This is a genomic window from Microbulbifer variabilis, assembly GCF_056232115.1.
The window spans coordinates 3,529,955-3,645,297 of the sequence record NZ_CP174325.1; the positions used below are offsets into that span (position 1 = coordinate 3,529,955).

General features: G+C 47.9%; 101 protein-coding genes, 3 pseudogenes and 1 riboswitch (1 of these 105 cut by a window edge). Of the genes and pseudogenes, 37 read left to right on the forward strand and 67 right to left on the reverse strand.

All coding sequences use genetic code 11. The features are described from left to right. From ACJJI7_RS15735 to ACJJI7_RS15765, 7 genes are all read right to left on the reverse strand, one after another. Positions 1 to 1,549: the beginning of a type I restriction endonuclease subunit R gene (locus ACJJI7_RS15735; protein ID WP_444901763.1), read on the reverse strand. 1,775 nt of this gene lie to the left of the window's left edge; only the first 1,549 of its 3,324 coding nucleotides appear in the window; the start codon lies at positions 1,547 to 1,549; its stop codon lies off the left edge, out of view. A 14-nt stretch (positions 1,550 to 1,563) separates the two neighbouring features. Beyond that, complete coding sequence (locus ACJJI7_RS15740; protein ID WP_444901762.1) at positions 1,564 to 2,907, reverse strand: McrC family protein; 1,344 nt, start codon at positions 2,905 to 2,907, stop codon at positions 1,564 to 1,566. Continuing rightward, positions 2,904 to 5,303, reverse strand: a complete 2,400-nt coding sequence (locus ACJJI7_RS15745; RefSeq protein ID WP_444901761.1) for a DUF8426 domain-containing protein — start codon at positions 5,301 to 5,303, stop codon at positions 2,904 to 2,906. The genes ACJJI7_RS15740 and ACJJI7_RS15745 overlap by 4 nt, the downstream gene beginning before the upstream one ends. A gap of 158 nt (positions 5,304 to 5,461) precedes the next feature. Then, positions 5,462 to 6,151, reverse strand: coding sequence for a UPF0149 family protein (locus tag ACJJI7_RS15750; RefSeq protein ID WP_444901760.1), 690 nt, complete (start codon positions 6,149 to 6,151; stop codon positions 5,462 to 5,464). Beyond that, a complete protein-coding gene (locus ACJJI7_RS15755) occupies positions 6,148 to 7,284 on the reverse strand; it encodes a restriction endonuclease subunit S (RefSeq protein ID WP_444901759.1) in 1,137 nt (378 codons plus the stop codon). The genes ACJJI7_RS15750 and ACJJI7_RS15755 overlap by 4 nt, the downstream gene beginning before the upstream one ends. Further along, complete coding sequence (locus ACJJI7_RS15760; protein WP_444901758.1) at positions 7,274 to 8,812, reverse strand: type I restriction-modification system subunit M; 1,539 nt, start codon at positions 8,810 to 8,812, stop codon at positions 7,274 to 7,276. The genes ACJJI7_RS15755 and ACJJI7_RS15760 overlap by 11 nt, the downstream gene beginning before the upstream one ends. Further along, positions 8,799 to 9,038, reverse strand: coding sequence for a hypothetical protein (locus tag ACJJI7_RS15765; RefSeq protein WP_444901757.1), 240 nt, complete (start codon positions 9,036 to 9,038; stop codon positions 8,799 to 8,801). Before ACJJI7_RS15765 ends, ACJJI7_RS15760 begins: the two co-directional genes overlap by 14 nt. 361 nt (positions 9,039 to 9,399) lie before the next feature. On the opposite strand from ACJJI7_RS15765, the gene ACJJI7_RS15770 reads away from it, so the two are divergent. Then, positions 9,400 to 9,942 (forward strand): hypothetical protein, encoded by a 543-nt coding sequence (locus tag ACJJI7_RS15770; protein ID WP_444901756.1) that lies wholly within the window; start codon positions 9,400 to 9,402, stop codon positions 9,940 to 9,942. Positions 9,943 to 10,320: 378 nt separating this feature from the next. On the opposite strand, the gene ACJJI7_RS15775 is transcribed toward ACJJI7_RS15770, so the two are convergent. The 3 genes from ACJJI7_RS15775 to ACJJI7_RS15785 form a co-directional block, all read right to left on the reverse strand. Continuing rightward, positions 10,321 to 11,049, reverse strand: coding sequence for a siderophore-interacting protein (locus tag ACJJI7_RS15775; protein ID WP_020415048.1), 729 nt, complete (start codon positions 11,047 to 11,049; stop codon positions 10,321 to 10,323). Between the two features lie 14 nt (positions 11,050 to 11,063). Further along, a complete protein-coding gene (locus tag ACJJI7_RS15780) occupies positions 11,064 to 11,501 on the reverse strand; it encodes a MarR family winged helix-turn-helix transcriptional regulator (RefSeq protein ID WP_020415049.1) in 438 nt (145 codons plus the stop codon). 228 nt (positions 11,502 to 11,729) lie between these two features. Beyond that, positions 11,730 to 13,448 (reverse strand): hypothetical protein, encoded by a 1,719-nt coding sequence (locus ACJJI7_RS15785; protein ID WP_444901755.1) that lies wholly within the window; start codon positions 13,446 to 13,448, stop codon positions 11,730 to 11,732. A gap of 544 nt (positions 13,449 to 13,992) precedes the next feature. On the opposite strand from ACJJI7_RS15785, the gene ACJJI7_RS15790 reads away from it, so the two are divergent. Continuing rightward, positions 13,993 to 14,388 (forward strand): hypothetical protein, encoded by a 396-nt coding sequence (locus ACJJI7_RS15790; RefSeq protein WP_020415051.1) that lies wholly within the window; start codon positions 13,993 to 13,995, stop codon positions 14,386 to 14,388. Positions 14,389 to 14,412: 24 nt separating this feature from the next. Here ACJJI7_RS15790 and ACJJI7_RS15795 read toward each other — a convergent pair whose 3' ends face one another. The 7 genes from ACJJI7_RS15795 to ACJJI7_RS15825 form a co-directional block, all read right to left on the reverse strand. Next, the gene (locus ACJJI7_RS15795; RefSeq protein WP_444901754.1) at positions 14,413 to 15,792 is read right to left on the reverse strand and encodes a hypothetical protein; all 1,380 of its coding nucleotides are present in this window, start codon (positions 15,790 to 15,792) and stop codon (positions 14,413 to 14,415) included. Positions 15,793 to 15,800: 8 nt separating this feature from the next. Continuing rightward, positions 15,801 to 16,181, reverse strand: a complete 381-nt coding sequence (locus ACJJI7_RS15800) for a hypothetical protein (protein WP_020415053.1) — start codon at positions 16,179 to 16,181, stop codon at positions 15,801 to 15,803. 13 nt (positions 16,182 to 16,194) lie between these two features. Further along, on the reverse strand, positions 16,195 to 17,772 hold the full coding sequence (locus ACJJI7_RS15805; RefSeq protein ID WP_282950873.1) for a hypothetical protein: 1,578 nt from the start codon (positions 17,770 to 17,772) through the stop codon (positions 16,195 to 16,197). A gap of 543 nt (positions 17,773 to 18,315) precedes the next feature. Beyond that, a complete protein-coding gene (locus ACJJI7_RS15810) occupies positions 18,316 to 18,582 on the reverse strand; it encodes a hypothetical protein (protein WP_020415056.1) in 267 nt (88 codons plus the stop codon). Between the two features lie 899 nt (positions 18,583 to 19,481). Then, positions 19,482 to 19,670, reverse strand: a complete 189-nt coding sequence (gene csrA, locus ACJJI7_RS15815; RefSeq protein WP_020415057.1) for a carbon storage regulator CsrA — start codon at positions 19,668 to 19,670, stop codon at positions 19,482 to 19,484. Positions 19,671 to 20,622: 952 nt separating this feature from the next. Continuing rightward, positions 20,623 to 21,123 (reverse strand): transcription elongation factor GreB, encoded by a 501-nt coding sequence (gene greB / locus ACJJI7_RS15820; RefSeq protein ID WP_020415058.1) that lies wholly within the window; start codon positions 21,121 to 21,123, stop codon positions 20,623 to 20,625. Positions 21,124 to 21,161: 38 nt separating this feature from the next. Beyond that, on the reverse strand, positions 21,162 to 23,108 hold the full coding sequence (locus ACJJI7_RS15825; RefSeq protein ID WP_444901753.1) for a S9 family peptidase: 1,947 nt from the start codon (positions 23,106 to 23,108) through the stop codon (positions 21,162 to 21,164). Positions 23,109 to 23,394: 286 nt separating this feature from the next. Here ACJJI7_RS15825 and ACJJI7_RS15830 point away from each other — a divergent pair, with 286 nt between their 5' ends. Together ACJJI7_RS15830 and ACJJI7_RS15835 are read left to right on the forward strand one after the other, a co-directional pair. Continuing rightward, the gene (locus ACJJI7_RS15830; RefSeq protein ID WP_444901752.1) at positions 23,395 to 24,249 is read left to right on the forward strand and encodes a beta-keto acid cleavage family enzyme; all 855 of its coding nucleotides are present in this window, start codon (positions 23,395 to 23,397) and stop codon (positions 24,247 to 24,249) included. Between the two features lie 181 nt (positions 24,250 to 24,430). Beyond that, complete coding sequence (locus tag ACJJI7_RS15835) at positions 24,431 to 25,903, forward strand: alanine/glycine:cation symporter family protein (protein ID WP_020415061.1); 1,473 nt, start codon at positions 24,431 to 24,433, stop codon at positions 25,901 to 25,903. Between the two features lie 202 nt (positions 25,904 to 26,105). Here ACJJI7_RS15835 and ACJJI7_RS15840 read toward each other — a convergent pair whose 3' ends face one another. The 3 genes from ACJJI7_RS15840 to ACJJI7_RS15850 all read right to left on the reverse strand — a co-directional run bounded on the left by ACJJI7_RS15840 (position 26,106) and on the right by ACJJI7_RS15850 (position 29,079). Next, positions 26,106 to 28,142: an acyl-CoA synthetase gene (locus tag ACJJI7_RS15840; RefSeq protein WP_282950849.1), complete on the reverse strand. Its 2,037-nt coding sequence runs from the start codon at positions 28,140 to 28,142 to the stop codon at positions 26,106 to 26,108. 82 nt (positions 28,143 to 28,224) lie between these two features. After that, a complete protein-coding gene (locus ACJJI7_RS15845) occupies positions 28,225 to 28,605 on the reverse strand; it encodes a tautomerase family protein (protein WP_282950848.1) in 381 nt (126 codons plus the stop codon). A gap of 9 nt (positions 28,606 to 28,614) precedes the next feature. Further along, positions 28,615 to 29,079, reverse strand: a complete 465-nt coding sequence (locus tag ACJJI7_RS15850; RefSeq protein ID WP_157533698.1) for a hypothetical protein — start codon at positions 29,077 to 29,079, stop codon at positions 28,615 to 28,617. A gap of 192 nt (positions 29,080 to 29,271) precedes the next feature. Between ACJJI7_RS15850 and ACJJI7_RS15855 the strand changes: the two genes are divergently transcribed. Continuing rightward, a complete protein-coding gene (locus ACJJI7_RS15855) occupies positions 29,272 to 29,703 on the forward strand; it encodes a winged helix-turn-helix transcriptional regulator (protein WP_282950847.1) in 432 nt (143 codons plus the stop codon). Positions 29,704 to 29,835: 132 nt separating this feature from the next. Here ACJJI7_RS15855 and ACJJI7_RS15860 read toward each other — a convergent pair whose 3' ends face one another. After that, positions 29,836 to 30,210, reverse strand: coding sequence for a SirB2 family protein (locus ACJJI7_RS15860; protein WP_282950846.1), 375 nt, complete (start codon positions 30,208 to 30,210; stop codon positions 29,836 to 29,838). A gap of 340 nt (positions 30,211 to 30,550) precedes the next feature. Continuing rightward, the gene (locus ACJJI7_RS15865; protein WP_444901751.1) at positions 30,551 to 31,906 is read right to left on the reverse strand and encodes a CAP domain-containing protein; all 1,356 of its coding nucleotides are present in this window, start codon (positions 31,904 to 31,906) and stop codon (positions 30,551 to 30,553) included. A 361-nt stretch (positions 31,907 to 32,267) separates the two neighbouring features. Between ACJJI7_RS15865 and ACJJI7_RS15870 the strand changes: the two genes are divergently transcribed. Next, complete coding sequence (locus tag ACJJI7_RS15870; RefSeq protein ID WP_169337142.1) at positions 32,268 to 32,405, forward strand: winged helix-turn-helix transcriptional regulator; 138 nt, start codon at positions 32,268 to 32,270, stop codon at positions 32,403 to 32,405. A gap of 438 nt (positions 32,406 to 32,843) precedes the next feature. On the opposite strand, the gene ACJJI7_RS15875 is transcribed toward ACJJI7_RS15870, so the two are convergent. Further along, complete coding sequence (locus ACJJI7_RS15875; protein ID WP_282950844.1) at positions 32,844 to 33,869, reverse strand: alpha/beta fold hydrolase; 1,026 nt, start codon at positions 33,867 to 33,869, stop codon at positions 32,844 to 32,846. A gap of 291 nt (positions 33,870 to 34,160) precedes the next feature. Further along, positions 34,161 to 34,307 (reverse strand): annotated as a pseudogene (locus tag ACJJI7_RS15880) (hypothetical protein); the annotation flags it as partial. Positions 34,308 to 34,680: 373 nt separating this feature from the next. Here ACJJI7_RS15880 and ACJJI7_RS15885 point away from each other — a divergent pair. From ACJJI7_RS15885 to ACJJI7_RS15895, 3 genes are all read left to right on the forward strand, one after another. Next, positions 34,681 to 35,688, forward strand: coding sequence for a zinc-dependent alcohol dehydrogenase family protein (locus tag ACJJI7_RS15885; protein WP_282950843.1), 1,008 nt, complete (start codon positions 34,681 to 34,683; stop codon positions 35,686 to 35,688). A 356-nt stretch (positions 35,689 to 36,044) separates the two neighbouring features. Further along, a complete protein-coding gene (locus ACJJI7_RS15890) occupies positions 36,045 to 36,986 on the forward strand; it encodes an antibiotic biosynthesis monooxygenase (RefSeq protein WP_444901750.1) in 942 nt (313 codons plus the stop codon). A gap of 126 nt (positions 36,987 to 37,112) precedes the next feature. Further along, positions 37,113 to 38,063, forward strand: a complete 951-nt coding sequence (locus tag ACJJI7_RS15895; RefSeq protein WP_282950841.1) for a DUF5996 family protein — start codon at positions 37,113 to 37,115, stop codon at positions 38,061 to 38,063. A 165-nt stretch (positions 38,064 to 38,228) separates the two neighbouring features. On the opposite strand, the pseudogene ACJJI7_RS15900 reads toward ACJJI7_RS15895, so the two are convergent. The 21 genes and pseudogenes from ACJJI7_RS15900 to ACJJI7_RS16000 all read right to left on the reverse strand — a co-directional run. Beyond that, positions 38,229 to 38,961: pseudogene (locus ACJJI7_RS15900) on the reverse strand (IS3 family transposase); the annotation flags it as partial. A gap of 302 nt (positions 38,962 to 39,263) precedes the next feature. Then, positions 39,264 to 39,965: a hypothetical protein gene (locus ACJJI7_RS15905; protein ID WP_282950840.1), complete on the reverse strand. Its 702-nt coding sequence runs from the start codon at positions 39,963 to 39,965 to the stop codon at positions 39,264 to 39,266. Positions 39,966 to 39,989: 24 nt separating this feature from the next. After that, on the reverse strand, positions 39,990 to 40,667 hold the full coding sequence (locus ACJJI7_RS15910) for a hypothetical protein (RefSeq protein ID WP_282950839.1): 678 nt from the start codon (positions 40,665 to 40,667) through the stop codon (positions 39,990 to 39,992). A gap of 632 nt (positions 40,668 to 41,299) precedes the next feature. Next, on the reverse strand, positions 41,300 to 41,389 hold the full coding sequence (locus ACJJI7_RS15915) for a transposase (RefSeq protein ID WP_169337143.1): 90 nt from the start codon (positions 41,387 to 41,389) through the stop codon (positions 41,300 to 41,302). Between the two features lie 55 nt (positions 41,390 to 41,444). After that, positions 41,445 to 41,600: a hypothetical protein gene (locus tag ACJJI7_RS15920; RefSeq protein WP_157533701.1), complete on the reverse strand. Its 156-nt coding sequence runs from the start codon at positions 41,598 to 41,600 to the stop codon at positions 41,445 to 41,447. Positions 41,601 to 41,622: 22 nt separating this feature from the next. Beyond that, complete coding sequence (locus ACJJI7_RS15925; protein ID WP_282950838.1) at positions 41,623 to 42,228, reverse strand: hypothetical protein; 606 nt, start codon at positions 42,226 to 42,228, stop codon at positions 41,623 to 41,625. A gap of 476 nt (positions 42,229 to 42,704) precedes the next feature. Continuing rightward, on the reverse strand, positions 42,705 to 43,202 hold the full coding sequence (locus ACJJI7_RS15930) for an IS66 family transposase (protein WP_444901749.1): 498 nt from the start codon (positions 43,200 to 43,202) through the stop codon (positions 42,705 to 42,707). After that, positions 43,189 to 44,010 (reverse strand): annotated as a pseudogene (locus ACJJI7_RS15935) (transposase). The gene ACJJI7_RS15930 and the pseudogene ACJJI7_RS15935 overlap by 14 nt, the downstream one beginning before the upstream one ends. 112 nt (positions 44,011 to 44,122) lie before the next feature. Next, a complete protein-coding gene (gene tnpB / locus ACJJI7_RS15940; protein ID WP_475717084.1) occupies positions 44,123 to 44,335 on the reverse strand; it encodes an IS66 family insertion sequence element accessory protein TnpB in 213 nt (70 codons plus the stop codon). Positions 44,336 to 44,558: 223 nt separating this feature from the next. After that, positions 44,559 to 44,702 carry an IS66 family insertion sequence element accessory protein TnpA gene (gene tnpA / locus ACJJI7_RS15945; RefSeq protein ID WP_282950837.1) on the reverse strand — a complete coding sequence of 48 codons (144 nt, stop codon included), beginning with the start codon at positions 44,700 to 44,702 and terminating at the stop codon, positions 44,559 to 44,561. 156 nt (positions 44,703 to 44,858) lie between these two features. Then, the gene (locus ACJJI7_RS15950; protein WP_282950836.1) at positions 44,859 to 45,782 is read right to left on the reverse strand and encodes a haloalkane dehalogenase; all 924 of its coding nucleotides are present in this window, start codon (positions 45,780 to 45,782) and stop codon (positions 44,859 to 44,861) included. 275 nt (positions 45,783 to 46,057) lie between these two features. Further along, a complete protein-coding gene (locus ACJJI7_RS15955) occupies positions 46,058 to 46,774 on the reverse strand; it encodes a hypothetical protein (RefSeq protein ID WP_444901748.1) in 717 nt (238 codons plus the stop codon). A gap of 33 nt (positions 46,775 to 46,807) precedes the next feature. Next, a complete protein-coding gene (locus tag ACJJI7_RS15960) occupies positions 46,808 to 47,470 on the reverse strand; it encodes a class I SAM-dependent methyltransferase (protein WP_282950834.1) in 663 nt (220 codons plus the stop codon). Between the two features lie 397 nt (positions 47,471 to 47,867). After that, positions 47,868 to 48,311, reverse strand: coding sequence for a YtoQ family protein (locus ACJJI7_RS15965; RefSeq protein WP_020415087.1), 444 nt, complete (start codon positions 48,309 to 48,311; stop codon positions 47,868 to 47,870). Positions 48,312 to 48,497: 186 nt separating this feature from the next. Beyond that, positions 48,498 to 48,953 carry a nuclear transport factor 2 family protein gene (locus ACJJI7_RS15970; RefSeq protein ID WP_282950833.1) on the reverse strand — a complete coding sequence of 152 codons (456 nt, stop codon included), beginning with the start codon at positions 48,951 to 48,953 and terminating at the stop codon, positions 48,498 to 48,500. A 102-nt stretch (positions 48,954 to 49,055) separates the two neighbouring features. Further along, the gene (locus ACJJI7_RS15975; RefSeq protein WP_282950832.1) at positions 49,056 to 49,934 is read right to left on the reverse strand and encodes a choline kinase family protein; all 879 of its coding nucleotides are present in this window, start codon (positions 49,932 to 49,934) and stop codon (positions 49,056 to 49,058) included. Positions 49,935 to 49,962: 28 nt separating this feature from the next. Then, positions 49,963 to 50,628, reverse strand: coding sequence for a nicotinamide riboside transporter PnuC (gene pnuC / locus ACJJI7_RS15980; RefSeq protein WP_282950831.1), 666 nt, complete (start codon positions 50,626 to 50,628; stop codon positions 49,963 to 49,965). Beyond that, positions 50,621 to 50,884, reverse strand: a complete 264-nt coding sequence (locus ACJJI7_RS15985) for a hypothetical protein (protein WP_282950830.1) — start codon at positions 50,882 to 50,884, stop codon at positions 50,621 to 50,623. The genes pnuC and ACJJI7_RS15985 overlap by 8 nt, the downstream gene beginning before the upstream one ends. A 61-nt stretch (positions 50,885 to 50,945) precedes the next feature. Next, complete coding sequence (locus ACJJI7_RS15990; protein ID WP_282950829.1) at positions 50,946 to 53,117, reverse strand: TonB-dependent receptor; 2,172 nt, start codon at positions 53,115 to 53,117, stop codon at positions 50,946 to 50,948. 57 nt (positions 53,118 to 53,174) lie between these two features. Beyond that, a riboswitch (TPP riboswitch) is annotated at positions 53,175 to 53,290 on the reverse strand. A 190-nt stretch (positions 53,291 to 53,480) separates the two neighbouring features. Further along, a complete protein-coding gene (locus ACJJI7_RS15995; protein WP_282950828.1) occupies positions 53,481 to 54,485 on the reverse strand; it encodes an MBL fold metallo-hydrolase in 1,005 nt (334 codons plus the stop codon). Positions 54,486 to 54,544: 59 nt separating this feature from the next. Then, positions 54,545 to 55,258, reverse strand: coding sequence for an HD domain-containing protein (locus ACJJI7_RS16000; RefSeq protein ID WP_282950827.1), 714 nt, complete (start codon positions 55,256 to 55,258; stop codon positions 54,545 to 54,547). An 86-nt stretch (positions 55,259 to 55,344) separates the two neighbouring features. Here ACJJI7_RS16000 and ACJJI7_RS16005 point away from each other — a divergent pair, with 86 nt between their 5' ends. Continuing rightward, on the forward strand, positions 55,345 to 55,938 hold the full coding sequence (locus tag ACJJI7_RS16005; RefSeq protein WP_282950826.1) for a TetR/AcrR family transcriptional regulator: 594 nt from the start codon (positions 55,345 to 55,347) through the stop codon (positions 55,936 to 55,938). A 1,062-nt stretch (positions 55,939 to 57,000) separates the two neighbouring features. Further along, the gene (locus tag ACJJI7_RS16010) at positions 57,001 to 58,395 is read left to right on the forward strand and encodes an alpha/beta hydrolase (RefSeq protein ID WP_444901747.1); all 1,395 of its coding nucleotides are present in this window, start codon (positions 57,001 to 57,003) and stop codon (positions 58,393 to 58,395) included. Between the two features lie 184 nt (positions 58,396 to 58,579). Here ACJJI7_RS16010 and ACJJI7_RS16015 read toward each other — a convergent pair whose 3' ends face one another. Then, positions 58,580 to 58,912, reverse strand: coding sequence for a hypothetical protein (locus tag ACJJI7_RS16015; RefSeq protein WP_020415097.1), 333 nt, complete (start codon positions 58,910 to 58,912; stop codon positions 58,580 to 58,582). A gap of 853 nt (positions 58,913 to 59,765) precedes the next feature. On the opposite strand from ACJJI7_RS16015, the gene ACJJI7_RS16020 reads away from it, so the two are divergent. Next, positions 59,766 to 60,668 (forward strand): helix-turn-helix transcriptional regulator, encoded by a 903-nt coding sequence (locus ACJJI7_RS16020; protein WP_444901746.1) that lies wholly within the window; start codon positions 59,766 to 59,768, stop codon positions 60,666 to 60,668. A gap of 587 nt (positions 60,669 to 61,255) precedes the next feature. Beyond that, positions 61,256 to 63,025: a DUF885 domain-containing protein gene (locus tag ACJJI7_RS16025; protein WP_444901745.1), complete on the forward strand. Its 1,770-nt coding sequence runs from the start codon at positions 61,256 to 61,258 to the stop codon at positions 63,023 to 63,025. A gap of 84 nt (positions 63,026 to 63,109) precedes the next feature. Here the strand turns inward: ACJJI7_RS16025 and ACJJI7_RS16030 are convergent, their stop codons facing one another. The 6 genes from ACJJI7_RS16030 to ACJJI7_RS16055 all read right to left on the reverse strand — a co-directional run bounded on the left by ACJJI7_RS16030 (position 63,110) and on the right by ACJJI7_RS16055 (position 70,870). Beyond that, positions 63,110 to 64,273 carry an acyl-CoA dehydrogenase family protein gene (locus tag ACJJI7_RS16030; RefSeq protein WP_252085684.1) on the reverse strand — a complete coding sequence of 388 codons (1,164 nt, stop codon included), beginning with the start codon at positions 64,271 to 64,273 and terminating at the stop codon, positions 63,110 to 63,112. An 11-nt stretch (positions 64,274 to 64,284) separates the two neighbouring features. After that, complete coding sequence (locus tag ACJJI7_RS16035; protein ID WP_444901744.1) at positions 64,285 to 66,309, reverse strand: acetyl/propionyl/methylcrotonyl-CoA carboxylase subunit alpha; 2,025 nt, start codon at positions 66,307 to 66,309, stop codon at positions 64,285 to 64,287. After that, a complete protein-coding gene (locus ACJJI7_RS16040) occupies positions 66,309 to 67,112 on the reverse strand; it encodes an enoyl-CoA hydratase/isomerase family protein (RefSeq protein ID WP_020415103.1) in 804 nt (267 codons plus the stop codon). Before ACJJI7_RS16040 ends, ACJJI7_RS16035 begins: the two co-directional genes overlap by 1 nt. Positions 67,113 to 67,121: 9 nt before the next feature. Continuing rightward, positions 67,122 to 68,288 carry an acyl-CoA dehydrogenase family protein gene (locus ACJJI7_RS16045; RefSeq protein ID WP_020415104.1) on the reverse strand — a complete coding sequence of 389 codons (1,167 nt, stop codon included), beginning with the start codon at positions 68,286 to 68,288 and terminating at the stop codon, positions 67,122 to 67,124. Between the two features lie 81 nt (positions 68,289 to 68,369). Then, entirely contained in the window at positions 68,370 to 69,977 is a 1,608-nt protein-coding gene (locus ACJJI7_RS16050) for an acyl-CoA carboxylase subunit beta (protein ID WP_282950822.1), read from the reverse strand. Beyond that, positions 69,977 to 70,870, reverse strand: a complete 894-nt coding sequence (locus ACJJI7_RS16055) for an SDR family oxidoreductase (RefSeq protein WP_444901743.1) — start codon at positions 70,868 to 70,870, stop codon at positions 69,977 to 69,979. Before ACJJI7_RS16055 ends, ACJJI7_RS16050 begins: the two co-directional genes overlap by 1 nt. Positions 70,871 to 71,074: 204 nt before the next feature. Here ACJJI7_RS16055 and ACJJI7_RS16060 point away from each other — a divergent pair, with 204 nt between their 5' ends. After that, positions 71,075 to 71,719, forward strand: a complete 645-nt coding sequence (locus ACJJI7_RS16060) for a TetR/AcrR family transcriptional regulator (protein WP_282950821.1) — start codon at positions 71,075 to 71,077, stop codon at positions 71,717 to 71,719. A 180-nt stretch (positions 71,720 to 71,899) separates the two neighbouring features. Further along, entirely contained in the window at positions 71,900 to 74,401 is a 2,502-nt protein-coding gene (locus tag ACJJI7_RS16065; RefSeq protein ID WP_444901742.1) for a hypothetical protein, read from the forward strand. Here ACJJI7_RS16065 and yciH read toward each other — a convergent pair. Continuing rightward, a complete protein-coding gene (yciH, locus tag ACJJI7_RS16070; protein WP_282950819.1) occupies positions 74,398 to 74,721 on the reverse strand; it encodes a stress response translation initiation inhibitor YciH in 324 nt (107 codons plus the stop codon). The two genes, ACJJI7_RS16065 and yciH, sit on opposite strands and share 4 nt — an antisense overlap. A gap of 187 nt (positions 74,722 to 74,908) precedes the next feature. On the opposite strand from yciH, the gene ACJJI7_RS16075 reads away from it, so the two are divergent. Then, a complete protein-coding gene (locus tag ACJJI7_RS16075; protein ID WP_282950818.1) occupies positions 74,909 to 75,742 on the forward strand; it encodes an ion transporter in 834 nt (277 codons plus the stop codon). A gap of 133 nt (positions 75,743 to 75,875) precedes the next feature. Here the strand turns inward: ACJJI7_RS16075 and ACJJI7_RS16080 are convergent, their stop codons facing one another. After that, positions 75,876 to 76,340, reverse strand: coding sequence for a PaaI family thioesterase (locus ACJJI7_RS16080; RefSeq protein ID WP_282950817.1), 465 nt, complete (start codon positions 76,338 to 76,340; stop codon positions 75,876 to 75,878). 110 nt (positions 76,341 to 76,450) lie between these two features. Between ACJJI7_RS16080 and ACJJI7_RS16085 the strand changes: the two genes are divergently transcribed. The 10 genes from ACJJI7_RS16085 to ACJJI7_RS16130 all read left to right on the forward strand — a co-directional run bounded on the left by ACJJI7_RS16085 (position 76,451) and on the right by ACJJI7_RS16130 (position 86,643). Beyond that, entirely contained in the window at positions 76,451 to 77,593 is a 1,143-nt protein-coding gene (locus ACJJI7_RS16085; RefSeq protein WP_282950816.1) for a serine hydrolase domain-containing protein, read from the forward strand. Continuing rightward, positions 77,593 to 77,820 carry a SlyX family protein gene (locus ACJJI7_RS16090; RefSeq protein WP_282950815.1) on the forward strand — a complete coding sequence of 76 codons (228 nt, stop codon included), beginning with the start codon at positions 77,593 to 77,595 and terminating at the stop codon, positions 77,818 to 77,820. The genes ACJJI7_RS16085 and ACJJI7_RS16090 overlap by 1 nt, the downstream gene beginning before the upstream one ends. Positions 77,821 to 78,389: 569 nt before the next feature. Then, complete coding sequence (locus ACJJI7_RS16095) at positions 78,390 to 79,037, forward strand: YiaD family glycine zipper/OmpA-like lipoprotein (RefSeq protein WP_020415114.1); 648 nt, start codon at positions 78,390 to 78,392, stop codon at positions 79,035 to 79,037. 389 nt (positions 79,038 to 79,426) lie between these two features. Next, positions 79,427 to 80,512 (forward strand): PQQ-dependent sugar dehydrogenase, encoded by a 1,086-nt coding sequence (locus ACJJI7_RS16100; RefSeq protein ID WP_444901741.1) that lies wholly within the window; start codon positions 79,427 to 79,429, stop codon positions 80,510 to 80,512. Between the two features lie 345 nt (positions 80,513 to 80,857). Next, entirely contained in the window at positions 80,858 to 81,322 is a 465-nt protein-coding gene (locus ACJJI7_RS16105; RefSeq protein WP_282950813.1) for a hypothetical protein, read from the forward strand. Between the two features lie 355 nt (positions 81,323 to 81,677). After that, positions 81,678 to 82,226 (forward strand): hypothetical protein, encoded by a 549-nt coding sequence (locus ACJJI7_RS16110; protein WP_282950812.1) that lies wholly within the window; start codon positions 81,678 to 81,680, stop codon positions 82,224 to 82,226. A 73-nt stretch (positions 82,227 to 82,299) separates the two neighbouring features. Continuing rightward, positions 82,300 to 82,668, forward strand: a complete 369-nt coding sequence (locus ACJJI7_RS16115) for a SpoIIAA family protein (RefSeq protein WP_020415118.1) — start codon at positions 82,300 to 82,302, stop codon at positions 82,666 to 82,668. Between the two features lie 35 nt (positions 82,669 to 82,703). Beyond that, entirely contained in the window at positions 82,704 to 83,507 is an 804-nt protein-coding gene (locus ACJJI7_RS16120; protein ID WP_020415119.1) for a class I SAM-dependent methyltransferase, read from the forward strand. A 297-nt stretch (positions 83,508 to 83,804) separates the two neighbouring features. Further along, positions 83,805 to 85,178, forward strand: a complete 1,374-nt coding sequence (gene gad / locus ACJJI7_RS16125; RefSeq protein ID WP_282950811.1) for a glutamate decarboxylase — start codon at positions 83,805 to 83,807, stop codon at positions 85,176 to 85,178. A gap of 721 nt (positions 85,179 to 85,899) precedes the next feature. Continuing rightward, entirely contained in the window at positions 85,900 to 86,643 is a 744-nt protein-coding gene (locus ACJJI7_RS16130) for a sporulation protein (protein ID WP_444901740.1), read from the forward strand. Between the two features lie 135 nt (positions 86,644 to 86,778). On the opposite strand, the gene ACJJI7_RS16135 is transcribed toward ACJJI7_RS16130, so the two are convergent. Beyond that, complete coding sequence (locus ACJJI7_RS16135) at positions 86,779 to 87,513, reverse strand: SDR family oxidoreductase (protein ID WP_282950809.1); 735 nt, start codon at positions 87,511 to 87,513, stop codon at positions 86,779 to 86,781. A gap of 114 nt (positions 87,514 to 87,627) precedes the next feature. Here ACJJI7_RS16135 and ACJJI7_RS16140 point away from each other — a divergent pair, with 114 nt between their 5' ends. After that, a complete protein-coding gene (locus ACJJI7_RS16140; protein WP_020415124.1) occupies positions 87,628 to 88,242 on the forward strand; it encodes a TetR/AcrR family transcriptional regulator in 615 nt (204 codons plus the stop codon). A 47-nt stretch (positions 88,243 to 88,289) separates the two neighbouring features. On the opposite strand, the gene ACJJI7_RS16145 is transcribed toward ACJJI7_RS16140, so the two are convergent. The 4 genes from ACJJI7_RS16145 to metH form a co-directional block, all read right to left on the reverse strand. Then, entirely contained in the window at positions 88,290 to 88,838 is a 549-nt protein-coding gene (locus tag ACJJI7_RS16145) for a DUF934 domain-containing protein (protein WP_282950807.1), read from the reverse strand. Beyond that, entirely contained in the window at positions 88,822 to 90,483 is a 1,662-nt protein-coding gene (locus ACJJI7_RS16150) for a nitrite/sulfite reductase (protein ID WP_282950806.1), read from the reverse strand. Before ACJJI7_RS16150 ends, ACJJI7_RS16145 begins: the two co-directional genes overlap by 17 nt. A gap of 510 nt (positions 90,484 to 90,993) precedes the next feature. After that, positions 90,994 to 91,215, reverse strand: a complete 222-nt coding sequence (locus ACJJI7_RS16155) for a DUF2970 domain-containing protein (RefSeq protein ID WP_020415128.1) — start codon at positions 91,213 to 91,215, stop codon at positions 90,994 to 90,996. A gap of 4 nt (positions 91,216 to 91,219) precedes the next feature. Next, positions 91,220 to 94,915, reverse strand: coding sequence for a methionine synthase (metH, locus tag ACJJI7_RS16160; RefSeq protein ID WP_444901739.1), 3,696 nt, complete (start codon positions 94,913 to 94,915; stop codon positions 91,220 to 91,222). Positions 94,916 to 95,308: 393 nt separating this feature from the next. On the opposite strand from metH, the gene ACJJI7_RS16165 reads away from it, so the two are divergent. The 9 genes from ACJJI7_RS16165 to ACJJI7_RS16205 all read left to right on the forward strand — a co-directional run bounded on the left by ACJJI7_RS16165 (position 95,309) and on the right by ACJJI7_RS16205 (position 102,958). Further along, on the forward strand, positions 95,309 to 95,989 hold the full coding sequence (locus ACJJI7_RS16165) for a type 1 glutamine amidotransferase domain-containing protein (protein WP_444901738.1): 681 nt from the start codon (positions 95,309 to 95,311) through the stop codon (positions 95,987 to 95,989). 118 nt (positions 95,990 to 96,107) lie between these two features. Continuing rightward, positions 96,108 to 96,698, forward strand: a complete 591-nt coding sequence (nfuA, locus tag ACJJI7_RS16170; protein WP_020415131.1) for a Fe-S biogenesis protein NfuA — start codon at positions 96,108 to 96,110, stop codon at positions 96,696 to 96,698. A gap of 230 nt (positions 96,699 to 96,928) precedes the next feature. After that, positions 96,929 to 97,786: a patatin-like phospholipase family protein gene (locus ACJJI7_RS16175; RefSeq protein WP_020415132.1), complete on the forward strand. Its 858-nt coding sequence runs from the start codon at positions 96,929 to 96,931 to the stop codon at positions 97,784 to 97,786. 30 nt (positions 97,787 to 97,816) lie between these two features. Further along, positions 97,817 to 98,701 (forward strand): patatin-like phospholipase family protein, encoded by an 885-nt coding sequence (locus ACJJI7_RS16180; RefSeq protein ID WP_353375239.1) that lies wholly within the window; start codon positions 97,817 to 97,819, stop codon positions 98,699 to 98,701. Beyond that, entirely contained in the window at positions 98,694 to 99,569 is an 876-nt protein-coding gene (locus tag ACJJI7_RS16185; protein WP_020415134.1) for a patatin-like phospholipase family protein, read from the forward strand. The genes ACJJI7_RS16180 and ACJJI7_RS16185 overlap by 8 nt, the downstream gene beginning before the upstream one ends. A 119-nt stretch (positions 99,570 to 99,688) precedes the next feature. After that, the gene (locus ACJJI7_RS16190; RefSeq protein ID WP_353375240.1) at positions 99,689 to 100,564 is read left to right on the forward strand and encodes a patatin-like phospholipase family protein; all 876 of its coding nucleotides are present in this window, start codon (positions 99,689 to 99,691) and stop codon (positions 100,562 to 100,564) included. Positions 100,565 to 100,566: 2 nt separating this feature from the next. Continuing rightward, positions 100,567 to 101,439, forward strand: coding sequence for a patatin-like phospholipase family protein (locus tag ACJJI7_RS16195; protein WP_444901737.1), 873 nt, complete (start codon positions 100,567 to 100,569; stop codon positions 101,437 to 101,439). Positions 101,440 to 101,664: 225 nt separating this feature from the next. Next, positions 101,665 to 102,540: a patatin-like phospholipase family protein gene (locus tag ACJJI7_RS16200; protein ID WP_020415137.1), complete on the forward strand. Its 876-nt coding sequence runs from the start codon at positions 101,665 to 101,667 to the stop codon at positions 102,538 to 102,540. Beyond that, on the forward strand, positions 102,524 to 102,958 hold the full coding sequence (locus ACJJI7_RS16205; protein WP_444901736.1) for a nuclear transport factor 2 family protein: 435 nt from the start codon (positions 102,524 to 102,526) through the stop codon (positions 102,956 to 102,958). The genes ACJJI7_RS16200 and ACJJI7_RS16205 overlap by 17 nt, the downstream gene beginning before the upstream one ends. A 78-nt stretch (positions 102,959 to 103,036) precedes the next feature. On the opposite strand, the gene ACJJI7_RS16210 is transcribed toward ACJJI7_RS16205, so the two are convergent. The 3 genes from ACJJI7_RS16210 to ACJJI7_RS16220 all read right to left on the reverse strand — a co-directional run bounded on the left by ACJJI7_RS16210 (position 103,037) and on the right by ACJJI7_RS16220 (position 108,498). After that, positions 103,037 to 104,047 (reverse strand): endo alpha-1,4 polygalactosaminidase, encoded by a 1,011-nt coding sequence (locus tag ACJJI7_RS16210; RefSeq protein WP_444901735.1) that lies wholly within the window; start codon positions 104,045 to 104,047, stop codon positions 103,037 to 103,039. A gap of 213 nt (positions 104,048 to 104,260) precedes the next feature. After that, positions 104,261 to 106,825 (reverse strand): ATP-dependent helicase HrpB, encoded by a 2,565-nt coding sequence (gene hrpB, locus ACJJI7_RS16215; RefSeq protein ID WP_444901734.1) that lies wholly within the window; start codon positions 106,823 to 106,825, stop codon positions 104,261 to 104,263. A gap of 101 nt (positions 106,826 to 106,926) precedes the next feature. Further along, a complete protein-coding gene (locus ACJJI7_RS16220) occupies positions 106,927 to 108,498 on the reverse strand; it encodes an MFS transporter (RefSeq protein WP_444901733.1) in 1,572 nt (523 codons plus the stop codon). A gap of 358 nt (positions 108,499 to 108,856) precedes the next feature. Between ACJJI7_RS16220 and ACJJI7_RS16225 the strand changes: the two genes are divergently transcribed. After that, positions 108,857 to 109,318 carry a cupin domain-containing protein gene (locus ACJJI7_RS16225; protein WP_282950794.1) on the forward strand — a complete coding sequence of 154 codons (462 nt, stop codon included), beginning with the start codon at positions 108,857 to 108,859 and terminating at the stop codon, positions 109,316 to 109,318. Between the two features lie 140 nt (positions 109,319 to 109,458). Here ACJJI7_RS16225 and pcp read toward each other — a convergent pair whose 3' ends face one another. From pcp to ACJJI7_RS16250, 5 genes are all read right to left on the reverse strand, one after another. Then, complete coding sequence (gene pcp / locus ACJJI7_RS16230) at positions 109,459 to 110,127, reverse strand: pyroglutamyl-peptidase I (RefSeq protein WP_282950793.1); 669 nt, start codon at positions 110,125 to 110,127, stop codon at positions 109,459 to 109,461. 106 nt (positions 110,128 to 110,233) lie between these two features. Then, positions 110,234 to 110,653: an ester cyclase gene (locus ACJJI7_RS16235; RefSeq protein ID WP_020415144.1), complete on the reverse strand. Its 420-nt coding sequence runs from the start codon at positions 110,651 to 110,653 to the stop codon at positions 110,234 to 110,236. Positions 110,654 to 112,049: 1,396 nt separating this feature from the next. Further along, on the reverse strand, positions 112,050 to 112,514 hold the full coding sequence (locus tag ACJJI7_RS16240; RefSeq protein ID WP_020415145.1) for a hypothetical protein: 465 nt from the start codon (positions 112,512 to 112,514) through the stop codon (positions 112,050 to 112,052). Between the two features lie 1,462 nt (positions 112,515 to 113,976). Further along, entirely contained in the window at positions 113,977 to 114,585 is a 609-nt protein-coding gene (locus ACJJI7_RS16245; protein ID WP_020415147.1) for an OsmC family protein, read from the reverse strand. 226 nt (positions 114,586 to 114,811) lie between these two features. Further along, the gene (locus ACJJI7_RS16250) at positions 114,812 to 115,267 is read right to left on the reverse strand and encodes a hypothetical protein (protein WP_282950792.1); all 456 of its coding nucleotides are present in this window, start codon (positions 115,265 to 115,267) and stop codon (positions 114,812 to 114,814) included. Between the last annotated feature and the right edge of the window lie 76 nt (positions 115,268 to 115,343).

The following is a 115,343-nucleotide window of genomic DNA, read 5'->3' on the forward strand; positions in this document are numbered from 1 at the left end:
CCTCCACCGCGCGCTGCATGGTATAGGCGTGGACTATGGGGCCGAATTTATTGGTGGTTTTGTCGCCTTTCAGCAGGGGCGTGCCGGTAAAGGCCACAAAGGCGGCATTGGGCAGGGCCTGGCGCATACGGATATGGTTTTCGCCGCCCTGGCTGCGGTGGCCCTCGTCGATCAGCACAATCAGGTCTGCACTGTCGTTGCGGCATTCCGGCAGGGCAGTGGCGCCGGTAAATTTTTGCACCAGCGAGAAGATAATCCGCTCATTGCCGCTGCCAATCTGCTGGGCCAAACGCTTGCCGGAAGTAGCCATGGCCGCTTCCTTATCTTTCTTGCCTGCCAGTTCTCCACCGCTGGCAAAGGTATTGCTGAGCTGGCGCTCCAGATCCACCCGGTCGGTGACAATAACCAGGCGGCTCTGTTTGAGACTCGGCTGGAAGATCAGCGCCTTGCTTAAAAACACCATGGTGAAGGATTTGCCGGAGCCGGTGGTATGCCAGATCACACCGCCCTCCCGCGCGCCGTCATTGCCGCGTTGGGCAATGCGCTCCAACAGTCGTTTGATACCGAATACCTGCTGATACCGGGCGACGATTTTGCCGGCCTTTTTATCGAACAGGGTGAAGTAACGGACCATCTCCAGCAGTCGCTGGGGCGATAGCAAGCTGATTAGCAACCGATCCTGGCCGCCCAGGGCCAGCTCGCCGCCGGCGATCAGGGTCTGGTACCAGTCCAGATCTGATGGGGAGCGCTGTTTAAACAGAGTTTGGATTTGTTCGCTGGAAAGGGGGCGGTTTTTGATCGCCAGCATTTCCTCATCGGCGATATCTTCCTCGCGCCAGGCCGCCCAGAATTTTGCCGGCGTGTTACAAGTGCCGTAGCGTCCCTCGGCACCGTTGACTGACAATAATAGTTGGCTGTAGGCGAACAATTGTGGGATTTCATCGGGGCGCTGGTTGCGCAGGCTCTGGGAGATACCCTCGTCAATAGAGGGCCCTTTCTTGCCATCCGGGCGCTTGGCCTCGATCACTACCAGGGGAATACCGTTGACGAAACACACCATATCCGGGCGGCGGGTCTCTACGCCGCTGGCGCGGGTTACGCTGAATTCCTCGGTAAAGGCAAAGTGATTGTTTTCGATGGTGTGCCAGTCGATCAGGGCAATCGTGGGGGTGGCTTTTTTGCCATCGACAAATTCGGTCACCGAAATGCCGTAGAGCAGGTGGTTGTACAGCTCTTCATTGGCTGCTAGCAGCCCTTTGTTAAGCGCTGGGTTGCACACTATGCCAATCAAGTGGTCGATGGATTTTTGTGAGAGCGGCTGCTCTTTACCGGCAAAATGGAAGGTCCGCTTGCCCAGCTCCCGGCGCAGTATCTCCGTGAGTACCACTTGGTCCTGGCGCCCACTACGGGCTGCATTGGCCTCGGTGGGAGGCAAAAACGACCAGCCCAGTTTGCATAACAGGGCCAGGGCGGGGATCTTTGCGGCGTATTCTTCTTGGAATTTCGGTACTGCTGTGTAATCCATTTCCACGGTAATGCATGTCTCCAAAGGGAAATCCATTTTTATTGGGATAAAAGTGTCTCTGTTTCCGGGCTGTGGAGCAAGCCGGGAAAATACGCTTGCCAATCTCCGGCTACTAACTGCTGGCTATGCAGATTAAAAGGCAGCGCCCAAAGATGTAGGTTGTCGGAAAAACTAAAGCGCGGCAGGGGTTGGTAAAAATCCCCATGGGCGGGAAAGATCAGGGCCATATGGCCGTGGCCGTCCATGTAATAGTTGCCATAGGCAAAGAGCTGGTAGAGATCGGCCTGGCTCAGTTTGTACTTAGTGCTGCTATTACTGGCGTGGCCATTTAATAATTTCCACTTGCTATCCATTACGGCCACTTGTGGGCGACCTCCTCCGGTTGTGTCACTTTCCAGCAACAAATCCGGGCGAAGTTGAAACCAGCGGCCATCCGTTTCTGTGCCCTTGGGTTTGTGGTTTAACAGGTATTGACTGCTTGCCTGGGTGCGCAGGCGAGTGCCGGGTGGCAATGCCTGTTGCAGGCTGTGCGCCACATAATTTTCAAATAACCGCTCCATGGGGAAGAGCAGGGCGATACCGCGATGCTCGCCCTGGGTAAAACTGGCGTTGAGGTTTTGTAAAATTAAACGGCACCAGGGTTTGACCGCCTCATAGCTTTGCATCAACCGGTCCGAGCGCCATTTTGGCAGTTCGGCCAGTGGTGCCGGGCTTGCCGGCACCGCCGCCATTTGGTGATTTAAGCTATTGGCCAAGCGCCAGTTATCGGCAGTGGCGCAGAGCTTCAGGGTAATTTCCAGGGCGCTTTTGAGCAGGCGGTTTTCACGGATTTGAGGACTGAAAATATCGTGCTCAATATGGAACCAGGTGGCCCTGTCCGGCGTTTGTTGTGCCTGCCGGGCTAGGTTGAGACGGCCACGAATAAACCGGCTCTCCTCCGCCCGGCGCTGGTAGTCACTGCGCAGCCCGCGTTTTAACAGCCGGCTCAGGGCTTGCAAGAACTGTGAAAAAATCCACTCGTGCAGGGGCAGCGGTTGCTGCTGCAAATCGGCCGGGCCGGCACTGCGGGGGGTAATTCTCAGGCTGATGGCGAGCATTTTCTGCAATAGTTGCCGGCTCCGCTGCGCTTCGGTGGCAGAGGGGGGTTGCCGGTGGGTTTTCGGCAGGATTTCGATGGCTTCCCCTGTGGGGCTTTGCAGAAACCCCACATAGCTGCCCAGTTGGATGCTGTGGGCGCCGCTATCCCGAATAAAACGACTACCTTGGCTCTGCCCCAGTTCCCGCAGCCATGCCAGGGTTTGTGCCGTAACCCGCGCACTATCCAGGCTGGCGAAGCTGGTTTGATCGCTTTGCAGAGTGGCGTACTCGCGAACCTGGATCATACCGCTACTTCGCTTTCGGCTTCTTCCAATGCTGGCGACTTCGGTGATGTAGTGGCGGTAGCTGGGGGCAGTATGCCGCGATAGGCATCGGCTTGGATAAAGGCCTCTGAATTGAGGGAAAAACGCCGCTCATTGATTTGGCTGGCGATATCCGCAGGGAATAATTCGTTTAAAGGTTGTTGGCCACCCTCAATAATAAAGCGGTTGTGCGGATGTTTCGCCGGGTCATTAAGTACCCAGCCGATGCGCTGCCAGTCATCGAAAAAATACTCTTGTAATAGCGGCAGTATCTGCTGCTGGAAAATAGTGGCCAGTTTACTTTCGCGCTCTTCTAAAGGAAGACTGCACAGAGGCAAAAAGTAGCTGTGGCCAATCAGGTGATCCCGATCTAACAGTGCCTCGATACGCTGGTTTAGGGTTGTGAGCAACTCACCGATATCAATACCGTAAACCTGTGTACCTGCCAATAATTCAGGATTGGGGGGCATTTCTACAAAGCTAAAGCGGCGGCGCAGGGCCAGGTCCAGTTGAGCCAGGGATTTATCGGCGGTGTTCATGGTGCCGATTACGTACACATTGGGCGGCACGGAGAAGGTTTTTTTGGAGTAGGGCAGTATCACTTCGCGGGCATCCTTGGCACCCTTGCGCTTGGCAGGTTCCAGCAGGGTGATCAGTTCACCAAAAATCCGCGAAATATTGCCGCGATTGATTTCGTCGATAATCAAAACCAATGGCTTTTGCTGTGGCTCGCTAATATCTTGCGGTGCCAATAGCTCTGCAAGTTTGTCTATATCAATGGTGGAAGGACGCAGCTCGTAGAGTGTCATTTGTGAGAGTGCTTTTTTAAACAGTTGCTCACGGGGTAGGCTGGGTTCGTACTGCCGGTGCCATTTTACCGGGCGCGCCTGCTGGTAACCGGTGCGCTCATCGGTTTCCAGGCGTTGGTAGTCGCCGGTGATTTCCGCAATTGCGCGAAACTTGCGGTTGCCATCGGAAATAACCACCAAATCCCCAACTCGAAGAGTATTGCGGAAGTTATGTACAGCAGTGATGGGGTAGTCAGACTGCTGAATCTCTAGGCTATTGGCCGTCTCAAACTGTTTGCGCACGGAATCGCGGCTAGTACAGCGAGAAAAATCGATACTCTCGCCATAGCCCAACAAGACATAATTATTTTCCAAGCACTCCTGATAAATATCGTCGTTGTCCTCCAGGGTATTGCCCAGGGACATTTTCCAAAAACGGCGGCCATTAAGGTCAATCTGTTCGCCGCTCTGGCGGGTAATTTTGGAATCGGCGGACTCACATAACTCCTTAAATACACCGTCCTGAACGGAATAATTTAGTTGCCCGTTGTCACTACTCTCCGCGCGGATACCCTCAATAAAGTCCTCGTAGGCAAAACTCTGGTGAAAGGTGGTAAAGACAATGCGTTTTTCTGTAACCAGTTTATCGTATTTTTGCTTCAGAGAGTCATAAGATGGGGAGCCATCTTGCTCGTCAGACTGTATTTGGTACCACTCCGGCTCAGTAATTTTTACAGCCAAATCGATAGTATTAAAGGTCTTGCCAGTGCCGGGAGGGCCGTAAAGGATTTGATTCAAGGGTATGTGTCTGACTGACTCTACTACCTCTACTTCATCTTCAGTATGCGCATTATCTTTAGTCGACGATACTTTTTCTTTACTGGGTTTGATCCCTAACTTGTCATCAAATAACGCTTTCATAAACCCGAATGGAGTGAGGTCCGGATTTAAATTTTCTTTAGCCAGCTGATAGTATTGGATAAGCTGGCGCATACGCGCAAAAGGCTGGTTTTCTGCTGGAATATCCTTTTTAGGATGGCCCAGAGCCTCTAAAAAATGACCCAAGTGTTTGCTAGAGGAAATGGGAATAATAGTGTCTGGATGATAAGCAGCAAAAACTCTTAGTTTCCGCCCTTCGCCCATCATATGTAATGGTTCTACCCCTGCTTTAGAAAAAATTTCTGTATTATTGTCGAGCCAACCATAGTCGCCCTTTGCATTCGCAATGACACCATGTAATTTTAGAGTGTACTTAAGAGCCTCTTCTGGCCCCATATGCATAAGGTTACGATGAACAAAAAAATCCCCACTCCTATCCTTGTACAGGACGTGACCGCGAGCCGTGCCAGGAGAATAGCGGCCTAACGCTTTTTCCAGGCCTCGTTCCAGCCACCAGCAAAAATTCCCCTGCTGCGCATCCCTACCCATGCAGTATTGGTCCAAAGTTAGATTTCCTATCTCCTCAGCGGGGAATTTGGTTATAAATTTTTTGTGGCTTTCACGGTCTCCGGTATCCTTTGTGTAGAGATCGTCACCGTTTATTATTTTTCCAAGACGAGTAAATACACCTGGTTTAAAGTTGTAGTCCATTATCAAACCTTTTTTCTATTTTATTCTGGTTATTTCCCTTTCCAGCATTGAAAACTGGTTTTCTCTCTTACTTCTAGTTGGGTAAATTAAGAGATTGGATAGCAGTTTTTAGAAACAGGATCAATGAGTTGAGGGTTTCCATTTCTGTCTGGTGATGGTTAATGCAAACAACAGCGCTTAAACTTTTTACCGCTGCCACAGGGGCAGGGGTTGTTGCGGCCGGTTTTGGGGTCGGCTCGATGGGGGGCTGTTGCAGGCTCCGGGCCGCGCTGTTGCAGCCAGTGGTGGTGCAGAGCGCGGGCGGCGGGTTCTATTTGGGTGACGGTCTGCTGATACTCGGCCTTCGTCAAGCCCCCTAGGTAATCGAAATGTTCCTCGCGGGCGTGCAGGGCGATGGCTTGCAGTTGGGCGTCAAGTTCTGCGGGCAGGCTGGGCCACTGGCCCAGATCCACACCCTGCATATAGCCGAAACACCATTCCCCAGGGAAGGTAAAAGAGGCTTCGCCATCTTTCTCAGCGATATTGAATAGGGCCTGGAACTCTTCGGGGGCATCCGTTAGCACCATGGCATTACTGTTCATCAACTGGAATAGCAGCGCCATAAAGCGCTGCATCTCCTCCTCGGACTCCCATTCGGGCTCGTTGCCGGGGCCGCCCCAGAGGGCGGAGAACCAGCGGCTGGGGGGAATCATTTCCGGGCCGGACACCAGGGCGGTGAGAAAGCCATCCAGTTCGCAGATATCCAGCACTGAATCGTCGTTGCCGTATTTGAGCAGCACGTCCTCAATAAATTCCAGATCGGCTTCACTGATGGGCGTGTCGAGATTGAGGGTTTCGCTAAATGTCATTGGACTTCCTCTATCTGGACCCGGCGCTTGCCGGTGAGCAGCTGCTGCATCAGGGCTTTTTTCTCCTGCTTTAGGTAGTCGAGTTTTTGTTGCAGGGTTTCGATTTCTAAATCGCAGTTATTTAAAATAGCGGCTATTTTCTTTTGTTCTTCTAAGCTAGGGCAATAAATACATAACCCCGCAACATCCGAAGAGTTAATTGCAGGGTAGTTCGTTCCTACAACAAGTGCGTTTATTTGCCCCGTTATGTGCGCACTGAATAGATAGTGATAAATATAGTCACTGTGAGCATTAATTTTCGGAGTGAGGACGGCAAATCCAGTTGATGCTATACAGTTGTTGTGTTGCTCTGTAATTCGGGCAAAACCTTGCAGGTTAGGGCGTACAGTAGAAAGCAGAATATCCCCCTGCTGTACTTTCCTTCGTGCTCGACTTGGTGATTCGCCAAACTTATACTTTTCTAAGTCCTTGCTGATTCTCCCGGGCTCAACATCTGATAAGGAAATATACTCAAATTCTAAATCAGTAGCCGTTTTTGAGTTTAGGCTTCTTGAGTCGATTTTAGTTAAGTCGGAGAGATGGTATCTCGTAAATTTACCTGAGAAGTGAGATGTACACTTTTTGCCGGTCAGCAGTTGCTGCATCAGGGCCTTTTTCTGCTGGCGGCTGTTGGCGAGCAGTTCTTCGGTGGTATCGATGGCCTTATCCCAGGTGGATAGGATTTGGGCGATCTTTTTTTGTTCGGGGAGTGGTGGAAAGACACATTTAATCCCGTGAACATTATTCCTGTTAAGAGTTGGAACAGAGGATGCTTCATCAAGTCTTTCAAGTCTTAAATACTTAAGAAAATACTCAATGTACTTAATGTTATTGCCTTTAAAGTCTTTCACCCATAACGTTGTGTCATGTGGCCAAAAGTCTTCATTAATTAGGTATACGGGCCCAACACTTCCTTTTCGGCCTGTCACTATTCCAGGGCCTTTAACTTTTGACTCATTGTGGAAGTAGGCAAAACCAGAAGAAGAAATTACAGGTATATTTCCATCAATGGCATCCTTTTTAGTAAGGTCAAAGCCTCTTTGGAGGAATAAAAAATCTTTAACTTGGCCATTGAGCCACCCCCTAGGCACCATAACCCAACTCCTGCAAATACTGCTCCATTTCCCCTTCCAGCTCGTTTAACTGAGCTTTCAGCTGCTGCCGCTCGGCACGCACGGCCAGCAGGTCGATCTCTTCCTCCTCTTCGAAGGTATCCACATAGCGGGGGATATTCAGGTTGTAGTCGTTATCCTGAATTTCCTTGTGGCTGGCCACATAGGCGTATTTGTCCAGGTCGGCGCCCTGGCGGTAGGTGGCGACTACCTTGTCGATATTGTCCTGGGTGAGCAGGTTCTGGTTTTTACCCGCTTTAAATTCCCGCGAGGCGTCGATAAACATCACGCTGTCGTCCTGCTTGTCGCGGGCGAAGATCAGGATGGCGGCGGGGATGCCGGTGCCGTAAAAGAGTTTTTCCGGCAGGCCGATCACTGCGTCCAGCAGGTTCTCCTCGATCAGCTGCTTGCGGATCTTGCCCTCGGCGGCGCCCCGGAACAGCACACCGTGGGGCACCACCACGCCCATGCGCCCGCTCTTGGGATTGAGGGTTTCGATCATATGCAGGATAAAGGCGTAGTCCCCTTTGGTTTTCGGCGGTACACCGCGATTAAAGCGGCCGAAGGGGTCGTTGCCGGCTTCGTCGTGGCCCCATTTGTCCAGGGAGAAGGGCGGGTTGGCGGTGACGATATCGAACAGGTCCAGGTGGCCGTTTTTGTCCAGCAACTTGGGATTGCGAATGGTATCGCCCCATTCGATTTTGTGGTTGTCCTCGCCGTGCAGGAACATATTCATCTTGGCCAGAGACCAGGTGGAGCCGATGGCTTCCTGGCCGTAGAGCTCGTACTGCTTGCTGTCGTGGTGTTCCCGCACCTTGCGCCCGCACTTCATCAGCAGGGAGGCGGAGCCGCAGGTAGGATCGCAGATACGGTCGCCGGGGCGGGGGTCGAGCAGTTCGGCGATCAGTTCGGACACTTCCGGTGGGGTGTAGAACTCGCCGGCCTTCTGACCGCCGCTGGCGGCGAAGTTCTTGATCAGGTATTCGTAGCCGTTGCCGATCACATCCAGGTTGCCCACGCGGCTGGGGCGCAGATTCAGTTCGGTTTTGGCGAAGTCTTCCAGCAGGTGGCGCAGGATGGTGTTCTTCTGCTTCTCCTCGCCCAGCTTATCGGTATTGAAGGAGATATCCTGGAACACGCTCTTGCCGGCGTCCTTGAGCTTGGTGCCGTTGGCTTCTTCGATGGCGTGCAGGGCCTGATCGATACGCTCGCCATTGTTGGGCTCAAAGCGGTGCTCGTACAGGGTGTAGAAGCTGGCACTCTGCGGCAGCACAAAGCGCTCGCTCTTCATCATCTCCTCGATCAGCTCCGGCTCGTTGCCGTAAGTTTCCACATACTCCTCGTAGTGGTCCTGCCAGACATCGGAGATGTACTTGAGGAACAGCATGGTGAGGATAAAGTCTTTGTAGGTATCGGCGCTGATGGTGCCGCGAAAGGTGTCGCAGGCATTCCACAGGGCCTTGTTGATGCTGTCCTGGCTGATTTGTTCGGCGGCGCTATTGCTGCTCATGGGGTGCTTCTTGTCCTTGGTGTACTGCTGGGGCGCTGTGGCCCAGTCGAATTCGGTTTGCGCTGGCATTGCTACAGGTGTTGTCGTAGGTGTTGCTGCTGGTATTGTTTCTCGGCCTCTGCGCGGTGGCGCCCATTATACGCATGGTAGGCGCTGCAACTGCTTGGCAATCAGGATAGTGAGAGCCAATCCAGCGCAGATCTCTGGCATCCGGGCATCCGGGCATCCGGGCATCCGGGCAGCCGGGTTATTTGGGGGCTGCTCGCCCTGGCTGTGGCGATGTTGATTGAGCGGTCGGGTGGCGTCAAGGGCATTTATACTCTGGGCGCTTTGAAGTAAAAGCAGCTTCAACAGAGGGCGTGATAGCTGGTTAATACGTAATGATCACAGTCTGATTTTCTGGTTGTTTTTTGATCTTCTGTAGTGAGCCTTCCGAATGGTTGGGCTGGGATGGCTAATCTATAAAAAGCCCTGTGCGTTAAAGGACTTTTGAGCTACTACTGGCGCCAGAGCAGTGGTTGCGTAGGAAATGGTAAAACTGTAATTGAGCTTGGCGGCGGCTTGCTAGCAGGGGGAAGGGGTTAAATATGATTCGGCATATTACAAGTATCTTGGCGAGCGTGGCTCTTTGGCTCTGTGGGAGTATGAGCCTGGCTGAGACGGAGCAAAATAAAGGAAAGTATCTTGGGGCCTTTAATGATCCGGTGGCTTATTGTCGAGTTGTGGTCAACGCAGATAACCCGGAAGAACCCTATATAGGCCCCGCAAAACCGCAGATGGTGTTAACGGGTATTTACCTGGCGGCTGGTATTTCTGCGGGCGCCCCGAGGGATTGGGTTGCGGGGGGCACCTTTTGGCGCTGTATGGATGGCGGAGTCTATGCGTGTTTTATCGGTGCCAATCTTCCCTGCAAGGAAAAGGCGAATACTTCGAAGGAGCCGAGTGAAGCGATTACTGCTTACTGTAAGAGCAACCCTGCATCTAAATCTATACCGGCAGTTGTAACTGGCCGGGTGACTATCTATGAATGGCACTGTGAGAATAGCGTTCCAGAAATTACCCGACAGGCGCTGCAAGTAGATAAGCGGGGCTTTATCGCGAATTACTGGTATCGGATGGATAGACCGTGATAAATAGATATCATCGATAGAGTGGCTTGTCTTATGCAAATTGAGAGCCACTGCCACCGAGGTGGAAAAAATGCAAAGCCATTGTGAAATGCGGCCAAACTATTTTGGCGCTCAAATAATTGGTGCCAGTGCCCAATAAGGCTTCAACAGTGGGGTGTTACTCCCCGCTGCTCTTGAGGCCTTAAAAACCCACTAACCCCATTTCTTACCTGAAAATGGATTTGTTACTAGTGGATCGGAGAAAGAAAACGTTGGACCCGGGGCACGCTGTGAATACATCCCTGTGCGCTCGTAATCGGTATTCATGTTTTAAACGCTTCCTGTTCTTTCACTCTGCTTTTTTAGTAAGAAACAAGCCCACTAATTTCACTCTTAGATCTACTCGTTATCCAGTTTTTTTGCGAGTTTATGGCCTTCATCGGAGTCCCCAAGTTTCCAATAGCTGGAGATATAAATATGGGTTTTGGGGATTTCTTTTTCCTGCTTAAAGAATTTCCGTAACTGACGCATGCTATTAAATTCGCAAGCGGCCCAGACGGCGGCTTGACCTTGGGGCCAAGGCAGTGCCTGAATTTTAGGCAGGAGCATCTCTCCGGTGGGGAGGGGATTTACCACCCAGTGCAGTTGCAGGTTTTTTGGGTGTTTGAGTAGCTGAATATCAGATTCGCTTTGGACCTCTATCACCGCATATCCACTGGCCTCATCAGGTAATTGGGCCAGGTTAACGCTGATAGCGGGTAGGGCGGTCATATCTCCGACAAGCAGAAACCAGTCGGCCTCAAGGTTAACCAGCTTCTTAGGGCCTGGTCCTCCTATCTGAATACAGTCTCCAGGTTGTGCATTGGCCGCCCAATTTGAGGCCGGTCCTTGATTTTCATGCAAAGCGAAGTCGATATCGATTTCTGTCTGCCGTTGGTGCCTGATGGTATAGCTTCTCATTAGCGGGCGTTTACCTTCGCCCTTAGGGAAAACCAGTTTTACATAGGCACTTTCCTGGTCACTGGGAAAGGATTCAAACCCATCGCCGCCCAGAGTGATACGTAACATATGTTTTGAGATTTTTGTGGAGCGCAAAACGACCAGCTCTCGTGTGCGTTTTTCAGCCATAGTATTTAGGCTCCTTAATCTGAAGTAGAGTGTTCGGTCAGGTTCTCGATCATAACGCTGGCGATATGGGCAAAAGTTTTTAGTTCTTTTTCGCTCAGGTTGTGGGTCATTGCAGCGATAACTTCTGTTTCCAGGTTATTCACTTTTTCAAGAATTTTTTTTCCTGCTGCTGTGGGGGTAAGGAATTGACTACGGCGATCATCGGGGTTATCGGTTTTATTGATGAGTGCGGAATGAACCAACTCATTGAGTACCCGTGTAATTTGGGCCTTGTCCTGATTCATTCGCAGAGCGATTGACCGCGCGGTACTCTGCGGATATTTGCCTATTCCCTTGAGCACGCGAATATGATTTACCGGGAGGTCAATTTCTTGCTCCTGAATACGGGCTCGCAGCTGTCTTTTGTAGGCGTGGATCAGCTGGTGCAGGATTTCATTGGCTGGGTAGCTCACAGTGATACCGCATTAGATTGATTGACTTTGTCAACTTTATTTTAAATGGTTGATAGTGTCAACTAATCTGAATGGCATCGCGTTAGAGTCGAGAGAGGATTTTCCGTAGAAGGCAAAATTAGGGGGTGAAGTTCGCAGCAAGCCCGAGCCTTAGGGAGTAATATTTGCAAACTTAAAATCGGATAAAGGGGAGGGGGAACCCCTCCCCAGTAACAGTAGGAATCGCGTTTACCAGGTTAAGCTGATATCGGTTCCATCAAACTTTACGTCTGAGTCGTACACATATTTCAATGTGCCTTTCCAGAAGGAACCGTGCCATTCCCAGTCGGCATCGTAGCTGACTTCATTAATCACCTTTTGGCTAAAGGCTTCAAAGCTACCGTAGCGCTCCTGGCTACCCATGATCACTACCCAGGTTTGTTCGTTCCAGTCGCAGGTAACGGTATTGGAGTCACCATTGCCACAAGGATAACGCACAGCGATATAGCCGTCGTCTTCCTTACCGAACTTCCAGTTGCCGCTGCGCTTTTCCTCTTCAAACCCCTCCGGCCACTGCAGGGCTACGTTGGAGCCGCCGGAGTGGAACAGCTCAATTTCCGGGTAGGGGTTGTATTGGATCACGGCGACATTGTTTACCTGCTTAATCTTGGGCAGGTGGTCGTTTTGCATGGTGCTATTGCCATCGCCAACCTTCGCCCAGACTGATTGGGTGCCGGTGGTGGCGATCCAGGGGGTCTGCTGGTAGCCCTGACGACCACCCCAGTAGTTCTGAATGGAGTGCATCATCACACCACCATCCTTATACATGGAGAAGTTGGCACCGGAGAGCACCGAGCTGCGGCTGAAAACAGCTCCGGCCTTAGCGGCAGCGGGGGCAGCCGCTTCTGAAAGACCCAGGAATTGGTCAAAGGCCTTTAGCCCTTCATACCCTTCAAGCTGATATCTACTGGCGAACCAAGCGGTATCAGCGGCTACGTCGGGGTGGAAGTAGGCTCCCTGGCTCCAGTAGAAGGGCACACGTTCTTCGCGGGGGAAGTCGGCATAGAGACTGTTTCTGGCATCGCCGAGAGAGTGGCCTACCGAGTAATTCATATTCAGGTTTTTACCGAAATACTCAAAGACCTCATCGGTGATCTCCAGGCCAGAGGTAGCCAGCATTACACCTGCGGGGCTTGGTGTTCTTACTGACTCTTTGCCCAGGCCCGTTAACAGGTAGATGATGCGGTTGATGTTGCCGCCGGAACCGTTCCTGCGATAGCCATCGTTACTGCGGCCTGCGGCTGAAAAAAGGATGCCCTGGTCGTTAGTGACCAGCAAGATGTCCTGTAGCAAGCGTTGCGCAGCTCCTGTGGCCAGTGCGCGGATTTCTGCATCTTCAGAGAAATCAACGAGGTTAAGTAGCGCCGATAAGGTGTAGGGGTAATAGACCGGGGAGTAAAACTCGTAGAAACCGTACTGGTTTTTGACTTCCAGGTAGCGCTTTAGGCGCTTATAAGTTCTGTCATCTGCAAAGGCACCGTACTTTTCCTGCAAAAGGTACTGGGCAGAGGTGTACATGATCATGTGGTTTTCAGAGGCAAAGACATGATCCCCAGTGCCGCCTTCCTTAAACCAGAAATGGTATCCATCCAGGGCGGCAAATAGTTCGTCTTTAATTTCCGGGCGGAAAAACAGAATGCGGATCAGCCTGGTGAGGGTGAAATCTGAATTTTTTTGTCCACCATTGCGCAAGACATCCAGGTTTTTGTTCAGTGCCTCCCAGTTGAGCTCATCGCCAGTGTATGCCTGCAGGACTACAGCGGTATCATTGGTGGAAGAAACCCCCTCTTCAATATATTGCAGTTGCCTATTTTGATAGGCGCTCTCATCAAAAGACTGCGCACTTGCAGAATGTATCGCCAATCCTAATAAAATCGGGTACAGCATTCCTACTACTGGTACTTTCATCAGTACTTGTTCCTATTTAGATTTTGATTTTTGGCGTTAAACACCATAAATGTACCACTTATGTATTACAGGAATTTATTGGACTAAACGATAGGTATTTTCTGTCGGCTTGGGTTGCGATTTCGACCACTTAGGCTCTTGGTTCTCACTTTTTAAAAATTTTCGTGGTCAGTTTTTTGGTCGTCTTAATTATTTATTTTTTATGTCATGCAGATGAATTTTTTTAGCTGCTAATTGGTACAAAGTGGTATTCAAGATAAATTTGTTTTCTCGGGTAAGATAATGAGTAACCTTTTATTCGCTACGGTTTTAATTGTCAGTTTAGGTCTGGGATGAACAGCTTCGGGAAGGGAATGATTAGTTTAATAATCACTTCTTATTGGCGCCAGTTTAGTTTGTAATTGCTGTGCCAACCGATTTAGCATTTGGTGAAAAGTGCTCAGGTTTATAAGGTGGCAAAGCCTGGGGGATTAAAAATTTGCTATTTTGAGAAGAATGTTTTTACAAATGGCGATGTTCGCTTTCATGCATTCGAGAATAAAAAATGAAAAAATTACTAATCTTTTTTGCGGCTGGTTGTTTGGGCGCAGTAGCCAATAGTGTTGTGGTATGGCTGTTTGGGGACTTTGGAATAACCCCATCTCTTGGTGTGTCTATTACCCCATCTTTATCCGCTGAATGGCTCTATCCCAGGGTAGTTTGGGGTGGTATTTGGGGGCTTTTTTTTATTCTTCCCTTCTTGTCATCGAAGTTGTTGTTAAAAGGCAGCATCCTGAGCTTGCTCCCCACTGCGTTCCAGCTTTTTGTGGTTTTTCCGGTGATGGCTGGAAAAGGTATGGCTGGGCTTGAATTGGGTGCACTTACCCCGGTTTTTGTATTGTTTTTTAACTGGATATGGGGAGTTGTTACAGCGCTCACAATAAAATGGGCTCAATCATAAAGCCGCTATATCTGGTTGCTGGGCTTAATTGACAAGTATTCTTTTAGCTGCGCCAAGGCCGCGACTGGTTGTCGTAGAGGGTCCATTAATCCAGTGATCAATAATCTGATGGGCAAAATCACGCCTCTGTGGCCCACTGCTGTCCTTGGTGAGTTCTCCTAGAACCCAGTGATTGTGTGCGATCCAGGTATCCCTGGCGACTGGGCGAATACTCTGGTCTGCCTCACAAAATAGCGGTAGGGATATGGTCAGGTCGCTGGTTTGGCGCAGGGTCTTTGAAGAGATACCTGGGTTTCCAAGTGTCTTCCACCAGCGCCGGGCCGTATCCGGGTCGTGGCCAAATTTTTGCTTAAAAGATTTTGTAAAAGGGCTGAGAAACGGCCAGCTACCGCCTTCCAAAATACGCTCAACTATCTCTTTAGTGCTTGCCCGATCACCAAAGTTCTCCGGGTCATAAAGTACGCGGTCTTTAGCGGCGGCATGGATAGGGCTGGTGGCGTCGGCGGTAACTATCGTTTCTGTAGGCAGGGCTGCTGCGGCAATGGGCAGCAAAGATGGAGCGCCAAGGCCCAGGCAGTGAAATCTTTGCAAACGCGTGTTGCGGTCTTGGTAGCCATCTGCAATACCTTTAAGTACTTGTGCCAGGCGCACGTAACGCCGTGGGACCGGACGGGCCAATTTGAAGGATGCCGTACCACTAACGTAAAAATCTGTTGCATTAAGGTCACCGCAAATACCCGCGAGCCCCATAGCTGCGGATGTTACTCCAGCTTCTGCGGCGAGTTGTCCGGCGTCGCGAGCCGTGTTGTAGTCCATCGCACTCAGTACCGCATATATCGCAAGCCCCTGGCAGAGCGGGTTTTCCGCTACTTTTTGCCAAAGCCTTAAGCTGCGACGGTTGCGTGAGGCAATGCGCTCCACTGTCCAGCCTGTGATCTCCCGTTCCAGGTCCAAGGCCACCAGGCAGGTGCTGGCGAAGTCTTCCTGGGCGATAAGGTCGGTGGGATTCATCAGCAGCTGACGTTCGATCAGCTGGAGGGTATCGATAGACTCGGATCGTCCAGTGCAGTCGGCAAGTACGGATTCTGCCAGTGCATCGGCTTTTTTACGTAGGCTTGGCGGGACCTCGCGACCGCGGGGGAGATGACCGAGCTTTCGGCGTAGAGTTTTGACCTCGCTAGTGATTTCCCTGGCTTTTTCAGAGAATTTCGCAATGACAGAATCGATTAACTGCTTTGTGCCGTTATCGGCAAAGAGTGGCAGGCCCCTGTTGCGCACCTCAACAGCCAGCCGCAGGTTTGGGTTTGTAATACGATGGGCTGATAGCAAGTAGCCATCGGCCGAAATGAGATGACTGGCGAAGGCATCCAAAGTTTGACGGCGTAAGTTGGCAATAAAGTGCATTGAAGCAACTACCTGAGCGGTGCTCCCCCATGGAGCGCATGTGAGCAGGATTTCCACTCATCAAGCAGTCCATGCATGTCTTCCAGTTCCACTTCGAGTTCGAGCGCAACCTGCTCAAAGATATCCCACGCGGCAAAAACATCGGGGTGAGTTTCGATACACTCGGCCACGGCATGATCCATTGGCTCGATAGGCATATCCATCTCATCTTTTTGATGCAGGTTGGGAAGGCTGGGAATGGCCGTCTCGAGACATTCAGCGCGCACAGACTCTTTGGCGGCGTGCCACTCGGCCTTTGCCAACTGCGCCATCGCCAGTAGTACCTCTAATTCCAGCAATTTGATTTCAACACTTTCCTGTTCCGACAAGCAGCCGTCATCCGGTGGCATGGTGCTTCTCCTGTTAACGTATCAGAGGGGTAAAGAGCAGCTCTGCAGCGCCCTGGGAAGATTCATCGCTACTATCAGGGTGTTGGACTCCAAGGGACCAATAGAGATTTGCATTGCTTCGCCATGGCTGGAACCAACGGCTTGCCAGCCTCATAAATGCGATGTCAAAGCTGCTTTCGCCAATATCGGCAAGTGCGAGAGCGTCTACCTCTACACCAGGTCTTCCGCTTAACAGGCTTGAGCTTTTTCTGAATATGCCGCTGAGCCTACAAAAGGCCCCTATGGTAACGCCGGCATGCGGTAAGTGAGAGAAGCGCACCACGGCATTTGCCTCGGCATCGCTGGAGGGGTCATGCAACTTAATGTGGCTTAATAGCATGCCGCCTTCCTGAGGAGGAGAGGTGACATTTTTTACGAAACCACGAACTTCAATAAACTCTCCGTCCAAGTGGTTACTGAGTTTGGCCAGCTCCACATTCTTACCATTGGGAAGTGCGGTACTAAACGACATTGAGGCAATACCCTTCTGCAGTTCCTTAATATCTTTTGGTATTTCCAAACCGCTCGTACTCGCGGCAAGTCTGTAGCAGGCCACATGGCTGGCAATGGCCTTGCGAGTAAGAAAGTGGGCATCAACGGCGATATCCCCAACCCGCTCAGCCAAGCCGCCGCTACCTCTCCCCAAGAGTTCTTGGATGACGTTATGCATAGCCGCCTGCGCTCCTATGAGTGCGGGCAAGTTCCGTTCTATTTCCCCTGCGAATAACAAGCAAATGTTTGTGATATTTTCCGGGTTGCCTATCAATACTGCGCTGTAAATCTGCTTTTGCCACCCCTCTATAAAATCTGTAAATTCCCTGGTGATGGCTTTAACTTCGCCTATGTCATCCGTTGAGAACCCAGGTTTATGCCCTCCTGTCGACACAGCGTTATTAAATTGCGCATGCACTAAAGCCAACAGGCCGCGGCACAGGCACATCATTACCGCATCGGCACCACTTTCCAGGCCTGGGTTCAGGGGTTTATCTGTATTGGGCAGGTAAGCGTTCAGGAGGCTGATATTTTCCGTGTCGCCACTCGCCAGGCCTTCCATTGATGCCTGAATATCGGCCCTTGTTCCTATGTCGGCCAACCTTGTACGCAATCGCTCCACAATACTGTTGGGGACTTCCGAGCCCACCATTTCTTCGGCTTTTGCCAAGAGTCTATCCAGGCGGCTATCGATATCCATTTGTTGAAGGCCATCTTCAAGGTTGGTCGCAAATTGGTCCCTGCTTTCACTGATAGCAATACCTCGTAATACGTATAGGAACTCCAGACCCATTCGATGATCGATTTGATTTAGTTCGGAAGCATTATCTGCGCGGCTTTGTAAATTGCGAAACTCTGCATATCCAAGCCCCAGGCATAGGCGAGCTTGCTGCTCAAGCTGGTTCCAAGAGAAAGTAAGAAGTGTTTTTTGAACAGCTATTGCTTCCCGAAATAATCTTTGGAGAGCGGGATTTTGAACCTTGTAAGCTGGCAGTAAATTAAACTGAGATCTTAGCAGGGATAAATAAGTCTTGCTGGGGTGCACATTGGGCTGTGGCATCCAGGTCTCCTTACGTCACAAGCGGGGTTAGTTTCTCAGTCAAGAGAAGTAATAATAGTTAATCGTAAGGTTTCTGCCTCAAGCGTTCATCGCTTGAATAGTTTTCTTTTGAGCGCTTTTAAATCAAGGTGAACAATCGCTTAGCTATTACCTGTTGATAATAAACCTTGCTAAAGATCTGTTTTTGCGCCTTTGATGAACCATTGCCGTTCTAGCTTTTTGAGGGGGCTTTGATTAACCATTTTATTAGGCAGGCGTTAATAGAGATGCCGAATACAGAAGTAATTTATTGCGATCTAAAAGCGCTTTGACTGTTCCGGCCTCTGTACCATCAGTTGACATAAGCAGAGTATCGGCACTCTGCTTAATTGGTTTGACCACAACGGTAAAGCAATAGTTAAAGATTAAAAAACAACAACTCAGGCGCCTGGAGAGTAAATTGAGAATAAGTCGGCTGATATCTTTCTTCCAGCCAGTATAAAAAATAACCACACATATTTGCTTGGCAATTGCACTATTTGTATAAACTTTAATAAGCTTGTTTTAGCTTGAACCTGAAGGCACCTTCTCTTCGATAGTTTCAATCGGCATCCAACCTAAGTACTGGTGCGCATTTTCGTAATGGTCCATTCCTACTTCCCAGGCAATAAGGGTGGCGCCCTCTGACTCTGTGGCAACTTTCCAAATTACCCTGACTAACCCACGATTTGTGGCATTTTCCGCTGTAGGAAGACAGTCTTGACAGCTAATCCATTGAGGTAACTTACTGTTCTGGCTGGGTTTACCAGCAAGGGAGATTTGGTTACTCAAAAGAAAGTTCCTCACCAAACAAATTTGAATTGTAAATAGTCTTATTGTTGCTTATTGAGGTGCCAATAAAGGTATCGATATACCCGCGGTATTGTTCACCTGTCGGCAATCATAGCATATTTGATAGTAAGACTTGCTGGTCAACTATAGGCCTACGCAGCAATAATTTGGCTTCAAATGTGAACTGGTTAAATGAATTTTTTTATTTAGTAGGGTGTCTATTAACCTTCAGCCCATAAAAGTAGTTTTTCTTTTAATTTTTCATAACCCTCAGGCCGGCCTGATTCTTATTGTTGCGTAGATTTAGGGTTGTCTGTGAGGCTATGAGATCATGTGATTATACTAACACTGTTTAATATTTTGGTGAGTTTCATAAGGGCTGTATTGTATTTTTTGGCAATTGTATAGACCAAAATATATTTTTTATTAAGAGTGCTGGCAGGTTCTATAATAGTTAATAGAGAGGTTGTTATTAAAATTGTTGCGTATCTTGGGAATTCCTTACTCTAAAAGATCAGTAACCACCGCATGATAGGTGCTAATAATTTTGGCCCATGCTGATGTTATAGTATTTCAAGGATTTCTTTTTCGGAAATTGGTTGGGGTTTAATTAGATCTTGTCATCGGGTCAGAAGGGGCATGATCTCTTGAAAAAAACCGATACTTTACCAATATGAATATCTCGGATAAATTTTTTAGTCGCGGCAATTATTGGTGCTGAAAGATTTAAACACTGAATTCTATGCAGGGATTTCTCAGAAAAATCCTAGGCACCTAGTGTTTGATAGAAAGTAAAAGCGGAGACTTACAATGCTCTCCCGAAAGACCAGTATATATGATCCCCGTATCGCCCTAATGGGCGATAAACTTTTTTAAACTGCATATAGACCATCTGATTCTCAGCGATTTCTATTTGTCACTATCCGTTTCTTTTTGATCCGCAGATAAATTTCTTCGCGGTGAACGGAAATGGATTTGGGAGCATCCACTCCTACCTTTACCTGATCACCCTTTACTTCAAATACTGTGATCGAGACTTTTGTTCCAATTCTGATATTTTCGCCAATTCGGCGGGTTAAAATTAACATGGTCATTTCCTATTGAACTTAAACCATAGGCAGGCTTTCCATGGTGGAAAGGCTTAAAAGTAATGTGTGAAGGAAATGCGGGGTGGTGCACGAGAACGGTAGGCGCAGAAGAAGAAAAGGCGGGCGCAACGCTCCCAGAGCCTGGGGAATCGCTCCAAGCTACTGAATGTTCTCCACTTTATTGAAGACGAGTGGGTTTCTAGCGTATTATCCATTCAGCCATTTTGATAGTTGGGTTATCAATTTGGTCAGCTGGCCCCTGGTGTTCCTGCACCTTGGGTCAGCGCCTTTTACTTGCTCTTACATCACGCTAGCGTTCTCCTTTGAAGGGTGGGGTTTCTAGGGAAATCTTAAGGCTTCTGACTCTCTTAGGCTTTTTAGATTATTGCCCACAGAGGTTTGCTAAATAAGCGCCTAAATCCCGATAAATATCCACCAATTCTACGCAGCTTTGACACTAAAACAAACTTAATAAAATCCAATAAGATTATTTTCGTGCCTATATTTGCCTGTTTACACTTGGATATAATTTTATTCTTGATTGGTTTAGGTGGCTTTCCGTACCGGTTCTCATCTTATAAATTGAATAATCCCTCCGCTTTTCCAGGTGCTCACTGATTGGTGAGATAAAATTCAGGGAAAAGTGTTTGGAGAAGTAGGTGGAGCCTTCAGGGCAGGCCGATAACTGCTTATTGTAGGCTTATCTCCGGTTTACTTTATGGGTTTATTGTTTCTGGTGGGGTTAGCCTTTTTGGGGGTGTCCCGGCGTAGACAGGTGTGTGAGGAGTAGAGGGCCGTTTATAAATTCAGGAATAGGGTGGTTTATTTTTTAATTTGGACTGAAATAGAGCTTGATGTATTTTTTTATAGACAGTGAGTGAGCAGGAATAAAAGGGAAGGGATAGGTGGCCAGTGGCACTTACTTTCCCTCCTCAACAAATATGTAGAAGCGTTACTCTTCGTAACGGATTTCAGTGATATAGTAAGTCTGCCATTCTTCTCCTTGACGAATTTCTATCTCATCGTCGAGCTTTCGCCCCAGTAGGCTGCGTGCAACTGGGGAGTCCATTGAGATCAGGCCTGCTTTCACATCAAACTCATCTGGGCCGACGATTCGATAGCTAACAGCTTCGCCGTCCTCATCCTCAAGCGTCACCCAGGCCCCAAAAAATACTTTTTCTTTATCTTCTGGTACCCGATCTACTACGGTGATTTCCTCCAGGCGTTTAGTGAGAAAGCGCACGCGGCTGTCGATTTCACGCAGTCGTTTCTTGCCATAGATATAATCTGCGTTTTCGGAGCGGTCCCCTAACTTGGCTGCGTCACTGACAGCCTGGGTGACCCTGGGCCGTTCTTCCTCCCAGAGGTGTTTTACTTCGGCGCGCATTCGCTGCGCGCCCTCTGCGGTGATATAGCGGGAGCCGCGCGGACGCGGCGGTCTCCATCTTCCCATAGGTTTACTGGATGCCTCTTAACTGTAGGGATGCGCTGCTAAAGGTTTTCAATGGTGATTCCTGGGCCGGCTTCTGCCAGCGGAAACTTGAATATACGACTATAGAACTCGAGTTCGCCTTCAAGTGCCATCTTGATGCTGTCGCCACTCCTGAATCCGTGTCCTTCATTGGTGAAGGTGATATAAGAAACGGGAATGCCACGCTCTTTGAGGGCTTTTACCATGGTTTCTGCCTGGTTGGGCGGTACTACCTTATCTTCCATACCCTGAAAGAAGATTACCGGGCAGCTCAGCTGCTCCACATGATTGATGGGAGAGCGCTCATAATAAATATGCTCGGCAGATGGCCAGGGGCCCACCAGTTTATCCAGGTAGCGGGATTCAAATTTGTGTGTGTCTTTGGCAAGGCTGCTCAATTCACCGATGCCATAATGGCTGGCGCCGGCCTTAAAGGTGTCGTGATAGGTGAGTGCGGCGAGTACTGTATAACCGCCAGCGCTGCCGCCTTTAATTAACAGCCGTTCAGGATCTGCCAGACCTCGGTCAACCAGGTACTCGGCACCTGCACAGACGTCCTCGACATCATAAATTCCCCATTTATCGGTGAGGCGATCTCGATATTCACGCCCATATCCTGTGCTGCCGGAATAGTTTACATCCAGAATGGCAAAGCCGCGGCTGGTCCAATATTGCACTTTTAAGTTGAGGCCTGCTGAAGTGGCACCTGTGGGGCCGCCATGGCTAAATACAATCAGTGGGGGCTTATCGCCTTCGGGGGCTGAGTAGCTGGGGTTGTGTGGAGGATAGTAAAAGCCATGGACGTCGCGGTCGTTTACCGTAAAGGTAATTGCCTGGGCGTTGGAGAAGAGATTGGTTGGTAAGGTACGGCTGTTACTGCTGGCTATAGGTTCTAAAGTGCGCATAGCCGAGTCAAAAGTGACAACCGCTGGAAAACTGTCGGTGCCAGCGGCAATCATAATGGCTTTGCCATCTTCACAGTGCAGGCTTTCAATATCGCAATAGGGCTGTTCGATAGTGTGGTGCTTACCGGTGCGGGTATTCAGGGTGGCCAGATACCAGCGGCCGCTCTCAGTGTAAGTGCAGAGGACTTCTTCTTCGCCGATAAAGCCGTAGGTAGACATGCCGAATACCCACTGGGGTGTGGCGAATTCTGCATTTTTTTCCCACAGGGGAGCCTCTTGCCCCAGCTGATACAGGTTCCACCAGTTGTTGCGGTCAGAAACATAAACCAGCTCCCCCTTTGGGGACCATTGCGGTTGAAATATGGATTCGTTCTGCCCGCCGGCCACTTGCGTGACTCCGGTAACTACCCCTTGTGTATTCAAGTCGGCAAGGCACAGTTCGGTGGCATCCCAGGGGAGGTTGGGGTGATGCCAGCGCAGGAAGCTCAGCTTGCTGCCGTCGGCATTCAGGGCCGGGTTTGAATAAAAATCAGCACCTTCCTGTAATACTTCGGGAGTTGTATCCAGTGGTTTTTGCAGGTCGATCGCAATGATACGAGCACGCGCTTCAGCGCCTTGCTCGTGGCCGCTGTCGTCTTCCTCGATACAGATCAGGCGGTTTCTTTTTTTATCCAGAATTAAGTCTGCGTAGCGCGAGCTATTTTCTGGAGTAATGGCTTCGGGCAGGGTGCTGTCGAGTTTCATGCGGTAGATACGCTGGTCTTCCGCTAACACAAAGTAGAGCGTATCCCTACTCACCAGGTAGCTGCCGCCACCGTATTCGTGGGCTTTGGAGCGCACACTCACAGGGGCGGGAGTGAGGTCCTTGCGGCCATCTTTTGGGCAGTATTGCACCAGGACATTGCGGCCTTTCTCTAATGGTCGCGACTCCAGCCAGTAATAGCGCCCATCTACCAGAGTGGCTTCCCCTAGGCGCACACTGCCCTCTACAAGAAGTTCAGCGCTGATTGCAGATTTCCAGCTGCCATAGGGGGCGGTAATTGTCATGGGGACCTCGCTCATTGGTTAGTTATTTCCTTATTTGGTTTCTTGCATTCTGCCGGCCCTGTAAAGAGGGCACAAGGTGCCTTTCTAAGGGCAGATGCCTGTGATAGGCTGCAATAACCAAGCAAGCGCTTGGTGTGATCAATAACAATGATCAACTGATTTTTAGGGATACTGCCTTGAAGATCTTGTGCCTGGTGACGGTGCAGATACTTCGAGAAAGGCAATCAATGGATTTTGAATAGATCCTTCGACTTGCCAGGTTGACCGCGGCCCAAATAAAGATAATTCAGGAGAGCCTGCGATGTCTGATGAAGTTGTAATTACTTGCGCCCTGACAGGGGTGCTCACCAACCCCCAGCAGCACCCGGTTCCGGTTACCCCAAAGGAAATGGCAATCTCTGCGCGGGAAGCCTTTGATGCCGGTGCTTCGGTTATGCATGTACATTTTCGTGCCCAGGAGCCGGGTAAGGGGCATCTGCCCAGCTGGGACCCGCAAGTGGCATTGGAAATAGCCGATGCAATTCGCGAAAAGTGTCCCGGTGTTATTTTAAATTTTTCCACTGGCACCATAGGCAGGGACCAGCGAGGCCCATTGGAGTGTGTACGCGCCGGCAAACCGGAAATTGCTGCCTGTAATGCTGGCAGCCTGAATTACCTGAAGGCGCGCTCTAATGGCACCTGGGCCTGGCCGCCCATGGTTTTTGATAACCCGGTAGACAAGGTGGAGGAGCTACTGGAAGTTTGCCGTGAGACAGGTACCCGGCCAGAGTTTGAGTGTTTTGATCTCGGTATTGTGCGCTCGGTGGGCATGTATGCAGATGTAGGTATGGTGGATAAGCCCAATTACAATCTGGTGATGGGGGTGGCTTCGGGAATGCCCGCAGACCCGGAACTGCTGGAGCTTATGCCGAAATATATGAAGCCAAATAGCCTGTGGCAGAGTACGGTGATCGGGCGTGAGGAAATCTGGCCCGTGCATCGCAAAACAGCGGAGCTGGGCGGGAACCTTCGCTCAGGGGTGGAAGATACCTTTTACCTGCCTGGAGGGGAGCGTACTAGCGGTAATGGCCAGCTGATTGAGGCGCTGGCTGTTATTGCGGAGGAGTGTGGACGAAAAGTGGTATCTCCAGAGCGTGCGCGGGAAATTTTCTGTTAAGACCTTCCTATTTATGGTGATGCCGTGGCGGGTGAATTTTATGCTGCGGCAGGCCTTTCCTCTTTATTCCTTTGACTCCTGCTGAAAATCAATCTGCCTGGGGACTGCTAGTCTTATTACCAGCCTGGGTGTCGCCGATACCATGGGTGAATAAAAAGTAAGCCGTCAAAGGGAGTGGTGGATGCAAGCGCTTCTGGACCAATTAATCAGGGTGATTGACTGGGCCAACCTGTTTCTATGGGGGGGAGTTGCCGGCATTTGGTGGTTGGGAATTTTGATCATGGCCTTATTGCCGGCCGGCCTCTACTTTTCCATTCGTACCCGCTTTATCCAGTTCAGGCACTTTGGCCATATGGTGAAGGTTATGGTGCGCGGTATCCATAAAGAGCATCCCGGTTCAATTTCTGCTTTTCAGGCATTTGCCACCAGTGCTGCGGCCCGTATTGGTACCGGGAGCCTTGCGGGCGTTGCGGTTGCCATTACTGCTGGGGGGCCGGGTGCCGTATTCTGGATGTGGATGGTGGGCTGGCTGGGGATGGCGACCAGTATGGTTGAAAATACCCTTGCTCAGGTTTACAAGGAAAAAGGGGAGCAGCCGGGAACGTTCCGCGGTGGGCCTGCGTACTACATCGAAAAGGGGCTCGGGCCAAACTGGAGGTGGTTATCAGTCACCTTTTCTATATTCCTGTTGATGTGTTACGGCTTTATTTTCAACTCAGTGCAGTCAAATGCCATGGCCCAGGCAATCAACGATGCCTGGGGAATTAACCCGCTGTTAGTGGGGTTTGTGGTGGCCTTGGTTGCGGCGATTATTGTGTTTGGTGGTATACGCTCTATCGCAAGCTTTGCGGGAATTGTAGTGCCCTTTATGGCGATCGCCTATCTGTTAGTGGCTCTGGCAATCTTGATCGTCAATATTGCCGAGTTACCAAAAGTACTCGCCACTATTTTGAAAAGTGCTTTCGGACTGACTGAGGCTGGCGCAGGTGTACTGGGGGCAGTGGTTTCCAATGGTATTAAGCGCGGATTATTTGCCAATGAGGCCGGGTTGGGGTCTTCGCCAAATGTTGGTGCTGCCGCCGATGTAAAGCATCCATTGGTGCAGGGTTATGTGCAAATGGCTTCGGTATTCCTGGATACCATTGTGATTTGTAGCTGTACGGCGGCGATTATTCTGGTTGCCGATGTTTATATGGTGGGGAATGTCGAAGGAGTAAAGCTGGCCCAGGACTCGTTAGCTAGTGAGGTGGGCTCCTGGGGAAGCGGATTTATTGCCTTTGCGCTGCTGTTCTTTGCGTTCACTTCGATTATTGGTAATTACTATTATGGTGAAACCAATATTTTTTATCTTTACCACACGCGCACCTCTATATTCTGTTATCGCATTGTTTTCCTGATATTTATCCTCTTTGGTGCCTGGGTTTCTTTCAGCGGCAGTGCCGAGAATTTTACCTTGCTTTGGCGCATGGCTGATGTGTCAATGGGATTTATGGCTTCGACAAATATCCTGGCTATTATTTTGCTTTCAGGCATTGCATTCAAAGTTCTAGCGGACTATGAAGAGCAATTAAATCGAGGAATTAAGGAGCCAGTTTTTGATGCCAGCAAGTATGATATTAAAGGGATTGACCATGAGGTGTGGGATAGAAAATAAGAGTTTACATTATTAGCATCTGTAAAAGATTTATGTCCAGTAGAAATGATAATAACCACAAAAAATAAAGTAATTAATTTTGCTCAATATCATTGATAGTTCTTACTGGATAAGCAAGACCCTATTCCAATATTTCTAAATTCTATTTTAGTGAATGGAAAGAGGGACTATCTATTGAAAGTCCCTCCATTTTATTGAAATGTTAGACGATTTCGTATTTAAATGTATATGGAGCGAGCTGTTCAGAGAGATGGTTCTGGAGATTTGAATTTCCCTGAGTGGAGACCCTGGCAATAGTTCCAAGTGTTTTATCCTGCTCTACTTTTACCTCAGTATCAGCAGTGGCAATATCTGTATCCTGGTTGAGCTGCCTGATAATACCCTCAACACATAAGCGGATTTCTTCCATCTCTAGTGCAGGTTTGAATATTTTGCCAACTGCTGTAGTGGGGAGCACTGTGCGCAGTACAATTTTCTTTGGAATAGCTGCGCGTTCAGTAATGTTCTCCCTGGCGTAACTGGTAATTTCTTCCAGTAGGGTTTGGGCAGAGGAATTCATTACAATCTCATTCTCTTGGGTTGTGAGAGAATCGGCGGCATCATCCGATAACATGACATAGGCGACGGGGATTTCTCCCGCATAAGCATCAGGAGTACCTACCGCTGCCACCATGGCAACAGATGGGTGCTGACAAAAGATTTCTTCGATCAGCTTGGGTTCAATATTATGCCCGCCGCGCACAATTAATTCCTTCTTGCGGCCGGTGAGCCAAAAGTACCCATCTTCATCCTGCCTGCCCAGGTCTCCGGTATTTAACCAGCGGCGCCCCTGGTCATCGTGGACCCAAATCCCCCTGTTGTGCTCAGGATTGAGATACCCATTAAATACATTGTCACCGTAAATAATCAGGCTCCCGATTTCATTTGTCCGGCTATAACGGGTGAAATTCCCTTGTTCATCCAGCTGCGCACTTTGCATCATTTGCTGCGGTAAACGTAGCCCTATAGAACCCACCTTTTTGGTTCCATATGGGGGAGTAATGCTGCTGGCACAGGTGCCCTCCGTTAAGCCATACCCCTCGACAATCTGTACACCAGTTATTCGCTCAAAAGCATTAAATACTTCTACGGGCATAGGGGCTGCACCGCACAGGGCCATCTGCAGGGAGGATATATCGCATTGGTTTACTGGCTGTTGGAGTAGGGTGGAATAAACTGTAGGTACAGCGCTAAAACTGTTCACTCGATATAGCTCGATGATCCTCCAAAAATTGGTAAACACACCTTCTCCCCTGTAGCCTTGGGGAGTCATTAATACAACTTCACAGCCATTGATAAAGGCTGCAAGTCCAGTCACTATTGCTGCATTTACATGAAACAACGGCAGTCCGCAAAGAATCACCTTTCCTGGATTCATAATATCGCCTGCGACGAGGCTAATACTTTTCGCGTTGGCTAATTCATTACCGTGGGTATGTGTTGCAATTTTGGGTAAGCCTGTTGTACCTCCGGTACAAAAAAGGGAGGCAATATCATCACTATTAATGCTGCGTTTGAAATTCAAACGGTTGGAATTCTGTTTTTTTATGGCCGCTTGAAATTGTATTCGTTGTTTTCCCTCCAGCGACTTCAATTGTCTGCGGTATTGATATTGTATGATTTTAGCTGCAAAACTTTTAAACCCGCGGGCGTGATAGGCGGGATCTACATGGAGAATGCTTTTAACTCCCGGCAGGTCGGTCAAGATACTCTCAATTTTTTCGAAAAGATCGGTGCCGGGGAAAGGGCTCAGGGTGACAATTGCTTTTGCTTGGCTATGCTGCAACAGCTCTTTTATCTGTTTGGCTTCCAGCAAGGGATTGATTGCCAATACTCTGGCTGATGCTTCTGCCCCCCATAAAACATAGTGTGTTTCGGGCAGGTTTGGCAGTATGTAGGCTACGGTATCGGTTTCTTCAATACCAATACTTCTAAATAAGTTAGCTGTTTGAATGATGCGCTCGGCCAGCATTTGATAGCTGATTTTTACCGGTTTTTCATAATCATGCCCAGTGAGAAAGAAAGAAACTGCAGTTTGCTGAGAGTAGCGTTCACAGGATGCCATTAATGCATCAAAGGTGTTGCCAGTAAACTTTTCCGAGATCTCTTTAAGGTGAGTAAAATCATAGCCTTCTGGTTGCTTGTCTGTTCCAAGGTAGGCTTCCAGAGCCTCGATGTCTTTCAAGGTTGAGGTGGACATAGTATGACTCCCTGTCTGCGGGCTAGCGCCTGGCAGCATTGTGTTATTCATTATTCTAGGGTGTGTGAAAGTCAGCTCAGGCCTAGCCCAGTTGTCGGGCAAGCCACTCTTGCTCTTGCCCGGGCTCCGGCATCACAGCGCCTCCCTCGATAACCCAGCTTGCGGGAACATCAACAAGGTCTACCGAGCAGCGAGAGCGGGGGCAGCACAAAATCTGGGAAGCTGAGTTAACAAAGGCACTGGCCAACTCTGACTTGATTTTATCGCTACGGCCTGAGCGAATGGAACCCAGGATATGGACAATGTTTCTTGAGCGCAGGTGAACGCCTCGGCTGAATACAACTTGTACGAATTGTGCAGGTGCGCCGGTAATGGAGCAGTGTGCTTCGGTAATTGCGGATACCAATGCCTGTTGATCAGAGTCCAATAGTGGCCGTTTAGTGGAAATTGTGTATAGGGGCATTTTTATCTCCTATAAGTTGATGTGTGTTTTGAATTGCCCCGAGGCGCTTTTGGATTTCACTAAGCGTATTAGTGTCTTGCCAATAAATGCTATTTGCCTTAGCGGAGACATGCGCTTGCGATTTGTGCTTAGGAATTCTTTGCTGAGCGAATGGTCCGGGGCTGTAATGACGACCTCGTATGTATCTCTTCCTGTTACTGAACACCACTGGTCAAGCAGCCTGTATAAAAATGAGTGCCGTAAAGTATTGGTAGTTCCATCGGGTAGGGGGGCCATAAAGGTGGCCGCTGACGATTGCTTACCCTCCATAAATGCCTGATTAACTGGCACTTCCATCCATACAACCCTGGGTGCTACACGTGGGTTCATATGATCCTGATAAGCCAGATTAATGGTGAACTCCAGCTTCTGTTTTTCGTGGTTAGTTAAGGTCCCCTCGATAAAAGAGCACAAAACAATAGGTTTGAATCGCATTATCTGTCCATTAGGTTGCATTATGGAACTTATTAAGCGCCAATAAGTTCTAAAATGCAACTAAATTGTTAATAGTGAAAGCGTATCAAGCAATAACTTTTAGTTATATCTGAGCCTATTGAGAGGTTCGGGAGAGTTTTGTAATGAAACTTCCTATGAGACTATGGCGCCCTGGGCTACTACAGGACTGTTATGAGAGAGAAGAAACCCGCTGTTCAATGTGCGATCGAAGAGGCGCTTTCTGTAATTGGGGATCGCTGGAGTCTGCTTATTGTTCGCGACGTACTGAGAGGGGTGAACCGGTTTGACTCACTGCAGGAGAGCCTGCAAATTTCCAGAAATATTCTTACCCAAAGATTAAATACCCTGGAAGAAGCTGGCATTCTGGTTAAGATCCCAATCAAACCCGGAGCGCGCCGCATGCTCTATAACGCAACCCCGAAGTGCTTTGCGCTGGTTCCTACTTTGGTTTCTCTGATCGACTGGAGTGCCCGCTGGTCTGAAAAGCCAAATACACGGTGGGCCCGTGTCATTGATAAAAGGACTGGGGAGCCTGTGACAGTGGATTTGGTTGGAAATGATGGTGAGCCGGTTTCCCTGTTGGACTTGGACTTAACGTACTAGGGGCTGTTCTCGCCAGGTCGGTTGCGGGTAACCTGATTGAACTGGTTGATAATTGCCACTGCTTCTACTGCATAGCATGGGGTTACAAGATTGCTATCTGCCGGGAGACGTGTACCCGGCAGGAAAGATTATTTAGAGGGAAGGCTTGTTTATTGCCAAATAGAAAATTAAAGCGGCCTGCACTACTGCCAGAACAATCGCAATAATACGGGTACGCTGCGTAGAAGACTGCTTTAAAGCAAAAAAACCGGCGATTATATAACCAAATACCAAGGCTATTTTCACTGCAAGCCAATGGTAAATGGCCGGATTCCAGCTGCCGATAACTACCAGCGCGATAGCTGCACTTAGCAGAACAGTGTCATTCACATGGGGTATCCAGCGCAATGGAGTTTGCCGCCATGCAGTATTTCTGCTGAGATCCAGGCTGGTACGTAGTAGAAAGAGAGTGATACTCAGAACTGCGGCAAAAACATGGGTATGTTTTATCAGGGTATAACTAACCATCGATAAGGCTACTTCATTTTCCCGAGAGTAATGTCCGGAAATTGTAAATTGGAACGTGCCAGTTGAATGAGCACACGCTAGTGATGGCAGATGGTAACGAGTAAACAGTCGATCCTGCAACTGGATTAGGGGCTTAAGTAAGCCCCGATTATACGGAACTTCGATACAAGGTAGCGATACGAAACGCTTACTCTGTTTAATACGAGGCACTTTTCGGGCCAAAGGAGGTACTGACTATTATGGGATATGAGTCGTAGTAGTCCAGGCTTGGCCTGACAGAACATCTTTTGAAAAACCGGTAACTGTCAGCTCAGGTATGAACTACTACATTTAAGGTATCCTAGTCTAAGAAAACCTTAATAACTGAAAAGTCAGAACTATTCTCTGCTAGATCAATGGCTTTGATATAGTAATCAATTTCAGAAATACCTTCGGGGATATTTTCATCTATAAACTCGGGTTTCCAGGTTCGACCTTCGTAACCATTTAAATTTGGAAGCTGCCTATATATTGCATAATGGCCGATTCCATAATCATCCTGTGAGTTCTCCCATTTAAGGTGTACAGCGCCGTTCAAAATTTCATAAGTGATGCCTGTTACATCAGAAGGCGGGGTAATGTCATCACTTTTATTACAAAGCTTTTCATATCGACCTAATCCATCGTGGCATTGATCAGGTTCATCTTGAATTTGGCCGCTTGACAAAAATTCACTGCTCTTGCCCCCAACACACAAATTTTCATGGCATTGGTTGGTATCAAAATTTGCCCTACATTTTCCGCATAATCCAATTGGGTCCTCATTAAATGGTTTTTTAGATGCATCCCTTTCTGGCCAGTATGTACACACAACCTGTATGGCGCCATCTTCATAGTTTGGGTTCCCAGTACCAGCTATTCCGGTATTGCAGTTGGCGACAGCGCAACCGATATATCGAGTTTCATTATTACAAACTTGAGCCCAATGACCACAATGTTCACCATAACAAGCATTGGTTTCCCAATCATAACTAGTATTTTCGTGATACCAATCAAACACTGCACCTTTCCAGGTTGAAATGTCGTAGTTGGAAGCAGGAGGGTTGTGTGTAAAGAGAGCAATATTTTCTGTGGCATATTTTCCACCTGCCAAACTCTCACTATTGTAGGAGGTTAAATGTCTAACCGAATCATAGGCATCTCGAATACCTTGAGGCCCCCCGTAATGACCATTGTAACAACTGAGCGCTCGTTGTTTGGCCATTTCTTCAAGCGCAGGGTCCCAAAAAACTTTGATCATGTCTGAGGCTGATTCTGGTCCGTTCATTCCGCTACCTTCTCCACTGGCACACTTAGAGCGGTAGTCATTATGTGCATCCAGTAAAGCCTGTTTTTCTAACTGCGATAACTCATGAATATAGTTATCGTCTCTCGGGTCTGGCTCCGGTTCTGGTTCTGGTTCCGGTTCCGGTTCTGGTTCTGGTTCTGGTTCTGGTTCCGGTTCTGGTTCCGGTTCTGGTTCCGGTTCTGGTTCCGGTTCTGGCTGTGGTTCCGGCTGTGGTTCTGGGTTAGTAGGGTTGTCTAAATCAGGAGTGGGCTCACCACCTCCACCCCCACAGGCAGCAAGAAGCATACAAGCTAGTAAAAGGGGAGTGATCTTCTTTATGTTGAGTGAAATCGAAAATATTTTGGTCAAAATTTTCACAGGAATATCCATCCATACCACCCTTGGCGTTACAGGCTTAATTAAAAGGCCTTGGTAAATTCGATATATGATTTGCTTCTGCGTATTTTTTTGAGGTCATGTAAAGACCCCTCTGTGGAAGAGCACAAAACAGTGGGTTTGGATCGCATCATCTGTCTCATAGGTTGCATTTTGGAACTAATTTAATGGTTATAAGTTCCAAAATACAACTAAACTTATTGAAAGTGGAAGGTATATCACAATAATTTTTTGGTTTTATATGGACCAATCGGGGAGACACAGGAAAGTTTTGTAGTGAAACTTCCTCTGAGGCTATGGCGCCCTGGGTTATCACAGGACTGTTACGAGAGAGAAGAAATCCGCTTTTCAATGCGTGATTGAAGAGGCGCTTTCTGTAATTGGGGATCGCTGGAGCCTGCTTATTGTTTGTGATGCATTAAGAGGAGTAAATCGGTTTGATTCATTGCAAGAGACCCTGCAAGGTTCCAGAAATATTCTTACCCAAAGATGAAATACCCTGGAAGAAGCTGACATTCTGGTTAAGATCCCAATCAAACCCGGTGCGCACCACCTGCTCTATAACGCAACCCAGAAATGCTTTGCGCTGGTTCCTACTTTGGTTTTTCTGATCGACTGGAGTGAAAGGCCAAATACACAGTGGTCCATTGTAATTGGTGAAAGGATGGGGGAGCCTGTGACAGTGGATTTGGCTGGAAAAGATGGTAAGCCGGTTACCCTGATGGATCAGGACTTAAAGTGCTGGGGCCGTTACAGCCAGGTCGGTTGCGGGTAATCTGGTAGAATCCTATATTGTATTCAGACCTAAGGCTGCTATTAAGGCTGCTATTAAGGGAGCTAATCTATTTCTGTACGGTACTTCACGAATTGAAACAGCGAATTCGGTCCATTCATAATTGAAGAAACAGCTGTAACTTTGCTTTCCTTTGCATCAATTGTTGGTGTCCAGGAATTCTAGAACCTCCTCCATCCATGTCTCCACATATACCGGCGCCATGGCATGCCCCATACCATCCACCCACAGCGTTTTTACATTTGGAATACGCGCAGCATATTTTTTGGCATGAGCGATATCCAAGAGTGGATCTTTATCGCCATGGATAACAAGTGTAGGGACTTCCAGTTTTTCAAGACGCTGCAATCGCGAACCCGAGAGAGAGATAGCAGTGGCCTGTTGAGTGGGTAGTTGGGGGTCAAATCCCTTCCTGTGACGTAACTCGTAAAGGGTGGTGCGAGTGATATGCTCCACGTCAAAGCCTCCCTGTCCCTGGAGAAAGTGATAGGTGCTGGCCATAAGCCTAACCATGCCTTCCTCTGAGCCACTTAGCCCGTAGCGCAGGAATAACCGAAGCACACTGTATTTAAATGCGTGCTCCACGGGGAGTTCGGGATCATTTACGTAGCCTGAAGACATAATTGAACTGAGGCTTTTCAGACGGGCAGGGTGTTGCAGAGCCATTTCCTGGGCAATCATTCCGCCCATAGAGGCCCCCATCACATGGGCCTGCTGAATTCCCAGGGTATTCATAACCTCAATATTATCCTGCATCATGTCGCTGAGATCATAAGCGGCCTCTTTACTCCAGTTATGAACGCGGCTGGAAGCACCGCAACCACGGTTGTCTGTGAGTAACACTTGGTAGCCCGCGGCGAGCAGGGGTTCATAGACTTTGGGTGGCCAATATAATGAAGAGGAGCCCAGTCCATTGATTAATAGAACAGTCCCACGGACAGGTTGTTCCGCAGGGGCTTTGAGTTGATACCAGATATTGATGTCCCCGGAGCGTACGAAGCCGCTGTCGTCTGACGCCAGATGGGGCAGTGGTTGGTTTAGGGTTCGTTGCAGGCGTTGTTCTATAGCTTCGGGAAGCGGGGGAACAGTAATGACCCAAACGACGCAGGAGAGGCCTAAAAGTAATAACAGTGTGCCCACTGTTAAAGCGGTTTTTTTGATCAACGTAATCCTCCTAAGAGCACCTATCCTGTGCTGCTGTAAAGATAAATTACAAGGAGTATTGGTTGCTAGCTTCGCATAAGTAAGTCACCGGTGTCACTCAATCCTTACGACATTTGTCATTTATTTTTTCAATGACAGGATAGCGAATGGACTGCTAGCATTATTTATTTCTGTGCTATTGGCAATATCATCGCACTTTTAGTGGGTTTGTTTAAGTTTGTACCGCACTGGTGCCCGCTAGACTGGCAACATCCTAATAAATCAGATCAATTAGATCTGAGCCATCAAAGCCTAGTAGCCTTGAGGGTGGGGCCTGGATAAAAGGTTAGTTACCTGAGTGTGATCCATTTGCAGAGGTCCAAAGATATTTTCGTTCAAATATTCTACAAAGGATTTCTTGGTAACCTGTTCGATAACAGCAGATTGGATATCGTGTCCACTATTGCTGAAATTTAAGGTGGGATGGGCTTTAGCAGTACTTTTACTGAGTCAGTATGTCCCAATGAATCATTATTTTATCCCACCTATTGAAAATTGTGAGGCTAATTCTCTGTTCAATAAGTTCTCGTTTTACATTTCGGCAAGAATTTAGAGGTATGGAGTTGATAGGTAAATATTAACCTTTTTAATGTGAACAATGTTTATGCACTCTCTGGGATTCCAATTATGTAGAGTAGCTCTAGCTTTCTCTTATTCACAGTCTCGATATCCTTGAACAATTGGCATTAGTAAGTAGACTGCCAACAGGCTTGGTGATAGCCATCACCCTGAACCACCAGAGAAAATATCAGTAAAAAAAGGATACGGCGACATGCTGAAAGCGGAATATCGTGAACGTGGCCCAGTGCCACAGGATGTAATTGAAGCTGTTTCATTTGATGTGCCCGAATTAGAGGATGGCCAGGTTCTGTTGGAAATGCTGGCTGCGCCAATCAACCCCTCTGATGTCCTCACTTTAACTGGGCAATATGGCATGCTGCCGCCGTTACCGGCTATTGGCGGCAACGAGGGTATTGCGAAAGTGATTAAGCAAGGACCTAATGTGAGTGGCCCTGCAATTGGCCAGACTGTTCTTCTGCCGGTGGGAAGTGGTACCTGGGCTACGCATATGGTTGCAGATGCCAAAGGACTAATCCCGCTGCCCAATGATGTAGATCCTGTGCAGCTATCCATGATCACCATCAACCCACCTACTGCTTATCTTTTGTTGAGCGAGTTTGTTGACCTCAAAGAAGGGGACTGGGTGATCCAGAACGCCGCCAATTCTGGTGTAGGGTCTTATCTCACCTCATTGGCGAAGCTCCGAGGTCTTAAAGTAGTGAATGTTGTACGCCGGGCCTCCCTGGTGGAGCCATTACTTGCTGCGGGCGCAGATGTGGTATTGGTAGACGGCGAGGTTGATGGAAAGAGTCTTGCGCAAAGAGTGGAAGCTGCCACCGATGGGGCTAAGATCCGGTTGGGAATTGATGCTGTTGGCGGGATGGCGACCGCCCGCCTGGGTGAGGCGCTTTGTGAAGGTGCTACGTTGGTGAACTATGGTGCTCTCAGTGGTGAGCCTTGCCTGCTGGCTCCAGGCATTATTATATTCAAAGATATCACCGTACGGGGCTTCTGGCTGGCCAAGTGGTTTGCTACCGCCTCTCCGGAGCGACAGAAAGAAGTGTTTGGAACTATTACTGGGCTAGTGGCAGAAGGAAAATTATCCGCTCCTGTTCATGAGACCTATCCAGTCAAGGATATCAAAGAGGCCGTAAGAGTTGCGGCGGCGGGAGAACGCAATGGTAAGGTGCTCTTAGTGGGGGAGAATCTACCCAATTAAATTCTAATAAAAGACCAGCGTGAGTCTGCAGATCACAAACGCCACAGAGTTCTTGTGGCGTTTATTTACGAGATGATTTTTTGCTTAAGAGACATACTTATCTAGAACAGCTTTATGATGAATGTAAGACGTCTGGCTGTATTCATTTAAGACTTCTTGGCCGTTAGAGGACTCTTATCGCATGGCTCTTTAGCCTTGGCAATATTGCCCATTTTGCTTACCCTTATCCTTGCGTCACAATTCCTTGAGCTGAATAAGTTTATCGATTGTTGAATAATGGACACCTGATTAGACGACAGGTACCCGGAAAGTTGTGATTTACCCCATATTTCCTTGAATATCTTGGTAACTGGTTGGTGGCCAACTTTAAATCGAATGCCAGCGTAATCCTGTCCCAAAAGGTTCCTGCCTGCAGAAACTGTGACTACTGCCTATGGCATGAAAAGTTTTCTGATATAGCTCTTCATTGTGATGGGCTTATTGAAGCAAGCCTGATTGAGCCTATCGTAGGTGTTCAAGAAGAGTGGGTCCAACTATTTCAGTTCGAGGCTGTGGAACAGTTAAATATTTTTTTAAAGAAAGCTGACTTACGATCAGTCTTGTCTGCCTGTGAAGAGGAGTTTGGAGCAAAAATACAGCAGCAAGTGATTGTTAATACCAAGCAGATGACTGTTCCAGCCACTATTGTGGTCTTTGAGCGTGTTAAACCTGACCGTATTCGGGGCTATAAAAAGTGGCTTGGGAAGATTGGGGAGGCTGCAGAAAGTCATCCAGGATTTCTTGGAAGAGAACTTCTAAAACCCATTAAGGGGTTACAGGATGACTGGGTAATTATTATTCGATTTGATTCCGAGGAAAACCTCAATCTTTGGTTGTCATCTCCCATCCACAAAGTGCTTATGGAGGAAGCAGAGTCTTTTCTAGAGCGCGTACAATATAAAAAAATTGGGAGAGGTTTTGAGGATTGGCTTGCCCATGCCAGAGGTATAAAAAATAGTGCGTTGCCTCCCCAATGGAAAATGGCGATGCTCATTATTCTCGCGCTCTACCCAATTATTATGCTGATCTCAATTTGGATTCTGCCTTTAATGGAAAATTGGAAGTCAGCAATGTCACTTTTTGTTTCTAGTCTTATTAGTGTTTCAGTCCTGACTTGGGTGGCAATGCCGATTGTGACGAGGGTATTTAGTTTTTGGCTCTCTGGAGGGGAAGAGGTAAAGACAAAAACGACGATTATAGGGGCGTCTATCGTAGTCTTACTTTATTTGATGGCAATCCTTCTATTTGCATCGTTGTAAGAAGTGACAATACTCAAGCATATCTATTGTCCATGAAATCTGCCTGGTTCTGCCAATATTCTCTGCCGGGTCTATAAAGTAACTTCAGAACTAAGATAAAACTTGGATTTTCAAGAGGACAAATTCGTGAAGAATCCTGTCAATCGCTCTAAAAGCACGGATTGGCCCGACATTTCATTTGCGCAATGGTCAGAAACGGCATCAACTTTACATATGTGGACCCAAATAGTAGGAAAAATTCGCTTGGTGCAGACCCCATGGACCAATCATTCCTGGCATGTGCCACTGTATGTAACAGCAAAGGGGTTGGATACTTCGCTGATTCCATACAATGGTAAGGCTTTTACTATAGAGTTTGACTTCGTCGACCATCAATTATTGATTGTAGTCTCAGACGGTAATAGCCGCTCTATACCTTTGAAACCGCAATCTGTTGCTGCTTTTTATCGAAAGATAATGCACTCAATGAAAGACCTTGGACTTCCAGTAGCAATTTTTACCACCCCTAGTGAAGTCACTGATGGAGTCCCCTTTGAAGGGGATGAAAAGCACTGCCATTATGACCGGGAATATGCCACTCGCTTCTGGCGGGCCCTGGTACAGATGGATCGAGTGTTTAAGGAATTCCGATCTCGGTTTATTGGTAAGTGCAGCCCTGTTCATTTTTTCTGGGGGAGTTTTGATATGGCGGTAACCCGCTTCTCAGGAAGGGAAGCTCCGCCACATCCGGGTGGAGTTCCTCATTTCCCCGACTGGGTTGCTCGTGAGGCCTACTCCCATGAGGTGAGTAGTGCAGGTTTTTGGCCCGGGGGAGGTGGTGTTGAAAGTGCATCTTTTTATTCTTATTGCTACCCCTCAGCAGAAAACTTTTCTAGTCAAAAAATTAAACCCTCCTCAGCTTTCTACTCTGAGAAATTGGGAGAGTTCATACTTCCTTATGATGAGGTAAGAAGGGCTGAATCGCCAGATGAGTTGTTGCTTGAATTTCTACAAAGTACCTATGAGGCAGCAGCTAACAGTGCTGCCTGGGATAGAAATGCGCTGGAAAAGGACTTTACACTTGAAATAAATGGGTGATTATTCCGGATTGTAGGCTGTGTTGATTTGGACTCACTGGAATATCACAGCATCTCCAGATGCTTGATTAGCGGAAGCAAGTCAATGCGCCGCTTAATAGCTGCCGAGAGTGCTATAGCCACTACACCAGTGTGATTGGCTTTTCATGGCAATACCGGTGAAAAGCAGAATGGTAGCCAGGTAACACCAGCTCGAACCAGCCCAGATATAGGTGATATCACCACACCAAACTTGATTGGGTTTTTCTACATTAAATCGACGATCAAATTTATTCGGTATATCTAAATGCTCGACTGTTGCTTTCTTATATCTATGGGCCAGGTTACTTACAAACCAAGCCGGCCTCATACATTAGCCTTCGGGCTTTAAAGCGTCCGATTGGAATTCCCTGCTCATAAAGTAAACCTACGATTGTACGACTACCTGCAGAGCTACGGCTGTGCTCAAAGAGCTCACTGATTTTGGAGCGAAGCTGCATTCTGGGCGTATCAACGACATCCTTCCGTTTCCTGTATTCGTAGTAGCATAATCGAGGTATTCCAAACGCTTTACAGACCTGTTCTACGGACTCATGCTCACTTAATCGGTCTATCAGCGCGTACAATTCATCTCGTCGGACATCAAAAGAGCGGTAACCTTTTTTAGTATCTCTTTCTCCCTTTCTAGGCGATTGATACGGACTTCAAGCTCCTGAATTTCCTGTTGCTCAGTGGTAAGTGTACTATTTACAGGTGCGTTACCCCCACGCTCTGACTCTAGCTGCTTCATCCAACGGCGGGGCCGTTGTACCAACATCCAGTGAGTGGGCCGATTCAGCTATTGAGTAACCTTGATCTACTACCAAACGAGCAGCATCTAATTTAAATTCAGGAGAAAAGGATCGACGTTGTCTACTCATTGAACGCCTCTATTTTCGGTGGCAACTTTACCGCCTAAATTGGTGTCCGGGTTTAGTAGACCACTACAGACTACTTGCTGGTTTATATACGGCCTAAGCGCAAAACCCATAAGACACCCTCAATACATGCTCGGCTATCAATGGGCTTTGGGCCTCCCTTCCTACGTTTTAGCTGGGGAATGCAGGGTTCAAATTTCCACTGGTCGTCGGTCAACTCTGACTTGAATCGGCTCACAACCACCCGTCTTTTTACTCTATGAGTGTGCGAGAATAGCCGATTGCAAGTTATGAAACAGCCTCTATTAATCTTCACTGATATTACACGGATCGACATGAAGATTCCATAAATCATAAACCCCTTGGGCTTGATCGAAGTCAATTAAATTAGGCCCCTGATCAAAATGGGTAATTGCGACAAAGGTGCGCAGGTTGGTTTCGATAGTGAACTCTCCGCCGCATTGACTGTTATCAAGATGTTGCTTGATATCAACCATTTGGTTGTCGAACGAATCGCTATAGGGGTAATCAGAGAATTCATGTCCTTCATAGATTGCTGAATCATTGACAGAAAAATACTGATCTGGAAATTCATGCCTTACCTGTGATAGCAAAAATCCATACTTTGTAATTACAAATGAGCCAGCAGCTGAAAACCCCGCATTCGTAAGCTGAGATTGATCGTCAACGACAATTTTATATTTGAGGTAGCAATTTTTTTCATCAAAATATTTTTCATTAGCATAATCGGCGTCGGATATGGCTGCTTGCATTTCTTTATTGGTGAAATCAATCCTTATCAAATCACCTTCGCCCGGAGCTCTTTGTTTTATCTCTATATTGCTATTTACGCAATCGCCCTCCTGGGCAATCAGTTCAATATTGTAGGGGTCTGAACCCCTTTGGTTATATTGATTGTCGTATGCTACGCTGGCATTCACGGCCCCTAAATTAAAACAGATCAGCGATATTACAAGTGTTACATACATTATATAGGCTTTAAGCATAATAAGTCTCCGTCTATTAATACATCAGGATTGTAAAGGTGGGGTGGGGTCGCATTCTTCAAAAGTCATTCTTGAGTGATCCACAAAAGCTTCGTTTATTTGAATAAAACCCGGTGAGTCGGGGGCATATTGAAACTCTGAATATATACTAGCCTCAATAGAGACAGGTTTGCCGCAATCGTCCTCATCTGGACTATCGCTTGGTGGATGTTTGGTTGCTAGAGTGACATCCAAGTCAAATGATTCTTCTCGTATTTCATTCTCTGGAGCTATCACGATAAGTTGTTCAGATTGGCTGAGCGAACTGTTGTTGTATCTAAGCCTGACCCGAGCTGCAGCAATCGAACTACTTTTAACGAGGTAGTTTCCTTTGACACTAAACTGCAATGACTTCAGACGAATGTTGTTTTTTGTAGGCAAGATCAAGACAAAGAAGTCTAATTCACAACTTTTCTTATCAGTAACTCCAACACTCTTTAATTCGTCAGTGAAGTTTACGTGCATATAGGGGAATCCCTCTGCATCGTTATCAATGATGATATCAGTAAACTGACAATCAAACTGTTGGTTTTGCAGTATTACTGCATAATTTACCTCTTTCAATGCTTCTTGTGCATTCGGTACGGATGTAAAACACAATATTGCAATAAAGGCGATCAATTTTTTCGGCGATAGTCGGTGCCGGTTAGTATTCTCCAACATACCAAATCCTTCTTTTCAAATAAGCTTCTAGTAAATCGCTGAATAATATATGTCTCTATTGTTAAACTTTGTCTTCGGCTTTCAGTCCAGAGCATGATGACGTGGCGGTATAGGTTACTTACCGCTACTCATAGCAATTAGCCTAATTTTTACACCTTATCTATTTAAGGTGATTCTTAGAATTGTGTGAATAATTGAGTTGTCATATCCAGCTTTCTATAGAAAAAAGGATGCTATTTCTAAAACTCTCGAATGACCAGAAGCTCCTCTCTCTGAATTTTATACCTTGGATTTTCGAATTCAGCCCCTTCGCAACACCGTTACTAATTGGATCCTAAAAGTAGGTCAGCAGGTTGGACAAGTGCCATTTCAGAATTTGTGCAACCTTATTTATCGGATTCATTCCCCTGCGTATCGCCCAGCTTTACCAGCGCTCAAAGAACCTCTCGGTTGTAATTCTGCTCATACATTGCCAAAAATTGCGAAATAGGTCTATGATCAAACAGGTGCGCGCTACTTCCAGGACAGGGTCCTTTAAATGCATAATTTTTTTCCGTCAATTTTTCGCTTACACTACTCGGAGTTGGTCAACAAAAAATATTTACTTCTAGATAAACGCTTGTCACCTTTTTTCAGTAAATCCCCCTGCTCGCTTGATCAACTGCCTTGTTGAGGTGCAGGCGAATATGAAAGCGGTCGAGGACAATGGTCGCACCGGGCAAACAGTGGCCAACATCACTGCAAAAAGCCTTCCACTGTATCCAATTTCACTTCTACCTACTCACCGGCGATATCAAGATCGACATCACTCATATTCCATTCAGATTGAACACCTAAGAGTTGCGAGTAGTGGTCTTCAATCTGAATGGGCTGCTTATCCTGATGTAACTGGCAGTTTCGATGAATACATGACCAATTATATTGGATTTTCACACTATTCTACGAAGAACCTCATTTAAAAACATGGAACACAGACAACTGTTGCTAACTTAAAGGTGCCATTACCTTGGTCGAGGTTTGTGATAGCTGGAGAAGCATCGCTAACTGGTCGGTAAGTTATTTCACTATACAGATCAGTCTCTACGAAAACTGATTGACCACACTGGCCTAAACCTGAAGTTGTAGTTGCGATAACATTGTCAAAACTGTCGCTTTTTATTTCTCCGGCACCAAACCAGGATTTTTGGTCTGAAAAAGTTTGGTTTTGATTGTTAACACGATTTCTCACTCTGGCTGCATTGATGGAATTAGGGCTAGTGAGATAGTTGCCAGCTGTTGAGAACTCGATTGCTGCAATCTTGTACCCTGGGAATGGAGTTATTTTATAGTCGACCTCACAAGATTTTTTTATGGTTGTTTGGCTAGTTCCACCTGCAAGAAGTGCCTGCATTTCATTCTGGAGAAAATCAAGCCTTATCACATTAGCTCCAGGGGGAGAGGTAATTGGTGTGTTCGCACAATCGAACTGTTGTTGAACCACATTAACAGAGAAGTTATTTGCATAAGAGGCGGCAGATGCCGTCGCTAAAATAGACAGCGAAAAAATAGTTAAAGCTTTCATAGTTTTCCCTTTGATAGGTTTGGCTATTTATCCTTAATAGTGCCTAATGAAAAGATAAGGATTATTAAAGATGCAAAGCTACTTTGTAGCGTTAGTTAATATTTGTGACTTGAAGTAATTAATATAAATGAATGACTAACAATTAGGAAGAGGTAAATGTAAGGAAAGGCACAAGAATGCGGTCTGGCTATAAATCACATGCCATAGTCTTTTAGCAGTTATTATTTGTTCAATATTAATGCTGTAACAAATATAAATAAAATAAGTTTCATCTCAGTGATATTTGCGGAGTGGCCTTAATGGGAATGGTTTCATCAAGAAATGCCCCCTAGTCAATAATTCACAGATGTAGCAAAAAACTATTTTAAATAAACGTCACCGATCCAAGTCTTTTGTGTACACATAATGTTCATTATGTGACGTAATCAGATACTCCAGGCTGCATTTAGGCTGGGTATATTCATAGCGTTTGAAAATTAGGTTTTACAAAGAGTCATTTTTTTGCCAATGGATACATTCAAGTTAGGCCCCTGAAGGCCCAGCCAGAAAACCCCAAAAATGAGTATCGGAAATCGATAAAGATGGTAAGGGCAAGGCTGTGGATCTTGGAAGTGCGAATCAAACTGAAGTGCAGAGCATAGTGCTCTAGCGTCATTGACCGAAGATGCAAACAGGAATTTTTTACGTGCCATCACAAAGGGTTTGATTTCCGGCTCAGTCAGATTGTTATCGATTTCCAAGTGGTCATCGCTGAGGAATTCACAAAGCCCATTCCAGTATTTCAGGCAGTAATTCACTGTATTACCCAGAGGAAATTTGAATAGCACTTGTAAATGGTGCTTATCCAGCCAGCATTTAAAGGAGGTCATAATGGGTTTGTATTCTTGCTGTCGTAATTCATGCCTTTGTTTCGATGATAGATGGTTGTCTTTGGCTTTCCTTTTAACCCGATAGAGCTTCTTATAAAACTGCATTGCCCGTTTTGCCAGTCCATCCCCCCTGCGCTGCTCTCGCTATGGATTTGAGTTTTCGACGGGCATGTGCATTGTAATGATTTGGGTTTACAGCTGTCTGCTCAAATAACAACTCAAAAAATGGATCAGCATCACAATGCAGCGTGCCTTTAAAGCCGACAAATCCGTCATTTACATCATTATTGTGATCCGAGACATTATATTCATAGAGGATAGCTTCCTTTCCCGGAGGACCGCCTCGGAAACAGTAGGCATAAGATTTTCGGCTTGCTGGCCGGCCAGGTTCATTAAGAACTTGGAGTGATGTGGCATTCAAAGCCCCAATATCCTAGCCAATGACGTCATCTTTTAGCAAATTGATCAGTGGTTGTAGGGGAGTAGCACAATCGATAACAGTATGAGCCATGGTTTGATGGGTGAAACTAAAGCCGGCATGGGTCTCAAACTGTTTTTCCAGGTGATAGAACGGCTGACGATCATCAAGGTTGCTGGCTATGAGGTGGGCTAGAACGGATTCGGTAAACTTATTCTTAGGTAGGATATGCTTTGGCTTGGGAGCAATAACTATTTGGCCTGCACAGCCTTTGGGACAGGTAACCTTCACCGACAACTCGACAATCACCTCATATATTGGGGATATGTAGTTCAAGCGCTCATGACGTTCGTAATAAACGAGATTCTTTTGGCAGCCACACGCACAGGTTTTATCCTGTTCTGAGGCGGGGATTACCACCTCTTTTCTTGGCAGTTGCTCGGCAAAGATTTTCTTTGTTTTTTTATGACGCTTGTGTGTCGCAATACTAACCACATCGTCCTGGTCTTTGTCGCCATCAGCCTCGTTTTCCTCTACAGAACCTTCATCCCGAACTTCTGTACTGTTGAATAGTAACCCCTGGGGATCTTCAGGGTCTTCTTATTGCTTAGAGCGTCGACCAAAGAGAGAGCGCTATAGTTATTTGAATTGAAATAATAGCTGACTGTAAGCCTTTCCAAATCTCATTTCGCTTATAAAGGAGCCAAAATCTATTATCTTCACAATAGAGCATACGAATTTTATTGGCCTTTTTATTGCGAAAGACAAAGAGCTGACTGGGTGTCGGATCTTTGTGTAACGTATCAGCCACCAACAGCACGATACCATCAATCTGATTGAGAAAATCGATCGGCTGACGGTAAAACCAGACTTGGTGTTAAACGGCAGCCACATCGTATTTACAGGTCCATAAGGCCAGGAGTTTGCGCCAACAACATCGGACTGTTGATCACCAGCTTTATGCCATTGGGGAGCTCTAATACACGCAGGTTTCCCGTAGTGGCTGTAGGGGCTTGATATCCACGGGAACAAAGTCGGGGATATCAGACACAGGCGTTTGTCAGATAGTTTGCGGTACCAGTAGGGAACTGGCTGTAGTTTAGGTTGTGCTTACGGGTATAAGCGCGCTTGGATTGAGAGCTTTTCTCGTAGGCGCTGACATGACTTTGCCACTGCTGCTGATTCATGGGACTTCCCACCGAAGTTGATGGAGGGGGCATCATGCCAGTCTGCCAAAGCAAGTTGAATAATGTGGTTCATGTGCCGCTTACCGATTACTTTTAGAATGTTTAGATGATAAGAAACCGGGCTCTGTATAAGCCCGGCAGCTGCAATCAAACATTTTAGTTTGTAGTTACTGGTGAAGAAAGTTTAAAGTGGGCGAGGGCCCTTTCAGCAATCTCCTTGCCATACTCCTGCACAAAATGGCCGGCCTCTTCAATCTTGAGTGGTTCCGGGCAGTTTTTGATGGTACTCCTTAGCATTTCCATTACATTTTCACCGAGCACAGCGTCTCTCATTCCAATCGCCATAAAACTATCCCCGTCCCAGTCCTTGGACCAGAATTCCCGAGCTCTAAGCCCAAGTTCTACACCCTCCATGCCGGGATCGACCGGTACAATCGATGGGAAGCGACGCACCCCGGCTTTGTACCTGTTGTCGGGATAGGGGGCATCATAAGCCACTATATCGAAGAGGTTGACTTCAGATCGGGCATCGCTTGCTATCAACCCGCCAACAGGGATTTCTGGCACTCCGACTGAGAAGTTGCGCCAATGGTAGAATCCCTCCGAGGCTCCGTCTCCTGCTGCTATAGCAGTATTCATTACCAATAATCGGGTAAACCTGCCTGGCATATCCATAGGGAGTGTGAGCCCTAGAAGCCCTCCCCAATCCTGGCAAACCAAAGTGATGTTCCTCAGATCGAGGTATTCAATCAGGCGCATCAAGCTATTGCGGTGAAAGTTAAAGGTGTAAGTATCTTCGTTTGTCGGCTTATCGGACCGCCCAAACCCGAAGAGGTCTGGTGCAATAACCCTATGCCCAGCTTCGACAAATACTGGAATCATTTTCCGATAAAGATAGCTCCAGCTGGGTTCTCCGTGCAGGCACAGAAAAGTTGTTTCTGCCGCTGGCTCTCCTTCATCAATGTAAGCCATACGCATGGCATCGAAGCCTTCGAGACTGTCGATATAATTTGGTTGATAGGGAAATCCGGGCAGCAGGGAAAAACGCTCTTCGGGTGTTCTTAATCGCTCAATAGACATGGGTAACCCTCTTTTGCGTGAAAAGTAGGCAAGCGACTTTGCCTTATGTTGTTATCGACTGGACCCTTTACAGCAGAATACACAACTGTAGTGAAATATATCGGTTAATCAACCGGGCATTAAGGGTCTATTTGCTCGCCAGGCTTGGCAAGATCTTTAAGGTAAAGATACTTGACTAAGTTATTGGGTACGAGACCAGGTAGCCTTTAGCCCAAACTGGAAATAGGGCGTATTGGGACAGATGTCAGCGGTTAAGCATAATTCTTTGAGGGTTGTTAAGAGTCGATATTGATAAAGATTACACGATTATCAGACTCAATTCTGAGTAGGGCTTTGTCTTCAAAAAAAAGTGGGCTCTTCTTGGTAGTGCTGTAATTAGGGTTAAATTGTTTCTTTATAAACTTTACCTGATTGTTTGTTTCCCAGCTGACAGATGATGGCCCCCAGGACTCAGGCCTTATACTGTAAACAGGTGTCAGGCCATTCACAGTTAAAAGATAGAGCTCTAGAAGGTTTTCATTGAAGCCAGCATCCAGGTCTTGCTCCACTGTCAGGATATATTGCCCATTTGGAGAGGTGAGAGGATAGCCTTCCAGGGAGTATTCGACACCATTCTTTAAACTTAAAAGAATATAGTCACTGGATTCCCATAACTGTCTATATATCAATAAGTAACTATCAGCCACGAACTCGAGAGCCGAATAGGTATACTTTTCTCCTGGGGGATTTTCTTCAGTGGAGTCCTGATAAGTTTTGGTTGTGCCATTTTTCAGGGTTACTATTAAAGAAAAAAGTTTGTTACGTTTGATAAGGCCCGTATTTTCAAGCAGCTTACTTTCTATAGAGCGCGCGCAGTTATGAGAATTATGAATATTGGGGCAATCAAACTTGCCTTCTATTGCACTGAAGTGGACTGCAAAACTTAAGCTGGGAGTTATTACTGTAGATAGGAAGCCCAAAATAATAAGTAGCTTTTGTAGCTGACTTATCATAAGGGCTTCCTCTGCCGCTAGAGAATACTTTAATTAGATTTTTCCTTTAGCGCTAAATAGCGCCACACAGCCTTTTACTTCTATTTGATACTCTTTGAACTTGCTTTCGAGGTAAGTTTCGAGGTCTTCCTGGCAATCCTCGGTATTGGAAAAAATTCCCTTTTTATTGTAGATGGCCATTAATTTCTTTGCTGCAGTGTTCCTGGGTACACCTTTTGATAAAATCGTGGAACCAAATACAACTCCGGATTCAGAAAGTAGTGCACTAACGTGGTCTAAGGCTGATAGTTTTTCTGGCAGTTTTCCTGGGAGACAATGGAATAAATAGTTCAGAGAAATGGAATCAAATTTTTCAGTGACTAAGTCAATTTTATCCAGCACATTACAGCGAAACTGAAGTGGGCTGTACCGTGCAACTCTAGCAGCAGAAACATCCAGACTATTTTGGTTCAAATCCATCAATCCCAGCCGTACATCACCGGAGGGGAAGGTGCACTTATCGAGGAAATATCCTGTTCCAACACCGACATCCAAGTGGTTTGACGTTATGTGCTGGTTGAAGTGCTTGAGAATGCCTGGAGTGGGACATTGCCAAATAAAGCGGTTGGATAGCCCTAGAACCCAAAGATCGTACAGCCAGAGTACGGGTTTGGAGTAAACGGCTTGTCCCTGCTCAACTTCTTTTGTAACGGCCATGTACATCTCCTGCAAGTCTGACTGGAAGTTAACTATTGGTCTAATTTTGAACACTATAGTAGCACTTTTTCAGCATAAAGCTGAAGTTGATACCCGTGTCGTGAGTAGTGGTTCTAACTGTCAGGCTTTTGGTTAGCGGTATAAAGCAGCTCTTCACCATGAAAGCTAAACTCTTGCAGGTATAAACGAATGTGCCTTTTTTGTGAGAGAGTTTGGTATATACAGACTTTAATTGAATAATGCCTAAATAGTTTTTGGTTCCATTTAAGGTGGTTAGGCAAGTGAAGAACCGAATAAATAGTTACAATGAGTATGAACTAGAAAAATAAAGCTGCCTGGCCTTCCATTGTAAATAGAGTTGAGAAGAGCAGCCCTATATCCAGCTGCCCTTAAGCTATTAAGCTTGAGTGGTTAAATACTTAAGAATATCTACAACCTGGTCCGGTGTTTGCGCCCAGGCTTGAGCAGCACCATCAACTTCTTTTAATGCATGTACCAGTGATTCATCATGTAGAGTGATATAGGATTTACCAAGCGCTGCGCAGTATCCAGCATCGAACGCTGCATTCCATTGTTTATATTTTTCACCAAAGCGGATAACAGCCAGGTCACAATTTTCTATGTGGTGTTTAATCCGTATCGCGTTGACCTTGGCAGACTTATGATCTCGCCAGAAGGAGTTATCTTCCACGCCAAGGCCATCGCCAGCTGCATCACTGGCATCGTGATTGGTCACCGCAGAGGAGAAAGAGATTTCCAGTCCCTGCTTATTGCAGCCTTCGATTATCTGGGTTCTCCAGTCAGAGTGGATTTCTCCAGAGAGATATACTTTCAGTTTCATAGTTTAGTTACCTGATAGTGGTAAACAATAGAGTTTGATGCTTAGGAAATGATTTTACAATATGATTTTGACTTGAAAGGAGGGGACTACTGATTGAGTCAAATAGGATGTATCAATGCGTCATTAGCGCTGAAGTATAAGACCAAAATCCCTTTTGGCTCTTACTTATTGGTGGTTAAGGTAGCCTTATGGCTTAAACACTACATTTTCTGGTACTTTTCCAGACGGCAGTCTTGTAGAGTGCAATTGAGAGAGGAGCCACTTTCCTTGCACTTTCTTTAGAATAGCGCTTTCGAGCCAGTAAACATCCTGGCTCTTGTTCTTTGCAGCAAAATTGGCCTTATTCCAATAGTTGATTGTGACTAGATCTGGCCTCTCATCAAAGTCAATAATGCTAAAGTAATTGGTTCTAACAGTATCTGACGGCTTTGCCACCTTAATTAGATCTTCAATCGTCCATACTTCACCATGTTCGAGCAAGAGAAAAGACTCAGTTACGGTGCCTCTCATACGCTCATGGTCTACATCTGATAGGTAATTTAGAAGGTTCTCGATAGTTTTGAATGCTTCAGGCTTCTCTTGCGCCTGTGCGTTACCGATTGTCAAAACAAACAACATCAATGTAAAAACAATTTTTTGCATAAGTTATTTTCCTGGTTCTTAGAAGTTAATTTTTAGTAACGGGAGTGTTGATTTTACAATATTTGCTCCATCAAGTGCCTAAATTCCTTAAGGTGAGCGAAGCTATATATGTAAGGCGGGTTCCGATCGGAGCAGGCTCTTGCTGATGCTGTCTATTTTTTCAGCAAAAAAATTGTTTGTTGGGATCTCAGAGCCCCACTGTACAGCATACCAGAGTAAGCTTAGATATTTGTACACTCTGCGCCAATGGTATAGGCGTTGCCAATGTTCTCGGGCCGGATTACGCCTAAGATACAGCTCGAGTAGGGATTGTTGCTGAATTCTGCTGAGCTGATGTTCCTCTATGATCACGGCGAGGTCATAGAAGCGATCGCCCATAGCCGCGTACTCCCAATCAATGGCATAAAGCCGCCTGGCCTTTCCAGCGATGAGGTTTCCAGTGCTTAGATCATTATGGCAAAGAGAGAACCCATCACCTAGCTGTTCCGCGGCAGCAATATGGGAAGGGATTTTTTGGTGAAGCTGTACTAGAGTCGGGTAGAAATCTGCTTGTTTATCAATCGAGCTCCAATATTGGTCAGCTTTATAGGATATATCCAAATGGGCATCAATTTCGGGGAGGCTGTGGATTCCATCAAGTAAATTGGCAACCTGTTCCAGAGCATCGGCATCATTTTTATTCCAAGGTCGCCCTTCAATAAAGCGGGTAACTTGGTATTGATATGCTGGGTCACTGTAGACTAAAGGAGCGCATAGCCCGGCGCTACTTGCTCTTACAAGGACGTTGGTTTCTGTTTGTCGGTTTAAATCTAGAGCACCACTGTATTGTGAATTGATACGTAGAATTAATAGCTCTTGGTTTGTCTTGAGTAGAAATGTTTGGTTCGTTTGCCCTCCTGTGAGCTGTCTGACCACAGTGGGTCTGGATTGGCTCCATAGGGGCCAGTCCTGGGGCAGCATATCATCTAGGGGGTTACTCATGACTATGGGGCGCTCGTTTCAAGACCAGTTAAATAAGAGTGGCTGCCCTATCAGTTACTGCTTCGCTCGCAGATATTTCAGACTGCCTTTCCTTTCTATAAATGGCATGCCACTGGAAAAAGCCGATGATTACTAATATTACATAAAGTGAAAACAAGGCAGCCGTGGGGTATAGGCCTCTGTCCAGGTAAAGGTAAATTGAGGCACCATCAACCACAATCCAGTAAATCCAGTTCTCTAAGACTTTTCGAGTGACCATATAAGTTGTAACTATGGCCCCTAAAGTAGTAAAAGAGTCCAGGTAGGGCAGGGCGGCATTGGTTGTATTCTCCAGAATATAGCCAAGCAACAAGGTGAGCCCGCTGACGCTTGTCAGTACAAGAAGGTGGGTTTTAAGTGGCCAACGATGAATTTTGAGATCTTGTTGTTTATCTCGATGACTACGCCATTGCCACCAACCAAAAACAGCCATTACCAGGTAAAATACCTGCAGGGCCGATTCCATCAGCAGGCTGACGTCCCAAAATAAAAAAAGGTAAATGGCTGTGCTGGCAAAAGCGGCGTACCAACAGCTGATCTTCTCACGCATTGCAAGCAGCAGGTAGGATAGGGCCAATACAACTGCAGCAATTTCCCAGGTGGACATCGCGTTGATAGAAGCTGAAATATCGCTAGTGAAATCTAGATCAAGCATCTGATGCCGCCGGTGAAAGATCCCCGTCTATAAATTTGCAAACAAAGATGGCGCGGCCAAACTGCTCATAGGCTCTGCGCAATTCTAACTTGAGTACATCTATTAGCAAATCGTAGTCCCCAAAAACCTGAGTACTCATAGTATTGGTAATTACCTTGAGTTCTGGATATTTATTGAGTCGATCAATAAATGCTTGGATGCCGGGGATATACTCATCCTTTAGTGGGTACATACTGATTTCTACTGAGAGCCTCACAACGCCTCCTATTGAAAGCAAAAGTTGGGGTGGTATAGACCACCCCCCAATGATACAACTATTAGAAAGTATAAGTACCGCTTATACCGGCGATACGGGGCTCGCCAAATTGATAATAGGCTTCTGGCGCATAGCCATTGGCAGGGTTGTTACCATATTGGTTGCTAAAATAGAAACCCCTGGTGTAATAGTCTTCATCAGTTAAGTTTCTGCCCCATAAGGACAGATCCCAATTATCACCCTGGTATGTCAGTCGGGCGTTGACTAATTCATAGGCATTAGATTTTTCATTGTGGCTATTGGAGAAGTAGAACTCGTCCTTTCCTTCCAGCTCTAAGCGCAGAACTAAGTTGGGCAGGAGAGAAATTTCGCTGCCAGTGAAAAATTGATAGCTTGGCGCATGGGCTACGTCTCGACCATCCAGGTTTACAGGTGCTCCCTGGGAGTCATCTCTTGCGTCGACATGAGAGCCGGTTATAAAGTTTTCAAACTCCGCATTTAGCCAGCCTGCAGAGGCAAAGATGCGCAGAGAATCTGTAGCAAAGTAGTTAAACTCTACTTCCAGCCCGGAAGTTTTACCTCCCGCGGCATTGGCCAGGTAGTCGTGAAAGGAAACTTCATCTTCATTAAATATGAAGACGGATTGTTTTGCCTGGATATCATTGCGATCCTGGTAGAAAGCAGCCAACTGGGCATGCAAGCGGTTGTCGAACCAATTGCCTTTAATACCTATTTCGTGGTTAAGCATATGCTCAGTATCAAAATCGAAGAAATTAGGGCTAATTTCTACATTTCTCACTGATTCAGAGATGATTACACCATTGATACCGCCGGCCTTGTATCCTCGGGATACCGTCGCATACGCCATAGTATTTTCGGAGTAGTGATACTCCAGAGTGATATTGCCACCCCAGAGGTCCTCGCTGATATCCCTGGCAGTGAACAGGGAATCTGTGTAATCAGCACTTCGCTTCTCCAGGCGGAGCCCTGTCACCAGGTTTAAGCTGGCGGTCAATTCAGTATTAAGTTGGGCATAAATCGCTGTATTTCTTGTGTCAAATTCACTGGAAAAGTATTCAACATCAGCCCCAAACTCCTCATTAGAGGTTTTGGTGCGTAATAAATCCTCACGTTCTATACGCTCATATATACCTACAACCCAGCTACTACGGCCAGAAAAGAGTTTGGATACATCAGTAGAAAGCAAGCGCAAGTCTAGGCTGATGTTATCTTTGTCGCGCTGGTAATTGTCTTTTTGGCTGTATTCCCATGGGTGAAAGCCTTGATAACTCCAGTCTTCGTCGTAACCGTATTCTGTGTCTGAATCTGCGAGGCTCAGCGTGGCATCCAAATGGAATAGCTCACTCCCTGACCACTGTGCGGCTAGGGCTCCGGCCCAGGTTTCCTGTCGATCCGAGCCTGGTTCGTCAGACAGTGTTTCACGGGTGTTGTATAAGGAGAAGGCATCATAGCCGTTGTCAACATTCACATAGAGCAGAGAGAGGCCAAAATTTAGGTTGTCACTAGGCGTGTAGGCCAGCTTACTTCTTAGCACTGATTCATCAATATTGTTGGTATTATCACTGCCCAGGAATGCATTCTCTGTATAGCCATCGGATTTTTGCCTATTGGCAGCGATTCGATAACCAAGTTGATCGGCTAATGGGCCGCTGGAAATTACAGAAATATTGCGTCCATTGTATTCACTTACCTCGGCAGATACTTTTGCCATGGGTTCAGTGGTAGGAGCGGCGCTGGTCATATTGATCAGACCCGCCAGGGCGTTGGCACCATACGCAGTGCCTTGGGGCCCGCGAAGAATCTCTACTTGATCGATATCCAGGGTGCTGGCAGCGAGCCCGAGGCCGGTGAAGTCAATACCATCGATAACCAGGCCAACAGAGGGGTTCACAGGGTCTATAAATTGGCTGCGCTCGCCAATACCGCGAATTTGGATGAAGCGGCCCCGTGATGCACCGGAAGAGAAATTTACATTTGGTGCCATATTCAGGATCTGATCCAGATTGCTCGCACCCCGGGCCTTGATTGTATCGGCATTAACCACTGTCGCGCTGGTAGCCAAGTCCAACAGGTTGGTATTGCGTAATTGGGCAGTGACTACGACCTCTTCAATCCCTGCTTCCCTCGATTCAGCAACTGCCAGCCCCGCAGACAAGCTGGCTACAATGCTAACAGACCAGGCAATGGGGTGGGCTTTGAACAGATTCTTCATGGTTCTCTCTCGAATCAACACAAGTGAAAGAGACCCGGAGCGCGACGTGAGGAGGCGTTTGGTGAGGTTACCTATCCCTACGCCGGTATTAACCGGATCAGGTTCAAGGGTTTGCCCGGAAGAATCAAAAGTCTTCTGGGCATCTCAGGCCAAGGCCACCCCTTAGGTTCGCGGGCGCGATGATAGCAGAAGTTGAGGGAGGAAAGGGGTCTAAGTGTAATATTCAAGATGTCAAAATCTATATCTAATGTGTCACCCCTTCCGTATGCTAATCACAGTATATAATCCTTTCCTCAACTCCATGACGTGAAGGAGCTTAAGAAGGAGAGATCTGCAAGTAAAGGTACTATATACATTCTGTATCTAGTAACCTAAGTAGGTGCCTCCCACTTGTCCTGCAAAGTGCGGAATAAACATGGCGTCAAAGCCATGCCAGTCACCGTATTTACTTTGTAGCTCAGGGTAAACTATATCAAAAATGGCTCGTAATTTTTTCCCTTGATCAGGTTCATAATTAATTTTAGACATCTCACGTTCTACGGTTTTACGAAAATCTACCATCATATTTCTATAGTGAATTAAATCTCTTCTATCTCCTTCGTTAAAGTGGCTGGGAATATAAATTTTTGCATTTAATTCAATCAGGCGATCGAGGGCCCGTATGTAACCGGGGTAATACCAGTCGGGCAGACCAAAAGGGGGAAATGCGTTCACGAACATCATATCTGGAGCAAATACGATGTCTTCACTTTCAATATAAAATCCATACAATGTTGTTGAGTGGGATTCAGGCATATATAGGAAGTGGACAGTTTGATCTCCAAATTTTAAAGATTTATCACCATCTATTGGACTAGTTACAGGTAGGATTTTATTTAATGGGTGCTCCCAATCTTGGATTAGATGGTTAATATTATTATGTCCGACGACAATTTTGGGGCTTAGATGTGCTCCACCACGGATGTGATCCAAGTGATTATGGGAGTAGACTAACCAGCGCACTGGGTGTCCAGGAAATTGTTTTTGTAGCTCATTAGAAAGTGATTTGCTGAAATTTTCATTAAAGCAATCAAAAACCGCCAATCCGTCATTCGTCTTCAGGATCACTGCCCGGTTCATTCCCAGACGAAAACTATAAACTCGATCACTATGTTGAACAAATTTTGAAGGTAATTCTGTAAAAGGTTCAAAATAGTCGACCGGAATCGCCTGTTTCATCATGGCTTTTCGAATCTCGGATTCACAGGCGCTGACTATGAGGGCACTAAATATTAAGAGTGCTATATTTATTAAACCTTTCTGTCTGACTTTTTCCCTTTGTCTAAAGCATCTTCTGGCTGGCTTTGAGTAATTTCTTTGGTGAGGCATAGTGACTCTCCTGACAAGTTACTTTGTAATATTAATAAATAAGAGGTCTGAAAGAGTACTTAAAAAGGGGTTTCTTCTATTTTTTTTAGAAAGCCAAGTTCTACAAATGGCCTCATATAACTTTGTGGTTTTCTCCCGACTTGATCGTTGAGCATGCTTTTCATACCCTGCTTAAAATCCAGTCTGGGATACTCATTAATTACTTCAGACAAGGTTTTGGGATGAATATCACTCAACCATAACCCGGCAATGTCCAGCCCTGCGGCAAAATGTAGTAGGGCAATCTCCGGGTCTTTTTTGTGCGCAATTCCAACAGAGTTGTGATGAGCGATCATCTCATGTACTAAATCAGCCTTCTCGGTAGAGATGTTATGACCAATACAAAAGGATCTTGCTGCTTGAGCTCCGTCTAGCTCAAAAGTACCACCGACATCATAGGCTGGGGTTAGTCCTATATCATGCATGATGGCACCAAGAAAGTAGACTTCTTGATCTATCACTGTCTTTACTTTGTGACTCATTGCTAAGCCGAATGCATAGCTTCTAAGGCTGTGGTTGAGGAGGAAGTCGGGGCTGCATTGAGCCACCATATCCAACGCTTTTTTACAGCTCATCGAGTCAGGAATTTGATAGACCTCTTTAGCAACATACTGAATGTGCTCCCTCTTCAGGTAGCGAATAGTGCGTGTGTAAGTTGCACTTGCACTGGATGTAACAAAGCGGCAGGCCAGACAAGGCAAAGGTGGCGGTATTTTATTCGTTGTAAGTTCCATAATATCATTTATTTTGTACCGTTTCGAACAATAAAATATGATAGGCTTTTTACGGTGTCAACAATTATGTTCGGAGTAGTACAAAAATGAAAAAGAGAAGAGGCCGTCCACCTAAATATGATGCCACTGAGGCCCTGGAGGGCGCTCTCCAGGTATTTTGGCGCAAGGGCCTCACAGCTACTTCTTTAGATGATCTGGCTGAGTCGATGAAGATGAACAGGCCAAGTATTTACGCCGCTTTTGGTGACAAAGTATCCATTTACCGTAAAGCTTTTGCGCAGTTTGCGAATCAGCTAGGTAAAGAACTTGAAGCAATATTGAATGATGGTGCTCCTTTACAGGATGCTATGCTGCGATTCTATGGGCAGGCGTTGGAAACTTATCTGCTAAAAGGCGAATCGCTGGGTTGTTTTGCTACTTGCACTGCACCAGTGGAATCATTGGCTCATCCAGATGTTCAAGATGACTTGAAAATTTTGATTGCAAGAATTGATAGCCAACTGGAAAGACGACTCCTGCGCGCACAGGAGGATGGGGACTGGCCTATAGATCGAGACGTTCAACCGACAGCTAAATTGCTACATGCTGCCTTGCAAAGCTTGGCTATACGAGCAAGAGGTGGCGAGGCCCGAGAAACTCTGGTCGATTTTTACTACGCTACAGTCAAGATGCTGTGTTGATCCTAATGGGAATCACAATCAACATGTATAAATGCTCCTTATCTGGATTGTGCTTTAAGCACGGCATATGTAAGGAGTATGTTCGATTTTTATTGGGCTTTCTATCTAAGGCAAAGATAAGATTGTTGTTTGCTATAGCATAAATTTTTAATCACTATCATGGAGCTATCAGCTACTTCAGTAGCTCGATATTTCGCCTTGCGAGAAACCTAAATTGTATATATTCGAGAATAAGGAATACAAGATGGCAGGCTGTAAGTATGTGAAACTTCTCACATGAAAGAATAAATACCCAAAAAAGCATCCACGTGTAATATTTGATAAGCCTCATAGGTTAATACCTGTATCATGAGGGTTGATGAATTGCTGTTCGTGAGTATTTTGCTTCAAAAGAAGGAGGTTAAAGGAAAGGTTTAGGATATTTTTATTTTTGGCAGTGAAAAATTGTAAGCTTTGAAATTGCCGTGTAGGTCATGGACGTGTGATTTTTAGCTTTGGTCGGCAATTTACCTCTTGATTATTAAAAGCAAGAATTAGGCTAAAATTTCATCACTTAGTAATTGCGCGAGCTGTAAGAAGACGATTTCTTTCCTGCACCACTTTCCCATTCTATGTTCAATGACTGCTGGCGAGTGATTATCGGCACGCAATTAATCTGTGAGTCATGTAAGTGGCTGTTGTTTACAGATGGCCAAATGGCTTGAGAAAATGGCAGGGTGGTTTCCCAGGCTTGTTTGCCGAATTGCTATGTTTGGCGGGGTTACTACTTGATGTATTCGAAGTTGTAAACGAATTATCTCGGTTCGCTCTCGAAACTCTTCCTAATTTATCAAGGTATCACAGCAAACAAGAGTGAGTATTTCGATTATGGTTATAACAATCCGAATGCTTGGAGAGCTGGCAGTTTATCGCGATGGGGTACCGATAAGCCTTCCCCCCTCAAAAAGAACTCGTGCACTCTTGGCATTTTTAGTACTGGCAGCTCGGCCTCATCGCCGCGATCGTTTATGTGAGATATTCTGGGAGTTGCCAGATGACCCAAGGGCATCTCTAAGGTGGTCTTTGAGCAAGATTCGCCCAATTGTCAATGATTCTTGTGGGGAGCGCCTGATAGCAGATCGAGAGAGGGTCCGACTAGAGGGGGAAGATGTCCACATTGATATAAAGTCGATAGCGCTAAAGCTAGGCGATCCTGATCTTTCGGTAGAAGAGCTTCTATCTATAGATACTGCTCTTAAAGAGCCATTTCTGGACGGAATTGATTTACCGGATCAAGAATTATTCCAGCAATGGTTACTCGCGGAGCGAGAGGAAATAGGGCGATTGCGGGGTAAGGTGCTCTCCCGTTTGTCATCTCATCCTGATACATCACTTCCAGATCAACTCAAGTGGGTGCGCAGCTGGGAAGCTTTGGAGCCCTATAATACCCGCGCTGCGGCTCAGTTGTTAGTTAAACTGGAGGCACTAGGTTTTACCAAAGAAGTGGCTAATGTTCGGCCAAAATTTTTGGAGAGATTTAGAAAGGCTGGGATTGCATGGTCTCCCCAGGTTTTATCATTGGGAGAGGCTAAAGATACCAATATTGATAATCAGTATCTTGAGCGTAAGCTTCTTACACAGCAAAAAGTTGGGTTCTGCAGTGCTTCGGATGGCGTTCGTATTGCCTATGCAGCTGTTGGGGGTGGTTCTCCCATTGTTAAGGCGGCTAATTGGTTAAGTCACCTTGAGTATGACTGGGATTCGCCAATTTGGAGCCCTTTGTTCCGAGAGCTTTCCTCGGATCATCAATTCATTCGCTACGATGAGCGTGGTAATGGACTCTCAGATTGGGATGTTAACAATATCTCTTTTGAATCTTTTGTGACCGACTTAGAGACTGTCGTAGATGCATGTGGTGTCGATAAATTTACTTTGCTCGGCATATCACAGGGAGCAGCTGTATCTATTGAATATGCAGTGAGGCACCCTGAAAGAGTAAAAAGTCTTATTCTTTTTGGCGGTTATGCAGCAGGCTGGCGGACAGGGGCTACTGATGCCGTAATTAAAGAGCGAGAAGCTATAATAACCCTCACTGAGACTGGCTGGGGGCAAGATAATCCTGCATATAGACAAATTTTTTCTTCGACATTTATGCCGAGTGCAAATGCAAGTGAGCTAGCCTGGTTTAACGAATTTCAACGCTTAACCACCTCTCCTGAAAATGCCGCGCGGTTCCTCTCTGTATTTGGGGATATTGACGTTCGTAATCAGCTTAAAAAAGTAAGTGTTCCTACATTGGTCATTCATTCGATAGGGGATCAACGTATCCCGGTAAAGGTGGGTTTTGATATCGCATCAAGTATTCCGAATTGTAGATTTATTGGTTTGGATAGTGATGGCCATTTATTACTTGGGCGTGAGCCTGCTTCAAAAATATTTGTAGAAGAAGTGCGGAAGTTTATTGGCAACTTTTATTGATATAAGCTAAAGCAAGACAGTATCTTTAAGAACCTTCAAATTATACAGGCAGGCCATACTTAATAGCGGCATATTGAGTAAATCATTTTTAATTTGTCAACTCTTTTCCAAATGTACTATGACAAGCAAAGCTTTGCCTCACTGTAAGTGATTGGAGCAGAGTTTTTGCTATTAAGTAAATTTTTTACAAAAGATAAACGGCCAGCTCTTGAGCGCTAAGATATCGGATTCCTGCTTGTGGATACTTGCGAATAAGATCTAAGGCAGCTGAGCGCGCAGAAGCCTCATCAGAGAATTTTTCTGGTAACTTTATGTTTGCAACTCGGTTTCCTGATTTGCAGCGAGTAACAATGATATATTGACCTCCCCATTTGCCCCAAAGTACTTCATCAGGATCTTCCTTGGGGGGAGGTGGAGGGGGAGTTTGTTCCTGTTCTTTAAAGGTTAATCCAGCTTCTGATTCCCAAATCATTTCAGCTAATTGGTTTAACTTCTGAGTGTAATCGTTGGTAGACATCATGCCCCTTGAGAATGATAAAGCGTATGCTGCATCAAGAAAAACTGCACAAGCTGGGAGTAAAAGGGCTCCCTAAGTAACGCAATTATAGCGTTTCGATGGAAGATATCTAGCCCTTAAAGCACTAATTGAAGTTTGGATAGGGGTTTACATTAATTAACAAATCGCTTTTGATGACTGGAGCTGTTCCAGCCTAAGGTAGTCATAGCCCTATTATTGTGATAATTAGTCTATGAAAGGATAGTGAATACTTGTGAATTTTCAGTCAGCTTGCATTATTTCTAATAAGCGGGCCAGAGCTATAAGAGCTATATAAACCTTTGATTGGTTAGGGGCGAGTCTAGAGCTGTTAAATGAGCGGTGGAGCTATTTTACTTCGATGGTCATTTATGAGGCATATACTTCAAAATTTGTTATCTAAGGTCGATATTATTGACTATAGGAAAAGGGTGGTTGGTAAAACTTATGACACTTGAAATTATATACTTATAGCGATAATTCCGGGTAAATTTACATTGCGGAAATCCAGACTTTATAAAGCACTCTTGAGGTGAGGTTGCCACTTTGAATGAAACTGGCTAGATCACTATCAAATTCAACGGTGGTTCAAACGGTGGTTCAAACGATATAGAGGTTCACTGGAGCTCGTTAACCACGTTGTCAAAGTCAATATCTATGCGGTTCACAGCCATATTCTCTCATATATTCGGAATATAAGTATGAGATTTGTGCCAAAACAGGGAGCTGATTCCTGAAGATGCATTGGGGTCGCTTTGCAGAATATTGTAACCGCGCGACTGGTGACGAATTATTGATAGAGATTCTAGTGATTTAATAGTGTGTAGAGAGGGACATGGATATTCCAATCGGTAAGGAGCAGAATAGATTTGTTAATAGAGAGGTAGTAGTTGAATGCCGGCACTGTGGAAGCCTGTTTGAGCTAAAGATGCTGTCAGTTCCATATGGGGAATCTATTGGACTCAATTTTTCGTCACCTTTGAACTTGATTATGGTGGCGGCTGGTACTGCATTAGTTAAAGGTAATCAATCAAGCTTTGAGCTAACAGTGGGGCAGACGTGGCTGGCGAGCTCCAATAGTGACTTTCGTTTGAGTAGCGATTTAAGGGGACACAGTATTATTGTAATATGCGTAGGCATTAGAGCTGCAATGATTACTAGATTCTACCAAAGATACGATAATACACTACTCCACAAAAGGAACGGGATAAATATAGACAGCTCAACACTTCCTGAAGATAAGGCGCCTATTGTTCTTCCTGGCTGTGAATTGACTCGGTTAACACTAGACTCCTTCAGACTGTTTAGCCTGTTAGGTGACGACGGTTTAAATACTCTTAAACTGGAAGAGCTACTGTTGCTTAAATTAAATAGTGATCACGGGCCAATACTTGCTGCGGAACTTCTGAATCATATAAACCCTTTACAAGAAAACTTTAGACGATTTATGGAGGAAAACTTCACAAAAAACTGGTCTGTTGCTACCTTTGCAAAGCACATTGGTATGAGTTTAACTTCATTTAAGAATATGTTCGGGCAAGTATTTAGAGAGTCATCACCTAAGTCTTGGATTAATGAACGGCGACTCCGCTATGCGGATGCTCAATTAAGGACCACCCGTAAACGACTTATTGATATTGCCCTTGACAGTGGCTTTTCCAGTCAGTCCTATTTTACACAACTGTATAAGTTAAAATATGGTGTTTCACCACTAGGGGCGAGACAGCAGTGCGGTTAAATCTCATAACGAATGAGCATTATGGTGAGATCTTTAATTGATTGCAGCTTCTTTAATGCCGAATTAGGTACTTGCTTCCTGTTGATTACTTGAGTTGAAGTAAGGTCCTTTTTGCTGATCATTAGAATGTTAGCACTTATTGAGCTTGTCTATGTGCCCCATTGAATATATGTCAAGTAAACAGATCATGAGCTTGATGGAAAGGAATACCTCCTGTAGGGCTCAAGTGCGAGTATTAAGTACTCGTAGGCGCCATTCGATCTTGGTGCCAATAGTGCCGGTAGTCGAGTATTGGCTCGAGGTTAAGTCTCATCTATCACAGGGAAGCCTGAGTGGAGTGGGACGATTCTGTTTTTACTTGCTATTTTTTTGCGATAGTTACTTAAAGTGACTCGCTTAAGCGTAGTGGTCTTGCCAGATGTTATACCTCTGGCATCTATCTTTGAATCCTTTCCATTCACCGATACTGGGTATCAGCTATATTGAAAAAAAATCTGCTTGAATGCTTACTAGAAATTAAGTGTTAAGTGTTTTTAATCTGAAAGCAACTTTATTTAATTATTGATTTACAATTTGGTCTCTTCAGAATGATTAATATAAGCAGGGCAAGTTTAGGGGCGTTGGCATTTTCTTCAGCTTTGATGGGATGCACCCTAACCGAAAATAAAACCGATACGGCTGATCAGAAAGCAGTTAGTGACTCGGTATTACTCCATAAACTTGCAGATCAATATACTGATGTTTATTTAGATAACTTCCAGCCGTATGCATATTTCTCAGATATGGATCTGGACAGACATAATCTCTTCTTAAGTAATTCCCCCATAAATTTTGCTTCTATGGCTGCGGCTGAGGATAAAATACTCAAGGCTTTGGCTGAAATAGATCTAAATGGACTAAAAAGTGATCAAGAGAAGGTATTCTACTTCAAGCTGAAAGAGCGATTGGAGTCGAATGTTGGCTTAAGGGTCTGTAAGACTGAACTCTGGTCTGTTGATCATATGTTTGGCCCCCATATCATACTTGGCTTTTTGACAGAGGTTCAGCCGGTTGAAACTGCCCAAGACAGGGCAGACGCGATTGAGCGTTGGCTTGATGTGGCTCGTTATTATCAGCAAGAAATAGCTAATCTGAGTCGAGGGCTTGAGCAAGGTTACTCCGCACCCCAGAGCGTGGTGAAGCGAGTCATTCATCAAGTTGATGGTTTGACCCAAGTACCCATTGATGAGCATCCTTTCCTGGGTTTAGCGAAGAAAGCTAAGGACCCGGAATTTGAGGCAGCATTTAAACAGGTGCTTTCAGATCACGTTATCCCCTCAATGGTGAATTATAAGAATTTTCTAGAATCCACCTATTTACCTGAAGCCAGAGCCGAGCTTGGCATCCATGCGATTCCTAATGGCCGTGAATGCTATATGGCTCAGTATCGTTCTTATACGACATTGCAGAGAACACCAGAAGAAGTTTTTGAGTTGGGTTTAAGTGCTGTCAACGCAAACAAGAGCGAAGTGGTTCGCTTAGGCAAGGAGTTCTATCAAGTAGATTCCTATTCTGAGGCAGTGGCAAGGGCCAGTGAAGATAAAACTCAGAAATTTAACAGCGCTGATGAAATGCATCAGTTTTTTGAGCGCTTGGTAGATAAGTCTAGAGATTTAACCGTAGACTTTTTCCATGAAATGCCTTTGATCGAAATGGAAGTAAAGGCCATCCCTGAACATGAGCAGGGTTCTGGTCGCAGTGCACACTATATTCCGGGCACTAAGGAGCGAAAGGCAAGATTTGGATATGACCCGACAACCTACCAGGATGAGTCATACGCTTCTGCCGAGAAGGTAACTATCCACGAAGGATACCCGGGCCATCATATGCAAATTGCTCTCGTACAGGAGCAGGAAAAGTTTCATAAAATAGAAGATGCCTTGTCTAACTCTGCTTTTGCTGAAGGTTGGGGCAGGTACTCTGAACATCTAGCGGAAGAAGCAGGGATGTATCAGTACGGGTCCACCAAAATCCTTAGGCGTGCTTGGCCTGCGCGAGGTATGGTAGCGGATACCGCAATGCATGTACTCGGCTGGAGTGATGAAAAAGTTGCGGAGTTTTTGCAGGATTCTGGCGCTTCATTTGCGAAAGGTCCGAGGACTCTAATGGACCGAATGGCAGTAATGCCCGCCCAGCTTACCTCTTATGATTCCGGTGCCCTCGAGATTTTCGCCTTGCGAGAACTGATGCAGAATGAACTGGGTGAGGACTTCGATATTAAGGACTTCCATGAGATTATTCTGAGAAATGGCAATGTCCCTATGGCCGTACTGAGTGAGCAGGTAAGGGACTTTATCGAAGAAAAGAAGAAAGGTTAATTTAGGATCTTTACTAACTCAGTCCCACACCCATGCGGGACTGAGTTATAAATAGGCTTAGCAAGAGGCTTTTATCCTGCTACTCTAAATTCCCATCTGCCTGGAAGCCAGATCCCGCATTATTTCTTCAGATCCGCCACCAATCGCATTCACCCGCACTTCACGATAGATACGCTCAATCCGACTGCCACGCATATAGCCTGCGCCACCTAACACCTGCATCGCTTCCCGGGCGCAGAATTCAAGGGTTTCTGTGGCTTGGACTTTGAGTAGAGCGATATCGGCTACCTTGAGCTGATGCTGTTGCTCCGCCCAGGCACAGAGGTCCAGATAGGCTTGGGTGGCATTGATGCGTTGAAGCATCTGGGCAAACTTGTGCCGAATCACTTGGTGATTGGCGAGGCGCTTTCCGAAAGTTTGACGCTCCTGAGCCCACTCAATGGCATCCTGCAAACAGACCCGGCTGAATTCTACACAAGAGGCGGCAATGCCCAGGCGTTCGCGATTGAAGTTGTGCACTATGGGTAAGAAACCTTGGTTCTCACCGCCAATTAGATTGCTCGCGGGCACACGCACCTGATCAAAAAAGATACTGGCCGTATCAGAGCACCACCAGCCCTGCTTTTTATCGAGCAGCTGCCGGCTAACCCCTTTGGTATCCGCAGGGATTAAGAGCAGGGAGATACCGCCGAAGCCTTCTTCACCAGTGCGCACGGCAGCAGTAAACCAGTTAGCGCGCATGCCGCCGGTGATATAGGTCTTTTCGCCGGTAACGATATAGTCATCCCCATCACGCTCTGCGCGGCATTGGAGATTGGCTACATCGGAGCCTGCGCCTGGTTCGGTAATTGCCAGGGAAATATGCTTATCACCACGTAATACCGAAGGAATAACCTGATCTTTTAGGGCCTCACTGCCATAGTGCAGTAATGGGGGCAGGGCAATGCCGTGGACCATCAGGCTGGCGTAGAGTCCACCGGCGCCGGGGCGGGCTAACTCCTCTGCGGCAACAATCATATGGAAGACATCGGTTTCGATGCCGCCGTAGTTTTCCGGATAACTCATCTGCAGAAGGCCAACTTCTGCGGCTTTTTTCCAAAGCTCGGCGGGCAGTTGGCCGTCTTCGTCCCATTGAGTGATGTAGGGAGTAATCTCGCGGTCGACAAAGCGGCGCAACTGGGTGCGCCATTCCTGATGGCCTTCGTCATAGAAGGGGCTTGCCATGCGGGAGGCATCAATATCGTACATGCTGATCTCCTTTAGGAAGTGGCGTCGCTGGGGATTTTGGCAGTTTCCGTGGGAGCGGCTTCGATCTGCACCAGCAGCTGGCCACCGCGTACCTGGTCTCCTTCACAGGCGCCCAGTTTAATTACGGTACCGTCGCGGTCTGCGCGCAGGGCGTGCTCCATTTTCATGGCTTCCATTAAGGCGATAGTGTCTCCCCGCTGAACGCTTTGATTGGGCTCAACCAATACCTGCACCAGGCAACCGTCCATAGGAGCCGTGATGCGGCCACTGCCTTGATTTAAGCTCGATTTAGCGGGGGCGTGGGTGATATCGACAAAATGGAATTGCCTGCCGTCTAACAGGAGATGCAGATTGCTTTGGTTGGCTAGGAACAATCTCTTTTGGCTAACGCCATCCAGCAGGAGTTCAGCACTGTAAAGTCCACTTTCTTTTTGTGATTTCTCAAAATGGACCCACTGAATCAGGAACTGCTGTTCGCCTACTGAGATTTGGTAAGAGTGATCTACTAACACCAGCAGCTCACAGTTTAGGGTTTGTCCTGAAATTTCCAGTCGGTAGTTGATTGGCACACTGTTGTCGCCACTGCGCCAGTCGCTGCGGCCGCTACGCCGATCCTGAGGGTTGGCTTGGTGCAAGTGATTCAGTAATGCGGCTTGGGCTGCAATTACTGCTGGAACCGATTCTGCGGATGTCAGTGTACTGTTTTGGTCGAGAAAACTGGTATCGGCATCGCCAGCGATAAACTGTGATTCGGCCAGGATCTTCTGCAGGAAATGGATATTGTTTTTAGGGCCGATAAATTCCAGCTGGCTTAGGGCCTGGGTTAGCTTGCGCCGAGCTTCTTCTCGATCCTGCCCCCAGGCAATTAATTTGCCGAGCATGGGATCGTAAAATGGCGTAATTTCGCAACCACTTTTCAAAGCGTGGTCGATACGGATTCCTTGTCCCTTTGGCGCTACCCAGTGGAGTACTTTTCCGGCCTGGGGCAGGAATTGTTGTTCCGGATCTTCGGCATACAGGCGGACTTCCATGGCGTGCCCCTGCTGGGTGACTTGCTGCTGGGAGACGCATAGGGCTTCGCCACGGGCCACTGCCAGTTGCCAGGCTACCAGGTCAAAACCGGTTACCATTTCTGTTACTGGGTGCTCGACTTGCAAGCGGGTGTTCATTTCCAGGAAATAGAATTCGCCGCTGGGGCAGAGTAAAAACTCTACGGTGCCCGCGCCTAGATAACCGCAGGCTCGCGCGGCGGCGACTGCGGCTTGCCCCATTCTTTCCCGCAGTTGGGTGTCGACCGCTGGGGAAGGGCACTCTTCGACCACTTTTTGATGGCGTCGTTGTACGGAGCAATCCCGCTCCCCCAGGTGAATACAGTTGCCATGACGATCCGCAAATACCTGGATTTCGATATGGCGAGCGTTGACCAGTGCCTTTTCCAGAATTAATTCGTCGCTGCCGAATGCACTCATGGATTCACTGCGGGCGGCGCGCAACTGGGAGACCAGTTCGCTGTCTCCGTGAGCCAGGCGCATGCCGCGCCCACCACCGCCTGCGGCGGCTTTGATCATTAACGGGAAGCCAATGCGCTGCGCCTCGGCGATCAGGATATCGTCGTCCTGGGCACCCTGGAAGCCGGGAATACAGGGTACGCCGGCAGCGGCAACAAATTCCTTGGCTTTGCGTTTGTTGCCCATCAGTTCTATGACTTCGGCACTCGGGCCAACAAAACGCAGTTCATTCTCTTCGCAAGCGCTGGCAAATTCCGCATTCTCAGCGAGAAAGCCGTAGCCGGGGTGGACGGCGGTGGCTCGGGATTTTTTAGCCGCGTCGAGAATTTTCTGTATATCCAGATAGGACTCCGCCGAAGTCTGCCCACCAATGGCTACGGCGATATCGGCAGTCTGTGCGTGAAGTGCACCGCAGTCCGCATCGCTGTAGACGGCGACTGTGCGATAGCCCTCCGCCCGGGCAGTACGCATAATTCGCAGTGCGATCTCGCCGCGGTTGGCGATTAACAGGGTCTCTGTTGTCGACATCAGTGCTGCCACTCCGGTGATCGTTTTTCCAGAAATGCACGGGCGCCTTCGCGCCCTTCATGGCCTTGAATTGCGCGGGAAAACTGCTGTGCGGCGCCGTCGAGTAGTTGGCCGAGGGCAGTCTCATCGCTCACCCGCGCTGCATCCAGCAAGATCTGCTTGGTTGTTGCCAGGGCGCCGGGAGCGCAGGCATTGATCGCGCCCAGGTGTTCCTGCAGTGCGCCTTCGAGGGCTTCGGAATTATCGAGTAGCTGATGGATTAACCCAATTTCCAAGGCCTGCTGTGCGTTGACTTTTGCTCCGCTGAGGGCCAGGCGTCGGGCCTGGGAGAGGCCGACCCGTGCCACGACAAAGGGAGCAATTTGTGCAGGCGGTAAACCCAGGCGGGTTTCCGGAAGGGCAAAGCGGCAACTGCGATCGGCAATGGCAATATCGGCACTGCAAGCGAGCCCAAAACCACCGCCCATTACGGCACCTTCCAATACGGCAATGACTATTAAAGGAGTGCGATTAAATCGTTCCATCAATTCACCGAAACGACGGTTTAGGTGAAAAAATACATCACTATTTCCATCGCTCGCGCCCTGTTGCGCATTGAGCATATCGGCAATATCGCCACCGGCGCAGAAGTTGTGTTCTGCACCCCGCAGTACCAACGCTCGCACCTGCGGATCTTCTTCTGCTTCTGCGAGCTTTTGCAGAAGCTCATCCACCATTTGCAAACTGATGGCGTTGCGCTGTTGTGGCCGGTTTAGGGTGAGATGGCAGGCGATGCCGATGGTCTCATTAATAATTGTCTGCATAGCCTGACCTTATGCGTTGGGTTTACGCTTGCCGGGCAGTATGCCCATCAACTTACAGATAATGCCGAGCATTACTTCATCTGCGCCGCCGCCGATAGCGGTGAGACGGCTATCCCGGTAAGCGCGGTTGATTACAGTTTCCTCGATATAGCCCATGCCACCCCAGAACTGCAGGCACTGATCGGGAATAGAGCGGGACAGGCGGCCAGCCTTGAGCTTGGCCATAGAGGCGAGGGTAGTGACATCTTCACCGGCTACATAGGCTTCCACCGCGCGCCAGGTTAGGGAGCGCAGGCATTCCACTTCGGTCTGCATTTCCGCGAGGGCAAAGTGAATGGTTTGATTGTCGATCAATGGTGCTTTAAAGGCATGGCGTTCGCGCACATAGTCGATGGTGCTGCTCACGCAGTTTTCCAGGCCCTTTAAATTGAGTGCGGCGCCGGCGAGGCGCTCTTCCTGGAATTGCAGCATCTGCAGCAGGAAGCCGGCACCCTCATCGCCGATGCGGAAATGTTTGGGCACTCGCACATTGTCAAAAAAGATAGGGGCGGTTTCCGATGAGCGCATGCCTAATTTGTCGAGCTTTTCGCCGATGCGTACCCCTGGCGTTTTCGCCGGAATAATGACCAGGGATTTGTTGTTGTGGGCTTTGCCTTCACTGGTATTGACCAGGGTGCAGAAAAAGTCTGCGCAGGGGGCGTTGGTGATCCACATCTTGCTGCCGTTGATCACATAGTCGTCGCCATCGCTTTTGGCAGTGGTTTTAATTGAGGCAACATCGGAACCGGCGCCCGGTTCGGATACGGCGATTGCGCCGATCATCTCTCCGTTCACGGCGGGAATCAGGAACTGCTCTTTGAGATCCTGGCTGCCGAAGTTGGCCAGGGCAGGGGTACACATGGAAGTCTGCACGGAAATCGACAGGGGCACGCCGCCACAGTGGGCACCGCCCAGCTCCTCCAGGAAAACGGTTTCATAACTGAAGTCGAGACCCAGGCCACCGAAGTCTGTGGACTTGCTGATGCCTAGCAGACCCAGACCAGCCAGTTGTTGGAAAATTTCGCGGATAGGAAAGCGGCCGGCCTTTTCCCATTCGGCCACATTGGGGTTAATTTCCTGCTGTACAAAGTTTTGTACGGTGCGCTGCAGTTCCCGGTGTTGATCGCTAAATATCATTATTGTTTTCCCTGCTTTGAAGTGTGAACCCGGTGATGGTGTGAATGGGCAACCGCACTTCCTTGTTGCCCAGGTTTTTCGTTAAAACCTAGCTACGCCAAAGGTATTTTTGTTGAGTTTTCTCTGCTCGGCCTCATTGCAAATTTCTAGCAACATGCCTAAAAGTTTGCGCGTATCGCGGGGATCGATAATGCCGTCATCCCAGAGGCGCGCACTGCAGGCGAGAGCATCGGAATTGCCCTGCATAAATGCGCTGGTGTCGTTTTCCAATTTGTCTAATACCGCCTCATCGACATTGCCGCTGCGTTGCATTTTTTGCTCGGTGACGATGCGCATAACCTTGCCGGCCTGGGCTGCGCCCATAACGGCGGTGCGGGAATTGGGCCAGGCAAAAATAAAGCGGGGATCGAATCCGCGACCGCACATGGCGTAGTTGCCGGCCCCATAGGAGCCACCTACGACAATGCTGAGTTTTGGTACGCTGGCATTGGCCACGGCCTGAATCATTTTGGCGCCGTGCTTGATGATGCCGTTGCGCTCCACCTCGGTACCCACCATAAACCCGGTGGTGTTATGCAAAAACAGCAGTGGCGTGCCACTCTGTTCGCACAACTGAATAAACTGCGCGGCCTTGTTGGCGCCCTTGGGGGTGATCGGGCCGTTATTCCCAATAATTCCCACAGGGAAGCCTTCGATACGAATATGGCCGCACACGGTTTGTCGATCGAATTCCGGCTTGAAATCCAGCATGGCGGAGCCGTCGGCGATACGAGCCAGAATTTCGCGCACGTCGTAGGGCTTTTTGCTGTCTGCTGGAATCAGGCCGAGCAGGTCGTCGATAGGGTGCAGTGGGTCTCGGTAATCTTTTTGTACTGAGCTTTTAATGGGTGAGGGTAGGGCGGCAACAATCTCTCTTGCTATGCGAATACCATCGGCGTCGTTCTCTGCTAAGTAATCGCCACTGCCGGACTCGGTACAGTGCATTTCTGCTCCGCCGAGGCTTTCCGCATCGGCAATTTCACCGGTGGCAGCTTTCAGCAGCGGCGGCCCAGCCAGGTACATGCCGGTTTGTCCGCGCACCATAACGACATAATCTGACAGGCCCGGCTGGTAGGCGCCGCCGGCAGTAGCGCCGCCGTGTACCACAGTAACTTGCGGAATACCGGCGGCGGACATTCGCGCCTGGTTGGCAAAACCCCGCCCACCGGGAGCAAAAGTGTCGCTGGCGTACATCAGATTGGCGCCACCACTTTGCGCCAGGGCGACTATTGGTAAATGATTTTCCAGAGCGATCCGCTGCATTCGCAGGGCTTTATCCATCCCGGCTGGTGAGATGGTGCCACCTTTTACGGCATAGTTATCCACTCGAACCATGCAACGTTGCCCGCTGATCTGGCCAATACCACAAATGGCTCCGCCACCCGCACCGGTACCATCCTGGTCGTCAAACAATTTATAGCCGGCGAGGGAGCACAGCTCTACAAAAGGTGCGCCGGGGTCGAGCAATAAATTGAGGCGCTCCCTTGGCAGCAGCCAGCCCCGATCACGATAGCGGGCAGCCTTACTTTTTTCAGCTTGAACCGGACGTTGCTCAGCTTCACGAAACTGGTTGATCTGCTCGAGCATGGCAGCTTGGTTGTCATTGAACTCTGCCGAGCGGTTGTCGAGCTGGGAATCAATCGGCTGCATTAGAGCTTACCCTCCGCTTCCAGCTCTTCCACAACTTGGGGCCGGCGTTTGCGGTGGAATCCATTAAAGCGCTTGGAGTTGTTGGCGGCTTGTGGCTGCCAAAGGGGGGAGTGATGCTTGAGACTTGAGCCACCATCGATACGCAGCGTTTGTCCGGTGATATAGCTGGCGGCATCGGAAAGTAGGAAGCACACTGCCCCACTAACTTCTGCTTCTTCTCCCAATCGGTAGAGGGGAATGCTGTCTCGGAAGCCTGGTAGTAGCTCGCGCAGGAATTTGGGGTCGTAAGTATCAAAGCCGCTTGAGAGAATATAGCCTGGCGCCACGGCGTTAACTCGAACGCCAAAAGGTGCCCACTCCAATGCGGAGGTTTCGGAAATATTTTCCATGCCCGCGCGGGCGGCACCGGAATGGCCCATCATTGGCATGCCGCCGGCGTTATCTGCGGTGATATTTACGATACTGCCGCCGTGCTGTTTCATCGACTGCACAAAAACTTCTCGGGACATTAAAAAGCCACCGAGCAGGTTGCTGCGTACAACGGCATCGAAACCTCTTGTGTTGATCTGCTCAAGGGGGGAGGGGAACTGGCCACCGGCATTGTTCACCAATCCGTGAATTTGGCCCCGGGCCTGGACTATTTGCCCCACTGTCTCCTGCACTCCTTCTTCATCGCGAATATCCAGGCTGAATAAACTGCACTCGCCACCATCGTTATTGATTTCACCGGCAACCCTTTCCAGCTTGTCCAGTTTGCGCCCGATCAATACTGCATGGGCGCCGAGGCTGGCCAATTCGTGGGCGATACAGCGGCCAATACCGCTGCCGCCGCCGGTGACGATATAGGTTTGCTCGCTAAAGCTGCCTGAGCGCAGCTGGCTTTGATAGCGCATGAAAGTTTCCTTTTTTACGGCCTCACGGCTTATTCAGTTTTTATTGTTCTTGTTGGCGCTTGCGCCTGCGTGTGAGAAAACGCAGAATAGCTTAACGCTACCAAGCAAGCGCTTGGTATTCAATAGCTGGCATCTATTTGATTTGAAATTCATTGGGCCGCTAATATTCCGGGTTAATTACCCGAAAAAATTTTGGAGAGATACGTGCGAGAGAGTGCGCAAGTGCTGGTGGAGGTGCCGACTCAACTGTCACCACAAGAATTAATTGGTACTCTGGTAGAGCAGGGTATGCTAACTGACCCTGCCTCTCCCCGCGGACGTTTACTGAATGCCGCTGCGCGTCTGTTCGAGCAAAGGGGATTTGCCCGCACCACAGTGCGTGATCTAGCTGCGGAAGTTGGCATACTTTCTGGCAGTATTTTTCACCATTTTGCCAGTAAAGAGCAGATTCTCTGCGCGGTAATGAAAGAGGTCACCATATTTGCCAGTGCTCGAATGCGTAGTGCTGCAGAGAGTGCGGGCTGTCCGCAAGAAAAGTTGCGGGCTTGCATACAGTCTGAGCTCGAGGCTATCCACGAACAAGCCGTACCAGGATTTTCCATTCTGGTAATGGAGTGGCGCAGCTTGTCTGAGGAGAGCCAGGAAGAGGTATTGCAGCTGCGCGAAGAGTATGAGCGGATCTGGTTGGATGCAATTGTTGCGGCCAAATGCCCTGGTGATGACCCGGCACTTGTGCGGCGGCTTTTAGTTGGCGCACTAAGCCACACTTATAGCTGGTTCGAACCCAGGGATAGGGGGCTGACAATTCCTGAACTGGCTGATCGGACCTTTCATATCTTTACTCCCTGACCACAGAAAAACTGCGAGGCGCACGAAAAACTGTGCACTTTGCCTCCTTTCTTGCCAATTATGTAACCTTGAATGGTTTCCTGAGAACTGGTGCGCACCCGTTTTCTCTTGAATCTTTTACCCTGCGCGCAAGATGTAAAGAATGTGACAATATGTGTCACTAGGTGACAGGAGAGGGGAATGGCGAGCCAGGAACTTTACCAGGTAGTTTCCACTGGAAGGACACTTCACGCCAAAGATTCGGATCAAGTGGTGCGGGATGCTACGAAGCTGTTTTCAATCCCAGAAGCCCAAGCTCGAAGGTTTCTATTGAAAGGGTGGGTTATCAGAGATCAGCTGGAATCTGCCCGTGCCTTGGAGTATCGCGCCGGTCTTCACAAAATTGGTTTGAGAGTGGAGGTCTGCCCTGCAGGAAAATTTGATAATCAGCAGTTAATTGCCCGTATTAAGGTAGCGCAGAGGCGCAAAGCCCAGACAGCCAAGGGGAGGTCCTTCAACAAAAATAGCATTATTGGCAGCGGCCCAGGGGTACCACCAGAGTACAGTCAGTCCCCTAAAGCTGCTGTGCAATCGGAGGGCTCAAGGACCTTAGAACCCTCAAAGGGAATAGAGCAAATTATCAGTGATAAGAAAGTTACTGTGCCCTCCGGTGTTGGCAGAGCTTTATTGGGTTTTTTGCCGGCAATAGTGCTGCCCGCTATTTTTTTGACAGTTGCTGGCCTGTGTTTGTATGGGGCCGGTTTTGCCTTCTGGCAGATTCCGCTTGCAGTATGGCAGGGCGATTTGAATGGCAGCGTTATTGTATCCAGTTTGATTGCGATTGCTGTGTGTGGTTTTCTTTTTCTGCTCCTGGCTGCGCCCTACCTGTGGTTTCCGAGAAGTGCTTGGGCCAAACTCGGTGAGATACCCCTCGATCGAGCCCAAGGTAAGGACCTTCTGCGTTTATTTGAACAGCTTTCCCGAAGAACCAGTCTGCCGAAAGTGAATGAGATTGTTCTAAGTCCCAACGCCCAGATTTTCAGCTCACCCACACTTTCCGAGGTAATACGCCAGCAATTACCACTTCATTTGGGGCTCGCCAGCGTGACGGCTCTACGTGGCAGTGAGGCCCTAGCTTTGGTGGGCCGTGGAATTGGTATCTACCAGGGGAAACTAACCGGATTATTGGCCTGGTTGGTATTGGATGGTTTGCGCCGCCTTGAGTTAGTTCAGTGGGCTCTAGAGAACGAACGCAGTGTCCTGTGTACAAGTGGAGAGCCCAGTATTTTCCAGAAACCCTTTCATCGCATGCTGGTCATCTGTGGCCACTTTTTATTGCCTTTAGTGGAGCGTCTCGAAAACCTGCACCGATTCATTACCCGTAGTAGTGCCCGTTACCTAGAGTCACGTGCTGATCTGTGGGCGGCAGATTTGATTGGTAGTCAGGTGTTTCCGGGGTTTGCCGAAAGGTGGCACCGACTGGTGCACGCGGATTTGATTGTCTCAGAGACCGCCCGTGAGGCCGCTGCCCTGGGTCAACGATTTGAAAATATCCCTACTGCGATAGCCTGGACGTTTGAGAATCTGGACCAAGAAACCTGTAAGGCTATAGAGCTAGCCATGGGGCAGGCAAGTGATCCCTGGGATGTGTGTGAGGCGGCGGATTTAGAGCGTATTGAGGTGGTAAGCCGGCGTGACCTGGGCTCTCGTATCAAATGGGAAGTCTCTATGCCGGAGCTATTCGCCAATTTTACTGAATTGGCAATGGCCTGCACTGCTTCCAGCGCTGGGGCTGATTGCCAAGTAGTAGAAAATCGCCGCTTGCTCTGTTCCAGCCGTGAGGTAGACGAGGCAGTGCAGACTTTGGAAGAGTACTTTAATCGTCTTCCTCCGTTTTCTTTGCTGCCGTTGAGTCGACCAGCATCTAAAGAAATGCAGGAGATGGATCTGCAGGCCATTGTCGATTGGTTGCGAGGCAAGTTGGTTGATTTGGGTGAGGTGCGCGAGCGTAGCCGGATGTTGCGAACTCGTATGGCAACAATGCAGCTGGGTGCGGCAATGATTAGGAACAAGTTGCGTATCGACCCCCAGGATTACTCACTAAAAAGTGGCAGTCTTGCATCGGCTCAAGAGTTGGCTGCGCTGAAACGATCCGAATTGGAAGAGAGTGAAAAGCAGCTGCAGCATATCTATACCGCGTTTTACCAACGCTTGTGTCTGGCTCTGGTAACCATGCCGGCGAAGGAACGCCAAGAGGCGCGCAACCAACTGCGCCATCTTTCTGCATACGATTCCCTAGAGCCTCATCTGGAGCGGCTTGCCGGGTTTAGTACCAGTTTGGGGTTATTTGCCCGGCATCTATCGCAAAACCTGTCAGAACGGGAGCTGGTGCAGAAATATCTGGCCTTGAGTGCTCGGGAATTGGATGCGACTTTCGCTACAGTAGAATCTTCTGAGTTATTGAGATCGCAGGGTCTTGGTAGAGCCCTATGCATCAAGGCTAAGCGTGAAACCCTACAGGTATTGCCGCAGCAACACCAAGAGGCATTGGCAGCTGTGCGGTCAATGGAGTCTCGTTGTAAATATGCCCGGTCGGTGATTCTGGAGTATTATCAGGTACAGTTGGCAGCCTTGTTGAGACGCTGTCTGGAGCGGGAAAGGCAGCTGCAGCTGAGTCCACTTCGCCTGTTGCGAACCGTTTAACCCCCGGCCAGCTTGACCTTATAGTTCTTGGACTCGAGAAGGGCCTTGATTTCCGGGCGCTTGTCGCCTTGGATTTCAATCACACCGTCTTTCAAGGCACCACCGCAGCCACAGCGTTTCTTCAATTCTGCCAGCAGTAATTTCAATTCACGATCAGTACCTGCGATCCCGCGCACGCAGGTCACCCCTTTACCCTTGCGTCCCTTGGTCTCCCTGTGGATACGTACTATGCCATCCCCCTCATGGCGCTTTTCTGCAGAGGGTTCTTCTTTTATACGGCCGCGATCGGTGGAATAGACGAGACGATTTTCCTTGGCCATGGCTGAGGGCTCCCCGATAAACAATTGTGATTTTTGGTCGGAGCGCGATTGTGCCCGAGGTGTGGAAGAAGTCAAAGGGGACCTAGCTGACCGGCAGTGGGCCCGGTGAAAATTAGAGGCGACCAAGTTCCTCCTAAAGGTTAGAATTCCGCCGAAAATTGATAGCAGCAAGTGGTTGAGGTGATAGATGGCGTTAACAGGACGTCGAAAACTGCTCAATGAGGTGATCTTCGGTACAGATACTCCCGCCGGACGCAACTTTGATGTTTTCTTGATCTGGGCGATTTTGATCAGTGTGTCCCTGGTTTTACTGGCTTCGATTGGAGCTGTAGCGGATCGTTACGGTTCGCTGCTCATCGGTCTGGAGTGGGTCTTTACCGGGTTGTTTACCATAGAGTACTTCGCACGAATTTATTGTTCGGTGAATCGCCGTAAATATATTTTCAGCTTCTATGGAATTGTCGATCTACTCGCAATCCTGCCAAGTTATCTGGCCCTGCTCTATACCGGTGCAACCTATTTGCTGGTGATCCGCTTACTGCGGGTGCTGCGTATTTTCAGGATACTTAAGCTGGTTCGCTACCTGAGGGATGCCAATATTTTGTTGCGTGCTTTGGGGCTTGCGCGGCGAAAAATTCTGGTGTTCTACTCTAGCGTATTTGTAATGTGTATTATCTTTGGCTCCCTGATGTTTGTAGTAGAGGGGCCTGGTCATGGTTTTACCAGTATTCCCACCAGCGTGTATTGGGCAATTGTCACCATTACGACTGTAGGCTATGGGGATATTTCGCCACAGACGCCACTGGGGCAGGCAATTGCAGCGATGACGATGTTGATAGGTTACTCAATCATTGCAGTTCCCACAGGGATTTTGACCGCGGAGTTGGCGGGAGAGATGAATCGCGAGCGTACCCAGCTGGCTTGCCACAACTGCAGTCGCAGCGCCCATGATCCCGATGCGGAATACTGTAAGTTTTGTGGCCACAGGCTGGAGGATACGGAGGAGGTACCTGAAGTTTGAAAATTGTCAGCTCATCAGGCCTGCCTGCTTTTTGAGCAGAGAGGGGTAGAAGCTCCGAGAGATAGGGTCACCCCTGAGTCCATGTGACCTGAGCTAAAAATTCATCAGAAAGTATTTTTCTTGTTGGGAGTGGCTACCAGTCACCTGGAACACGTACTGCCACAACCTCAGCCTTGGCGCATAAACGGCCATCGCTGATAAGGCTACAGTGTAATACGGTTTTTTTGGGGCCGCGTCCGACAATAGAGGCTTCGAGGATTAGTGGTTTATCAATCATAGCTGGAGCCAGGTATTTGATATCGAGCTTACCGGTTGCGTACCAGATTTTCTCCCCAGTACCAACATCGCGCCCGGCCTGTACATAGCCATCAGCGATAGCCGTACAAATAGTATGGCAATCAATCACTGTGGCGATAATACCACCATTCAAATACTTTGCTGGACCAGCATTGTGAAACGGGCTGGGAGTAAACTCACAGCGGGTTTGATTCTGGCCACTCCAATAGCTCTTGATACGCAGCCCTTGGTCGTTGTCCGGGCCACAACCAAAGCAGTGGTTGCCCTGAATTTGATCCTGGATGGCGATTTCTTGAGTCATAACTGTCCCTCGCGATAGACGCGCAATACTACCGATTTGCGCCAGAGAGGGGAAGAAATTAACCTTGCGGGCTTCCAATAGAGTTACCCGAATTATCTGGACATAGATACATGGAAATATATGGCCTTTGCGCCCCTGGGTTTGAGGCACTTTATGATGCTTTCGCCAAAAATTTTCGCGAGTGTGGGGATACCGGCGCGGCCTTTGCGGTGCGCCAGCATGGAGAATTGATCTGTTCCTTATGGGCCGGTAGCGCTGATAGGGATGCCGAACGCCCTTTTACAGAAGATACTCTAGCCAATGTATTTTCTTCCAGTAAGGGCATACTCGCACTGCTTGCTATGCAACAAGTAGCTGCTGGTAACCTGGATCTGGACCGCCCTGTGGCAGACTACTGGCCGGAATTTTCCCGAGGTAAGGACAGTGTCACGGCACGCCAATTACTTTGCCACCGTAGTGGTTTGGTTGCCTTCCGTGGGCGGGTAAAGGATAGCCTGATTTATGACTGGCAGGCGGCATGTGATGAAGTGGCTCGTACTGAGCCTTGGTGGGCTCCTGGAGCTCAGCAGGGCTACGCCCCTTTTTTGTACGGCTGGAGCTTGGGTGGGGTGATCGAGCGGGTAGCGCAAAAGCCCTTATTGGAACTTTATCGGGAAATGTTAGCCAAACCCCTCGATCTCGATGGGGGCTTTGGCGCTAATGGACACAAATCCCAGCGTATAGCTGATGTCAGCCCCCTCAAACAGCCGCTTCCAGAGTTGCGTGAAAATGCTATTGGTCGTGCAATAAAAGAAGATCGCAAGGGTCCGGTTTCAATGGCGTTTAGCAATCCCGTTAGCCTGATGATGGGAACCAACAGCTCCGAGTGGCGCGGAGCATTGATTCCCGCTGCCAATGGACATTTCAGTGCGCGAGACCTGGCAGCAGTGTACGGCGATCTGTCAAAGGGCAACCCCGAAACTTTACCAATAGAATGGGTAAAAGAGGCTGCACGGGAGCAAAGTTGCGGCCGAGATAAAGTGCTACAGGCCGAAGTGAGTTTTGGTTGTGGTTTTATTCGCAGCAGTAACGCTGCGGATTTGCGTTTTGGTGGTCCTGAAGGCTTTGGTCATCCGGGTGCCGGTGGCAGTGTCGGATTCGCCGATCCTGAATGTGGCTTGGGATTGGGGTATGTCACAACAAGGCTGGGGCAGAGTTTGTTTATGGACCGGCGCGCGGTAGGGTTGGTGGAAACCTTATACGGGCTGCTGTGATGAGTGATGAAATTTTAAAGCTGGTTGAGCGTATTGATGAGCTGGAGAGCCGTCTCGCTTTCCAGGAGGATACTATCGCTCAACTTAATGACGTTATTGCTCGCCAGGATTTGGATATCCGGAGCCTGATTGCACGCATTCGTGAGTTGGGAGAAAAGTACAGTGCGATAACTTTCGAAATGCAGGGTGGAGCAAAGCAGCAAGATGAGAAGCCGCCACATTATTAGCAGGGGATAGCCTGTAGATGTGAATGATTAAAGTCGTGCCATTGAGTTGTGGGAGTAAGCACAAATGCGTCTAAAAAAAGTTTGTCCTCTGGTGCTGGAGGTATTGACAAACTTTTCCACATGCAAACATGCTGCTGACAACTACCTGTATACACTAAAACAGCCGGTACATTAAAAATTTTGCTTTATCTAACCTGTTGTTTTTATTGGCAAAACTCAAGAGTTTAAAAAATGTGCAAAATGCTATAGGCAAGGGATTACGCCATGTGGCGCTGACCTTTGTCGATTAATGCACAGAGTTATCCACAGATTTTGTGGAAGAAGGGGGTAAACACTTCTCTAGTGGCGAAACTGCACGCTAGTGCATCGTCGTCGCAGTAATCGATGATGCGCAATGGGGACTGGTCAATAGAACTGATGATCAGTTTATCTTAGCCTTCACAATATTTCGTAGGGTCGATTCAGCCGCCGGTCAGCTAGCGTGCTGAATACTGTAGGGACTGTGCAGGAGCACTGGGCTCAGTGCATCCCAATACCCGTTTATTAAAAGTGCGTTAGGAGAACCAATAATGAAACATTGGGTAGCAATTCTTGCAATGGGCTCACTGGTGGGTTGTTCCACTTTGGACCCATACACCGGTGAGAGTAAAACCAGTAATGCCGCCAAAGGGGCAGGAATTGGCGCTGTAGCTGGTGCAATTGTCGGTGCGGCAACTGCGAGTAAGAAAGACCGTAAGAAAGGGGCTCTCACCGGGGCCTTGGGTGGCGCAGCCATTGGCGGTGGCATTGGCTATTATATGGATCGCCAGGAAATGGCTTTGCGACAGCGCCTGGAGGGCAGTGGTGTTCGTGTTCAGCGTGAGGGCGATAACATCCGTCTGATCATGCCTGGCAATATCACATTTGGTACCAACCGCTCCGATATTCGAACTGACTTTTACGATACTCTGGAATCTGTGACTGTTGTTTTACAGGAGTTTGATAAGACAGCCATCCGTGTTAGTGGCCATACTGACAGCACTGGCTCTGACGTTTACAACCAGTCCTTGAGTGAGCAGCGCGCTAATTCGGTAGCTAGCTTCTTCAGTAATAGCGGTGTTGCCTACGGTCGTGTACAGGCTGTCGGTTATGGTGAGCGTTATCCGCTGGCTAGTAATGACTCTGAATCAGGCCGCCAAGCTAACCGTCGTGTAGAGCTCGAGCTGTTGCCGCTATAAGCGGCATGAGGCTTAGTTGCCTCTAGAGTGACACTCGCAGCGCCTAACTGAATAGTCGTAGGCGCTGCGGTCCTAATTAATCCCTTTTGACCTCCTCAGTATCAATCCTCCTTTACAGATGTGGCAGGGTTGCTCTTCTACCCTTATGTTTGTTTAATCATTGACCTTACTTTCAGGCAGGGTTAGTAAACTCAGGGCTAATAGTGCCGGTAGCAAACCATAGCTGGTGGCAACAGCCATTCGTAAAGGGGGGGGCGATAGGGCTTTTAAAGAGTTTCTTTTAAGTCGCTTAACTTATTCTCGCAGGTTTCTGTCTCATACAGTCTTTATTGGTTAGTCAAAAAGTGCATCTAAAGCTAAGATAGCATTTTGTCTGTTGACTGCGTCCCATGAAAAAAATACTGCTAATTAGTTTATTGCTCTCATCAGTAGTGCAAGCTGAGATTACCCTTGAACAACTAAAGGTGCCGGATGGCTTTGAACTTAGTTACTTTGCCGAAGATGTAGAGACTGCACGACAACTGGCACTTTCTGAGTCAGGTACTGTTTTTTCTGGCTCTTTCAGTGCCAAAAAGATATATGCTTTCAAAGATACAAATAACGATGGAAAAGCAGATCGGCGTTGGTTGCTCATGGAAAACTTAAGAGCGCCGACAGGGATTGCCTATAAAAATGGCGATTTGTATGTGGCCGATATTAATAAAATTATTCGTTTTCCTGATATAGATGAAAATCTTGATAAGCCAAAATCTGAAGTGGTTTATGATCAGTTCCCGTCTGATAGGCATCACGGTTGGAAATTCTTACGTTTCGATAAAAGGGGTAATTTAATAGTTCCTGTTGGTGCGCCATGTAATATTTGTGATGCAGATAAACGCTATTCCAAGATATTTTCTTTAGATCTGGCTTCAAAGGAAACAAAAGTAATAGCTAATGGAGTGAGAAATACTGTGGGTTTTGATTTTCACCCGCAGACAAATGAGTTGTGGTTCAGTGATAATGGCAGGGATATGATGGGAGATGATATCCCGCCTTGTGAAATTAATAGGGTAAGCTACGAAGGAGAGCATTTTGGTTACCCCTATTTTCATGGCGCTGATATTGCAGACCCTGAATTTGGTCAAGATAGGAAGGTTAGTGATTATTCCGCACCAGTACTAAATTTGGGTGCCCACGTCGCACCTCTGGGAATACACTTTTACCTTGGCAATCAATTTCCTGATGATTACAGGAAAAACCTTTTGGTTGCGGAACACGGCTCCTGGAATCGAAGCAAGAAGTCGGGTTATCGTGTGATGTTAGCTACTGTAGAAGAGAATAGAATCACCAACTATAAACCTGTGATTACTGGCTTTATGCGGGATGAAACGACTTTTGGACGCCCGGTGGCATTCCTGGAGATGCCTGATGGCAGTGTGCTGATTTCAGATGATTTTGCCCATAAGATTTATCGTTTAACTTACAGTGATCATTGAACTTCAGCTGAAGTGATTTTCTATAGAAGTATTGGGTTAGGCTGCCGGTAAAGGCGGCCAACTATCTTCAATATTTCCAGTAGCCATTAATGGGGCTCTAATTGCCTTGTCGCGTGTGCTTACTCATGTTTTGCGTGGAAGACAAGCCTTGACACTAATAGCCCGGCATGTTTCATATAATTCATTGGTTGAGATGACCGGGCTTCCCTGTCAGTTGAAACCCATGAATACTGACCGGTAAACGCTTTTTTCATAATTTCTTGCTGAAAGTTTAAAATCAAAATAGGGTTCTTCCGGGTTGTGCTATTTCTACAGTAGCGACAATACGAATAATGGAGAAAGCCTGTGTCCCGTCAAGCCACCCTAATAACGCTCTCCCTGGGGTTTGTCTTAATTTTCCTCAATTTGATGCCTCATATGGGACATGCAGAAGAAGGAGTATTGGGTGTGCCTACTACCAACCTGGAGATGCGTTTTACCGAAGCGGCGGTGGTAGCTCAGGTGGAGGTTATAGGAATTCATAGGGATGTAGACAGCGCTCTCTCAGAGCCGGGTGTCACAGCAATTTCAGGCTATGTTTATTCGGCTGTTCCTGAACAGATATGGAAGGGGGCTGTGGCAGATCAAATCACATTTCGTTTGGGGCTGGAGTTTTGCGATACCAAGCTTGAGAAAGGGGAGCGTTATTTGATCTTTGCCAGTCTGGATAGTTATGGACGGCTACAACTGCGCAGCTGCGATGCCGCAGTGGTGGAATCTGATGCAGAGGAGCTCTTAGCAGAGCTCAATGAATTCACCACTCGAGGATAGGTGCTTTAAGAGCGCCGCCAGTAACTTTGTTGATCTAATTTTGTTGAATAGAACTGTTGGTTGTAAGTTGCCTGCTATTTACAGCAATCCAAACTCTCCAAGTGGAGGTTACCTCCTTGAAGTACGCCAATGCCGAGTTATTCTTATCAGTATTGGCGTCATCTTCTTTTAGTCGATATGCGTTGAATTACTTGGCGCTGGCGTCAAAAGGCCTTAGGGCCAGCTATTATTGCCGCAGGGATGCAGTGTGAGGCAAGCCTATAGTGCTCACTGCCGTGGGCCCAAAAGCCCAGGCGCTTAGCCGGCCTTGCAATAAGTGTTTTCCAGAAACCGCTTGGGGTCGAGAGGTCGACGTATGAAGAAGCTATTGATTCCATTGATCATTTTGTTACTGATCATCGGATACTTTATGTCTCGCAGTGGCGAACACAAGGCCAAAGAAGCCTATGACTCGATGGATCAGCCAAAGAGCGAGCAAATGAACGATAACTCCACGCCGTCGGGTAGCGGCAGTGGTAGTGATTCTTCTTCGCCTAACGGCACCACCACACCACCTGATGGCATGGGTAACCCCGATACCCAGGTGCCACAGGAATCCGATCAGACAGATCCCACACCTCCTGGGGGTAGCACTTCTACTAGCTCTGGCTCAGTTCCCTCGAGCGGCGGACCAACCCCGGAGCCTGGGGAAGCAGATGCAGAGACTGCTAGTGGCAATCCTGATGATTCAACCCCACAGGAAGAGCCGAGCACGGCAAGCCCCGCTGGTGAAGCTGTTGATGAAGCCTCCAGTGAAGCCCAGCAAGCAGTAGAGGGTGCTGAAAATATGGAAAGTAATCCCGGTGATACTGACACGGGCACTGATGAGGGAATGGAAAGTAATTCTGGCCAGCCCCAGCAATAGATAGAACAGAAAGTAGGAACTAGGAGATCGGTGAGGGTCGCCTGTTTAGGCGGCCCAAAGCTATTTTAACAGAATGATCGAGCACAAATGGTGTCAGGGACACAAAATCCTAGAAATTCGCCCCAAGGGAAAGTTTTCTGCAGAAGATTTCCATCAGCTGGCGTCACAAGTAGATCCAGTGATCAGGGAACAGGGCAGAATAGAAGGACTAATGATCGACGCAGAGGATTTTGCTGGATGGGAAAATTTCGTCGCGATGATTACTCATTTTCGTTTTGTGCACGATCACCATAAACACATACAAAAAATTGCGGTGGTGTCCGACAACCCTGTTTTAAGTTTTATGCCGCATTTGGTTTGTCATTTTATCAGCGCAGAAGTCCGCCCGTTTAACTCGAATGAGAAGTCTGAAGCTCTGGAATGGTTGGAAAATCCGGGGTAGCATCACGCACCATCTAACGATTTTTAGGAGTAGTGGTGAGTCCAGCATTGGCCATTATCGCGGCGGCCAAAGATTACCTTGCCGCTGCTGAGCAACTTTCCAACCAGCTTGACCTTCCCTGCCTGGGTGTTGAAGATCCCACAGAAATTTGTGATTTTCCGCAGGTGCTACGTTGCGGTGAGCAACTACAGTTGTGCGCGACAGGAAAAAAAGCACCGGGACCAGTGGTTGTGGACTTTGTTGGTGGGGCTATGGCGCACAGGCGTAAATATGGTGGCGGTAAAGCGCAGCCAGTCGCTAAAGCTGTTGGTATACGGCCTGGTTTTCACCCCCGTGTTTTGGATGCGACCGCAGGGCTCGGACGTGATGCCTTTGTTTTGGCATCATTGGGCTGTGAAGTCCTGATGTTAGAGCGTAACCCAGTGGTGTATTTGTTGCTGCAAGATGGCTTGAGGAGGCTGCAGGAAGCTGCAGTCCTTGATCCAGAGTTGATATTGGTGGCTGAGCGATTGTCCCTTACTGATCGAAAAGACTCTTCTGCTGACTGGCTGGCACAGCAAGCGGAAGGTTCCTGGCCTGTTGTCTTCCTGGACCCAATGTTCCCGCCACGGGGCAAAAGTGCCAAAGTAAAAAAAGAGATGGTGGCTTTCCACTATTTGGTAGGAGCAGACGAAGATGCGGATGCTTTACTTGAGCCCGCGCTTAAGGCCTGTTATTACCGTACCGTGGTCAAGCGCCCGAAGCAGGCTCCGCATCTGGGTGAAAAAAAGCCCACGCTCTCGCTTGAGGGTAAGTCAGGACGTTTTGATATCTATACCAAACATGGCGTTCCTGGCTAAGCCACTTTAAGAATGTTTAGCTGGCGGCTTATGTAACCACCGGCTAAATATCGAATCAGGTAATATCATATTGCGTCTTACCCAAAAGCAGGGTGCTCTCATTTGCTAGCTCCTTTTCCTTCCTAAACAGCTGGTTGTAGCTGGTCACAGGGTCTATGTTGCCTTGGTGCCTGGTGGCATTTTGGTTTCTACTGCTATGTTGTTGCAAAACATCCATATGTAAAAACCCTCTTGGTATAAAGAGGGGGATATGCAGCGGCCCTTCATTGATGCAGATTAATGGCAAGGAGGTTGGCTATGAGAGAGAAGTCTCCGTTCGACCTGTTTTTTGATGAGTACAATGAGGATATTCCTGAAGATCACTTTCCCCGTGACAGTATTTGTGCTTATGCCGCCGAATCCATTGTAACCAGTGAAACCTGGTCTGACGCCAAACCGGCTATGAACCTGTCGTCCTTTGTCACCACCTTTACTGAGCCCGAAGCTTTTGAAGTGGCAAAAAAGCACTATCTCAAAAATTATATCGATCATGATATGTATCCCCAGCTTTTTGCTATGGAAGCACGGATGGTGCGCTGGTTGCACGAACTTTGGAATGGCCCGAAGAATGTAGAACCCTATGGTGCAGCGACAATAGGCTCTTCAGAAGCTTGTATGTTGGCGGGTCTGGCCCATAAATGGCGCTGGCGTAAGAGGCGAGAGAAAACAGGTAAAGATGGGGGCAGGCCTAACTTGGTCACAGGTGCCAATGTACAAATTGTGTGGGAAAAATTTATGCGCTATTTTGATGTAGAGCCACGCATTGCCCCGCTTAAGCCTGGACATTACCGTTTTACCAGTGAACACCTGGATACGTTAGTAGATGAGAATACAATAGCAGTGGTGGCTATTGCGGGGCAGACATTTACCGGTGAGGATGATTCCTTCCGTGCGATCCATAATTGGTTGGATAGTTATCAGGAAACTACTGGCCATGATGTCCCTATGCATATTGATGCTGCATCCGGTGGATTTGTGAACCCGTTTTTATATCCGAATTACCACTGGGATTTTCGCCTGCCGAGAGTTAAATCTATCAACGCGTCCGGTCATAAATTTGGCTTAGTGCCGCCAGGTTTAGGTTGGATAATTTTTAGAGAGCGTGCTGTTTTTGATGAGGACTTGATGTTTTATGTAAACTATTTGGGTGGTGAGATGCCTACTGCCACATTGAACTTTAGTCGCAATGCCTCCACTGTTGCCTACCAGTATTACAACTTTATTCGTCTCGGTTTTAAGGGTTACCAGGATATTATGCAGCATACTTTGGATAACGCTCAGACTTTACGTAATCGTTTGGTGGATAGTGGCTACTTTGAGATTATGAACAAGACTCAGCGTATCCCGGTAGTGGCGATGACTCTGAATAATAAAATCACCAACTTTAATGAGTATGATATTTCAGATAAGGTCCGTGAGCGGGGTTGGGTTCTGTCAGCTTATTCGATGCCGCCAAACGCCCAATCAGTAAATACCTTGCGAATAGTGGTGCGCCCACACCTTAATCTGAATGCAATACATGGCCTGGCAGATGACATCATTAACGCCTGCAACTGGTTGAAGCAACACGGCGGCAATGCCAGCCCACCGAAACTGCACGACCCTCGGAAGGTGGCGCCGAGTAAGTGTTAGTTTTCGTCTTCTGGTGAAAGTTGCTTTTAGGTGTTCTCTGTTATATAGAAAAATAACGTAAGATTTGAGGTAAATTTTAATATCTGTTTCTTATAAGGATTTAAAAAGAATAATCAATAATTATTCCTTCAGGTTATTGAAGCATACTCCAACATATATACATCGCTCACATTAATAGCCGCTAGACTGGGGCCCTGAATATTCGGTCTATATTATTATGGGATACAGACTATGAGTTGCAGGTACTCCGTAGTTTGGCAGTGGGCATACATGCAATTTTAGTTGAGGTGATCAAGGTAAAACTACTAAGAAATGTCCCTATGCCAAAGGTGGAATTTTTGAGGCCTTAGTGGCAATTTGGGTTGAAAAGTGGGGCTAATCAGATCTTTGGGGCGCTTTATCGGTAGGGGGGAAGATTGACGATAAAAAATGATAATTTTAGCCCAGCGATTTTCTTCAATATATCGATCCAAATTTAAAAATAGGGTTGATGGACGCTTCATAATATGATCTTTTTTTCAGCTTTGGGGGCGGGTCTTGCAATGTTAATGATTGGCAAACAGCAATAATTGAGAAATATCTCGAGTAAGGATATGCTTCAGCAGAATCGGATTATTGGGTTGCCTCTGATAATGATGTGCAATTAGGGGCTGTGGCCAAGTATTTAGGCCATGTTAATACTCAGTATCAATTCTAACTTGTCAGTGTTTTGGGGAAGTTCATGTTTCAAAAGTTAAAGGCCTCTTTGGGTATTGGTGCCGCAAAGGTTGATACAGTATTGGAAAGTAGCAGCATACTTCAAGGCGGTGTCCTTAAAGGAAACATTCATATCGCCGGTGGAGAGGTGGAACAACAGATTGATGCTATCAATTTGAAACTCTGTACTGAGGTGAAAATTGAAAATGATAACGGCGTTAGTTACCAGCAATTTGTCCTGGATCAAATTCAGGCTCTGGAACCATTTTTGATCAATGCTAATGAATCCAAGCAGTTACCCTTTGAGCTTAAATTGAATGACGAAACTCCGGTAACCGCACTTAACACGCGCAAGAACCAATGTCGGGTTTGGTTAGAGACCGTGTTAGATATTGATTTTGCGCTCGATCCTAAGGATAGAGATCTTCTGCAAGTACGGCCCTTACCTGTTGTCGAAAAGGTGATCGCGGCGATAGAGCAGGGTGGATTTAGCATGGTGAAAGCGGATGTCGAGAAGGGGTACCTGAGGGGAGGGAACTTTTCTTCAAAATCTGGATGTTACCAGGAGATTGAGTTTAAGAATTCAGGTCTTCTTAGTTCAAAAGAAATTGAACTTTCTTTTATTCTGGAGGGGGGAATGGTGCACTGCTTGGCAGAAGTTGATCGTAGATTTGGTCTGCGAGGCGATCAATATCGTTCTTTTACCTTGCATCGCGATGCCGATGAGAAGGAAGCTACTGCGGCTGCCCAATCAATATTGACACTGTAGTTAGTAGTGCCATCCATTCTAATTTGTTAAGACATTTGCATGCTGAAACCCGCGATGTGTTAATAATAGCAGGCGCTAGTCATTAAACATCGCGGGTTATTTGGTTATCAATGTTTAGCTAATTTTGCTTGACAATTATTCACTGAAATCTGCAGTGACAATCGTATCTGAGAATCCTTGATAGGCGGCCTCAAACATCTTAGCCATAGGGTCTGGGAATAGGTGAAAGTCCCCGTTTGCGAGGGACTCAACAATGCCTTTGGCTACAGTACTGGGAGCCTCTCCCTCCTCCAATCCTGCCTGTTTGGCCATATCGGTTTCTATCGGGCCTGGATGCACGCTGAGTACTTGTATTCCACGCTCTCCAAGTGTTTCTCGAAGGGCTTGAGTTATTGCGTAGCTTGCGGCCTTGGAGGCGGAATAGGTGCTCACCTGGGTGAAGGCACGCAGAGATACGACAGAATTCAATTGGACCAGTGCGCCGCGGTTCTTTTCCAGTTGAGGTGCAAAGGCCTTGGCAATCCTTACTAGCCCGAATAGGTTTACATTCAACTCGTGCTGCAGAGACTCTTCAACCTGCTCGCCAAGGGGTTCCGTAGGAGCTAGTACCCCGGCATTGTTGACCAGGATATCCAAGTCCTGGATTTCTTTTGCTAGTGCTTTTATTCCATTGCCATCCGTAACATCCAGTTGCACGGGGACTACCTTAGCACCGTATCTTCTAGTGAACTCAGCTGTGGTCCCGGGGCTTCGCACCGCCAGATAGACTTTTTTTGCCCCCTCCTCAATAAAGGTTTCCACAATGGATTTGCCAATACCGCGATTGGCTCCGGTGACCAGTGCAACTTTGCCTTGAACGGAAATACCCATCCTGATTCTCCTGTGAGTGATTACTATCTTCAATCTGTACCGATCGGTATGATTTGAACTGAAGTGTACTGATCGGTACAATATTGTCAAATGGTTTTTTGAAGAGACTTCACTATGGCGGGGCGTAGACTTGAGTTTGATAAGCCGAGCGCACTGGATGCTGCGATGCGAGTGTTCTGGAAGAAGGGATATGTGGGGACATCTTTAGCAGATTTAACCGGGGCTATGGGGATCAATAAGCCCAGTCTTTATTCTGCTTTTGGAAATAAAGAAGCGCTTTTCGTGCAGGCTTTACATCAATATTTAGAAAAACATGCCAAAGATCGCTTGGCTTATTTAAGTGACGATAAGCTGACGCTGACTCAGCGGATCTCTGGTTTCCTCCTTGCAACCGTCAGGGGCCAGTTGGCCGAAGAGACCCCTAAGGGCTGCTATTTGGCCCAGGGTCTGTCGGAGACTGCTGGAGAAGGGCTTCCCAAGGCAGCTATACAGGCCTTAAAAGCGGCTGATGAGGAGAATATGCGTTTGCTGGTGCGTTTCTTTCAGAGTGATGCTGACTCCCAATACTTGGGTTTAGATCGACAGGCGGAAAAGGTGGCTTTATACCTGGTGGCTCTGCTTCACGGCACTGCATCCCTGTCCCGGTCGGGCAGGAGCAAGTCTGAGTTGGAGGGTATCCTGGGATTTGCGCTGCGTGGCCTGGGAATCAATGAGGATGGGAAGCGGTGATCTGCCTCTACGCTGGATGGCAGGGGCAGATCTTACAAAATATTGCCTCAGAAGCGCCTACGGAACATTGGCAGGGGTTGGTCTGTTCCTGTTTGGTAGCTGTCACCGAAATCACTTAGGGAGTCTTTTAAGCTGACAAGGGGCTGTTCACCCTCAAAAGCATAAGCGTTAAAGCCACAGCGTTGAAGGTAGGTAAGCTGATCCCGCATAAAACCACCCACAGCCCGCAATTCGCCTTTAAAGCCAAACCGCTCGCGCAGTAGGCGGCCGGCTGTGAAGCCACGGCCATCGGCGAAAGCAGGAAAATTTATAGCGATCAGTGGAAGTTCTACAGCCTCATCACCAATCAGCTCCGCGCCTTCCTCGCTATCAAGCCAGACGCCGATTTCATCATGGCGAGCCGCGAGAGCTTCTTGATTATCTTTCCACTGGCGCAAGGGCAGGATTACCTTGCCATCGGGTAAAGCAGACAGATCAAAATCTTCGCCAGCTTCAACTTGGGGTATCAGCTGCCACTCATTGGGGCTAACCTCGCCATTGAGGATCAGCTCGGCGGGATTGCCCGGCTGCGGGCCCAGTTTAGCTGGCTTTGGCATAGACTCTCTCCTTGAAGGGCTGCAGGCCGATGCGGTTATAGGTATCGATAAAGGGTTCTTCGGCTTGGCGCTGCTCAACATAAAAGTCGAGAATTTTACCAATCACTTCAGGGACTTCTGCGCGGGAAAAGCTCGGGCCCAGTACTTTGGCCAGGCTTGCCTCGTTGGAGGCGCTACCTCCAAGCTGGATTTGATAGAATTCCTCGCCCTTTTTATCGACGCCAAGAATTCCTATATGCCCCACATGGTGGTGGCCACAGGCATTCATACAGCCGGAGATATTCAGGTTCAGGTCGCCCAGGTCATATAGGTAATCCATATCGTCGAAGCGGCGTTGGATTGCTTCGGCTACGGGGATGGATTTGGCGTTGGCAAGGGAGCAGTAGTCACCACCGGGGCAGCAAATCATATCGGTCAGGGTGCCGATATTTGGGGTGGCGAAGCCATACTTACGCGCCTGCTGCCATAAATCATACAGCTTGCCTTGCTCCACATCGGCGAGTACTACATTCTGGTCGTGGGTGACACGGGCCTCACCAAAGCTGAAGTTGTCGGCGAGCTCTGCAATGGCGTCCAGTTGGCTGTCGGTTACATCACCAGGGGGTACGCCGGTGGGCTTGGTGGATAGCTTGATAGCGCGGTAACCAGGTACCCGATGCGGGTAGGTATTGCGTTCCAGCCAGCGGGCAAAAGCTTTATTGCCATCCGCTTGTTGCTGTAGCGCGTCCTGCGTACTGGCGCTGTCAAACTCTTTGTATTCAGGTGATGTGAAAAAGGACTTGGCCCACTGCAAAGCTTCCTGGGTCAGCTTCTCTGCACCATCTTTAATATGCTGCCATTCCTCTTCTACCCGGCGGCCAAATTCCTCTGGGCCAAGGGCTTTTACCAGGATTTTAATGCGCGCTTTGTATTTGTTATCGCGGCGGCCCAGCTGATTGTATACGCGTACAATGGCTTCCAGGTAGGACAGCAGGTCCTTTTCAGGTAGGAAGTCACGAATGGTTTCGGCAATAACCGGTGTGCGGCCCTGGCCGCCACCAACCAGCACCTGAAACCCGATTTCCTCGCCGCGCTTGATGATTTGTACGCCGATATCGTGTACGCGGATGGCGGCGCGATCCTGTTCTGAACCACTCACGGCAATCTTGAACTTGCGCGGCAGGAAGGCGAACTCAGGATGGAAGGTGGACCACTGACGGATAAGTTCGCAGTAGGGGCGTGGGTCGGCGATTTCGTCGAGGGCAATGCCGGCGTAGGGGTCTGAAGTCGTATTGCGAATACAGTTGCCGCTGGTTTGTACAGCGTGCATTTCCACTTCGGCCAATTCGGCCAGAATAGAGGGTATATCTTCCAGCTGCGGCCAGTTGTACTGCAGGTTCTGGCGCGTAGTGAAGTGGGCATAACCCTTGTCGTAATCGCGGCTCACACGAGCGAGGCGGCGCAACTGGGTACTATTGAGCAGGCCATAAGGTACGGCAATGCGTAACATGGGGGCCAGTCGCTGAATATAGAGGCCATTTTGCAGGCGCAGCGGCAGGAATTGTTCCTCGCTTAACTCGCCAGCGAGATAACGTTCCGTCTGGCCGCGGAACTGGGCCACGCGATCGTTGATGATGGCGCGATCCCGGTCGTCGTATCGATACATAACAGCTTGATTCCATTGCCTTTGTGCGCTGATGGTGGAGAAAGGGGCGAGCCCCGGATAAATCTCCACTGGCGCATAACATACCAGCGCTCTTATGCAATAAATAACAATATTTTCCGCTATATCTGTAACTAACGGTTATAACGGAAAAGGAATTGCTCGCATATGCTGTCTTGCGCGATAAACGGAGATTTGCTCTACTTGACTGGCCGTTCCATGCGGCTCATCTACTTTGCATAACAATAATGAGCAATCGGAGTGATTCGATGAATGAAGAAGTAGTTGTTACCCCGGAAGAAGACAATTTTGTAGACGCTATAGCCGCCGTGGCTCTAGTCGCTATTTTTGTTGCCACCTGTGTTTTCTGGGTTGCTACCCGCTAGTAACCCAATGGCCCGGAGCTAGGCATTACCGGGCCTCCTACCTTCATTTTTTTAGGATGTTAGCAAAGGCAGCGGACTAGTCCTATCGGTTTCTTTAGTCGTAGTCGCTTGATTTCTGACTACGCTCTTAGCCCATATTGCCCAGAACAGTTTTCACAATGAGTGCCAATGCCAGTACAAAAAATGTGGTGAAGAGAATACCGGCGATAACATAGTTCACCATGCTACCGCTTTGAAAATCACGCTGTCGATTCTTGTTACTCTGAACGCCGATTGCCGCGGCCAGAGTGCTGAGCACTATCTGGCCAAAACCGGGTTTACCTGCCTTTTCTTTATTATTTTCTTGCATAGGCTCACTCCTCCAGATTGGGACGTAGCCAGCGCTCCAGTTCCAGTTCGCTGACACCTTTTCGTTTGGCAAGACTTTGCAGCTGGTCCCTGCCAATTTTGCCGACATTGAAGTATTTTGCCTGGGGGTGGGCAAAGTACCAGCCACTCACTGCGGCTGCAGGCATCATGGCAAAGTGTTCAGTAAGACTGACGCCTGCATTTTGCTCCGCCTGCAGTAATTTGAATAGAGTGGCTTTTTCCGAATGATCTGGGCAGGCCGGATAGCCCGGGGCAGGGCGGATACCTTGGTAAGCCTCCTTGATCAGCTCCTCGTTGCTGAGCGTTTCATCTGCCGCATAGCCCCAATATTCTTTACGGACCAGGCGGTGTAATGTCTCGGCAAAGGATTCCGCCATACGGTCTGCCAGGGCTTTTACCATAATGGCGTTGTAATCATCATGTTTGGCTTCGTAACCCTCCGCCAGCTCATCTGCGCCGATACCGGTGGTTACTGCAAAGCCGCCCACATAATCTATTTGGCCGGATTCCAGCGGCGCAACGAAGTCCGCCAGAGAGCGGCACAGACCATCGCCGCCGCGTTTCTGTACCTGTTGGCGCATATGGTGAAGGCGGGCCAGTTCCTCGCTGCGGCTTTCGTCCTTGTAGACGATGATATCGTCGCCGACGCTATTGGCGGGCCAGAGGCCGAATACGGCACGTGCACGCAATAGTTTCTTATCGATAATCTCTTTTAACATGCGTTGAGCATTGTTGTAGAGATCGGTAGCTGCTTCTCCTACGATTTCGTCTTCAAGGATCGCTGGGAATTTACCTGCCAAATCCCAGGAGATAAAGAAGGGGGTCCAGTCCATAGTATCGAGCAATTTCTCCAAGGGGAAATTGTCGATCACGGTGAGGCCCAGCTTGTTGGGGCGTGCCGGCTGGTAGTTTTTCCAGTCGAACTCCGGTGCGGTGTCACGCGCCTCCTCGTAGGTCAGGCGGGTGTCATTGCGCTTTCGGTTGGCGGTGCGGGTGCGCACTTTCTCATATTCGGCCTGGACCTTTTCCACGAAAGCCGGGCGCAGCTCATCGGAAATCAGACTGCTGGCCACACCTACGGCGCGGGATGCATCCGCCACATACACCACTTGGTTGCGATGAAACTGGGGGTCAATTTTCACGGCGGTATGGGCTTTGGAGGTGGTGGCTCCACCGATAAGCAGGGGAATATCAAACTCCTGGCGCTCCATCTCGGCAGCTACGTGAACCATTTCATCCAGGGAGGGGGTGATTAGGCCAGACAGGCCAATAATGTCACATTCTTTGTCCCGCGCAGTTTGAAGGATGGTTTCCGCAGGGACCATAACGCCTAAATCGATTACTTCGTAATTGTTACAGGCCAGCACGACTCCCACGATATTCTTGCCGATATCGTGCACATCCCCTTTAACAGTAGCCATCAGGATGCGGCCGTTGGAGCGACTGTCCTCGGTTTTTTCCGCTTCAATATACGGTTGTAGGTAGGCTACCGCCTGTTTCATTACCCGGGCGGATTTCACAACCTGGGGCAAGAACATCTTCCCTTCACCAAACAGGTCGCCGACGATATTCATGCCATCCATCAGCGGGCCTTCAATCACATCCAGCGGGCGTGAGGAGTTGGCACGGGCCTCTTCGGTATCTTCCTCGATGTAGTTGTTTATGCCTTTTACCAGGGAGTGTGCCAAGCGTTCGTTCACGGGCAGTTGGCGCCAGCTCAGGTCCTCTTTGCGCGCAGCTCCTCCACCATCGCCTTGGTACTTGGGAGCGATTTCCAGCAGGGCCTCAGTAGCATCCGGGCTGCGGTTAAGGATTACGTCCTCGACTTTGTCTCGCAGTTCCTCTGGCAATTCGTCATAAACCGCCAGCTGGCCGGCGTTAACGATACCCATATTCAGGCCGGCTTTAATGGCGTGAAACAGGAATACGGAATGGATGGCCTCACGTACCGGGTTGTTGCCCCGGAAGGAGAAGGAAACATTGGATACGCCGCCGCTGATCTGGGCACCGGGCAGGTTTGCGCGAATCCAGCGGCAGGCTTCGATAAAGTCCACCGCGTAATTGTTGTGTTCCTCAATACCGGTGGCGACGGCGAAAATATTCGGGTCGAAAATAATATCGGTGGGATCGAAGCCGACTTCATCCACCAATACATCGTAGCTGCGCTTACAGATTTCAATTTTTCGCTCGAAGGTGTCCGCCTGGCCATCTTCATCAAAAGCCATCACCACCACAGCCGCACCATAGCGCAGGCACAGCCGGGACTTTTCGATAAACTCCTCTTTGCCTTCCTTGAGGCTGATGGAGTTCACTATGGGCTTGCCCTGAATACACTGCAGTCCGGCCTCGATCACCTCCCATTTGGAGGAATCCACCATAAATGGCACCCTGGCAATATCCGGCTCGGTAGCGGCAAGATTGAGGAACCGGCGCATAGCGGCAAATGCGTCGAGCATCGCCTCATCCATATTGAAGTCGATCACCTGTGCACCGTCTTCCACCTGTGCAGCAGCCACTTGCAAGGCGGTGTCGTAATCCTCTTCCAGGATCAGGCGCTTAAATCGGGCGGAGCCCGTGACGTTACAACGCTCGCCCACATTGACGAATAGGGCATTTTCATCGGCGACAAATGGCTCCAGGCCTGATAGACGCAGTGCGGGTTTAATTTTTGGCAATTGTCGTGGGGCCAAATCGGCCACCGCTTCGGCAATTGCGCGGATATGATCTGGAGTGGTACCGCAGCAGCCGCCGAGGATATTGATAAATCCACTGCGGGCAAATTCCGCTACGATTGCGGCGGTCTGCTCCGGGGTTTCGTCGTATTCGCCAAATTCATTGGGCAGTCCCGCGTTGGGGTGGGCGGAGACATAAGAGGCACAGGCGCCTGACAAGGCTTCCACATAAGGGCGCAATTCGGTGGCGCCCAGGGCGCAGTTAAGCCCCACAGAAATCGGTTTTGCGTGGGCAACGGAATAGTAAAAAGCTTCGGTAGTCTGGCCGGAAAGGGTGCGGCCGGAGGCATCGGTAATGGTGCCGGAAATCATAATCGGCAATTCGAAACCCAGCTCCTCAAAGAGCTGCTGCATCGCATAGATGGCTGCCTTGGCATTGAGGGTGTCAAAAATGGTTTCAATTAAGATCAGGTCACTGCCACCATCAATCAAGGCGCGGCCCGCTTCTACATAATTTTCTACCAGCTGATTAAAAGTGACATTGCGTGCGCCGGGATCATTGACGTCTGGTGAAATACTGGCGGTACGGGAAGTGGGGCCGATTACGCCGGCTACCCAGCGCGGGCGTTCTGGGGTGGAAAGTGCATCCGCTGCGCGGCGCGCAATCTCTGCGGAAGCTCGGTTGATCTCCACCACCAAGTGTTCCATATCGTAATCTGACTGGGACAGCTGGGTCGCGTTAAAAGTATTGGTTTCGATAATGTCTGCGCCGGCTTCCAGGTACTCCCGGTGGATCTTTTCAATCAGCTCCGGGCGGGTCAGGCTCAATAGGTCATTATTGCCCTTTAGGTCGCGGGGGAAGTCGGCGAAACGCTCACCTCGGTAATCGGCTTCTTCCAGCTTTTCCCTTTGGATCATCGTCCCCATGGCGCCATCCAAAATCAGGATGCGCTGTGCGAGCGTGCCATTTAGTTGCTCTAGACGTTGATCACGGGACTGCTCGGACATATACCAATCCTTATGTTGTCGATGGCGTGAGAGCCATCAATCTTAGCACAGTACTTCCACCAAAAAGGGGGCGACTTAGTGTATCAATAGGGTATCCCCACAATAACCGGTATTTTTTTGCTAAATAACAGCAATTTATGTTTATGGTTGCGCTATTCATGGGTACAAAAAAGCAGGCGGCAGTTTTGTTGCGCCTTATACACTGTTAGGACCTGCTCTTTTCAATAGCATTGATTCAGCAGTTTCAGGTAGAGAATCTAAACGGGGCTAAGGGGCAGGGAATTTCACAGTGTGACTAATTGGTGCTCTAGACTTCCCACAGTTTTTCATTCTTTGTTACTCATAATCGAGTGATATCCGCCAATTAACGTTTCATTTTGCTGGAGGCTACTGATGAAAATACTGATGGTACTGACTTCGCACGACCAACTGGGCAATACCGGTAAGAAGACCGGTTTTTGGTTGGAGGAGTTTGCCGCACCTTATTACATCTTTAAGGATGCGGGAGCTGAGGTGACCTTGGCGTCTCCAAAGGGCGGTCAGCCGCCACTGGACCCTAAAAGCGATGAACCGGATTTCCAGACAGCGGCAACTGAACGCTTTCACCAGGATCCGGCAGCCCGGCAAGTGCTGGCTAACACTGTGAAACTAGCTGATGTAAAAGAGCCAGATTTCGATGCAGTTTTTTATCCTGGAGGTCATGGCCCACTCTGGGATCTCGCGGAGGATCAGGAGTCTATCTCCCTTATTGAGGACTTCTTTGCTGCGAATAAGCCAATAGCCGCAGTCTGCCATGCTCCCGGTGTTTTCCGTCACACCTTGCGCCAGGATGGCAAACCGCTGGTCTCCGGTAAGAGTGTCACAGGCTTTACCAACACCGAGGAGGCTGCAGTTCAGTTGGTGGATGTGGTGCCCTTCTTGGTGGAGGATATGCTCAAAGATAAAGGGGGACACTACTCCAAGAAAGACGATTGGGCGCCCTATGTGGTGCAGGATGGCAAGTTGGTGACTGGTCAGAATCCTGCCTCATCAGAGGAAACTGCCCAGACTCTAATGGGACTGATCCTGGTTTAGGCTGGCTTTGGGAGGCGTCGAGGGACGCTCGTCACCTCCCGGCCAATACACCGGTTTCACTTGAGCGCTTCTGAGAGTAAAATACCCGACAAAGTAGCTCGGTTATTTGAGAAGGCTTATGTCAGAATTGAATGTCACCATTACCGAATCTGCGCAGGAATACCTGAAGGAACTGCTGGCCAAGCAGGACTGCGAGGGAATTGCCATTCGCATGTTTGTCTCTAACCCCGGCACACCCAGTGCCGAAACCTGCATCGCATACTGCCGCCCTGGTGAGGAAGAGGCAGATGATGTGATGATTGAGATGAATGGTCTCAAGGCATACTTCGAAGGGCGGAGTGTGCCTTACCTGGATGAGGCTCGAGTGGATTATTCATCAGACAAAATGGGCGGCCAGCTTACTATTCGTGCGCCCAACTCGCGCATGCCCAAGATTACCGATGACAGCCCCATCGAAGACCGGATCAATTACGTACTCTATAACGAAGTGAATCCCGGACTTGCTGCTCATGGTGGCCAGGTGAGTCTTGTGGAGGTTACCGAAGACAAGTTTGCTGTGCTCAAGTTTGGTGGAGGCTGTCAGGGGTGTGGCATGGTGGATATGACCTTGAAAGAGGGCGTTGAGAAAACACTGAAGGAAAAGATCCCAGAGCTTGCTGGCGTGAAAGATATTACTGACCATACCGATAAATCCCAGGCTTACTATTGATCGCAAATGCCGGGTTAGCCCGAATGGCATGATCGTCTGAGTTAAAAAGCGGCCTATAAGGTCGCTTTTTTTATTGTGCATTTTTAACTCCCATTCTCATGTTTGATGCGGCGAACGGCAGGGTGCCGCATTGCTTCCCCCTGTTTATATTTGATTTATTGACAACGCTTTTCTGTTGATGAAGTGGCGTTTTCCTTGCAGATACACTGGACTGGCGGGGAAGAAAATTTATGTTTGACCAGGTAGTGTTTGCCGGTGGCGGTGTTCGTTGTACCTGGCAAATTGGATTCTGGGATGCAGTGGCCAGTGAGATACAGCTGACCCCGAAGGTGGTTAGTGCTGTTTCCGCCGGGGCTTTGGTATCGAGCCTGATCCTTATGGGGAAATCCCTGGCAGCGGTAGATCACTTTGCCTCGGAGTTTCGTAGCAATAGTAAGAACATCCACTGGCAAAACCTGTTTAAGAGTGAGCCGGTCTTCCCTCATCACGATATTTACCGTCGAGCCATGCGCAAACTATTTGCCGGCGGCCTTAAAAAACTGCGTGCGACTGCAGACTTGCGTGTCGCGGTCGCTTATTCACCAGAGTGGCTCAAGGGGCCTTTAGCACTGCTTCTGGGGATTGGAATCGACTATTCCGATACCTATATCTCACGCAGCTTACATCCGGATGGTGCCCGGCGGATTGGCTATCGGCAGTCCTTTATTTCCGTGCACAAATGCACTGATGAGTTGGAACTGGAACGGCTAATTTTAACCTCTTCCTGTACGCCCCCTTTGACACCAAGGCAGCAATTTAGGGGCGCGGAAATTCTTGATGGTGGTGTGGTGGATAGTGTGCCGGTTGGGGGCTTGGACCCGACCCCGGGTAGGGTCCTGATTTTGCTGACCAGAAATTATCCTCAGTACCCTTGGTGTTTTACCTGCCATAGGGGTGAACAGTTGTGGACTTATGTGCAGCCCAAGCAGCCTCTGTCGATCCGGGTATGGGATTTTGCAAATCCCGAGGCTTTGAACCGGGTTTTTCACGCTGGGCGCGCAGACGGCCAAGCATTCCTGGCGATGCTACTGGCAGGAGAGCACTGTTGACGATTAGCCGCGAAAGTGGAGTTGCGCGGAATGTTTGATCAGGTGGTCTTTGCTGGTGGCGGCGGGCGCTGTACCTGGCAGATAGGGTTTTGGGAGACCGTTGCTGAAAAAATTCAATTGCGCCCCCGTGTGGTGAGTGGCGTGTCCGCAGGCGCATTGATTGCAGGCCTGATTATGATTGGCAAAGCCCCGGCAGCTGTGGACTATTTTGCCTCTGTGTTTAAGGCCAATCAAAGGAATATCTATTGGCGTAACCTGTTTCGCAAGGAGCCGGTGTTTCCCCACTATGATATTTACAGGAACGGTATCAGGGCACTTTTCTCAGAACGTTTTCCTCGCCTGAGATCTGCGGCTGAGTTGAGGGTTGCCATCTCCCGGCCGCCGAGCTGGCTTCCGGTTTCCCTGTCATTGGCTATGGGAGGGGCTATTTACTACTCAAATAAATATCTGCTGCACGGGCTTCATCCCTCCGCAGCGCGACGCCTGGGGTATCACCAGGATTTTTATCGTGTCCAGGATTGTGCTGATGTAGCCGACTTTGAGCATTTGATATTGAGCTCATCTTGTACGCCACCTTTTACTCCTCGATTACGATTCCATGGTCTGGAGGCACTGGATGGTGGGGTGGTAGACAATGTCCCGGTTGGGGGAATAGATCCCGGCAAAGGCAGGGTGCTAATCCTGCTGACACGCCGTTACCCAGGTTGTCCTGATTGGTTCATCGAGCGTAGGGGGGAGCAACTCTGGACCTATATACAGCCATCGAAGTCTCCGCCGATCAGTGTTTGGGACTTTACAAATCCGGAGGGGCTGAGAAGTACCTGTGAAATGGGCCGCCATGACGGCCGACTTTTTTTACGCAATGTACTGGCAGATCGCTGTTTTTACACTGACGTGGGGAAAAGTAATGTTTGAACAGATGGTCCTTGGTGGAGGTGGCGGTCGTTGTACCTGGCAGCTGGGTTTCTTGATGGCTATTACGCAGGAGATTGAGTTGGCACCTAAAGTGATCTGTGCTGCGTCAGGTGGAGCCATGGTGGCCAGTTTCCTGTTGATGGAAAGGTGTGAGGAGGCGGCAGATTATTTCCATTCGGTGTGCAGGAACAATCAGAGCAATATTCACTGGAATAACCTTATTTCTGACGAGCCGGTATTTCCTCATTTCTCCATTTACAAAAAAGGAGTGAACCATCTGTTTTCTGGGGGGTTCGAGCGTTTATGTGCTGCTGCTGACTTGCGAGTGAGCGTAATTCACCCACCTTCATGGTTACCGTCTCCCCTGGCTTTAGCGACAGGAATTGCGCTTGATCACCTAGAGAAGCAATTTGCACAAAGACTTCACCCAACAATGGCTTTCCGGTTTGGTTTTCGCCAAATGTTTTATGGGGCGCGGGACTGCTCCAATGTGGCCGAATTAGAGCACTTAATTTTGAGCTCCTGCTGCAACCCACCCTTATCTCCCAGGCTCTATTTCAATGGTGAAGAAGCCCTTGATGGTGGGGTTGTGGGCAATGCACCGGTTGCGGGCCTTGATGCTGTAAGAGGCCGTGTCCTGATTCTCGATGCCGGGCATTTTGCTAACTTCCCAACATTTCACAGCGTGCGTAAGGGAGGTCAGCTATGGACTTACGTTCAGCCATCCCAGGCGCTACCGATCAGCGTTTGGGAATTTAGTGATCCGGAGGCTACTCGAAAAACTCTGGAGATCGGTCGTGCTGACGGACAGGCTTTCCTGAAATACCTATCCAGCGAAGAAATAAAAATCCTTTGGGGTTGGGATTAATGTGACTGCGGATCGCATTTGGCAGATAAGTATTGAAAAGGGGAATTGTCAGTACTTGGTTTGGAAAAGTAGTGATTTAGAGGCTTAGGAAGAGCCGTAAAGTTTAAAGGACGTACTCCATGTTTGATCAAGTGGTTTTTGCCGGTGGCGGTGGTCGTTGCATCTGGCAGATTGGCTTTTGGGAGTCGATCGTTGATGAAGTCCAGTTATCACCGAGAGTGGTGAGTGCAGTATCAGCAGGGGGACTTGTTGCCGGGCTGCTACTGATCAACCGTGGGCAGGATGCGGTGCAATACGTTCGCTCTGTATTCAGTGTTAATCGTAAAAACGCTTACTGGAAAAATTTATTTCGTGATGAAGCGGTATTTCCCCAATACGCTATCTGTCGCAATGGGATTCGAGAGCTGTTTGATAATGGCCTGGAAGACTTGAGAACGGTAGCGGAATTGCGTCTCGCAGTTACCCGCCCACCGGCGTGGATGGTTGGTCCATTGGCACTGACCTTTGGCGCCGTAATTTATTACACAGATAAAGGTTTCCCGCGCAGCCTGCATTCCACTTCCGCCACGCGCCTGGGATTTAGGCAGACGTTTTATCGCGCCCAGGATTGCTCTGATATGGATGAGTTTGAGCACTTGATTCTCAGCTCATCCTGTACCCCTCCGTTTACGCCGCGTCTGCAGTTGAATGGGGCTGAAATACTGGATGGTGGCGTAGTGGACAATGTGCCAGTTGCCGGATTGGATGCCGGGCAGGGCAGGGTTCTGATACTCCTGACAAATAGATTTCCAGGTTATCCAGACAGCTTTACCCAGCGCCAGGGTGTGCAGCTGTGGACCTATGTGCAACCTTCCAGGGTTTTACCGATCAAGGTCTGGGACTTCACCAACCCTGAGGCCGTTACCGCGACTCTGAATATTGGACGCGCCGATGGTAGGGCGTTGCTGACTCAGCTCAAATCGATTGCCCCTGAAACGAGAGTGCAGGCTTTGTAAGCGTGTTCAACCAGGTAGTCTTTGGTGGGGGTGGCGGACGCTGCTGTTGGCAGGTTGGTTTTTGGCAGGCTATCGAAGATGAGATTAACCTGGCGCCACAAGTAGTCAGTGCAGTATCTGCCGGCGCACTTATGGCTAGCTTGGTATTAATGGGGCGTGGTCAGGAAGCGGAAGATTACTTCCTATCTGTAACCCAACAGAATCAGAGGAATGTGTACTGGAGTAACCTGCTGCGTAAGCCACCAGTTTTTCCCCATTATGAGATATACCGGCGTGGTGTCCGCGAGCTATTTGACGGAGGTTTCGACAAGTTATGCGCTGCTACCGACTTAAGGGTGGCAGTGACGTTACGGCCTCGCTGGATGCCCCCAGTCTGTGCCCTGGCGGCGGGCGGCACCCTCTACTACATCAACAAATACCTGCTGCGCAGCTTGCACCCCAAGCTGCCATCCAGGCTTGGCTTTCGACAGGTGTTCTACCGGGTGAGGGACTGTGCGAATGAGGCAGAACTTGAACACCTCATTCTCAGTTCCTCGTGTACCCCGCCGATTACCCCAAGGCTACGGATGGATGGTGCGCAAGTGCTGGACGGGGGCGTGGTGGACAATGCTCCAATTGATGGCTTGGAAGCTTATAAAGGGTTGGTGCTGATACTACCGACCCGCCGCTACCCCCGTTTGCCCCACTGGTTCAGCCGGCGTGTCCAAGGGCAAACATGGGTTTATGTGCAGCCCTCTCGCCGGCTTCCCATTAAGTCCTGGGATTTCACCAACCCTGAGGCATTGACAGAAACATTTGAGATTGGCCGGGTCGATGGCAGGGCATTTCTTGCCGAAATAGTGGCCAAGGGGGGGCGATTTGGATTTGGCAATTAATGGACTTGCCACAGGAATACCATTGTCATTAATGCCCAGCATGATTGAGCGTATTGGGCAGGCCCATTGGTTGCGCTAAGCTGCTGATTCTATTAGCTTATGCAATTAGTTGCATATGGGTATGTGTGGCGGTTGCCTGCTGTAGTTACTCGATTATTGCAGGCAGGCTAAAAGGAATATGGGCTTGGAGCTGATCAAAAGCCCATTGCAGAAGGTAAAGGATTTATGTTTGATCAGGTGGTTTTTGCTGGCGGTGGCGGGCGCTGTACATGGCAGATTGGTTTCTGGGAGTCAGTTGCCGGTGAAATAGGTCTTGTCCCGAAGACTGTGACTGCGGTGTCCGCCGGAGGCCTTATGGCGAGCCTAATCTTGATGGGGCGCACAGAAGAAGCCCGGGAGCACTTCTGGTCGGCATTTGCTGCCAATGATAAGAATGCTTATTGGGGCAACTTATTTAAAAAGGAATCAGTATTTCCCCAGTATGGAATCTATCGCAATGCCATGTGGGAGCTATTCCGCGAGGGCATGAGCACACTTAAAACTGCGGCGGAGCTACGTATTGCAGTAACTCATCCGCCACGGTTGCTCTCAGGGGGAATGGCATTGGGTGTTGGAGCCCTGGCTTACTATGCCGACAAGCACTTGTTGCGGAGCTTGCACCCTAAGGTTGCTCTGGGGCTTGGGTTTAAGCAGGGATTTTATAAGGCGCAGGACTGCACAAGTGTGGAAGAGCTGGCGGAGTTGATCCTTTGTTCCTCTTGTACACCGCCTTTTACTCCACAAATGCGCTTGCGCGGTGCGACGGTGCTTGATGGCGGAGTGGTAGACAATATACCGGTAGCGGGACTGGATCAGGAAGAGGGTCGAGTATTGATTCTGCTGAGTCGCCGTTATTCCCGTTACCCGGACAGATTTACCCGGCGACAGGGAGATCAACTGTGGACCTACGTGCAGCCCTCACAACCACCTTTTATCAGAGTTTGGGATTACACGAATCCCGAGCTGGCGCAAAAGACTTACGAGCTCGGCTTTGCCGATGGCCGGGATTTTTTACACAAGCACAAGCTTGAACGGGAGATAGTTGATGAACAATTCCAATAATTCGATAACGGAGTCAATCGCCTTGTGGCATGAGATGGTAGAAGTGCGAGACTTCACCAGGCTCCCTACTATTGTTGCAGATGATGCGATTTTTCGCTCTCCGGCTTTCTTCAAGCCCTACCACAGCTCAGCGGCGGTTTGCCTTATTCTCAATACTGTGATGCAAGTGTTTGAGAGCTTTGAATACGACCGCAGCTTTACCACTGAGTCCGGCCGTGACCTGGCCCTGGAATTCAAGGCTTCTATTGGTGAAAAAAGCCTCAAAGGCTTGGATATCATTCGCTTTGATGAGAGCGGTAAGATTGTAGAGTTTGAGGTGATGATTCGCCCACTCAACGCCCTGCAAAAGCTGGCGGAGGAGATGTCAGGGCGCCTTTCCCAATATGTGACACAGTACAAAGATAGCCAGCTGGCTTAATACTCGTCCTTATGGCACAAGCATCTGGCAATCAATCTGGGCTCTGCGCCTAGTTGCTTGCCAGGAGTGAGCGATGATTTAATTTCCTTCCTCGGTATCCAGGGAGTCGAAATAATCATATACGTCGATACCATCCATATAGGCGCCGTCGAAACCTGCATCCACAATTTTGTAAATGTAGGAGTCATTGTTACCGTAAATGATATTCTGCCAGCCCTCCTTCCAGTACTCTACATAATAGTTTCCTGATTCCCCTGGTACTTCTTCCAGTAGCCAGCTGGGTGGGTTGGTGGGCCATGAGGGGTCCCAGTAATAACGGTTATCCTGGGCTTCACCAATATTTATATAGGCAATTAGCAGCCTGCGCCCCCCATTATTTTTAACCTTGAGCTGCTCAATTTGCTCTTCAGTGTATTCTTCGCCATTAAAGAAAAAGTCGATAACTAGCAGGTCGTAATCGGTTTCGGATAACTTGTCGACGAATTCCTGGCGTGTGGAAGAGATCCGTGGATTGGTGATATTAAGGAAATTTTTGACATTCTCCAGCTCATCAATGTTGTTACTGTTTACATTGAAGGGCTCTTCAGGGTAGGGCGGAATATCGTCCAGGTCCGTATCGTCAGCGACGAAGGAGACGTAGCCGGCTTCTTCATTCTCTTGATTGGATTCGTCAATATTGCGCTCGGTATAGGCGAAATCGGTCACAAGGATTTCGCGGCCTTTATCCTTGGCTAAGTTGAGATAGTCCTGCAAGCGAGTGCTTTCGGTGCTGCTGGTGGGTTGGTCTACATCACCATTTTGCCCAAAGAAGACCGCTTCCTGGGCGATGCCATCGGTAGAGTTTACATAGGCGTTATCTACTGGGCCATTGGTCTTGGTATTGGTGGTGATCAGTTCAATACCATTTTGCGGGACAATAATAAAGTCGTCCCGGTTAATACCCTTGGCATAGTCACTAATATCTTCTACCAGATATCGCATCTCTTGATCGTAATCCACGTAGACAGGGATTACGAAGTCGGGAAGGTCGTCAAAGCTACAACCGAGAAGAAGAAATGGGCTAAGAAGGAAGGGAAGCGTCCGGTGCAAAATTCATCTCCGAAGACGTTTATTAGTGAGGTAAGGTTGTCTTGCTAATTTTTACCTATTGGCAGGGAAATGAAGACTAAGTTCCATTGAGTTTAACATTTTCCAATGACCAATCACATGCAGGCACAGATTCACAATGGGCGACTCTGCTGCTGTGTGGAAGTGCTGGATCTAAAATCCTAGCTGATCAAGCCTGAATATTGGCTTAATGGCTCACTGCGCATCCATTCTTTTCTTGGTTTTGCTAGTTGCTATTGCTGTGAGGGGATCGTCTGGCCAATAGTGCTTTTGGTACTTGATACGTAACTCTTTCTTTACCTCTTGATAGGTGTTGGCCCAGAAGTTGGCGAGATCGCGGGTTATTTGGACCGGACGTTTTGCCGGTGACAGCAGGTGGATCATCAAGGGGAATCGGCCGTCCAAAATAGCAGGCGTTTGTGCCATGCCAAATAATTCCTGCAAGCGCACAGCCAATACCGGGGGTGATCCTTCATAGTTGATTTGAATGCGCGACCCGCTGGGCACCGTGAAATGGCTGGGTGCCAATTCTTCCAGCCGCTTTTGGTGTGGCCAGGTTAGTTGACCGAGTAAAATGGTGAACAGGTTCAGTTGTTTGAGTTGCTCTAACTTATTAAAGCCCTGGAGATGGGGTAGTAACCAGTCTTCAAGGTGAGCTAAAAGCGCTGCATCGCTCCAGTCGGGTAGGGGAGTGTCGCTCAGAAGATCTGGCCCCAGCTCACACTGGCGTAGAAACTCCACCCGACTGCGTAATTGAGAAGCATCTTTGCCCCAAGGAAGTAGTGCCAAGCCTTTCTTTCTAATGGCACCCAGAAGAGCGCAACTCAGCAAGCCTTCGGGAACATCCCTGGCCGCTTGTTGCTTTAGTACCAAGCTTCCTAAAGTGATACGAGTCACTGCCTCCGCACGTCCGGAAGACTCATTCCAGTCAACACTTGTCTGCTGTTTTATCAGATCGTCAAAGCAACCTCTAAGAGAGGTTTCCGAAATAGGTGCGGCCAACTGGATTCGGGCATCACGTCCTTTCCCATCGAGTTCCGCAATTACAAGATAATCGCAAAGGGCCAGTGCATCATCATGAGTGAAATGCGCCCCCCTGCCATTGGCGAGCAGGAAGCGCCTACTGCCATCTCGGCGGCTTATGGCGATTCTATCTGGATAGGAGAGCCCCAAGAGGACGCCGGCATGGTCGACACTATCAATTGATAGTGTGCTCACCGGCTGGTTGGACGTGAGTTTATCCAGCTGAGTGCGCCAGGCCCGTGACTGCTGCCGAATTCTCTGGATAGCCCCTTGATCCACTTCTCGACCTTTGGACCGTTCCTGTAGGACCTCAATGCGCTTGCTTATATCCCTGTCCCAGCGGGCCTCACCGCGGAAGATATCCCGTTCGGATAGAAGAGCTGCCATCAGGCAGGCCTGCTGTTGCAAACCCCATTTAAAACTGTGGATCATCATATGGGCAAGACGGGGATGGCAGCCGAGGGATAGCAGGGTGCTGCCGTGGCGAGTAATGCGCAGTTTACTGTCGAGTGCTCCCAACTGCTGGAGTAACTCTTGAGCCTGTGCCATAGGTCCAGGAGGAGGGGGGTCCAGCCATAGGAGCTCTTCAGCATCAGTAACTCCCCACTGGGCCAGCTCCAAAGCAACTGGAGCCAAATCACTGCGAAGTATCTCTGGAGTATTCTTCGTACTCAGGGCGTTCTGACGCTCTTTGCTCCATAAGCGCAGGCAGTGACCTGCACTGAGGCGGCCGGCACGACCACTACGTTGAATAGCCGATGCCTGAGATATACGGCTGGTGATCAAGCGATTCATCCCGGTGTTGGGGTCAAAGCGCGATTCACGCATTAATCCCGAATCCACCACTCTATGAACCCCCTCGATTGTCAGGCTTGTCTCGGCAACATTAGTGGCCAATACAATTTTACGCATGCCGGGTTTTGCTGGTGCAATGGCTTGATCTTGTTGCTCCCTGGTCAGGTCACCATATAGCGGAACTATTATGATATCGCTGAACTTGTGGGGTTCCTCAGCGAAGCGCTCTCCCAGCGTTGCTTCGATCTGTCGTATTTCCCCCACACCGGGCAGGAACGCTAGCAGGCTGCCAGTATCATTACTGATGCATTCCAGAATTTTGCGGGTCATCAGCTGGGGAAGTTGACGTTCATCTTCCAGTTCTTCACGCCTATCGAGGTATTCAACACTGACGGGGTAGCTTCTTCCCTCACTGGCCACCACTGGTGCCTGACCCAGAATTTCAGCGACAGCATCGGTCTCTAAGGTTGCGGACATTACGAGCAACTTAAGGTCTTCCCGCAGATACTCCTGGGATTGCAGGCACAGTGCCAGTGACAGATCCGCTTGTAAGCTTCGCTCGTGAAACTCATCAAAGATCACCAAGGCAGTTTTGCTTAGCTCAGGATCAGATTGCAGAAGACGGGTAAGAATGCCTTCGGTAACCACCAGAATACGGGTTCGCCCGCTGGTTCTGCGCTCCCCCCGTACCTGGTATCCCACTGTTTCACCGGCCTTTTCACCAAGCTGGGAAGCCATTCGGGCAGCTGCTGTGCGTGCAGCAAGTCTGCGGGGCTCCAACATGATGATGTTCTTACCCCTCAGCCAGACACTATCCAGTAGAGCCAAAGGGACAACGGTAGTTTTACCTGCACCTGGTGGCGCTTGCAGCACCACATTGCTGTGTGTTTCCAGTGCTTCAAGTAACTCTGGTAGGACGGAATGTATAGGTAACTCTGGCATAGCAGAGAATTATAGTGGATTCAGGATTAAGAAGGTATGGGGTTTCTTCGCTTGTGCAAAGGGCTAGTTTTCTACGATAGAGTGTTAATTGCTGCTGAAGGCTACAAATAGGGTTCATCTTTATACAGAAATTGGGTTGTATTTTTAAAAAGTAAGCTTGCAAGGATTCCGATAAAGGATAGGCAAAGAAAAGCAATCATTACCGCGTGAAACCCGGAATGAAAAGATGTTTGACCCCATTCCAACACTTGAGAGTGTACCGAAGGATCAGGAAAGAGCTTTGTTATTTTTTTCAGAGGTTGTGCACCCGTTATAAAAGGAAGTATTTCCAGAGTGCTTACTTTGTGCTCGTTGGAGAGAGCTTCTTTTGAGATTTTCGAGAAAGTTCTAACACTTGCAGCGCTTAGTATTGCTCCTGTAAATGCTATTCCTGCAGCATACCAAAGGTATGTATTAGAGATGAACAATCCGTAGGCCGCACCCTTCTCTTTTTTTGGTGCGCATTGAACCGCTGCAAGGTTAGTTGAAGAATACATTATTCCGGTAGTAATTCCCATAAAAACCATTCCGAGTATTAAGTAATACCAGGATAGTTTGTCGGGCATCAAAGTTAGTGATAGGACACCAGTTAAGCAGGTAAATTGTGCGATAACAATAGGGGGGATAGGGTTGAATCTATTGTTAAATATCCCTGTTAAGATTGAAGAGAAGCATAAGAAAATTGTCATTGTCAAAATAATAAGCCCTACTTTGGCGGCGTCGTACCCAAGTATGTTTTCCAGGTATAAAGGTAAAATAAACAAGAAAGATCCAAATATCATTTGGAAGCATGCTCGAGTTATAAGTAACCCCAGGAATAGCTTGTTGTGTAGCAGTTCTAAGTTGATCAATGGTTGAGGAATAGTTCGCTGCCAAAGAAGTACAGAAGTTAGAATTCCTATAGATGTTACGATGGGTAGAATAAATTGAAGACTTCTGATTCCTGTGTGAGGCACGATATTGAGTGAAAATAATATCAAAAGATACGCAATCAGAATTAGAAACCCCGACTGATAGTGGACATTGACCTCCTTATTTTGAGTGTCTCTTATTGCAAATAAATGAATGATGATAAGGCACAATAAGCAAACAGGAATGTTTATTAAGAAAGCCCATCGCCAACCCAGATGGGTAACAATAAATCCACCTAAAATAGGGCCTATTGATTGAGCGGCAGCGGTGAATATTACCAGTAGTCCTACGACTAAACCCCGTTCAGATTTGGGGAAATGGCTTTCAGCTAGAACAAAGATCATGCCGAAGGAGGCCGCCATGCCTGATCCCTGTATGAATCTTCCTATTATTATGGTTCCTAGGTTTGGGGCTGAACTTGCAATCAATGATCCGACGAGGAAAATGGTTATGCCAAGCATGAGCGTAATTTTATGCCCAAATCGATCTCCAAATTTTCCGGTGGTGATAATTAATCCCCCCATGGCTATTAGATAGATATTATTGATCCATTGCAGTTGATATATTTTTGCAGAGAAATTACGCCCTATTGTAGGGATGGCGAGGTTGATCACGGTGACATCGATATTAACGATCATTAGAGCCAGACCGAGGCCTCCGAGCACCCACCATCGATGTGGATATGGAGCGTTTTTTGAGGGATGTTCCTTTTCGTTGCTCATGTTGTCCGATCAACCATATTTATTGAAAGTTTTTTTGGGAAGGTCTTCGCTGAATAGAAGAAGTAAGATAAGTAGTTCAATAAAGGTCTAGATACTATTATGCCTTCTATATAAGTTAGTGATTTAATCTATTGTCTAAAGGTGGAGATACACAAGATTTAGGTATAGAGAGTCAAAATATAGCATTGCTGTAGTGCAAAGTTATCAGCTAGTGCTTAAGTTATCTATAGTGATACGTGACAGTTATCAATGGTATATACGCTAGTCTATTTTTCCTCTTGCCAACTTGAGAGTGTGGCATATAGGGGAAAATAGCCCCTATCATTAAGTTGGGTCAGGACTCTTAATGGAAAAGGATATGGGGCTAAATATACGACGCGTAGTGACAGGACACGATAGTGCCGGCAAGCCTGTCGTGGTTCTGGATGATAGGGGTGAACATACTGCCAGTTGGCGTCCTCATATGGAGCAGCAACAGTTCTGGACAACAGCCGATCTGCCCGTTGAGATTGACTCGACAAATAGCGATAAAGGGGCTCGTAGGGCTGGTACTACTATTGCGGGTGGCTCCATCTTCAAAGTGGTTGAATTTGGCCCAGGTGTAACGCCTCGTATTCATCGTACAGATAGTATTGACTATGCCGTAGTCCTCTCTGGGGAGATTGACATGGCTCTGGGAGAGGATAGAGAAGTTCATCTGGTTGCTGGAGATATACTGATACAGCGCGCGACCATCCATAATTGGATTAATCGAGGGACTGAGCCTTGCCGTATTGCGTTTGTGTTAATCAGTGCTAATGGGAACTCGGCAATTGGTTAATATGAATTATTTGGTTGGTCTGTAAATCTCGAATTTCATAAAATGTTTACAGGCCGATATTGTACGTCTGTAAATGTACTGGAAGGTAAAGAGCCTAATTTACCGGCGTAACCAGTGATAAATAGTCGATATAATGGACTCTATATCTGGAACCTGGATGGAATAGGCTCATTGATATCATTAGGGTGAATGAGCGCTGCTTCTATCCCCGCATGTACGCCGAGTGCGGCTGTCTCCCTGGACATACTTGGAGTGCCAAGATTTTCAGGTAATGCCGCCACGTGAGGTAATTGTGGGAGGTGAATCCAACCGGCACGTATATCTAACTGATTTATGGCAATATAATGTAGTACACCGTACATTAAATGGTTACAACAAAAGGTGGCTGCAGTATCTGAGATATCTGCGGGGACGCCCACGCCACGCATAGCCTTAACCATGGCCCTTAAAGGTAGGGTGCTGCGGTAGGCTACGGGACCGTCGGGTATGGTTGGCTCACCCTGCATTTCTACACCGCGGTTATCCTTTAGGTTATATCGGGTAGAATCATTAAAATTTTGTGCGATTCGTTCCACTGTTATTTCTGCACGACCGCCATACTCACCCAGCATCACCACTAACTGAGGTTGTAACTCTTTTATTGCAACAGTAACAATCTCAATACTTTCAAAAAAATTATTGGGCACTAAGATTCCAGAAATTTCAGCTTCCCCTACATAGGTTCCATCTAAAACACGCATGACTGATTCTGCTGGATTTATGGGGGTGTGCCCAAAAGCTTCGAAGCCGGAAACAATAATTTTTTTCATATTTGGTAGTTCCGCCGAAATTTGCTTTCGGGCAATTGGTTGCTGACAAAGATAAAATTTATAGGCTTAAATTTACATTGGGAATTGTTTGCCCAGACCACGAAATTTAGTCTGTGAGGCCCAGTTGTTCCAGGAAGGAATACTTATCCCAGTCAACCCAACTTTCCACCATTTTGTCTTTTTCGTATAGATCAGTGTGAATACCAGTCCAGGTGGTAGTTTTTCCTGTCGGTTCGTACTGCATAAATTTACCAGTATGCTTTGCTGTCATTCGCCAACGTGTGCAAACATAGTCGCCCTCGGCCACTTGAAGTAGGATTTCCATCTTTACATCTGAAAATCCTTTATGGAATTCGGTGACAAGTTCCTGCCATTCTTTAAGTGACTTGCATGAGGTTGCACTTCCTGCATCAGGCATCTGGTGGTTCTTGTAGTTGGGCGAGAGATAGCTAGTGGCTTTATGAGGTGTGTTATCTCCCCACTGCTGGAGAAGACTCTTTGACGTTTCTTTATGATTGGCAGTCATATAATCCTCGGATGATTTGTTAGTCGGTACTGTGCCATGGCAGAAATCCAAGCATAGTGTAGGGCGTGAAATTTTATAGAAAGTAGTAGCGCACTATGCCTTTTATTAAGAGACTTTTGTGACAAGTCAGGATGAGGCGTTCAACTGTTACTTAAGGTCTCTAATTTTGTTCAACAATTTTTGATATTTGGTGGAAGGCATAGTAATTCTTGTGCCATTAGATATGAAATTTGATTAATACCATGGATTTAAGTTGTGCCAATCATTGATATGTTTGTCAAAGACTGGAATGATTAAATTGGATCTTTAAGCTCCTAAGTGGATATATTTTTTAATTCTTGTAAAAGCTATCGAAATCATGATGTGTGGTTGATTTCTCCATAACCCTCTATATAAAGACTACATAAAGCCTGGGTGAGAGACGAATTTATTGGGGTTGTTATTTGAATCAATCCCTGGGAAAAATTCCTTGTAAAAATTTCCATAGTACGCCCAGCTTGCGTGAAGTAGCCTTCCTTTTGCTGATATACACCAAATAATGGCCGGCTCGCTTGTATCCATTGTGGCAGGATTTCAACTAGAAGACATCGATGTGATGTCATTGTTTTCCAGGTAATCGCATAAGCTAGCGATGCCTGATTCGGCCAGGGTAGCTTGGTATAGGGGGAAATAGTTATTGGCTATGTAATAGTGGGCATATTGATTGTTATTTCCTGATTATTGCTCGATAAATTCCAATGAGCAGGGCTTTTATCAAAGCTAAAGGCAAGCAAAACCGTTTAGTTCTTTCGGACTCCGGGATATACCCGATTGATGTATATTTTCTAGTGATGCAACTAAGCGCCGGTGATGCTTACCCAACTTTTGTGCATATAGAGAAGAGTTAACGGATGTTGCTTTGATGCGTATTGCCAGGTTAAAGCCTTCTCCAATGATATCTCTTAACTGGTTATCGAGAAACAGCTCCAATCGATTAAGGGGGTGAGCTATAAGTTTTGGAAACTGTGGAGCGTGCCAAAATTGTCCGAGTGTTGTAGGTGCCCTTAAGGGAATAAGCCCAGCTGGTCCACTGTCACGATTGGCGATACGATCTTCAATTTCTTGGAAATCAGTCAATAGTTGACTAAGGCTAGATTCGAAAATTTACCGGATTTGGAGATAGTACTGGTAGAGGTACGGGAGACAGCACGGGCTTCTTACTATAACTGGGTAGCTCTAGAGGCTGAATACTGATAGTCGTTGGCACTAGTGATAAAACATGAAATCTATTAACGACACTGCCATAGTCCATCGATTATTAATCCTGCAGGAACAAAGATACCCTAGTTAGAAAGTAAAATAAGAAAGGGGCCCGAGGGCCCCTTAAGGGTTTGTTCTTTGTGCATATAGCACTTTGCTAATAGCGCAGATTGCTAATGCACTGGTTATATTCGCGGATATACACTTTACCACCGATACGAGGATTGGCATTTGCTTTGTCCGCTGCCGCGTTCATACAACCTTCTACTTGATCGCGAGTCAGGCCATAGTAACGAGGCGTAGAGTCGCGCCAATAGTAGCTAGGCTGAGAACCACGCCAGTAGTAGCGAGGCTGAGAACCACGCCAGTAGTAGCGAGGCTGGGAACCGCGCCAATACATATTTCTAGGTTGCTCATATTGACGGATACGAGTCGGAGGTTGTACTGGGTAAAAATAACGACCCTGTTCATTAAAGGCATAGAAAGTATTGCCGCTTTGATAGTAAGTTTTACCAAGTATTTGCACCGGTGATGCGCCTGCTGGCAGCTGTGCCAGACGCTCTTGCGCATAACTGAAACCGGCAAGAGAGAGTAGTAATATCATTGAAAGTACATAACGCATAACGTTTTCTCCTTCTCCCAACTTGGCAACAAGTCTACTCGAACATGTGTGCAGTCCCAACGTGCTGTTTGAGAAGTTTCATTTTTTTGTAGATTTTTTTTGTTATTTCAGGCAAAGCTTTTTTGAGTTCCCTTGTGCTGTTTATTTCGATAACTGGCAGCAGCCTCAAATAATATTCCAGACCATGAATCGACTATAGAACTTGAGTCTCGATTTATGTCAGTTTGTACGGTTGACCATGACTTTATACGTAATGCTTTTGCTTTAAAATGGGGCTAAATTGAATGATATTTGCGATGACTGGTTCGTCATATTATTTATAAATATTTTGGAGCCATTCCGGATACCTTGATAGAGAGTAAGTGCCAAAAATGCGTAAAGCTAGGGGATTAAGAGGCCTTTTAATTCGAGTAGATGTGGTTGGGGCTGCAGTTCCAAGCTTTGGGTTGCATTGGCTAGGATGGATCCTTCACTGAATGAGCCTAGTAGAAGGCTCTTTTGTTGCAGGCTCATCAGGTGATTTTTTTAATTGATATGAAATTATCTCGATGCGTTATTTTTTCAAAAATAATAAGCGTCTAGCGTGACAGCGTGCAAAATGATTTTTTTCTCGAAAAGCTGTGTTCATGATTGCAAGACCAGATAGCACATTTTTTTTAGATCTAAGAAGTTTTCAGTGAACTATAAATATGTATAGAAAAAGGAAGTAAAACTATTTTCAATAGTATTGATGTTTGTGACTCCTTGGGTTTCTCAATCGATACGGCTCTATTTCTGCTGATTTGTACAGGGTGATAGTAATCTAGTCGAGTTGGAATTGATTTTTTGTATTGGTGCCCCTTATAAGTTCTTTTTATTGTGTTTTGTATAAACGCTGGAATCCAATTGAGTTATAGGTTACCCGTCAGTTTCTAAGTTCTTTGGTCTGACATTGATTGTCATAAAGTTTGGTACATATTATCTATGTTGGTGGGGGTAACTTTGTTATTAATTGTTGTCTTATTTGGCAGGCTAGGCGTGCAGCTGATGGCTTTTGCTGTTCACAAAAAATGGCTTAATTCTTACGTAGGATTGGAGTTTATACGGTAATATTATTGGGACTTTCTGTCCTGTCTATGGTGGAAATTCTTCTCAGCTCTGATCTTTTTTTCTTTGGGGTGGCTGATTTCTGATTTTGTTTGGCTGTGTTGATGGGGCCTGTCTGATTGACAATTTTAACTGTAGTGATATCATTATTCTTGATGGCTTCCACTATCAGATTACATGAATCGGTAGGTCACTTACCAATGCTGGTAGCTGGTTTTTTAGTGATTTTTTTTGTAAGAGGAAAATCAAAGTTAATTGAATTTATGAAGTTATTTGCTTCGAGCCTGTTAACTTAAGGATTACCTTGGATACCTCGTTAGTTATCAATCAATATAATATATCCCGCTGAGATCAATTAGGGCTTTGTAGAATAGGCCTACTCGAAGGAGCGTTCACTATTATTTAGATATAGTTTGGTCGAAACCGGCGTTGCGCAAGCTACAGTTTGAAGTGACATGCAAGCTTGTCGACAGCAGTGGGCGAATTCCAGCAGTTTTTCTTCTGATTCGTCACTCTCGATGATCAAATGCATTTCCACTCGATCACCTGTGCCAAAAACTTCCTCAGGTTTGATCCCCCCAAAATTCATTGTTGTAGAAAACTCGGTTTTTTGCTCGAGCCTCACACTGTTCAGTTTAATATCTGCTAGTTTTGCTAGCATCTCTACGTGGGACATCATGCAAAGTGCCAGTCCTGCAGAGAAATACATAATTGGTGATGGGGCACTGCCTCGACCGCCAACCGCGGTACCTTCATCACAAATCAGTTCCCAGGTGCCACCATTGGGAACATTGGAAAATATCGTAGCTTTTTTAAGATGATGCCCCTGAGGCAATTGTTCTACGTTGATATGTGCATGGAACTTCAGTAGCTCCCCTTGTTTCACCTTGTCCAGGTGAGGTGCGGCAAACGTTAATTGTTCAGCTTCTTCCGAAAGTTTGCGAACAATTGTTGAAGAAGACATGTCCCACTTGATGGAGTCCATATTTGCCTCTCCTCAATAAATTTAAGTCCAGACCTGTGGGTCACAATGAAGGCAAGTTATTGACCTTAGAACTCGGGGCTAGGAATCATACAGATAGGGCGGAATATTAGGGTGCCTTTGATCTACTTCACAGAGTCTATAGAGAAAAGCAGTTATAGGTATAGAGAATAACTTAGGATTATCTTCCTGAGTCAGCTTAAAGCATCCTATAAAACTCAAAGATTTTTCAGTCCAGGACTGGTAATGCGGTTAGCTCTGAAAGCTTATCAGCAAATTCCAGGGCATCCTCTTTTCTGGTGAAAACCCTGGCCAATACGCCCTCGTTGGCGCTGGCATGTCGAAATACCAGATTGATATGCCAGCTGGTGTAGCTTTTTTTACTGCTTGCCGAGTAGCTTGAATAGGGAATTACTTTTATTCCTTGAAAGATGCTAAGGGGGTGCTTCTCTGTCCAGCTATGCCAAAGGATTCGGTTTTCAGAAATAAACAACTTCTTTGTGCCGTCGACATAACGTGTTTTTTCGAATGAGAAGGTGATGCAAGCAAGTAGTGCAAGCAGGGTAGTGGCAATCCAGGGGAACATCGCATTGCCTTCCAGAGCGAAGCTAAGGCTCACTAGCAGCCAAACTAGGATAAATCCGCCGAATATATAGGTTAAGACTTTGTTGGACTGCAGTTCCATTATTGTGGCCCGATTTAAACCGACTAATTACATGCCTCGTTGACAGAATTAAATAGATAAAATGTAGACTTTGGCG

What these genes read in the sequence shown, in the direction of transcription:
- ACJJI7_RS15740 (WP_444901762.1), bottom strand. Translation starts at nt 2,907, where the DNA reads ATGATCCAGGTTCGCGAGTACGCCACTCTGCAAAGCGATCAAACCAGC.
- ACJJI7_RS15745 (WP_444901761.1), bottom strand. Translation starts at nt 5,303, where the DNA reads ATGGACTACAACTTTAAACCAGGTGTATTTACTCGTCTTGGAAAAATA.
- ACJJI7_RS15750 (WP_444901760.1), bottom strand. Translation starts at nt 6,151, where the DNA reads ATGACATTTAGCGAAACCCTCAATCTCGACACGCCCATCAGTGAAGCC.
- ACJJI7_RS15755 (WP_444901759.1), bottom strand. Translation starts at nt 7,284, where the DNA reads ATGGTGCCTAGGGGGTGGCTCAATGGCCAAGTTAAAGATTTTTTATTC.
- ACJJI7_RS15760 (WP_444901758.1), bottom strand. Translation starts at nt 8,812, where the DNA reads ATGAGCAGCAATAGCGCCGCCGAACAAATCAGCCAGGACAGCATCAAC.
- ACJJI7_RS15765 (WP_444901757.1), bottom strand. Translation starts at nt 9,038, where the DNA reads ATGCCCGGATGCCCGGATGCCAGAGATCTGCGCTGGATTGGCTCTCAC.
- ACJJI7_RS15770 (WP_444901756.1), top strand. Translation starts at nt 9,400, where the DNA reads ATGATTCGGCATATTACAAGTATCTTGGCGAGCGTGGCTCTTTGGCTC.
- ACJJI7_RS15775 (WP_020415048.1), bottom strand. Translation starts at nt 11,049, where the DNA reads ATGGCTGAAAAACGCACACGAGAGCTGGTCGTTTTGCGCTCCACAAAA.
- ACJJI7_RS15785 (WP_444901755.1), bottom strand. Translation starts at nt 13,448, where the DNA reads ATGAAAGTACCAGTAGTAGGAATGCTGTACCCGATTTTATTAGGATTG.
- ACJJI7_RS15790 (WP_020415051.1), top strand. Translation starts at nt 13,993, where the DNA reads ATGAAAAAATTACTAATCTTTTTTGCGGCTGGTTGTTTGGGCGCAGTA.
- ACJJI7_RS15795 (WP_444901754.1), bottom strand. Translation starts at nt 15,792, where the DNA reads ATGCACTTTATTGCCAACTTACGCCGTCAAACTTTGGATGCCTTCGCC.
- ACJJI7_RS15800 (WP_020415053.1), bottom strand. Translation starts at nt 16,181, where the DNA reads ATGCCACCGGATGACGGCTGCTTGTCGGAACAGGAAAGTGTTGAAATC.
- ACJJI7_RS15805 (WP_282950873.1), bottom strand. Translation starts at nt 17,772, where the DNA reads ATGCCACAGCCCAATGTGCACCCCAGCAAGACTTATTTATCCCTGCTA.
- csrA (WP_020415057.1), bottom strand. Translation starts at nt 19,670, where the DNA reads ATGTTAATTTTAACCCGCCGAATTGGCGAAAATATCAGAATTGGAACA.
- greB (WP_020415058.1), bottom strand. Translation starts at nt 21,123, where the DNA reads ATGGGAAGATGGAGACCGCCGCGTCCGCGCGGCTCCCGCTATATCACC.
- ACJJI7_RS15825 (WP_444901753.1), bottom strand. Translation starts at nt 23,108, where the DNA reads ATGAGCGAGGTCCCCATGACAATTACCGCCCCCTATGGCAGCTGGAAA.
- ACJJI7_RS15830 (WP_444901752.1), top strand. Translation starts at nt 23,395, where the DNA reads ATGTCTGATGAAGTTGTAATTACTTGCGCCCTGACAGGGGTGCTCACC.
- ACJJI7_RS15835 (WP_020415061.1), top strand. Translation starts at nt 24,431, where the DNA reads ATGCAAGCGCTTCTGGACCAATTAATCAGGGTGATTGACTGGGCCAAC.
- ACJJI7_RS15840 (WP_282950849.1), bottom strand. Translation starts at nt 28,142, where the DNA reads ATGTCCACCTCAACCTTGAAAGACATCGAGGCTCTGGAAGCCTACCTT.
- ACJJI7_RS15845 (WP_282950848.1), bottom strand. Translation starts at nt 28,605, where the DNA reads ATGCCCCTATACACAATTTCCACTAAACGGCCACTATTGGACTCTGAT.
- ACJJI7_RS15850 (WP_157533698.1), bottom strand. Translation starts at nt 29,079, where the DNA reads ATGCGATTCAAACCTATTGTTTTGTGCTCTTTTATCGAGGGGACCTTA.
- ACJJI7_RS15855 (WP_282950847.1), top strand. Translation starts at nt 29,272, where the DNA reads ATGAGAGAGAAGAAACCCGCTGTTCAATGTGCGATCGAAGAGGCGCTT.
- ACJJI7_RS15860 (WP_282950846.1), bottom strand. Translation starts at nt 30,210, where the DNA reads ATGGTTAGTTATACCCTGATAAAACATACCCATGTTTTTGCCGCAGTT.
- ACJJI7_RS15865 (WP_444901751.1), bottom strand. Translation starts at nt 31,906, where the DNA reads ATGGATATTCCTGTGAAAATTTTGACCAAAATATTTTCGATTTCACTC.
- ACJJI7_RS15885 (WP_282950843.1), top strand. Translation starts at nt 34,681, where the DNA reads ATGCTGAAAGCGGAATATCGTGAACGTGGCCCAGTGCCACAGGATGTA.
- ACJJI7_RS15905 (WP_282950840.1), bottom strand. Translation starts at nt 39,965, where the DNA reads ATGCTTAAAGCCTATATAATGTATGTAACACTTGTAATATCGCTGATC.
- ACJJI7_RS15910 (WP_282950839.1), bottom strand. Translation starts at nt 40,667, where the DNA reads ATGTTGGAGAATACTAACCGGCACCGACTATCGCCGAAAAAATTGATC.
- ACJJI7_RS15925 (WP_282950838.1), bottom strand. Translation starts at nt 42,228, where the DNA reads ATGAAAGCTTTAACTATTTTTTCGCTGTCTATTTTAGCGACGGCATCT.
- ACJJI7_RS15930 (WP_444901749.1), bottom strand. Translation starts at nt 43,202, where the DNA reads ATGCAGTTTTATAAGAAGCTCTATCGGGTTAAAAGGAAAGCCAAAGAC.
- tnpA (WP_282950837.1), bottom strand. Translation starts at nt 44,702, where the DNA reads ATGAATCAGCAGCAGTGGCAAAGTCATGTCAGCGCCTACGAGAAAAGC.
- ACJJI7_RS15950 (WP_282950836.1), bottom strand. Translation starts at nt 45,782, where the DNA reads ATGTCTATTGAGCGATTAAGAACACCCGAAGAGCGTTTTTCCCTGCTG.
- ACJJI7_RS15955 (WP_444901748.1), bottom strand. Translation starts at nt 46,774, where the DNA reads ATGATAAGTCAGCTACAAAAGCTACTTATTATTTTGGGCTTCCTATCT.
- ACJJI7_RS15960 (WP_282950834.1), bottom strand. Translation starts at nt 47,470, where the DNA reads ATGGCCGTTACAAAAGAAGTTGAGCAGGGACAAGCCGTTTACTCCAAA.
- ACJJI7_RS15965 (WP_020415087.1), bottom strand. Translation starts at nt 48,311, where the DNA reads ATGAAACTGAAAGTATATCTCTCTGGAGAAATCCACTCTGACTGGAGA.
- ACJJI7_RS15970 (WP_282950833.1), bottom strand. Translation starts at nt 48,953, where the DNA reads ATGCAAAAAATTGTTTTTACATTGATGTTGTTTGTTTTGACAATCGGT.
- ACJJI7_RS15975 (WP_282950832.1), bottom strand. Translation starts at nt 49,934, where the DNA reads ATGAGTAACCCCCTAGATGATATGCTGCCCCAGGACTGGCCCCTATGG.
- pnuC (WP_282950831.1), bottom strand. Translation starts at nt 50,628, where the DNA reads ATGCTTGATCTAGATTTCACTAGCGATATTTCAGCTTCTATCAACGCG.
- ACJJI7_RS15990 (WP_282950829.1), bottom strand. Translation starts at nt 53,117, where the DNA reads ATGAAGAATCTGTTCAAAGCCCACCCCATTGCCTGGTCTGTTAGCATT.
- ACJJI7_RS15995 (WP_282950828.1), bottom strand. Translation starts at nt 54,485, where the DNA reads ATGCCTCACCAAAGAAATTACTCAAAGCCAGCCAGAAGATGCTTTAGA.
- ACJJI7_RS16000 (WP_282950827.1), bottom strand. Translation starts at nt 55,258, where the DNA reads ATGGAACTTACAACGAATAAAATACCGCCACCTTTGCCTTGTCTGGCC.
- ACJJI7_RS16005 (WP_282950826.1), top strand. Translation starts at nt 55,345, where the DNA reads ATGAAAAAGAGAAGAGGCCGTCCACCTAAATATGATGCCACTGAGGCC.
- ACJJI7_RS16015 (WP_020415097.1), bottom strand. Translation starts at nt 58,912, where the DNA reads ATGTCTACCAACGATTACACTCAGAAGTTAAACCAATTAGCTGAAATG.
- ACJJI7_RS16020 (WP_444901746.1), top strand. Translation starts at nt 59,766, where the DNA reads ATGGATATTCCAATCGGTAAGGAGCAGAATAGATTTGTTAATAGAGAG.
- ACJJI7_RS16025 (WP_444901745.1), top strand. Translation starts at nt 61,256, where the DNA reads ATGATTAATATAAGCAGGGCAAGTTTAGGGGCGTTGGCATTTTCTTCA.
- ACJJI7_RS16030 (WP_252085684.1), bottom strand. Translation starts at nt 64,273, where the DNA reads ATGTACGATATTGATGCCTCCCGCATGGCAAGCCCCTTCTATGACGAA.
- ACJJI7_RS16035 (WP_444901744.1), bottom strand. Translation starts at nt 66,309, where the DNA reads ATGTCGACAACAGAGACCCTGTTAATCGCCAACCGCGGCGAGATCGCA.
- ACJJI7_RS16040 (WP_020415103.1), bottom strand. Translation starts at nt 67,112, where the DNA reads ATGCAGACAATTATTAATGAGACCATCGGCATCGCCTGCCATCTCACC.
- ACJJI7_RS16045 (WP_020415104.1), bottom strand. Translation starts at nt 68,288, where the DNA reads ATGATATTTAGCGATCAACACCGGGAACTGCAGCGCACCGTACAAAAC.
- ACJJI7_RS16050 (WP_282950822.1), bottom strand. Translation starts at nt 69,977, where the DNA reads ATGCAGCCGATTGATTCCCAGCTCGACAACCGCTCGGCAGAGTTCAAT.
- ACJJI7_RS16055 (WP_444901743.1), bottom strand. Translation starts at nt 70,870, where the DNA reads ATGCGCTATCAAAGCCAGCTGCGCTCAGGCAGCTTTAGCGAGCAAACC.
- ACJJI7_RS16065 (WP_444901742.1), top strand. Translation starts at nt 71,900, where the DNA reads ATGGCGAGCCAGGAACTTTACCAGGTAGTTTCCACTGGAAGGACACTT.
- yciH (WP_282950819.1), bottom strand. Translation starts at nt 74,721, where the DNA reads ATGGCCAAGGAAAATCGTCTCGTCTATTCCACCGATCGCGGCCGTATA.
- ACJJI7_RS16075 (WP_282950818.1), top strand. Translation starts at nt 74,909, where the DNA reads ATGGCGTTAACAGGACGTCGAAAACTGCTCAATGAGGTGATCTTCGGT.
- ACJJI7_RS16080 (WP_282950817.1), bottom strand. Translation starts at nt 76,340, where the DNA reads ATGACTCAAGAAATCGCCATCCAGGATCAAATTCAGGGCAACCACTGC.
- ACJJI7_RS16085 (WP_282950816.1), top strand. Translation starts at nt 76,451, where the DNA reads ATGGAAATATATGGCCTTTGCGCCCCTGGGTTTGAGGCACTTTATGAT.
- ACJJI7_RS16090 (WP_282950815.1), top strand. Translation starts at nt 77,593, where the DNA reads ATGAGTGATGAAATTTTAAAGCTGGTTGAGCGTATTGATGAGCTGGAG.
- ACJJI7_RS16095 (WP_020415114.1), top strand. Translation starts at nt 78,390, where the DNA reads ATGAAACATTGGGTAGCAATTCTTGCAATGGGCTCACTGGTGGGTTGT.
- ACJJI7_RS16100 (WP_444901741.1), top strand. Translation starts at nt 79,427, where the DNA reads ATGAAAAAAATACTGCTAATTAGTTTATTGCTCTCATCAGTAGTGCAA.
- ACJJI7_RS16110 (WP_282950812.1), top strand. Translation starts at nt 81,678, where the DNA reads ATGAAGAAGCTATTGATTCCATTGATCATTTTGTTACTGATCATCGGA.
- ACJJI7_RS16115 (WP_020415118.1), top strand. Translation starts at nt 82,300, where the DNA reads ATGATCGAGCACAAATGGTGTCAGGGACACAAAATCCTAGAAATTCGC.
- gad (WP_282950811.1), top strand. Translation starts at nt 83,805, where the DNA reads ATGAGAGAGAAGTCTCCGTTCGACCTGTTTTTTGATGAGTACAATGAG.
- ACJJI7_RS16130 (WP_444901740.1), top strand. Translation starts at nt 85,900, where the DNA reads ATGTTTCAAAAGTTAAAGGCCTCTTTGGGTATTGGTGCCGCAAAGGTT.
- ACJJI7_RS16135 (WP_282950809.1), bottom strand. Translation starts at nt 87,513, where the DNA reads ATGGGTATTTCCGTTCAAGGCAAAGTTGCACTGGTCACCGGAGCCAAT.
- ACJJI7_RS16140 (WP_020415124.1), top strand. Translation starts at nt 87,628, where the DNA reads ATGGCGGGGCGTAGACTTGAGTTTGATAAGCCGAGCGCACTGGATGCT.
- ACJJI7_RS16145 (WP_282950807.1), bottom strand. Translation starts at nt 88,838, where the DNA reads ATGCCAAAGCCAGCTAAACTGGGCCCGCAGCCGGGCAATCCCGCCGAG.
- ACJJI7_RS16150 (WP_282950806.1), bottom strand. Translation starts at nt 90,483, where the DNA reads ATGTATCGATACGACGACCGGGATCGCGCCATCATCAACGATCGCGTG.
- ACJJI7_RS16155 (WP_020415128.1), bottom strand. Translation starts at nt 91,215, where the DNA reads ATGCAAGAAAATAATAAAGAAAAGGCAGGTAAACCCGGTTTTGGCCAG.
- metH (WP_444901739.1), bottom strand. Translation starts at nt 94,915, where the DNA reads ATGTCCGAGCAGTCCCGTGATCAACGTCTAGAGCAACTAAATGGCACG.
- ACJJI7_RS16165 (WP_444901738.1), top strand. Translation starts at nt 95,309, where the DNA reads ATGAAAATACTGATGGTACTGACTTCGCACGACCAACTGGGCAATACC.
- nfuA (WP_020415131.1), top strand. Translation starts at nt 96,108, where the DNA reads ATGTCAGAATTGAATGTCACCATTACCGAATCTGCGCAGGAATACCTG.
- ACJJI7_RS16175 (WP_020415132.1), top strand. Translation starts at nt 96,929, where the DNA reads ATGTTTGACCAGGTAGTGTTTGCCGGTGGCGGTGTTCGTTGTACCTGG.
- ACJJI7_RS16180 (WP_353375239.1), top strand. Translation starts at nt 97,817, where the DNA reads ATGTTTGATCAGGTGGTCTTTGCTGGTGGCGGCGGGCGCTGTACCTGG.
- ACJJI7_RS16185 (WP_020415134.1), top strand. Translation starts at nt 98,694, where the DNA reads ATGTTTGAACAGATGGTCCTTGGTGGAGGTGGCGGTCGTTGTACCTGG.
- ACJJI7_RS16190 (WP_353375240.1), top strand. Translation starts at nt 99,689, where the DNA reads ATGTTTGATCAAGTGGTTTTTGCCGGTGGCGGTGGTCGTTGCATCTGG.
- ACJJI7_RS16200 (WP_020415137.1), top strand. Translation starts at nt 101,665, where the DNA reads ATGTTTGATCAGGTGGTTTTTGCTGGCGGTGGCGGGCGCTGTACATGG.
- ACJJI7_RS16205 (WP_444901736.1), top strand. Translation starts at nt 102,524, where the DNA reads ATGAACAATTCCAATAATTCGATAACGGAGTCAATCGCCTTGTGGCAT.
- hrpB (WP_444901734.1), bottom strand. Translation starts at nt 106,825, where the DNA reads ATGCCAGAGTTACCTATACATTCCGTCCTACCAGAGTTACTTGAAGCA.
- ACJJI7_RS16220 (WP_444901733.1), bottom strand. Translation starts at nt 108,498, where the DNA reads ATGAGCAACGAAAAGGAACATCCCTCAAAAAACGCTCCATATCCACAT.
- ACJJI7_RS16225 (WP_282950794.1), top strand. Translation starts at nt 108,857, where the DNA reads ATGGGGCTAAATATACGACGCGTAGTGACAGGACACGATAGTGCCGGC.
- pcp (WP_282950793.1), bottom strand. Translation starts at nt 110,127, where the DNA reads ATGAAAAAAATTATTGTTTCCGGCTTCGAAGCTTTTGGGCACACCCCC.
- ACJJI7_RS16235 (WP_020415144.1), bottom strand. Translation starts at nt 110,653, where the DNA reads ATGACTGCCAATCATAAAGAAACGTCAAAGAGTCTTCTCCAGCAGTGG.
- ACJJI7_RS16240 (WP_020415145.1), bottom strand. Translation starts at nt 112,514, where the DNA reads ATGCGTTATGTACTTTCAATGATATTACTACTCTCTCTTGCCGGTTTC.
- ACJJI7_RS16245 (WP_020415147.1), bottom strand. Translation starts at nt 114,585, where the DNA reads ATGGACTCCATCAAGTGGGACATGTCTTCTTCAACAATTGTTCGCAAA.
- ACJJI7_RS16250 (WP_282950792.1), bottom strand. Translation starts at nt 115,267, where the DNA reads ATGGAACTGCAGTCCAACAAAGTCTTAACCTATATATTCGGCGGATTT.